This is a genomic window from Butyrivibrio sp. WCE2006 (genome assembly GCF_000701985.1).
Lineage (GTDB): Bacteria > Bacillota > Clostridia > Lachnospirales > Lachnospiraceae > Butyrivibrio.
Map to the genome: position 1 here is coordinate 115,344 of NZ_JNKH01000003.1, position 115,343 is coordinate 230,686.

The window sequence follows — 115,343 nt, forward strand, 5'->3', positions numbered from 1 at the left end:
TCTACCTTGCCACCGATATTGGTAACGGCTTCCTGAGTTGCCTGAATGGTTCTTGATATTTCATCAATCTTAGCTGTCATCTCCTGAGAGGAATCCTGAAGTGAAGCAAGGGATTTGCTGGAAATCTCGGAAGCTTCCTTCATCTTACCTGCAGTAGTTGAAAGACTGTCAGTAGAATCCTGGACATCCGTTACAGCGTCACCGATACGTCCAACATTTTCGGATGCACTCTGGATTTCATCAGCCTGCTGTGTAGCTCCTGATGCAATTTCCTGAACGGCATTTGAAACGTCCTCAGCAGTCTGGGAAATCTGATTAGCCATATCAGATAATTCCTCTGATGATGAACTGACTGACATGGCAGAATCTTTGATATTGGTAACGATGCTTTCAAGTCGATTGATTACGTCATTTGTTGATTCCGTCATCAGACCAATTTCATCTTTTCTCTTCTTGACGCCGGTTATTTTGACAAATTCACCTTCTCTTAAGTGGGCAAGAGAATTAGCTACAACAGAGACTGCTTTGGCAATGCCGGTGGCCTGATAGATGATCACTATTGTAGTAAGTAAGACTGCTACAACACATACGATAATAGAGATGTACATGAGTGCATTAACCTGCTTTAATATCTCAGACTCAGAAATTCTAAGGCCGATTTTCCAGGTCATTTCAGGAACTTTACTCCAGAATAGAAGACGCTTGCCGCCTCCTGCTACAAAAGAACCTTCTCCGGAATCACTTGACTGCACGCTCTGAACATACTCACCTAATTCAGTCGAATCTTTGATATTCATCTGATCTTTACATGCATCAGGAAATTCGGGGTGATATATATAATTACCTACACCGTCAATTAAGAAAAGTGTTCCTGTTTCTCCAACTTTAATGGAGGCTATCTGTTCACTGATCTCTGTCAGCATAATGTCGACGGTGACACAACCGATAAACTGGCCATCAATAGTTTTTATGGGGGCAGAACAGGACGCCATGACGATTCCGCTTGCCGGATCGTAGTAAGGGTCAGTTATTGTTGCATTTGGCAGTGATTTGGCGTTTACATAGTATTCCTGTGAAAAATAGTCATAATCAGCATTTGAATAGTCCCATGTAAGCTCAAGATCTTTCCCATCCCAAACACCTTCTGATGTTGTGTTTTTATACCAATAGGGGCCGTAATATTGCTGCTCTTTATCAAATACATTTGGTTCAAACCAAAGACCTGCTCCAAGTACCAGGTCACTTCCTTCAATAACTTCGGTGAGGGCTTCTCCATAGCCATCTAAAGGGGTTGTCTCATAGGTTCCTGCAACCATTCTTGCTACGGTATCAGCCTGCGCCCGGATATTCTCCAGCTCAGAATAAATATAATTCGTATGCTCTCCAAGAGTTGCCTCCATTTCACTCGTGGAACGCTCAATTATCATATTTCTGCTTATGACGGTTGTAATTACGGTAAGGGCTATAAGAAGGATAGCAACAATAGGAACTATAGTTACAATAAGAGTTGCCTTAAGACTCATTCCCTCAATTTTCAGAGCATTGGAATTCTTGGTTTTTTCAGCAGCCATAATGACCTCCTTTAAAATTAAATCAGTATATAATCATAATAAAATATGTCTTTTATTTAGTTAATTAAAATTATATTAAACATCTATTAAATCGTATTTTATTAGACTATGGATTAATAAATTTGCTTTTAAGAGATTGAGATAAATGCAAACGCATAAAGCAAAATGTCCGGACTTTAGGCACCCGGACAAATAGTCAGGAAATTATTTTTAAAAAACTTCAAAAACATCTTGACACTTATTTAATGCAAGCGTAAAATCACAACCTATAAAGACAAGGGCGTCTTAGAGATAACACTCTAAGGCGCTTTTTCTGTATATTCAGGCAGAGCATTTGACGTGGTGTTTTTCGAGTATAGTGAGAACCATATGAGATCACTTTACGATGCATTTAGTTGGGTGTGAATGCTATAAGAATACGACTCCGGAGAAATGTATACACGTATTCAAACTTCAAATTTAAGACTTTAGCGGTGCAATGGGGCATCAGTTTCAGGACTGGTCTCTGCTGCGCCGCTTTTTTGCATAAACGACACAGTTATGCTTTTGGAGGAGCGGATTATGAGTGAAGAGTTAATGAGTATTATTGATGGAAAAATCTTTGGAGTGTGGTTTCTAATTGGCGCAGCTCTTGTTTTCTGGATGCAGGCAGGATTTGCAATGTGCGAAGCCGGATTTACAAGAGCAAAAAATACAGGAAATATCATCATGAAAAACCTGATGGATTTCTGTATCGGTACTGTTGTGTTTATCCTCATTGGTTTTGGACTTCTTCTTGGTGAAGATGTCATGGGGATAATCGGAAGACCGGGATTTGATATTTTTACAGGCTATGCAAATTTTGACTGGTCAAATTTCGTATTCAACCTTGTGTTCTGTGCTACAACAGCAACAATCGTTTCAGGATCAATGGCTGAAAGAACAAAGTTCATTTCCTACTGTGTATATTCAGCAGTTATTTCAGCAATCATTTATCCCATTGAAGCACATTGGATCTGGGGTGGCGGATTTCTTTCTCAGATAGGTTTCCACGATTTTGCAGGATCAACAGCAATCCATATGGTAGGTGGTATTTCAGCACTTATCGGAGCAACTTTCCTTGGAGCCCGCATTGGTAAGTTCGAGAGAGATAAGAACGGAAAAGTTACAAAAGTAAATGCTTTCCCCGGTCACAATCTCACAGCAGCAGCGCTTGGTGTTTTCATTCTCTGGCTTGGCTGGTACGGATTTAACGGAGCAGCAGCAACATCAATTGATCAGCTTGGTTCAATATTTGTAACAACAACAATAGCACCTGCTCTGGCAACAGTAACATGCATGATCTTTACATGGCTTAAGTATGGCAAGCCTGATGTTTCAATGTGTCTTAACGCTTCCCTGGCAGGTCTTGTAGCAATCACAGCACCCTGTGATGTAACAGATGCTTTTGGTGCAATTGTGATCGGTATCGTGGCAGGACTTCTTGTTTGCTTTGGTGTATGGCTTCTTGATTATAAGCTTCATATTGATGATCCTGTTGGAGCAGTTGCAGTACATTGCTTAAATGGTATCTGGGGAACAATTGCAGTTGGTCTTTTTGCAACAAATACAGCTCCGGGATACAGCATTGCAGATGCTGCCGGAAATGAGATGACAGGTCTTTTCTATGGCGGTGGTCTTAAGCTTCTTGGAATTCAGCTTGTTGGTTTTGTAGCAGTTGCAGGCTGGACAGCAGTAACAATCTCTATCACATTTGCAGTAATTAAGGCAGTTTTAGGACTCAGAGTAACAGAGGAAGAGGAAATCACAGGTCTTGACGCAACAGAGCATGGTCTTGCATCAGCATATTCAGGATTTGCTCTTATGGATATTTCAAACACATTGAACATGGATGTGAATGAAAACACAGACCTTGGTGCAAGTGACTATGATACAGCTACTGAATTCCAGAAAAATGCATCAGTACCTGTTGTTACATCACCTGTTAAAACAGAGACAGCTATTCATAAGGTAGTTATTGTAACCAAGCTTTCAAGATATGACAAGTTAAGAAAGGCAATGAACGAACTTGGCGTAACAGGAATGACAGTTACTCAGGTTATGGGATGTGGAGTTCAGAAGGGCTCCGGTCAGAAGTATCGCGGCGTTGAAATGGATGTAACACTTCTTCCCAAGATCAAGCTTGAAGTTGTTGTCAGCAAGATTCCTGTTGAGGATGTCATTGAAGCAGCTAAGAGAACACTTTATACAGGAAAAATCGGTGATGGTAAGATCTTCGTTTACAGCATCGACAATGTTGTTAAGATCCGCACCGGAGAAGAAGGTGTGCTTGCTTTAGCAGATGCAGAGTGATAAAGAGATTCAAAGTCAAATACGGCTATCATAAATAAAAATTTTCAGGAGGAACAATCAATATGTGCGCAATACTCACATATGCCAGAGATGAAATAAGTAAGGAGTTCTTTGAAGAAATGCTTGAAAGAACTGCATCAAGAGGTCCGGATAAGTCCAGGACATTAAAGGTTAATGGCGGCTATCTTGGTTTTAACAGGCTTGCGATCATGGGCCTTAACTGTAAAGGAATGCAGCCCTTTACCTTAAACGGAAATGCAGTTGTTTGTAACGGGGAGTTATATGGATTTAAAGCATTGAAGAACTATTTAAAATCTCTTGGCTATGCTTTTAATAGCGACAGTGATTGCGAAATAATACTTCCTCTTTATGAAAAACTTGGAACAAAAATGTTTGACCTTCTGGATGCTGAATTTGCAATGGTAATCTACGATTCTGAAAAACGCAGTTTTATTGCAGCCAGAGATCCGATAGGAATAAGACCTCTCTATTACGGTTATGACGATGATGGATATATCGTTTTTGCTTCAGAGCCAAAGAACCTGACAGGGGTATGTAAGAAAATAACTCCGTTTCCTCCCGGACATTATTACGAGGACGGTAAGTTCATATGCTACAGAGATATGACTTACGTAAAAGAAATTAAAACAGACAATCTGGAAACAATTACAAAAAACATTCACGATAAGCTCCTAAATGGAATAAAGAAGAGACTGGATGCAGATGCTCCTGTAGGATTCCTTCTTTCAGGAGGTCTGGATTCATCTCTTGTTTGCGGAGTTGCAGCAAAGCTTTCAGATAAACCAATTGAAACCTTTGCCATAGGAATGGATATAGATGCCATAGATCTTAAATATGCAAGGGAAGTGGCAGATTACATTCACAGCAGACATCATGAGGTGATAATCAGTAAAAAGGATGTAATTGATGCCATTGAACCGGTAATAGAAGCTCTTGGAACCTATGACATAACAACCATAAGAGCATCAATAGGAATGTACCTCCTATGCAAATGGATTCATGAAAACACTGATATAAAGGTGGTTTTGACAGGCGAAATATCTGATGAACTCTTCGGATACAAGTATACGGACTTTGCTCCGAGCGCAGCAGCTTTTCAGCAGGAAGCGGAGAAGAGAGTAAGAGAGCTTCATATGTATGATGTGCTTCGTGCAGACAGATGCATAAGTGTTAATTCACTGGAAGCAAGAGTTCCTTTTGGAGATCTTGATTTTGTGGATTATGTAATGAGTATAGATCCGGAGAAGAAGCTCAATACTTATGGAATGGGTAAATACCTGCTTAGAAAATCCTTTGAAGAAGACAAGTTCATCCCTCATTCAATACTGATGAGAGAAAAGGCAGCATTTTCAGATGCTGTGGGACATTCACTAAGGGATGACCTGATCGAATATGCTGAGTCTGTTTATTCAGATGAGGATTATATTTCCAATATTAAGAAATATGAACATGCAACACCTTTTACTAAGGAATCATTGCTTTACAGAGAGATATTTGAAAAATACTATCCTGATCAATCGGATATGATCATAGATTTCTGGATGCCCAATAAGAGTTGGAAGGGTTGTGATGTAAACGACCCGTCAGCAAGAGTGCTATCCAACTATGGTGCAAGCGGAAAATAACAAAAAGCATTGAAAACTATATATAGTTCAGAACCGGACTAAAGGAGGAAAATATGATAGAAGCATCAAAACTTACAGAAGAATTCGGATGTCTTGTATTTAATGACAAGATTATGAGAGAAAGACTGCCAAAGGATATTTACAAGGCAGTACATAAGACAATTGAAATGGGTTCACATCTTGAACTTGATGTGGCAAACACAGTGGCAGCAGTCATGAAGGAATGGGCTATTGAGAACGGTGCAACACATTTCACACACTGGTTCCAGCCAATGACAGGACTGACTGCAGAGAAGCATGACAGCTTTATTTCACCTACAGATAACGGATCCATTATTATGGAATTTTCCGGAAAAGAGCTGGTTAAGGGTGAGCCTGATGCATCAAGCTTTCCTTCAGGCGGCCTTCGTGCAACATTTGAAGCTCGTGGCTACACAGCATGGGATCCTTCATCTCCTGCATTCATAAAAGACGGTTCTCTTTACATTCCTACAGCATTCTGTTCCTATGGCGGAGAAGCGCTGGATAAAAAAACACCTCTCTTGCGCTCGATGGAAGCTCTGTCCAGGGAATCAGTTAAGCTGCTCCACCTCCTGGGGTATGAGGATGTAAAACGCGTAAACACCACAATCGGCTCTGAGCAGGAGTATTTTTTGATAGATAAAGATTTTTATAAAAAGAGAAAGGACCTTCTTTTTACCGGACGAACCCTCATTGGAGCTCCGGCTACGAAAGGTCAGGAGATGGAGGATCATTATTTTGGAGTTATTAAGCCCAAGGTTTCAGCTTACATGCATGACCTTGATGAAGAACTCTGGAAGCTTGGAATCCCTGCAAAGACAAAGCACAACGAGGTAGCACCTTCACAGCATGAGATGGCACCTGTATTTGAAACAGCCAACATTGCAGTTGATCACAACCAGCTCACAATGGAGGTTATGAAGAAGGTTGCAGATAAACATAATTATGCATGTCTTTTGCATGAAAAGCCCTTCGAAGGAATTAACGGTTCAGGAAAACACAACAACTGGTCAGTATGCACTGATACAGGATTAAACCTTCTTGATCCCGGCAAAAATCCCGGTGAGAACATACCGTTTTTGCTTTTCCTTATGGCTGTAATTTCTGCAGTTGATGAGTATGCACCGATTTTAAGACTTTCTGTTGCATCAGCAGGAAATGATCACAGACTTGGTGGAAACGAAGCACCGCCGGCTATCATATCAATCTTCCTTGGAGATGAGCTTGCAGAAGTACTTAAGGCAATAGAAGATGGAAAATCCTATATCAGCCAGGGTAAGGTTCAGATGGCTATGGGTGCTAAGGTACTTCCTCATTTCACAAAGGATAATACAGACAGAAACAGAACATCACCTTTTGCATTTACAGGAAATAAGTTTGAGTTCCGTATGCCGGGCTCCTCAGTTTCAGTAGCAAACGCTAACATTGTTCTTAATACTGCAGTTGCTGAAGAGGTTGCAAGACTTTACGAGAAACTCTCAGCTTACAGCGGAGATGAGTTAAAGGAAAAGATAACAGAGGTTCTTAAGGAAGAACTTGTAGCTCACAAGAGAGTACTCTTTAACGGCAACGGATACACAGATGAGTGGGTAGAGGAAGCTGCAAAGAGAGGTCTTCCGAATCTTAAGTCACTTCCTGATGCAATGCCTTACTGGATCAGTGATGAGTCTTTAGAGCTTTTCACAAAGCACGGAATATTTACTAAGGAAGAAATTCATTCAAGATACGATATTCTTCTTGAGAATTATTCAAAATCAGTACACATTGAGTCACTTACAATGCAGGAGATGGTAAGAAAAGATCTTACAGAGGGTATCGTATCTTACCAGAAGGATCTTAGCAAAGAGATTATTCAGAAGAAGAGTCTTCTTGGTGATGGTGCTTCAGTCCTTGAGACCGGAGTACTTGCAACAATAGATAAAGCATCTGCAGGAATGTGCAAGGCACTTGAAAAGCTTGCAGCAGATACCAGGGTGGCAGAAGAGAAGGAAGAACTTCTTGAGCAGGCAAGCTATTATCAGCAGACAATTCTTGCAGATATGGATGAACTTCGCAAGTATGCTGATGAGGCAGAAGCACTTATTCCTGATAAGTACCTCAGCTATCCCACATATGGTCAGATGCTGTTTTCACTCAGATAACTGGTTATTAAAGCACAATGGTGCTGGCTCAAACGGAAATCAAACACAGAGCTAAAAATATTCCCTCATTCGGTGTAAAAACCGGATGAGGGCAAAAGGCGGTAAGGAATGGATAATTGGATGAATGAGCGCGATGCCTGTGGTATCGGCGCAGTAATTAATATAGATGGCAAGGCTGACAATAAAGTTCTCGACGATGCGCTTAGCATTGTCGAGAAACTTGAGCATAGAGCCGGAAAAGATGCTACAGGAAAAGTCGGCGATGGCGTTGGAATCCTTGTCCAGATATCTCATAAATTCTTTTCAAAGGAAGCATTAAAGTCCGGGATACAGCTGAAATCTGCTGGGGATTATGGAATAGGTATGTTCTTTTTCCCTCAGGACTCCATGAAAAGAATGTTTGCAAAGAGAATGCTTGAAGTCATAGCGGAGAAGGAGAACCTTAAGGTACTTGGCTGGAGAGATGTGGAAATTCACCCTGAAATACTGGGAGAAGTAGCAAGAAACTGTATGCCCCACATAAGTCAGTGTTTTGTTGAGAGACCTTCCGATGTGAAAAGAGGTATAGATTTTGACAGACGACTTTATCAGCTTAGACGTGAGTATGAGAAGTCCTCTGAGGATACATATATTTGCTCCTTTTCATCAAGGACAATTGTGTATAAGGGAATGTTTCTCGTAGGCCAGCTGCGCAATTTCTATGAGGATCTGCTATCACCTGACTATAATACAGCAATCGCACTTGTTCACAGCCGTTTTTCAACAAATACCACACCCTCCTGGCAAAGAGCTCATCCTTACAGGATGATAGCCCACAACGGAGAGATAAATACTATTCGAGGTAACAGTGACAGAATGCTTGCCCGTGAAGAGACTATGTCATCTGATGTTTTTGGTGATGATCTTGGTAAGGTTTATCCTGTCATCGCTTCTTCAGGCTCTGACTCAGCAATGCTGGATAATACCCTGGAATTCCTCTACATGAACGGAATGGATCTTCCACTTGCAATGATGCTGACCATACCTGAACCCTGGAAGCACAATGACTTCATGGAGCAGTCAAGAAAAGATTTTTATCATTACTATGCAACCATGATGGAACCCTGGGATGGTCCTGCTGCAGTACTTTTTACGGATGGCGAAGTATTTGGTGCAACTCTTGACAGAAACGGACTAAGACCCTCCAGATATTATGTCACAAAGGACGGAAGACTCATCCTGTCATCCGAAGTAGGTGTTCTTGATATACCTGAGGAAAACATAATCAGGAAATCACGCCTTTCACCGGGCCATATGCTTTTGGTTGATACAAAAGAAGGACGAATCATCTCTGATGAGGAATGTAAGGAGAAGTATTCTACATCAAAGCCCTATGGTGAGTGGCTTGACAGATATCTTTTACATCTTGGCACACTTGAAATACCGAATAGGAAAATACCCAGAAGCTCTCAGGAGATGAGAGATAAGCTCTACAAAGTCTTCGGATACTCCTATGAAGATGTGAAAAATCAGATTATGCCAATGGCAATGAATGGAATAGAATCTACAGTTTCCATGGGAACTGATATTCCGCTGGCAATGTTATCACAGCATCATCAGCCGCTATTTTGTTATTTTAAGCAGCTTTTTGCACAGGTTACTAATCCGCCCATTGACTCCCTCAGAGAGAAGGTTGTAACCGACACCACGGTTTACATTGGGTCAGACGGTAATCTTCTTAATGAAAAGAGCGATAACTGCCGCGTGTTGGAGGTCAATAACCCCATTCTTACAGGCGTAGACCTTATGAAAATTGAAGCCTTGGACCAGCCGGGCTTCCATGTAAGAAAAATATCACTTCTATATTATAAGAATGCTCCTGTTGAAAGAGCGCTTGAACAGCTTTGCATCTCAGTGGACAGAGCAGTAGCAGACGGAGTAAATATTGTGATCCTCTCAGACAGAGGCGTAGACGAAAACCACATGCCAATACCGTCACTTCTTGCTGTATCTGCCGTTGAGCAGCATCTTGTCAGAACCAAAAAGCGCACTGCGGTATCACTTATTCTAGAGAGTGGTGAACCCAGAGATGTTCATCAGATAGCAACACTGCTTGGATTTGGTGCAAGAGCCATAAATCCTTACCTTGCTCAGGAATGTATTGCTGAGCTTATAGACATAGGAATTCTTGATAAGGACTATCACACTGCGATTGCTGATTACAATAAGGCACTTCTTGGCGGCGTTGTTAAGATTGCGGCAAAGATGGGAATATCAACGCTTCAGTCTTACCAGTCCGCAAGGATTTTTGAAGCTATTGGACTTTCAGCTGAGTTTGTTGATAAATATTTTACAGGAACCATAAGCCGGGTTGGCGGAATCGGAATTAAGGAAATAGGTGAAGATGTAGAGCTTCGTCATAACAAGGCATTTGATCCGCTCGGATTATCTACGGATACAACCCTGGATTCTATCGGATTCCATTCCCTTAGAAGCGGTGAAGACAAAGAAGACCATATGTACAGTCCCAAAACAATCGTAACCCTGCAGAGAGCAGTACGTGAAGGAGATTACGAGCGCTTTAAGGAATATACGAAAATGGTTGATGATGAGGACAGACCTCATACACTTCGTGCACTTTTATCCTTTGTCCCCTCTGGAAATCCTGTACCACTTGAGGAAGTAGAGAGCGAAGAGGAGATAGTAAAAAGATTCCAGACAGGTGCAATGTCATATGGCTCCCTTTCAAAGGAAGCCCATGAAACTCTTGCCATAGCGATGAACAGGCTTGGCGGAAAATCAAATACCGGTGAAGGCGGCGAAGATGTTGCACGTTTTGGCACAAACAAAAACAGTGCAGTAAAGCAGGTTGCATCAGGAAGATTCGGCGTAACCAGCAGATATCTTCAAAGTGCAAAAGAGATTCAGATAAAGATGGCACAGGGAGCAAAGCCAGGAGAGGGTGGACATCTTCCCGGAAAGAAGGTATACCCCTGGGTTGCATCAACCAGATTTTCTACTCCCGGTGTAGCGCTGATATCACCGCCACCTCATCATGATATTTACTCAATTGAGGATCTTGCTCAGCTTATCTACGATCTTAAAAATGCTAATGATAAAGCAAGAATTTCAGTAAAGCTTGTGTCAGAGGCAGGAGTTGGAACTATTGCATCAGGTGTTGCCAAGGCAGGAGCTCAGGTTATTCTGGTTTCAGGTTATGACGGAGGAACAGGCGCTGCTCCCTCATCCTCAGTCCATCACGCAGGACTTCCCTGGGAGCTTGGAGTAAGTGAAGCTCACCAGTCACTTCTTGATAATGGACTCAGAAGCAGAGTAGTTCTTGAGACTGACGGAAAACTTATGACCGGACGAGATGTGGCAATCGCTGCACTTCTGGGTGCTGAGGAATTCGGTTTTGCTACGGCTCCCCTTGTATGCATGGGCTGCATGATGATGAGAGTCTGCTCCAAGGATACCTGTCCTGTGGGAATTGCAACTCAAAATGAAGAACTTAGGAAAAGATTTGCAGGAAAGCCTGAACATGTTATGAACTTCATGCTTTTTGTGGCAAGACAGCTTCGTGAGATCATGAGTGAGCTTGGATTCAGGAAGCTTACGGACATGGTTGGAAGAACAGATTGTCTCAGGATGAGAACTGTCGCAGGTGCAAGATGCAAGGATGCTGCAGACCTCAGCAGAATCTTGAATAAGTCCTATGCCGGATGCGAAAAGAATCACTTTAATCCTGCTGATGTATATGATTTTGGACTTGAAAAGACGCTGGATAAAAAGATTCTTGTTCCTGAATATGAAAAGGCTAAACAGTCATTAAAGGAGAATCTTGAAGCTGCTTTTGTTGACGGTGCTGCAGGAGTTTCTAAGTCAGTCCTTAGCCTCGATGTAGATATATCAAGTACAGACAGAAGTTTTGGAACACTTCTTGGAAGCAGGGTTACAGCTGATTTTAAAAACTCACTTCCGGATGATTCAATTGTAGTAAATGCCAGTGGCGGAGGCGGCCAGTCCTTTGGTGCATTCCTTCCTAAAGGTGTTACTTTAAAGCTTTATGGTGATGCAAATGATGGCTTTGGAAAAGGACTTTCAGGCGGAAAGGTAATTGTAAGACCTTCCAAAAAAGCTACATATAAAGCTCATGAGAATATCATAATCGGTAATGTGGCTCTCTATGGTGCAACGGCAGGAAAGGCATATGTATGCGGCGTTGCAGGCGAGAGATTCTGTGTAAGAAATTCCGGTGCCATAGCAGTTTCTGAAGGATGCGGAGATCATGGCCTTGAATATATGACAGGCGGAAGAGCAGTTATTCTCGGAATGACAGGTAAAAACTTTGCAGCCGGTATGAGTGGCGGAATAGCCTATGTTCTTGATAAGGAGCATACGCTGTATCTCAGAATGAACAAGGATATGGCATCTCTATATGAGCTCACTGAAAAGTACGATATAGCTGAACTTAAAGAAATACTTGAAGATTATGTTGCTGAGACAGGCTCTGAATATGGTGCAGAAATCCTTGCCAACTTTGAAGACTATATTCCTGATTTTAAGAAAATAGTTCCGAATGATTATCAAAAGATGCTGACTGCAATCGGTAAGTATGAGGAGCAGGGAATAGATCACGAGCATGCAATTTTAGAGGCATTTAAGGAACTTGCTTAAATATTTTTGATGGATATCAAACTGAAAAAAATACAGTCCTGAGGAATACAGAGAGTTATTCCTCAGGACCGGGATGAGGTGAAAGATGGGAAAGGATACAGGCTTTCTGGAATATAAAAGAACAAATAATACAGATATCCCTCCTGCAGAGAGAATACTGAATTTTGAAGAATTTCATAAGCCACTTGATACAGACAGCAGACGCAAGCAGGCGGCAAGATGCATGAACTGCGGTGTTCCGTTTTGCCAGTCAGCAATGAATCTTGGCGGCATGGTCACAGGATGCCCACTGCATAATCTGATACCTGAGTGGAATGATGAATTATATAAGGGACATGATGAGCATTCATTTGCAAGGCTTCATAAAACCAGCAATTTTCCTGAGTTCACAGGTCGTGTCTGCCCCGCTCTTTGTGAGAAAGCATGTATGTGTGGTCAGTATGGAGATGCGGTAACTGTACATGATAATGAATTATTCCTTGTGGAAACAGCTTTTGAAAAGGGATATATAAAGCCGGTGGTACCTAAAATCAGAAGTGGCAAAAAGGTAGCTGTTGTAGGAAGCGGACCTTCCGGACTTGCTGTGGCTGATGAGCTCAATCACAGAGGACATCTGGTGGAAGTATTTGAAAGAGAAGATGAGATAGGCGGTCTTCTCATGTATGGAATTCCCAACATGAAGCTTGATAAAAATGTTATTAAGCGAAGAAGAAAACTGATGGAAGATGAAGGTGTGATATTCCACACAAGCGTAGATGTGGGAAAGGATAAAAAAGCTTCTTCAATTCTTGATGGTTTTGATGCAGTTGTGCTTTGCTGCGGATCCAAGAAAGCAAGACCACTTGCATTAACAGGTTCTCAGAAGGGTAATGACCATGGAAGCATCCTTGATCCGTCTGCTACAAAGGGTGTTTACTATGCTGTGGATTTTCTTACAAGTACCACAAAGGCATTGACACAAAACGATTCTAAATCTTTAATGGATGCTATTGGCTCCGGGGATAAATCAGTTGAGGTACTTAAGAAAAAAGGCGGATACATAGATGCAGCAGGTAAAAATGTTGTGATCGTAGGTGGCGGAGATACCGGTAATGACTGTATCGGAACTGTGATAAGGCATGGTGCAAAGTCAGTTACAGCACTGGAAATGATGCCAAAGCCTCCCGTAGAGAGAACAGCAGGTAATCCCTGGCCGGAGTGGCCAAAGGTCTTAAAGACAGATTATGGTCATGAGGAAGCGATTTATGTTTTTGGAAATGACCCCAGAGTTTTTGAGACTACAGTTAAGAGCGTTGAAACAGATAAAAAGGGAAATTTAAAGCAGATAGAGACTGTAAAGGTCGCCTTTAAAGATGGAAAACTTACAGAAGTTCCGGGAACAGAGAAGAAAATTAAATGTGATCTTTTGCTTATAGCAGCCGGCTTCGTTGGATGCGAGGACTATACAGCTGATGCGTTCTCCTTAAAGAGAACAGGACGCGGAACAGTTAGTACTATAGATAACAGCTACCGTGTTGATGGCACAAAAGTTTTTTCAGCAGGAGATATGAGGAGAGGCCAGTCCCTTGTTGTGTGGGCTATTGCAGAAGGAAGAGCCTGCGCAAAAGAAGTTGATGAATATCTGATGGGATATACAAATTAAGGAAATAGTAATATAAATAAAAACTTCCGGCAGTAAAAAGGTGAAGAACCATTTTTCTTTCGGAAGTTTTTATTATTTTTTGAGCACACTATTTCGTTTCCTATGGTATGATTTGATAGTTGCGTCTATCTTATATTTTATAAGGTGAATTCAGGAAACTATGACTTCTTGAACGCAAAAAGGTAACAGCGTTCAAGAATCCTGCGTTCCGCAGGACACGCCCCTCGCTTTGCGAGGGCCTGGTCCAGTACGATTATTGAATTTCTGAGGAAATTCAATAATCTATTAAAAGGAGAAGTTGGGGAAATGAAAAAAGGAATACTTAAGAAAGTACTGATTATCGCAGTGAGTGCGGTGGCAGTACTGGTAGTTGGCGGATCTGTAGCTATGGGAGGATATGTTACTGATCAGATTCTATACCAAAACAGAAATAACGATACAGTAGCTAATAGTGTTTTGCAGCTTGAGATGTGGAATTATGATCTTGAAGGATTCCAGAGCAGGTATACGGGGCAGGACATAAGCGTTACAGCAGAGGATGGAAACGAGATTCCCGGTACGTATTATGATAATGGCAGCGATAAATGCGTTATTCTTGTTCACGGTGCAGGCGGAGACAGAGTATTTAATGCACCTTGGGCAGAAGCTTATCTGGAGAGAGGATTCGATGTTATAACCTATGATCAGAGAGGGCATGGAAAGAATCCGGATAAAAAGGTCACCTTTGGAATTCATGAGCAGAGGGATGTTAAGGCACTTGTTACGTACGCGAGAACTGAGCTTGGAAAATCTAAAGTAATTGTTCACGGTCAGTCAATGGGCGGCCAGACTACAGCTTTATATGCATCAAATGTGACACCGGGAGAAGTGGACGCTGCAGATGCGGTTATATGTGACAGTCCGGTTCCTGGTATGGAAAGCTTTCTGAGATTAATGTTTGGTGATGGACCAAAGGGTGCATATTCACCTATGTCCAATTATCTCATTGCCACCAGTAAAATATATATGAAGCTTTTTAAAGGAATTGATTATGCTGACGGAGATACAGTTAAAGCGGTCAAAAATGACAAGCTTCCGACAATGATTCTTATTTCTGACAGAGATGAAGTATGCCTGCCGGATATGGTGGAAGAGGTATATGAAAATGTTGGAACCGAGGATAAAGAAATGGCGATTATTGACAGTAGCCATATCAGAGGAATCGTTGATGACAAGGAAGAGTATATGGCCTTTGTTGATTCCTTTCTTAAAGAATACGGACTATTTTAATTAACTAAAACCTGCGCTGTTTATTTGAGGCATGGGGAATCAAGGTAGTTATAATTAATGTTTTTCCTTGTTGGACATCTGTTGGACAGTTCCTTTTATACTAAGATACATGTTCGCTGGTAAGTTAACATTATTACTTATGTATCAGAGGTTTGTGTTTTGAGGACCGTTTTATTTGTAAAAATAATGGCAGTATATGCTCTGGTATTTACTTTTACCGGATGTACTTTCAAGAGTTTCAGCAAAGCTTCAGATCCTGTGACAAAGGATACGGCAGTAGTGACTCAGCTTCGGGAATCTCCCGAATGGGTTGCAGACATGCCGGAGGCTGAAAATGCAGATCAGCTATTTGTGGTAGCCAACTATGAAGGTACAACAGCCTGGGTTTCCATGCATGAAAAAGATGCAGACGGAAAATGGCAGATGATCATGACAACACCTGGCTATATTGGCAAAAACGGCCTTGGCAAAACAAGGGAAGGAGATGGTATGACTCCCCAGGGAGTTTTCACTTTCGACAAAGCCTTTGGAATAGCCGAGGATCCAGGATGCTCAATGAATTACATACAGGTTGATGAGAATGATTATTGGTCCGGTGATGAGGCATCGGGAATGCACTACAACGAGATGGTAGATATAAACGATTATCCAGATCTTGATGTAGCCGATAGCAGACATATAGCAGATTATATCAGAGAGTACCGATACTGCTTGAATATAGATTACAACAAGGAAGGAGAGGCAGGAAAAGGTTCGGCAATTTTCCTTCACTGCCTTGGTGCAAGAAAACCGTATACAGGGGGTAGTATTGCAATACCTGAAAATCAGATGAAGTTTGTTATGCAGCATGTGAAATACGGCTGTGTAGTGGTTATTGATTCTGTCAGTAACCTTGGAGCAAGCTTCTAAATATAAATTGCTTATTTTCCTATCCATATTTTTCCATACAAAATGACATGCCTGAGTATTATGGCATGTCATTTTTGATATATAAAGGATTTCCCGGAAGCATTTACTTTTGATGATAAAAGTTATATATTTGTATATATAAATTGCGCACAATAGAATGTTGCTAAATTATGAAACAGGTAAAAAGTCCTAAGGAATCAATGACAGCAGGACTCATCCCATAAATGGGATCCTCCTCATGCCGAATAACCGTAAGCTGTAGCCCTTAGGACCAGGTACGGAGGTTATGACTATGCAGTACAGAAAAGACAGGTATGGAAAAGATATATCCCAGTTGGGATATGGATGTATGCGTTTTACAAAGAAGGGGACCGCTATTGATTATGATAAGACCAAGGGCGAGATACTTCACGCAATTGAGTCAGGGATCAATTATTTTGACACGGCATATATTTATCCCGGAAGCGAAGAGTGCCTTGGACGCATACTTGAAGAATCAGGTAAAAGAAAAGATGTGAGTATAGCCACAAAGCTTCCGCAATATCTTATGCGTTCAGATAAGCAGATAGAGAAGACTTTCAGAGATGAGCTTGCACGCCTCAGAACAGATTACATAGACTATTATCTTATGCATATGTTCACAGATTACAGCGAGTGGGAGCACCTTAAGAGCCTTGGAATAGAGCAGTGGATCAAGGATAAAAAAGCATCCGGAGAGATTAGAAATATAGGCTTTTCTTATCATGGCGACACAGATATGTTTTTGAAAATATTAAATGCCTATGATTGGGATTTCTGTCAGATCCAGTACAATTATCTGGACGAAAATTCCCAGGCAGGAAGAAAGGGGCTCGATGCAGCTGCAAAGAAGGGAATACCTGTTGTGATAATGGAACCCTTAAGAGGAGGCAAGCTGGTTAATCTTCCCACTAAGGCTAAGGAAGAGCTGGCAGCTCATTCCACAAAGTATTCTCCGGCTGAGCTGGGATTAAAATGGCTTTGGAATCAACCGGAGGTTACCTGTGTACTTTCAGGAATGAACTCCATGGAGATGCTTGATGAAAATATCAGAATAGCATCAGAGACTACTCCCGGAATCTTTGTAGATGAGGATTATAAATTAGTAGACAGAATTAAAAAGATAATAAAGGAGAGGGAAAAGGTAGGATGTACCGGCTGCAGATATTGCATGCCATGCCCTAAGGGAGTAGATATTCCCGGTAACTTCCATTATTACAACCTGATGTACATGGAGAAGAAATCTGCAGCAAGATTTGAATTTGCACAGAATATGGGACTTAGAAAAGAACCCGGTTTTGCTTCCCAGTGCATTGAATGTGGTAAGTGTGAGCAGCACTGCCCTCAGCATTTAAATATCAGAGAAAAGCTTAAGGAAGCTGACAGAGACTTAAGACCATTACCATATAAGATCGGAATAGATATTGCGAGAAAGGTTCTGGTACATTAAAACATAATCAGCTGCATAAAAAACTCCGCCCTTTTTAGAGGCGGAGTTTTTTCGCTTTATATGTTTTTGTTTAGCCAATAGGAGCTTGTTCTTACATAATTTTAATTGTTTTTTCATAGTTTATTACTCTATTTTTCATGAAGGGATTTGTATAATTGAAATATATTTACTGAGTTTTTGTTAGTGTAACTTGTTTTATATTAGCCTTACATAATTGCAAACTTTTTGACCAGCATCGGGAGGTGGAGGCGTGAAGAAAACGCTTATCATTGTTATCGACCTGGCAATAATGGTGTTGATACTTTTTTTCATAATTCAATATGCCAATGCCAAGATGCGTGAGAGCAATGAGAGCGTTATTGTGGCTTTTGAGAAAATGACTGTCACTGCCGAACAGATTATCACGAACTATCTTGAGGATGAGCAGCATCTTTGTGATATATGGGCAAATTATATTAATCGTTCAGCTGAAGCGGGAACGCCTATGACTGCTGAGGAAGCGATTTCATTTATCAGAAAGGCTAAGATTTCACCGGTTATCTATGGCCATCTGATACTATTGGATGAAACTTCAAAAAGCGGAATATCTACGCATCCGTCCTCCAAGGACCCAAATGATTTTTCGGTTTCATACCACAAGATCAATCTCTTTGACAAGCTGGATGAAATCAGCAGAGAAGATGGAGTTATCAGTCTGACAAGGGCATATACGAATCCCCAGAATGGGGTACAGTCAATTGCATTCATGAATTATGTCACCATACTGGATGAGGATAACGGGAAGACTAAAGAAGCGCTTTTGATGCGCGTTGAACCGGTAAGCATGTTGGAGGATAAGTTTGTCTTTCTAAAAGGTGAGTATGAAAATGTTGAGATTTCTCTAATTAATAAAGACGGAGATTATCTGGTACATGGTAAATCTCTGAAAAATTCCAATTTTTTTGAATATTATAAATCCTATAACGATGTGAATATCACAGATTATAAAAAAATGACGGACATGGTTACGACCAGGACCGGGACCATGACAATGATGAATTCAAAAGGAGAGGAATGTGTAATTTCATATACTCCTATTAAATCGTTGAATACCTGGTTTCTTCTTTCATATATACCGTCTGTTGAACTGAAGGCAACGAATAGTGTTGTAGACTGGCTGCTGCTGGGTATGGTTACCCTTGGCCTTATGGGGCTTCTTGTTTTCAATTATCTGGTGCTTATGTTCTACAACAAAAAGCTGGTAGAAGCTGCGGAGGAGGCAAATCAGGCGAATGAGGCTAAATCTCACTTTTTATCTACCATGTCACATGATATCAGAACGCCCATGAATGCTATCCTTGGACTTAATGAGATGGTTCTGCGTAATAGCCGCGAGGAAGAAATTGTTGCGTATTCCGAGAGTATCAGGACAGCCGGGAAAACTCTGCTTGGGATTATCAATGATATTCTTGATTTTTCTAAAATAGAAGCGGGCAAAATGGACATTATATGTGTGGATTACAATTTTGTTTCCATGCTGAATGACCTGGTGAACATGGTTCAGGGAAAAGCTGAGGACAAGGGGCTTTTATTTAATCTGGATGTGGACAGGAATATCCCTATGATAATGAATGGAGATGAAATCCGCATAAAGCAGGTTATCACAAATATACTTTCAAATGCCGTGAAATATACAAAAGAAGGCTCTGTTACCTTTAAGGTCGGCTTTGAAAAAATGGAAGATAATCCAGATTCGGTAAGGCTTCTCATAAGTGTCAGCGATACCGGAATTGGTATAAAGCCGGAGGATATGAAGAGTCTGTTTAAGGCTTTTGAGCGTATAGAAGAAAATAGAAACAGGAATATTGAAGGAACAGGACTTGGAATGAGTATTGCCCAGAGCTTTCTCGATATGATGGGAAGCCACATAGAAGTTGAGAGTGAATACGGAAAAGGGTCGACTTTTTCTTTTAAGCTGGTGCAGGGCGTAAAAGACTGGAAGCCCATAGGAAATTATGAGGAGACCTTTAAGCGTGCTGTTTCAGAAAGAAAGAAGTACCGGGAGAGCTTTTCTGCTCCCAATGCAAAGGTGCTTGTGGTTGATGATACTATCGTAAATCTGTCTGTTTTCAAAAATCTGTTAAAGTGCACTAAAGTACAGATAGATACAGGAAGCAGCGGAGATGAAGGCATATCTCTTTATAGAAAAAATCATTATGATGTCATTTTCCTTGATCATATGATGCCTGAAAAGGACGGTATCGAGACACTTAAGGAAATGAGAACAATTAATGATTCTTCAAATGCCAAGACTCCGATAATATGTCTAACCGCCAATGCTATTTCAGGTATGCGTGAAATGTATATAAATGCAGGATTTGATGATTATATAACTAAACCTATTGATCCGGACAGGCTTGAAGCGATGCTGATTCAGTATCTTCCGGAGGATAAGATCAATTCTGCAGATGAAAATGCCGTGGAAGATGACAACTTTATACCGGATTTCATCTGGGAACTGGAATCGATTGATGTGAATACAGGTCTTACTTACTGCGGAAGCAATGCTACATATATGTTCACTCTGAAGGCTTATCTTGATGCCGCCGGGAAGAATGCGGATGAAATTGAAAAGTACTGGAAGGCAAAAGATTATAAGAATACTACGGTCAAGGTCCATGCTCTAAAGAGTACCTCAAGAATGATCGGGGCCCAAAGGCTTGGAGATTTGGCAGCCCGCCTTGAGAAGGCAGGTGAGTCAGGGGATGTGGAAACTCTTGAAAATGAATTAGGAAATCTCCTTTATATGTACAAGGAACTTGTTAAAGATCTTGAGCCTATAAGGGATAGAAAGAGCGAAGAGGTAAAGGCTGAAACAAATGATGAGAGACCGCTTATTTCAGAGCAGGATATAAAAAAGGCATATGAAGAACTATCAGGATTTTGTGCATCATTTGATTACGATAGTGTGGTGAATACCGTGCAATCTCTTGAAGCCTATAGATTTCCCGAGGAGGAAAGAGAGCGGTTTGAATCACTCAAAAAAGCTGTTGATGATTTTGACTATGACCTGATACCGGGGATACTGGAGGACAATTAATGTTTGTTAAGAAAGTAAATGCAAAAAGAATTATGGCATCAATACTTGCCATGGTAATGGTAATAGGTACTTCTGCCTGCGGACAAAAACAAGATAAAAATGCAGAATTCAAACCTGCGTTGCCAACAGAAACAACCTGCAAAATCAAGGTTGCCGGAAGCTATTCAAATTTTGAATCACTCGAGAGCGAATTTGAGCGCTTCTATGAATACTATCCAAATGCAAGTCTCAATTATGTTTATCTGGATGATTACGATAATACCATTGCCAGTGCACTTATGAGTGATGAAGCTCCTGATATTTACGTCACGGCATCATGGATGCTTGACGAAGAGAGAATGAAGCCGGTTTTGGACAATGCTGAGATTTTGTCTGATCCTGAACTTAATATTGATTTGGAGTGCATACGAAAAGGAGCAAGGTGGAGCCTTGAAAACGGAGATGTCATAATGCTTCCTATTTTCACAAGGTCATATGGAATGCTTGTGAATATGGATATTTTTGAAAAGAACTCCCTTAAGGTTCCCGGGAATTACAAGGAGCTTGTTGATGTATGTGACAAGCTGAAGGCAGCAGGCTACGAAACGCCTGTTATGGGAGCAAACGGAACCACTGTGGCAGGAATGTATTATGCTTTTTCATTTCCTCTTTTTTGCGACAGTGTCCTGAAAAATCCGGAATCGGTGGCTTCTCTTAATTCTATGGAGAAGTCCGCGGGAGAGATGATGCGCCCTGCTCTTGAGAAGATAAAGACTTTTGTGGATGAGGGATATTTGAATCCCGGTGTCTGCACAGATGAAATCGCTGATGATTATGATGCAGTAATCATGCGCTTTTTCGAGGGAGATGTTCCTATTATGCTTGGAAGCGGAGATATGGTTTCCGGTACACAAAAGCGTGAGAGTAAGTCAGAGGCTTTTCTTGCAAATCCGTTTAAGTACAAATTTTTCGTGGTACCGATTGGAGATGATGGCGGGTATTTCCTGGATTCGGTTAACCTGTTTTTCAGCGTAAATAAAAACAGCGCCAACCTGGATATGACAAATGAATTCATCAGATTCCTTATGAGAGAAAAAGAACTGGGCAACATGGCTGCAATCAAGAGACTTATTACTCCAACCAATGATTTTTCACTGGATGAAGTCTATTCGTCTCTTGAAGGATTTCCGGAGGACCGGGCTTTCAGTTATCAGGAAACGGGACTTAATGATGCTGTTAACAAGGAGTTTCGTGCAGCTGCTTATAAGGTTGCAAACGGCACCATGACTGTGGATGAGGCTGTTGGTGCCTATGGAAGCTTGTGGGATCAATGATTGTAGACATGTGTAATCTGGTGTGAATAGAAAATCATGGGATAACATAGGTGTGTTTGGTTTTATGTTGAACCAATATTGCCCATGGCGGATTTTGTGATTGCCAGGTGTCATCAGAAAGGATATTTAATGGAAGAGCGTGTAGTAGTTGTAGATGATGATGCAATTATATTAAGGAGTGCCAATACTGTTCTTTCAGAAGCCGGCTTCAAGGTTACATGCCTGAAAAGCGGCAGGCTTTTGCTGGATTATGTAACGAAAAATCCGATAGATATGCTTCTTTTGGATATTAAAATGCCTGAGCTTGATGGTTTTGAGACCATGAGACTTCTTCGTGAATGGGAAAAAGAAAACGGAAAAAAGGAGATACCGGTTATTTTTTTCACTGCGAATGATGATTGTGCTGCAGAGACAGTCGGGCTGTCTTTGGGAGCTATGGATTTTATAAGAAAGCCCTTTGCAGCTGAAGTATTAACGCTTCGTGTCAGACACCTGATCGATCTTATAAGACTCCAGCGTGATCTACATGCTGAAGTTGAGAGAAAGACGAAAGAAATAGAAGGTATGTCTCTTCATGTAGTGCAGACCCTGGCAGATGCCATAGATGCTAAGGATGCTTATACAAAGGGACATTCAGGAAGAGTTGCCGAATACTCCAGGGAAATCGCAAAAAGAGCAGGTTACTCTTTTGAAAGGCAGGAAGAAATATATATGATGGGACTTCTTCATGATGTGGGAAAAATCGGAGTGCCGGATGCGGTAATCAATAAGCCCGGAAAACTCACAGATGAAGAGTTTGAGAAGATAAAAACACATCCCGGCAGGGGTGCGAAGATTCTGCAGAATATTGAAGAGATGCCCACACTTTTCATTGGAGCCAGGTGGCATCACGAACGCTATGATGGCAGAGGCTATCCCGATGGATTATCCGGGGAGGAAATTCCCGAGGAGGCAAGGATCATCGCCGTTGCAGATGCCTATGATGCCATGACAAGTAACAGAAGCTATAGAGGCGTTATCTCGCAGGATGTTGTCAAAGAAGAGCTTGAGAAGGGCGCCGGAACTCAGTTTGATCCGAGATTTGCGGCGATAATGCTTGAGATGATAAATGAAGATGTTGATTATAAACTTCATGAGCACTAGGTAAATTAGCATATCGACTTGGATACCGTTAATATGTGATAGTTTTGGAATGTATTTTTTGTAACCTATTGACTAATTGTAGAGAAAGCTTAATGCTGGCTTTTTGCACATAATTAAGAAAGTATAGAGAGTGTAATTATGACTAGGAGAGCAATTTCTGTTTTGATTTTAGTGTTGTTTACAGCTGTAATTACATTATGGGTGTTTCCTAAAAAGGGTGGATATACAGAACGTTCGGTCAAAGTATTCTCCTTCGAGGATGAAATTGGAGAATTCAGCCTTCGATTCTATAATGTGACGCCTGACATTCCTTATATGGGAATGAATGAATATGCACAGTTTATTGGTAGACAGCCCTTCAATGTTCAGCAGAGTGAGGATGGGACATATGTGCTGGAAAATTGGAATGGTGCAAAGCTAATCTGCGATTCGGAGAAAGGACAGATCTTTGTACAAGACTGGAATGCCTTCATGGCTTTGCCAATGCCGCTTGAGAAAAGGGCAATGGGATTAAAGGACGTGAGCCTTGATTTTGTAAGGATTGTAGATGTTACCTATGAGGGGGAGGCAACTCCTGTTACATTCGATTTTGCAAAATACGGTATCAGGTTCTATTCCGATGAGCACGACATCTATTTTCCGGTATCAACTTTGTCAAACATGATGACGGACATTGCGACTAATTATATGGTATATGATGGAGAGAACCTCCATATACAGCCTATAGTTGAAAATGGCGTAATTTTTGATTCAGCATATATTTCAGATATGATATTGGCTCAGATTTGTGGGGAGGATAGGCCGGAAGACATCATAAGGCAGTGCTATGCGGATCTTTGTTTTAACTTCGATTATTTCTACGGACATCCCGGGACGGCAGTTTTAGATAAAGCGCTTGATGATAAAGGGCTGGATATGGCCCTGGAAAGTCTTGGGGAAGAAGGAAAGTCAATCAAAGAAGGCTTGCTTTCTTCATCCCTTGAAATATACTTGGATAATCTGACAAAACTGTTTTTTACATATTTAGGTGACGGACATACTATATTTTCAGGTGAGAGTGGAATAGCTACGATTCTGGATCGCGGTATTAATGATGCATTTGTTAAAAGAGCAGAATCATCGTATATGGAAGGATTATTAAATAATCCTATTTATTCTCAGCAGATGAAGAATGAAATGATCAATGTACAGAGAGCACTTTGCTGGGGAGAAGATAACTATCGTGAATATGGTCGTACAGCAATCATTCGTCTTGATTCCTTTATGCCGGATGAAGCCGCCTGGGACAGCTATTACAATAATGATGGAGAGTTTCCTGATGACAGTCTTGGAACAGTCATAACCGGTCTGGAGAAGGCATCTCAGAATCCCAAAATTGATAATGTGATATTCGACTTATCCTGTAATAATGGAGGAAGCCCGGATCCAATGATGATGATTTTGGGGATGACTACCGGGCAGGATAAGCTTTATGGTTGGAATAACATTACCCGTCAACCAATGGCTGTCACATTTGAAATCGATGCAAACTTTGATGGAGTGTATGACAAAAAGGACAAGGAAGTGAAATATGATTTCAATTATGGTGTGCTGGTGACGCGACATGCCTTTTCCTGTGGGAATTTGTTTCCGATAATTATACAGGAAGAAGGGGCGGTTCTTATAGGAGAACCTTCCAGTGGAGGAGGATGCAGCGTCCAGATTGGAAGCGACATAGAGGGCTTATATTATTGGATGTCAAGCGGTCAGTGGAAGTTTAGGGATTACGAAGGTGATTCAGTGGAAGGTGGCTGCAGCATAGATGTTCCGATCAAAACAGGTACAATGCAGATTACTGAATTTGCCGGTGACCCCTATGCCGATATGATTTCCGCAATATTTGGCAAGGAGTTGATAATTCCAGCGTATCAGGAATATTTTGAAGACAAGGATTTGGATGAAATTATGAACGAGTGGTTCAGTGAAGAACTGGATAAAGCTTCATAATAGAAATTACTTATTTGCTGATATAATGAGTCTGTTGTTATAATAAGCGTCAGATAAATCTGCCGCTTATTTAACTTTTAAGAAATTTATGATAATTTGAATTACGAGAGGAGATTTGGGGATGAAAAAGTTTTCAAGGCTAATTGCTATTGGATTAGTTATAAGCAATATACTTGTTCTGGGTGCTTGTGGGAAGCAGGCTACCTTCAATGGAAGCAAGACAGGGGATGCAAATCATTTTGATATTGACTTTGAGACACTTAATACATCATATTCCTATGATTTAGAAATGAAGGCAGGAGAGAGTATCGATGTATCTGTTGAGAAACAGGCAGGAGACATTTCCATAACTATACAAAAAGGTGATGAAAAGCCTATCTATCGTGGAAATAACATGGAAAGTACTGACTTCAAGGTTGGCATAAACGAAGAAGGAACTTATACATTGACAGTATCCGGTGATAACGCAAAAGGTCATGTAGTTATGACAAAGGAACAAGCGGAGCAGGATGAAGTTGATACCGAAGATACTGCAGGCGAAGTTGTTACAAGTGAAGAAGACACCACTGGCAAGACGCAGGAAGAAGACACTGCGGGTAAGGCAAAGGGAGAAGACGCTGCTGACAAGGCTAATGAAGATGACACTAGTGCCAAGGCGAAGGGAGAAGGCACTACTGGCAAAGCGAATGAAGGAGATGCTTCTGCCAAGATAAAGGAAGAAGATAAAACCATGAAGCTATATGACCAGCTGATTAAAAAAATATTATCAGGTAAAGAATCGCTATCTGATGAAGCTGAGTCATATTCATACAGTGATGCTACAGCTCCGGGCTACGCTCTTTACGATATAGATAAAGATGGTATATGCGAATTCTTCGTAACAACAGATATCAAAAACTTATGGCATACTTATGCTGTCTATTATATAAAGGATGGCAAAGTTACATATGGTGCTCTTTTGAATGGATATATGCCCAAGGATGGTTTGTGGACATTTGGCTTTGACTTCTATGATCAAGCTTACAAATACACCGGTAGCGATGGATTTGTACAGGTATGGGAGTTAACATATCCTTTTGAAGACGAAACTTACGGTAGTATTACGTATGAAGGGAAAGAGTCAAAGGATATTTCTTTGACTGAAATAAATGAACTTTTAGCTGACGAGAGCATTCAGCCCGATGATATAACTTGGGAACCACTTACAGAAAGTACAACTCTGACAGGTAAAATAGAAGAGAGCATTTTGGGCGATAAAATTGTGGAGAAAGTGACCTGGAATAACGGGCAGGATGAATATGACTACAATGGTGGAGCAGATACAGAATTTTCTTTTCATATGAGCGATGGAACTGTGCAGGTATTAAGTGCAAAGTATAACCCCATGATAACCGGGATGGAAATGGTTGATATAGATAACGATGGAATAGAGGAATATATTCTAAATGCATCCTTTGCTAATACTACAGGTGAATATGCCTTTCTTTATGCTTTTAAATTTGTAGATGGTAATGTTATTCAACTCTATCCTACAACAGATATTCCGATATTTGCAGAGGAGACCTGGCCGAGGCAGACAAGGGGAGACCTTTCAAATACAAGTATTGTAACCGTGGAAAAGGACGGAAAGACACTTAACGCTCTGGAAGTTTCCCTGATTGAAAAGGTGTATAGCGAAGAAGGTAATACAGTAGATGAAATTTACCATGAGACGCTTATCTATAACGGTGATCATTGGGAAGAGCTTAAATAATGGATACAATCTTTTTTAATTATCTGTAATGTACTAATGCATTAGTATTTGATAAGTAAAAGTGGACAGGATTATTACATATGAAAAGATTCAAGATTACGTTCAATTCTCCGGTTGTATTGGGGTTCATATTCATAAGCTTTTTTGCTTTAGTATTTGGATATTTGACAGCTGGTATGAGCAATAGGCTTCTGTTCATCACATACCATTCAGCACTGAGTGATCCTTTTACTTATGTGAGATTCTTTACGCATGTGTTGGGACACAGCGGGTGGGATCACTATATTGGTAACGCAGCGTATATTTTGCTTCTGGGACCTATGCTTGAGGAAAAGTATGGCTCTAAGAGGATTCTGCAGGTGATTCTGATTACAGCTGTAGTGACAGGACTTATAAATTATCTTCTGTTCTGGAATGTAGCTCTTTGTGGTGCAAGTGGGGTGGTGTTTGCATTTATTCTTCTGACATCTTTTACAAGTTTTAGAAACGGAGAGATTCCGTTGACATTTATTCTTGTAACTATTGTCTTTATCGGACAACAGGTGTATGAAGGCCTATTTTTGATGGATGATATTTCTAATTTAAGCCATATAGTTGGTGGAATTATAGGAGCAATAGCAGGATATAAATTGAATAGGAAAAAATAGGAGAAACAGCCTGCTATTTACAACTTGAAATGGCAGGTGGATTATTGATTATTATATTACGTAAAACGGAGAACAGAACCAGAAATATGACTGCTCTCCGTTTTTATATGGGAAAATTTTGAAAAAAGAATCAGATTAGAAGTTTTTACAAATCCCTCCTGACATGTTAATATTTATTCGCTGTGTCAGGACTATTTTACATTAATATGGTGTAAAAATGGTACCCGACGTGGTACTCGGTACAAATACCAGAGATAACAAATGGTTTAAACAAGGCTTTTTTAGAAGGAAAATATACAAAAATGAAACTAGGCATTGCGCGGCTCCACCATTTTCACGTTTCGTCACGCTAGGTTCCAAATGCTTATATTTCAGGATAATCGACCAAGAAGAAAAGGATTAAAAATAGTCATATGATGAAAAAAGATCTTTTATTCAAAGCGGCACAGCTTTACGGATTCGATACTGCCTCTGCCAAGGAAGTCCCCGGGCATGACGGTGGAAGAAATCAAGTATTTATGATTGGAACTGATTCGGTCCTCAGAGTGTCTTCTCTTTCAGATAGAAGCATTGAGGATTATGAGGCGGAAATCGAGTATGTACATTATCTTTCTGAAGGTGGAGCCAGCGTGGCAGAATCCATTCCCTCAGGGAAAGGTAACCGTATTGAAATTATCGATGAGAAGGTAGTAACCATGTTCGAGACTGCAAAAGGTGATCAGATAGCCGATCATGGTTACCAGTATATTGATGGAGTTTCGATAAACGAGTACTTCTTTCTTACGGGCAAGGTTTTAGGGAAAATACATGCTCTTTCAAAGAACTACAGACCGATTCATAAACGTTTTGATTTCTTCGAGAAGTACAATGAAGACTATTTTGAGAGCCTTATCCCGGATGATTTCTTTTGTTTACATATGAAGAGGGGGCGTCGAGTTAAAGACAGGCTGCATGAAATTCTGGAGGAACTGCGCAAACTTCCACAGAACTCCGAAAACTACGGAATGGTTCACTTTGACTATAGCGATGGAAACTATAACATTGAGTATGATACAGGGAAAATCAATGTATTTGATTTTGATAATTGCCGTACTTGCTGGTATTTATATGATATTGCCAATTTATGGTCCCATGGTCTTGGGTGGATCGCCTGGAATGAAGACGCAGATAAAAGAAGGGCATATATGGAAAATTATATGCAGACAGTCATTAATGGATATCGGACTGAGTGTACCATAACCGATGAAGAACTTGAGCACCTGGAAATGATGGTCAATGTAGTATTAATGGAAAATATCATTGATGCTTTTGAGGTAAAGAAGGCTTCTGGCGAGGAATTCGTTTTCGATGAGGAAGAGAGCTACAATGTGAAGTGCCTTGTGGAGGGGCTCAGCTGGTTTGGCTTCTACAGTGATATTTTTGAAAACGAATCACCTTTTGAGGTAGAGATATAATATCTCATAGTAACCGACATTAAAGCTAAATAAAAGATATACAAATTGAGCAGGTGCAATATTTGCACCTGCTCTTGACATTAAAGTGCAAATATTGCATTATTAAAATGTTTCTAGTGCAAAGTGTGCATTTGAATGCTTGATGAGGTGCAAAATGAGTAAGGTTAAAGAACTAAGATTAGAAAAAAAGCTTACACAACAGCAAGTGGCTGATTTAGTGGGTATTTCACTTAGGTCATATAAATCATATGAGAACGATAAGGAAAAAGAAGGCACCATCAAATATACTTACATTTTGGATAAACTTAAAGCTTTGAATCCAATAGATGAGGAACATGGTATTTTGGATATGGATTTCATCATAGATAAGTGCAAAGAAGTATTTGATGAATATCCTGTGCATTACTGTATTTTGTTTGGCTCTTATGCCAAAGGAAAAGCTACAGAATCCAGTGATTTAGACTTTCTTATTTCTTCTGATGTGAAGGGACTTAAGTTTTATGGGTTAGTTGAAAAACTTAGATTGACCTTACATAAGAAAGTTGATGTTCTTAATCTGGACCAGCTTAAGGATAACCTTGAACTTACTAATGAAATACTTAGGGATGGTATTAGAATTTATGGATAATATTAAAAATGATCATTATTATCTGGAGAAGATAAAGAAAGATATTGCATTTATTGTGACTCATATGAAAGATGTGGATTTGCAGGAACTTAATGAAAATGAAGTTCTTCTAGATTCTATGCTCTTTAGAATGATTCAGATTTCTGAAAATGCTAAGAAACTATCAGCAGAATATAAGAGCGAAAAGTCTGGTCTTCCATGGGATGAAATGTCTGGACTCAGAAATCGTATAGTTCATGATTATGGGAATGTAGATCTTGAAATTGTATATGAAACACTGAAATATGACATTCCAGAGCTTATGGAACAATTGAAAGAAAACTAGAATATCGATTGTCAGTTATATACGAAGTTAAACGCACAATTCAAATTTGTTGGGCAAAGGAGAATAAATATGTGGTTTTATATTATGATATTTATCTGTAACTTATTAATTCCGATTGTCATGCTGATATGTGGATTCTTTATGTCCAAATATCCGCCAAAAGAGATTAATGGAATTATTGGATATAGAACAACTATGTCCAGAAAAAATATGGATACATGGAAGTTTGCACATGATTACTGCGGCAAGTTGTGGCTTAAACTCGGATTGCTGTTATTAATTCCGACAATTATTATTCAGATACCTTTTTCACATTCGAGTGAAAATGCAATTGGATATATGACACTTATTGTTGAAGGAATACAGCTTGTGGCCATATTGGGTTCAATTGTGTTTGTGGAAAGAGCTCTTAAGAAAACTTTTGATGAAAATGGTATCAGGAGATAAATACAAGTTTGTCGCCCTAATTGAATATTGAACGTTACATAGCAGTTATCTCAATCGAGGTAGCTGCTTTTTTACGCTCATTTTGAGCAGTAACTATTCACTATTCAAAGGAGGTAGACAATGGACTACGAGAAATTCAAACAGGACTTGGAGCAGGATGTCTTTACTGATGCTAAAAAGAGAATTGAAGAGTATCCCGGTAACGAAAGACTGAAGTGGCAAGTAGCGACTGTACTTAATGCGGCGAGGCTTTTTAATGAAGTAGCGGATAGCGACCGATATGACGATGTGATATGTTCCTGGTTTTCCGGGTTATTGGAATCAGAGGATTTATCAATAAGAAAATCCGCAGCGGAGGCTCTTTTTCATTTTTATTACAGAAAAGAGGATTATGAAGACCCTGATTAGTAATTGTGATTCTATATCAGATTTTACCAAGTCAAAACTGTTTTCACACCTTTCTTTCAAGCAATACAGTAAAGATTTTTACGAGGAATTACGGTTAGATCTAGTCAAAAGATTCTGTGATGAAGAGACTTTTGGATATATGAGTGGTAATATTTATTGGGAGACTTTAAAAGACAAAAGTCATAAAGAATAAAGATGGGGAATTATTTAATGAAAAAGGTATTGTCTGCAATAACAATATTGGGTCTTAGCATAGGATTACTTGGTTGTGGAAAGAATTTCTCTCTATCAGCAAATACATTTGAGGATGAGCAGATTCAGTTTCCGGAAGTGCATAAATGTTCATTTGTATCATTGACAGAAGATTATGATGAGGAAGAGCAAGAGTGGTATTTAGATTCCAATACATTCAGGCACACCATGAAATATGATTTAAATGATTTTTATCGTCATAATGACAACTATGAAGCAATATATCGAACATATAAGAATGTTCAGGGTAACAGCGCAAATTATACAACTAGCAGGGTAAGCCAGAGCCTGGATGGGCTTAAAGAGCAAGCGGCCGCATTAGAACACTATCACTTCATTGTACTTGATCTTGCGGGTGACGATTTGTTGCCTAACAGCGAAGAGAAGTATCAGACACTGGTTTTTGATGCGGAAACAGGAGATTACTGGGCTGGGAATAGTAGCGATGAATTAACTGTATATGGGAAATGCATCGATGATGAGTATAGCGCTGATTCGGATCTGATTGAGTATGTTGAGGGAAAATGGCCTGTTCCGGAATACATGACTTTTTATGAATACTTATGTTCTATGGATTGGATGCCAGGTGGAAAGACAGATGATCTGTGATTCATAGGCTGGTATTACAGTAATATGGAAGAACTTCAGGATTTGTTTTCTGAAGGCCTTTTTTCGTACAACAATAAGGGTACAAAGAACTTTATATTTTTTTAATATTTTAAGGGTATATTCCGGCAGTAGTTAAGACGATAAAAAATATATAAGAAATGGATAAGTGTCTTACTATGCGCTTTTAGATATATATGAATGAAATGGATGTCGGCTTTTTTACAAGGAGGTAGATCAGTATGACAGGAATTAATGGCATTTCTGCATATCAGCAGATAAATCAGAGTGTCTATAACGAGAAATCGGGAGTGTCTAAGACTCCTAATACAGGTAGGGCAGATCAGGCTGGTTCAGCAAAAAATTCTCAGCAGGCTAAAGTAGAAACAAAAGCGTGGAGTCCGATAGATACCACGAGTTCACTTGTGCCCAGAAAAACTGAATATGGGATGACTATTGGAGATGTGCAGCTTTCCGATAAGGCAAAGGACTACTATAATTCGCTGAAATCAAAATATCATAATATGGAGTTCATTGCTGTCAGCAAGGATATGAAAGCACAGGTCCAGCAGAATGCTGCTTCCTATGGCAATGCCAACAAAATGGTAGTCCTTATAGATGAAGAGAAGCTTGAGCGGATGGCGACGGATGAATCATATCGTAAGAAGTATGAAGGAATCATTGCCATGGCACAGACAAAGATGTCAGAGGCTAAGATGGGACTTGCCAGCAGCGGCGCAAGTGTTAAGAATTTTGGGATGAGTGTTGATTCTAATGGTAAGGAGAGTTTCTTTGCCACTGTAAATAAATCTTCAGATCTTCAGAAAAAGCGTACAGAAAAGAAAGCAGCAGAGAAGAAGGCTCAGAAACTTCAGGAGAAGAAGAAAGCGGAAAAGAAGGCGCAGGAGGAACGTATTCAAAAAGCCAGGGATAAAAAAGCTGAAAAGGAAGATACTGATAAAGATGATTCCAGGATTAAAGATGACGAGGAATATGTAACATTCAAAGCAGATTCCATGGATGAACTTCTCTCCAAGGTGCAGACATACTCATACAATAATGCATCCGGAAAAGTTATGACTCAGACCGAGCAGATGGTAGGAACAAAGATAGATTTCAGAGGCTGATGTTTTATGCACACAGCCGCACAGTGGAAATTGCTGCTATGCAGCGTGCGGCTGGCGCGAGAGAAATCGTATAAATACGATTCCTACATGTTATGAGGTACGGCATGAATATATCATTTATTGCGAATAATCTATATAGTTCACAGTACATGAAGAATGCCCAGGGGAATCTCTATGCTCAGAAGACTGACGGAGCCATGAAAAATACAGTCATGGGGAAAATGACGGTAAATCCTTTTGTATCAAGCTTTGACAGAAGAACAGACAATGAGGTTAATGATCGAAAAGGATTATCACAGCAGATGCGGCAGATGATACGCTCACTGAAGCAGGATTCTCAGCAAGATCAGAATAATAAAAAAATAAATGATTTTCTGACATCATCCGGTTCCCCGGATGCAGCAGAGGAAGAGACAGCGCCTAAGCCGACCTATAATTATAAAGAGGTTGCATCCAAAATACAGAGTGCCAAGACATCAAACAGTGCCGGGCAGGCAGTACTGGCAGCAAAAAGAGCTGTGACGCAGATAAAGAGAAAGATTTCTGCGGGGGATGGTGATCCTGAGGAACTACAGTTTGCTTTAACCCATGCAAAGCGCATGGAAATGGTGGCAAGGAAAAAGAAACATCATCTGGAGCTGGAAGAAATGGTGGCTCGTGCTCAGAAGCAGGATGAGCGCCTTGACGAACAGGAAGATGCTGTTCGGGGTATTCAGAGTGCCATAACACAGGCAGAGGAAGAAAAGATAACTGAGAAAGAAGACCAAATCTTCGATGAGCGCGAGGAGATGCTGGAGGAAGTCACCATCCGCGAAGCGGATTTAAGATGTGACGACCGAAATGCCGCCGAACAAAGTGAGGGGGCGGTTCAGTTGCAGGGAGTCACCATCCGCGAAGCGGATTTAAGATGTGACGACCGAAATGCCGCCGAACAAAGTGAGGGGGCGGTTCAGTTGCAGGATGTCCTCTCGCAGATAGAAGAAAGCGGGGCTAATGTTTCGGATGAAATGATGGCAGACCTGAACAAGATGATCTCTGAATTTGGCGAGAAAGAACTGGAAGAGTTGGAAGAGACCATGGAGATGCTTGAAGATATGGAAGTCGTAGATCCGCATATGAGCAAAGAGGATTTTGAGGATCTAAAGCGGAAGCACAGGGCTTCGGAAAACAAGGCTATTGTAAAAGCAAATATGGAATATCTTAAAGATATGATCAAGCATGAGCTTGGAAAAGCAGGGAGTATTCCCGGTATGGGAGGTGGACAGTCAGCTTCTGCAGTGCAGGGGGTAACCGTATCAATGCCGGCAATGGCAGCTCCGGTTTCAGATGGGGGTTCGATTGATGTTCAGATTTAAACAGTATGGTTAAAAGTTATATTGTTAATGTAAAGTCGGATGGAAAAATATTTCTATCCGGCTCTTTTTTGCCCTTTCAGATATTGTTTTTGCAGAAGTGTATGGTGCCAAGATAATCGTACATACAAGAACTGATGAAATTGAATATTATGGACATCTATCAGAACTAGAAAAGCTTGTAGGTGATGATTTTTTAAGGACTCATAGAGGATATCTTGTAAATCTACGATTTGTAAAGAGGTATGATTCGGGAACGTGCTATATGGCAAGGGGTGAAGCACTTATCTCAAAACAAAACTATCCGGTTTTTGTAAAAGCCCTGATGGATTACAACAAAAAGAGAGCGGAGTAAGGTATTACTTCAAAAATTATAGAGGTGAAGAGAATTAATGATTACTGAAGCCATGTGGGACCAGGTAAATAATATATCGATGATTGCAAATGTGCTGTTAAATGCAGTGCTTGTTTCGGTTTTTTACATACCTTTTTTGAGAAGAAGAGTGCGCACAGTTATACTTGTTATTAAAGGGAACTATACTGAAATTTTAGTAACTCTATTGGTGACTACTGCAAGCAGATATAATCAAAAGTATATGTAATATTGACTATTATAAGGGGCGGATGTACGATATAAGTGTAAAAACCTATTACATGCAAACGATAGGAGGAACACTTTTCATGATTGATATGAATATGATGATCGCAGGCAATATACTTGCACTGCTTAAGAAACAGAATAAAAAACAGACAGATCTTGCAGAAGCACTTGGGACAAATAAGCAGACGGTGAATAAGATGCTTAATGGTGCACGCATGATTAATGCCATTGAACTTAAGTCTATAGCTGAATACCTTGGTGTAAGGATGGAGGAACTCACAAGGATTTCTCCTGAATATGGGGATACTGATATTGTCCATGCTTTTATGGGCAAAGTTCAGTCTGAAGAGGCAAGACAGGCACTGAAAATAGCTGATGAACTTTCAGATATGATTCTTTTCCACAAGAGAGTACGTGAAAATGGAAATGCCATGATGCAGCCTTGGGGGAATGACTAATGGGGAATATATTAGAAGAAAGCCTGTTTGGCAAGCAGCCTAAACAGTTTGAGAGCATAAATGCTTTGGCAAAGGCTTTTTCTGTAAATTATTGTGGAAGCACGATTATCCGTGATTCCATATTTAGCATTGCTGAAAACTATGCCAGAAAAAGGGAATTAACGCTGGAAGTGCTCAGATATCCTTTTAAGGATGATGAATTATGGGCATTTACCTTTGTAAAAAAGGGAACAATATTTCTTTGCATCAATTCCGGCTTGGCTCTTTGTAAACAGATATTTGCTGTTGCTCATGAGCTGTACCACATTCACTGCTATGCTGAAGATATAGACCCTAGTACCATAGCAAGCGGCTCATTATTGGATTCAAAAACTGCGGATGATACTGCGAAATCTCAGGAGGATCTTGAGGCAAACGCTTTTGCTGGATTACTTCTAATGCCTGACGGAATATTGGTTGAGCAGATCAAACTATATGGTATTGCTGCGGATAAGATATCTGTTGATGATGTCCTTATCTTGATGGAATTGTTTGCACTTCCGTACAAGGCGGTGGTACTGAGGCTTGTTGAGAACCATGATATTTCAAATAGTAAAGCCAAAGAACTACTGGAATGTGACTCTGATTATGTTTTAGAAAGAATTAAACTTACGGGTAAAGCTTTAAAATGGCAACAAAATAGTAAGGATCTTTCATATCTTGGAAGTCTCCTTGATGATATGGAGTACAACAAAGAACAGGAACTTCTGACAGAAAGCCGTGAGAAATCGGATATGGAGTATTTGGAAAAAATCAGAAAGGGCTTTCTCGCGGAAGGCTAAGAGGTGGGCATTTGATGAAAGAGAAATATGCTCTTCTTGATACTGATTTTATTTCCAAGACGCATTTGATCCGTAAGGATGAAGAGAATAAGCTGATTGATCGTATAACGGAGATGCCGGGGTATCGCTTCTATTGTCATGAACAGATAAAAACAGAATTCCAAAGGCATAATATTGCAGGCTCTCCTGAGTGGCTTGAGAAAAAGATATCATCTGGAGTGGTTCATTGTATTACAGACGAAGAGATTGTTGATGAACTAAAGGTTATATACTCAGATTCAGCAGTGGCCATGTATTCCAATATGTTGAAAAATGGGTGTGAGGCATATAGAAGCGGATATTTTGAAGAACAGTTTAAGAGACTCCAGGGTGTTGATTATATGAAGACTACAAAAGAACAGTTTTTGAAGGAGCTTTCGGAAGACTGTGACGATATAGGACCTGGTAATAATCTCGGAGAGCTTAAAAGTTATGTCCTTCTTCAGACGCTTAGTATAAAATTTGGCGAGCAGATATATGTCTTTTGTTCGGATGATAGAAATGCTCGAAATGGAATAGTAAGTCTTGGAGGTGCAAGGTGCATCAGTGTGTTATCATCGTTTATGCGGCTTAATGTGGATGCTAACATGACAAGAGAAGAGGCGCAGCCGTATTTGGACTCGTATCTTGAAGAAAGCCGGAAGAATAAACAGACCACTTTTAGAGTTCATGACACATCAAAAGAAATGCGATATTGCAGAGTGCCTTGCGAACAGGTAATAGATGAAATGTATGCCGGTAAATTTGATGTGTTGCTGAATGGTAATCTAAGATATAAGGAATAGGATTATATAAAAAATGAAGGGCAGTGTTCTGCACGATAACAAGTATTTGATGTTGTGATATCATAGAAGCATGTGTTTTGGTAATGAAAATGCATGCTTTTTTGCGCATTAAAAGATTATCGTGTGAAAATGATGTTAAAACACGCCTTTGGAATATGACACAAAAGATGTTATTAGGTGAGGAGCTATGGAACAGATTCTTATTGTTGAGGACGATATAACTTTAAATCAGGGGCTATGTAAGGCTTTAAAAGAAAATGACAGGCAGATTGTTTCTTGTGAGTGCATAAGTGAAGCAAAAGAACAGTTGTCTCTTGGTACAGTTTCTTTTGTGCTTTTGGATATCAATCTTCCGGATGGAAGTGGATTGGACCTGTTAAAGGAAATAAAAGGAAAAACACCCAATGTACCGGTAATTCTTTTAACTGCTAATGATACTGATAAGGATATAGTCACAGGTCTTGAGCAGGGAGCGGATGATTATATTACAAAGCCGTTCTCCCTTGCTGTTCTGCGTGCGAGAGTAAATACCCAGCTGCGAAAGACTAATCATGGAAATGAGTCAGGTGTATTTGCTGATGGTATTTATGTGTTTGACTATAATAACATGGCTTTTTCTGTAAATTGTAAAACTGTGGAATTATCAAAAACAGAGCAGCGTCTGTTAAGAGTACTGACAGACAATGCAGGGCTGACCGTAAAAAGAGAAACGCTGATAGACAGACTCTGGACTGATGGGGCTGAATATGTTGATGAGAATGCATTATCTGTTACTGTAAAAAGGCTTAGGGATAAGCTTTCTGCGCAGGAAAAGATTAAAACAGTATATGGGATAGGCTATAGCTGGGTGAAAGAGAATGGATAAACTTATTATTGTTATCGGTATTTGCCTTATGATTGTCGCCTGCATAGCAATCGTAATTAACAGAGTAAAAACCAGGAAATTATTTGACTCCCTGGAAAGCATGATTCATACGGCAATGAATGGGGAGTTTGCACCGGAGCATTTTGATGAGGGGCGGTTATCTAAACTGGAGTCGGAACTGTCGGATTTTTTAAGCGCATCTTCCATCTCTGCACAGAACGTTAAGGATGAACGTGATAAGATAAAATCCCTTATTTCAGATATTTCCCATCAGACCAAAACACCAATCTCAAATCTTATTCTATATAGTGAACTGCTTGAAAGTGCTGATCTTACCGGCGATGAAAAATCAAATGTCGAAGCTATACATGCACAGGCAGAAAAACTAAGGTTCCTGATAGACAGTCTTGTAAAACTGTCAAGGCTGGAAAACGGGATTCTGTCACTTGAGACTGATAATGAAGAGCTTAATCCATTATTAAAGGATGTTGCCATACAGCTTCGGGAAAAGGCTGAGGCTAAGGACATAAAACTGGAGATTAAAGATACTGATGCAAGGGCACTTATTGATAAGAAATGGACGCAGGAAGCAATTGTAAATATCGTAGATAATGCTATCAAGTATACTGATCAGGGAAGTATTACGATCAGTACAAAGGATTACGAAATGTTTGCCTGCGTAGATATCAGTGACACCGGCATAGGTATTCCTGAGGAAGAATCAGCAAAAGTATTCCAGCGTTTTTATCGCGGAAGCAATGTGAAATCGAAGGAAGGTGTTGGGATTGGCCTACATCTTGCCCGAGAGATAATATCAGGTGAAGGAGGCTACATTAAGTTAAGCTCTAAGCTGGGAGAAGGAACTACGTTTTCGGTTTTCCTTCCGAAAAAGTGAAATATGACAAAACTGTAAGATTTAAAGTAATGTCTTGAAAGATTCTGGAAAGATTTGTATGTGATAATCATCTGTAGAGGAGATCGGTAGATTCCTGAATGCATTTTCCTTTTTGCATTCAAGAAGTCATTCTCCTTTACAGGTGATTTTTATATGCGCAGCTCGCGGAGAGGAGTATATTGCTAAAGCAATCCGCTCACGCGCAAGTATTTTGCAAGCAAAATTCATTATAGTGGAGGCTCAGAATGGAAATATTACGTGTATCAGATCTGAGAAAAACATATGGAAAAGGTGATACAGCAGTAGAGGCACTGAAAGGGATTAACCTTTCGGTACAAAAGGGAGAGTTTATTGCAATAGTTGGTACATCAGGGAGCGGTAAGTCAACTTTGCTGCATATGCTTGGAGGGCTTGACCGCCCGACTTCAGGATCTGTTTCAATCGATGGAAAAGATATTTTTACTTTAAAAGATGAAGAACTGACCATATTCCGCAGAAGGAAGATTGGCTTTGTATTCCAGTCTTTTAACCTTGTCCCGGTTCTTTCTGTATATGAGAACATTGTGCTACCGATAGAACTTGATGGTAATGTCCCTGACAAGGAGTTCGTGGATCAGATTATTGATACCTTGGGGCTCACAGAAAAGAGGAATGCTTATCCTAATCAGCTTTCCGGAGGACAGCAACAGCGTGTTGCAATTGCAAGAGCATTATCTTCAGCACCGCAGGTCATTCTGGCAGACGAGCCCACAGGAAACCTTGATTCAAAGACAAGCCAGGATGTATTGGGGCTTCTTAAGGTCATTGGGGAGAAGTATTCACAGACCATCATCATGATCACGCATAATGATGAGATTGCTCAGATGGCTGACCGGATTATAAGGATTGAAGACGGCCTTATAGTGTCAAAAGAGGTGTGAGGTATGAGGAACGACAGAAGGATGAAGGGACCAAGGGTCAATAATAGGAAAGTTATAAGAAAAATAGCATTAAAAACAGTAAAAGCGAATCATAGAAAAAGTATGGTGGTCATAGCTGCGATTGCGCTTTGTACATTTATGTTTACAGCTCTTTTCACAATTGGAGGAAGCATAGTATCAAAATTTCAGGAATCAACTGCAAGACAATCGGGAGGTACATCTGATGCAAGTATTAAGAACCTCACTGAGGATGAATATAACAGGATTGCAGCTGATTCAAAGCTGAAAGAAGTATCAGAGAGAATATATGTCGGAAATGTTGTGAATCAGGAACATTTAAAACTGTATACTGAGGCAAACTATTGCGATGAAACAAGCGCTAAAAAGGGGTTCTGTTATCCTGAAGTAGGCTATCTTCCGGTAAAAGAGGACGAAATTGCAGTCAGCAGCCTGATCTTGCAGGCTTTTTGTATGGATGCGAGAAATACTTCTGAATATGAATTATTGATTGGGAGTATTCTTCCTCTGCAGATTGAAACCGGAAAAGGTATTATAAAAAAAGAATTCAGGATTTCAGGAATCTACACCGGCGACAGGATATCCATGGCTCAAATGGTATTGGTATCTAAGACTTTTCAGGACAAATATTCTCCGACACCGACGGTTTCGTTTTATGAAGATGGTTTCATGGGAACTGTGGATGATCTTTATGGAAGAATTTGCGCAGATATAGACTTTTATTCTCCGTTTGATGTCAGTGGCCAGACATATAAAACTGTTGTAAGGAATGGTCTTCCGGATAATACAGAGATTGGTGTTAACTGGGCATCATCAGTGGGAACAATGGACCTTACTACTGTTTTACTGATGATAACAATGCTTGCAACATTTTTTGTTTCGGGATATCTCATCATCAGCAACGTATACAGGATAAATATCTATACTGACATACGCTCATATGGGCTTCTTAAAACAGTTGGAACCAGTAGCAGACAACTTAGAAATATAGTGAAATGGCAGTCTGTTTATCATGCTGTGCCCGGGATTATCATGGGCGTGATAGGAGGATTGATTGTTGGCAGCCTGCTTCTTCCTCTTGTCATGAGACAGCTTGTATTCTCGGAAACAACTGACAATAAGGCTGTGATCAATGTCTGGGTATTGGCTTTTTCAATTCTCTTTTCCTATATCACAGTAAGGTTATCGGTAAGGAAAGCAGTTAGGCTTGCATCAAAGGTAACACCTATAGAAGCCCTCAGATATACTGAGAATGTCAGCGCCTGCAAAACAAAGAAGCATAATGGGAAGTTTACTCCTGTGAGTTTTGCTTTAAGGAATGTTTTTAGGGAAAAGAAACGCTGCTTTTATGTTGTGCTCTCCCTTGCACTGTCGCTGGTTGTGTTAAACAGCGTATATACGATGATCATCGGATTTGACGAGAGTAAATATATATCTAATTATGTCAAAACGGACTTTTCAGTTGCAGATGCTATAACAGATAATCTTGGAGCAACCGGGCAGACTTATGACGGGGTTACCGATTCCTTTATCAGTGAACTTAAGAAGCAGGATGGGATTCTGGACATAGGAAATATATATGCTGAACAGTATTGCTATCAGGAACTGGGTGACAGGGATTTTGCTCGTTTTAAGGAAAGGCTTCTTGATAATGAAAATGTAGATACATGGATGAGGGATGGGGCTTCATATGCTGCCGGTGATGGAGAAATCGAATATCTGAATGAGAGCACTGGAACGGTTGCCAAAGTTTATGGTATGGATGATTATGCTGTCCGTAATCTGGATTTTGTTCAGGGAAAATATGATGCAGATAAATTTAAGACCGGTAAATATATCATCGTAAACGAGTATAATAACGGAGGCGATAAAGAGAGTAGCCTTGTTCCATATTTTCTGCCGGGTGAGACCATTGCTGTAAATAACAATGCAGGAGAGACAAGAGAATATGAAGTTTTGGCAACAGTAAGCATCCCTTTTTCTATGAGAATACAGTACTATACGGATATGGACGTTAATTATGTTCTACCGTCAGAAGAATTTCTGGATTTCTTTGGAGACAGAACACCTATGAGAACTCTCGTGGATACTACTGATGAAGCGGAACCTGTTATAGAAAAATGGATGGCGGATTATACAAGTAATGCCGAGCCATCACTAAAATATTCATCAAGAGCTGTATACAGAAAAGAATTTGATGGACTGATAGGTATGTTCAAGGTTGTAGGCGGACTTTTGACATCAGTGCTTGCACTTATAGGTATTCTGAACCTGATAAATACCCTTGTGACATCAGTGCTTTCAAGAAGACTTGAACTTGCCATGCTTGAGGCTGTTGGTATGACAAAACGCATCCAGAGGACAAGTATCTGTTTTGAGGGCATCGTATATGGTGGATTGGCATTGATTTTTGGAATGATTCTTAGCAGCGTATTTTCGGTTCTTTTAGTAAAGAGTATTGGAATGGAGATGTGGTTTTATACATATAGATTCTCTCTGATGCCAATTATGATTGTGACACCGGTTATTCTAATGGTAGCGATGATCATTCCGGTGGTGATCTATAGCAGAACTATGAAGGAGACTGTAGTTGAGCGATTGAGGTTAGCGGATGCCTGAAAATGTGTTAACTCAGGTCAGTTCCTTGTTTCTTCGATAAATTTCAGAAATGCATTGACTGCATCTGACTGTGCTTCTCGTTTCTTCCAGATCAGCAGAGGCGTAGCCCATTTGCAGGGAGTAATCGCAACGAACGTGAGTCCTTCCCTCAGGAGGTCCGGATCTTCGAAGCACAGCATGGGGCCAAGCCCCTGCTTTACAAGCTGGATGGCATTATGTGCCAGGGTATAGACAGCGGCTATGTCCGGACTTTTGGAAAACCAGCCGGTCAATTCCCTGTAATATACCTGGTTTTCCGGAATGATCAGGGATTCCTTTTCAAGGTCTTCGGCTCTGATCTGTTCCCGCAATGCAAGAGGATGGTCATTCTTTACTAGAACACCCCAGCATGCTTTACCCGGGTACTCCAGGCTTTCGAAGAGCTCTGTACTGACGGATCGGGTCAGCAGCCCCAGATCAAGAACTCCCTTTTCCACATCCTCACGGATTTCCTCGGCATTTCCAGACTGAATATGAAAACAGATTCCGGGCTGCAGGCGGCGGAAGTCCCGGATCTGTTCCGAAAGCTTTGAAAAAGCCGGGATCTCTCCTGATCCGATGTATATATCACCTTTTAGAAATTTCTGATCCTTTTCCCGGTTAACTGCTTTTCTGTAGATTCTCAGTATATCCGATGCTGTTTCCATGAACTGTCTGCCTTCATCAGTCAGAGTTACAGATCTGTTCGTCCTCAAGAACAGCTGCCGGCCAAGCTCATTTTCCAGTTCCTGGATCCTTCTGGAGACTGTTGGCTGAGACAGATGCAGCAGTTCCGCTGCCTTTGTGATATTTCTTTCTTCTGCTGCCATCATAAAGATCTCAAGACTTATCATATCCATGCATATGTCCCCATGCTTTCTCTATAGTGATACAAGTATAGCATAGTGGGCGGTTTATCACCATTCTGATATTTGATTTTTGTATGACAGATTATTTGAAATTGTTATTTTGCATGGTTCATTGGAGGAGTTATAATGAATTCATCAAGTAAAGAAAAGGAAAAGGAAATCTGAGATGATCTTATTTTTTTCAGCAACCGGAAACAGTCTCTATGCAGCGAAGCAGCTGGATCAGGAACTTGTCAGCATTCCCCAGGAAATGAAAAAGACAAACCGGCATTATACTGCCGATAAGATCGGGATTGTCTGCCCGCTTTTTGAGTTTGAGATCCCGTCTATGGTGAAGGATTTCATCCGTGATTCAGAATTTGAAACAGAATATTTTTATCTGGTTGTGACCTACGGCTGCCATCACGGTGGGGTTGCCGGCCGTACCCAGGAATTTCTTTCATCTATCGGGAAAGAAGCGAATTATATCAATACCATTATCATGCATGACAACGCAATTATAGTATTTGATATGAATCAGCAGAGACAAATCGAAGGTGAAAAGAAAGTTGACGAGCATCTTGCACTGATCAAAGCTGACATCGATACAGAAAAGCACTATATTCAGGCTGCGTCAAAGGAAGAAACGGATTTTTATAATAACTACATGCACTTCAAAGAACAAGCCGGCCCGATGTATTCCTTCCCGCTTTACCGCGTAAATGAACGCTGCGTCGGCTGCGGTACCTGCAGCCGTATCTGTCCACGAGGATGTATCCGGTTGGAAAACAAACGCCCGGACTATAATTACACGAATTGCATAAACTGTATGGCATGCATCCAGGCCTGCCCTACAAAAGCCCTGCAGTTTGCCACAATAAATGAGCCCAACCCGGAAGCCCGATACAGAAATGTTCATATCACACTGCAAGAGCTTATAGAGGCTAATCAGCAGTAATGGTGTTCGTAAAATTCAGGACATCATGGAGCAGGAGGGTCGAAAGACTGCAACAGGGCTTACCAGATGGCAGTCTGGTTACATCAATAGAATGCTTAGCAATCCTTTTTATTGCGGTAGAATTGTTTATCGTAAGCAATATGTTCCTGATTATCTGGTTCAAAAGAAAATCAATAATTATGGAGATGTTGAAAAGGTTTATGTAGAAGGCACCCATGAAAAGCTTGTTTCGCCAGAAGATTTTGATCGGGCTCAGGAGTTAAGAGCAAAACATCGAATCGGAAAGCGTGATAAGAGAGGTAACCATCTTCTGCAGGCATGCCATTAATCAAAAGCATCAGATCTCCACGTCTGTTATTCAAGATTGGTGACTTTGTATTAAGATGCGGCTGCTGAACAATCTGATACCGACTTTCACCGTAAGCAATTTCTTGACGGTCATAGATTTTCAAGCTGACCTCTTTACCAAAATGCAACTCATCGTCAGGATTATCTCTAGTTATGGAAACACTTCTTCCATTAATAAAACACAGGGGAGGATGAGTAATGGCCAGACTATCGAGATTAGTTGAATATGCGAAACGCATGGGAGGGCAGGCTGACAAGCCTGCTCTTTTTATGATATAGGAAATTTCTCCGAAATTCCTATATCATAAAAAGCGCTCCGCTATGGATGCGCACTCGCGCGATAGGAATATGTTGCCTTCAGCAACCGCGCTCGGCGCGAGAATGTCGCAAGCGACATTCTTTCTTGTTAAGGACAAGCTTTCTGAGATGAAAGAAAAGTCTAAAGAAGTGAATAAAAAGGTGAAGGAGGATTCGTGATATGGCATATGATACAAGCACTTTTGACCCGAAGGCAGCTGCCGAGGCAAGGAAAGCTGAGATGGAAGCAATGACTGCCAAGCTGGAGAACGGTGTTAAGGATGTTTTCTCAAGTGACGGGTATAAAGAGTATTTGAATTTTTGCGCAAAACTACCCAGGTATTCTGTGAATAATCAGATCCTTATCATGCTTCAGAAACCGGAAGCAACCATGTGTCAGTCCTTTGGTGGCTGGAAAGATATGAATCGTCATGTGAAGAAGGGCGAAAATGCTGCATGCAATTAAATGCTGGAAAGACAGGTAATACAATGTGAAATAAATAATTCATTTCAACGCAGAGTTTTTTAATAATAATTTAAGAGATATTTACTTATGAGGATTTGCGGAATTTAGTAAAATAGTTGTGACAATATGGTTAACATAAACCATTTATCTCAGGAGGTAATTATCAATGAATAAAAAATCTGCTTTTGAAGTATACCTGTCTGCGGTTTTTAAATGGGGTATTACTGCACTGGTATCGGCCTGTATGTTTGCTACAGCAATGTTCATAGTAGAAAAGACAATTGGCTTTTATCAGGTTATCCCTTGGATCGCAGTAATAATTTTCGGTATCATGGATGTGTGTTTCTTTATTACAGGAATGCTGATTCTTAAGTCTTCATTTGATGAAGATGGATATTTAAAAGATGGAAAACTTCAAATAGGAAAGATTTTCTGCTCAGTTGTTCTTATCCTTCAGTGGAACTACATTATTTACATGGTTCCGACCAGAACATTCTGGGGATTTTTATGTTTCTTCCTGATACTTATCGGATTCTTTATGGATATTAAGCTACTGTCCGTTACCGGCAGTATTTGTATTGTTTCTATGTTTATTGCATGGTTTGTCAGAGGCACAGCTCTTTTGCCAGTAAAAGACGAACTCTTTATTACAGATGTAATCATGTGTGTTGTAGGCCTTGTGCTTTCGTTAGCCGGCCTTGTAATGTTCTTATTCTTTGTTTCACACTTTTTGATTACTGCCAAAAAGGATGAGCTTGAAGAGAACAACAGGCGTGTTACAGGTGTTATGGATGCTGTTCGTTCAATATCTTCCAAGATGGTAACTGCAGGAACAACTCTTTTGGATATCTCATCAAGTGAGAGCGCTTCAGCAGAAGAGCTATCAGCAACAAGTGATGAGCTTGTTAAAAACAGTAATATTCTTGGTAATAAAGCAGATGAGAGTATGGCAAACTTGTCAGAGCTTAATGATTGCGCAAGCATTGTAGAAGAAAATGTTGAGACTGTTGAGAAGACATCTGACAACCTTCTTAAGAAGTCAAAAGAAAATGAGAAATCATTAAATGATCTTCAGGGAATAAATTCTGAAGTTTCTGATTCTATGGCAGTTACAACAGATATTGCAGACAGACTTCTAAAGGCAGTAGAAGAAATTGGAACAACGCTTGAACTTATTCAGGGAATTTCGTCATCAACAAGCCTTCTTGCTCTTAATGCTTCAATTGAGGCCGCAAGAGCGGGTGATGCTGGAAAGGGATTTGCTGTTGTAGCAACTGAAGTTGGTAAGCTTGCAGAAAACACGCAGAGCTCACTTAAGGACGTTGGTGCAATAATTGAAAGAGTTCAGAAGAACGTAGAAGAGATTACAGGACAGGTTGAGATAAATGCCAATAAGCTTGCTGAACAGAATGAACAGTTTAAGACAGTATTTGGCGACATAAGTGAAATGACTACAATGCTGAATGATTCGGTTAATGCAATTGAAGAGATGAATGAGGCACATAAACGCCAGTCAGAAATCATCAAAAAAACTGTTGAGATTAACCAGAATATCGCAGAGAGTATCAGAAGTGAGAACGAGCAGTTTGTGGCTATCAGTACCATGGCTGGAAATAATGCTACAAATACTGAGCATGTTGCACAGCAGGCTAGTGCAATCAATGACATGGTTGATGAGATTAATCGTCTTCTAAATTATTAAAAAGATGTGAGTGTCAAAAGACTGTGCCTTCTAAAAAAGAGGGCACAGTTTTTTTATTTAATACGAGGAAATTGCGCCTTGTCGGCGCAACCTTGAATAAAAGGTCGGACAAGACCGGGCCATGCAAAGCGGAGGTATGCAGAGTATTATTATCAGTCTACCTCATCAAAGAATTCATCATCTTCGTGCATAAAGTAAGAAATTTTTCACTGACATTTTTAAAATTCATCCCGTATAATTCAGGATGAGTTATTTAACTTATACTTAGTAAATTCGCCGGAGGAACGAGATTCATGAAATTTGCTATGTTACTGTGGAGTTTTGGATTTTTTGAATAACTGACATATCTTTTAAATAACAGAATCAATGTAGCAAAGGAGATTATAGATATGGAATTTAATAAAGTTATTCAGAAGAGAGAGTCTGTTCGTAAGTACAGCGATACAAAGCCAACAGAAGATCAAGTGAAATATATTCTAGAAGCGGGGCGCTTAGCACCAACAGCTTTTAATAAACAACCACAACGAGTGTATATACTAAAAAGTGGAGAAGCTCTTCAGAGGATGGACAGTGTTCATCCATGCCGTTATGGAGCACCGATGGTAATTCTAGTATGTTCCGATAAAAATGCTGCAAGTAATTTTCAGGGTGGAAATAGCTATTTGACAGATGGTGTTATTGCAGCAACACATATGATGCTGGCAGCAACAGATATAGGATTGGATACATGTTGGGCTGGAGTGAATGATGTTCTTAAAACACAGAAGGTTTTTGACCTGCCAGAAAACATCTATCCTATTTGTTTCCTGGATTTGGGATTTCGCGCTAGCGATTTCAAAGGTGTATCTAGCGATAAAAAAAGGAATCCAATTGATTCAATGGTAACTATTTTATAAAAAATTGCGGCGTAGCCTTAGGGCGATTGTAAAGCAGGAGTCATAACCTGCCGCCGTATTTACTCCTGAAGAGGAGTATAGCGGAAAATTCCGCGTTAATTAATGCAGCGCTGTGCCGGAAAAGTCACTGCATGTTTTTACAAATCCGTCCTGACATGGTAATATATATTCGCTGTGTCAGGACTATTTTTGTGTCACAATGTGTCATAACGCATAATTAATACAAAAATGGTGCCCGGCGTGGTACTCGGTATAACAGGCTGAGATAACAAATGGCTTAAATAAAGCATTTTTAGAAGGAGATATATAAAAGATGAAACTAGGAATCGTGGGACTTCCGAACGTCGGAAAAAGTACCCTTTTTAATTCACTTACAAATGCAGGAGCACTTGCTGCAAATTATCCTTTCGCAACAATTGATCCTAATGTGGGAATCGTTGCAGTTCCGGACAAGAGACTTCAGCTTCTTGGGGATTTGTATCATTCCAAGAAGGTAACGCCTGCTACAATTGAGTTCGTAGATATTGCCGGACTCGTTAAGGGTGCTTCAAAAGGTGAAGGTCTTGGAAACCAGTTCCTTGCCAATATTCGTGAGACAGATGCAATTGTGCATGTAGTCAGATGTTTCGATGATCCCAATGTTGTTCACGTGGATGGATCAGTTGATCCGGCCAGAGATATAGAGACAATTAATCTTGAACTTGTTTTTGCTGATCTTGAAGTCCTTGAGAGAAGAATTGCCAAGACTACCAAGGCTGCAAGAATGGACAAGACAGCAGCTAAGGAACTTGAGCTTCTTAATAAGATTAAGGCAGTCCTTGAAAATGGCAAGATGGCAAGAGAACTTGAGATTGAGGACGATGATGAGAAGGCACTTATGAATACTTATGACCTTCTTACCTGGAAGCCTGTTATTTATGCAGCTAACGTTTTAGAGGATGATCTCGCCGACGATGGAGCTTCTAATAAATATGTTGCAGCTGTTCGCGAGCTTGCTTCAAAATCCGGAAGTGAAGTATTTGTGATCAGTGCTCAGATTGAAGCTGAGATTTCTGAGCTTGAGGCAGATGAGAAGGCAGAGTTCCTTGAGAGCCTTGGCCTTGCAGAGTCAGGTCTTGATAAGCTCATAGCAGCCAGCTACAGAACTCTTGGACTTATGAGTTTTCTTACATCAGGTGAGGATGAGACCAGAGCCTGGACTATAAAAATTGGCACAAAGGCACCCCAGGCAGCAGGAAAGATTCATACAGACTTTGAGAGAGGATTCATCAAAGCTGAGGTTATTAATTACGAAGATCTTCTCCGCGAGGGTTCACTTGCCGCAGCAAGAGAAAAAGGACTTGTCCGCATGGAAGGCAAAGAATATGTTGTCCAGGACGGAGATGTTATTTTATTCAGATTCAACGTGTGATACTGCAAAGCATCGCAGCAAAATAAAAAAGGACACCAATGCAATGGTGTGCTACCCGTCAAGAGGACAGTGAATAATTAAAAAGTTTCGTACCGCCAGTCGAGCAATCGCTGGCGGTATTCTTATGCAGCCGCATAGTAGCTTTCATGGTATTCAACAGGAGTCATCAGCTGAAGCTTTCGTTGGATCCTTTCCGTGTTGTAATACGTGATATAGGTTTCTATGGTATTTACAAGGTCTGATCTTGAAGTGAACCGTCTCCCATAATACGTTTCCCGCTTCAGGATCCCCCAGAAGCCTTCCATCGGACCGTTATCAATACAATGGGCCACTCTGGACATGCTCTGCTTCATATGATGCTTTTTGAGCCTTGCAGAGAACTGCTTGCTGGTGTACTGGAAACCTCGGTCACTGTGAAACAGCGGATGGGCATCCGGCTCAACTGCTACAGCTGCATCAAACGTGTTCATAACAAGCGGATTGTCGTTGTGGTCACCTATCATGTAAGCCACAATCCTGCGGTCATAAAGGTCCAGAATGGCGCTTAAGTATACCTTGTGGACTTCAATGCCGATGTAATACTTGAACTCAGTTACATCGGTCAGCCACTTCTCGTTCGGCCTGTCTGCATGGAAATTGCGGTTCAGATAGTTCCTGGCGATGTGTGCAGGATCATCGCTGCTTCTGGTACAGCTCTTAGGCTTCCACTTGATCGTAGACTGGATGCGTTCTTTGCGGCAAATCCTCAAGACACGCTTATCATTCACAGCGATACCATGCTTCCTGTCCAGCTCATCCCTTATCCGCCGGTATCCCATGTCAGGATGCTTTTCATGGATATCCTTGATCTTCTCAGAAATCTCTTCATTATACTTTTCGCTGAAACTGACAGGGTCTTTCAGCCAGCGATAGTAAGCGCTACGTGATAGCTGAAGATGCTCACATAGCCTTTGTATGGGATAGCATTTTTCTTCAGACAGTTCTTTGATCGCTTGATATTTATACAGATGTCGAGTCAGAGATAGCGATCTTTCATCTCTAACTCTCTGACTTTTTTTAACAGATCATTCTCCATCAGGAGATCACGATTCCTTCGCTCCAGTTCTGCGATCTTATCCCGCAGTTCTTCCTCAGGCGTCCTGGCAGGCTGTGTACCTGCGCGTCTTCCGCGACGATCCTCCAGACCTGCTGATCCCATCTTTTCATAACGCAATACCCAGTTGCGTACCTGTTGATAGGAGCAGTTGTATTTCAATGCAGCCGCACCATAATTCTTATCATTGGCAAGGCAATCCCTTACTATCTCAAGACGCTCTTCCGGTGTTGTGTTTCTGGCTTTCCTCATGTAGCTACCTCCACCGCTTCCGCGGCATCTGATTTCTCCATGAGCATTATAACTCTTTATCCAACATTGAAGTTGGGTTTTTGAGCGAATACCATAGCGTGCTGCAACTGCTTGCAAGGATTCAGTGCCTTCAAGATAATCATTTACAGCAGATATCTTCAACTCCTGGGAATAGCACTTAAAGGATTTTTGTTCCAATAAACCCGCAGGCCCTTCGTTACGATAAATATCAACCCACTTCTGAAACGATCCTGTTCCGCACCCAGATAATCCAGCCTGTCTTGCCGCTTCCCGGATTCCTATCTCATCCCTAAGATACTTCTCTACCAGTTCCACTTTTAGAACTGGATCAATCTTACTTTTTCTTGACATAGAAACACCCCCAAGTAGGATTTTTATATTTCCGTGTCCTACTTGGGGGTAGCATATCACAAGCTTGCTTGCTAATTGGTGTCCTTTTTTATTTTGGTATGAGGCGCGCAGCGCCTCAGCGAGGAATCGCTTGCGATTACGAGCCTGCGATGCTTTGCAGTATCACAGAAAAATATATTAAAACAACAGCGCAGCGCCTCAGCGAGGAATCGCCTGCGATTACGAGCTTGCGATGCTTTGCAGTATCATTTTTTATTTTGCCAAATTAGCAGTTTACTTTTGAAATACATATGATATCATTATGATATCAAATAGATAATGTTAATTAAGCGATGGCTCTTACAGGCGCAATGTTAATACTACCTTACCGGGCTTTCACAAAATTAACACCCAAAGAAAGAGGTATGTTATGAACGAGACTAAGTACACAGACACAAATTTAAGTAAATACCTTAGATGGGTATTTATTATAGCCTGGGTTATGCAGGTTGCGATTTGGATGTTTTACCAGAACGGAGGAGTAGCTCCGGGGCAGCTCCTTATGATAATCATGATGTGGGTTCCTTTTCTTGCAGTTTTGCTTTCAGGAGAAAAGCTTCGTGGCATGGGCTGGAAACCAAAGTTTAAAGGCAACATTTTAGCGCTTCTGTTTTCCTGGTTTGGGCCTGCAATACTGACACTTATAGGAGCAGCTGTTTATTTTGCAATTTTCCGTGATCAGCTTGATTTCAGCGGCGAATCTTTAATGGCTGCTGCGGGAGAAAACGGAGCGGCAGCACTTGAATCCTTGAAGGCTCAGGGCCTTAGCTATTCGCAGTACATTTTGATTTCTACTGCAAGTGCTATTATTTATGCTCCGCTTCTTAATATGTTTGCTGCGATTGGCGAGGAAGTCGGATGGCGAGGTTATTTATATCCGGTGCTCAAGGAAAAATATGGAAGGGGCAAAGGCCTTTTAATAGGTGGAATAATCTGGGGCATATGGCACTGGCCTCTGATCGGATTTATTGGATATGAGTATGGTTCAGACTACATAGGATTTCCGATTACAGGTATGCTTGTGTTCTGCATATTTACTATAGCATTAGGAATCTTTTGTGATGTTGTTTATGAAAAGAGTGGATGCATTTGGTTCCCGGCGATTTTACATGGTTCCATAAATGCAGCAGCTACAATTCCAATTGCGATATGTAAACCGGATGTAGGATCATTCAGACTTCTTGGTCCTGTTCCAAACGGACTGATTGCAGGACTTCCGTTTATTATAGTGGCTATATTGTTTTTAATAAAGAAGAGTAATGTTGAAAAGTGAAGGAGACATGTATTATGAGCGAAAATGTACAGGAAAAAATTATTAGAGGTAACAAAAATGGAATGGCAATGATGTGTATCATCTTGCTGGCTTATGCAGCTGCAATAGCACTGCTTGTGATCACTGCAATAGGTCTTGATGGAGAAGCAGTTTTTATCGCAGGAGCAACATCGGCAGGATTTAATCTGTTTCTGTTTGTATTAAGTTGTGTATATGTTGCAATTGGCTGGTTCCCCTTCCTTGGACTTAAGGTGCTTAAGCCCGGAGAAGCTTTGGTGCTTACGTTGTTTGGAAAATATATCGGAACATTAAAGAAAGACGGTTTTTATTATGTCAATCCTTTCTGCACAGCATTTAATCCTGCTGCTGATACCAAGCTTGGTCAGAGTGGAGATATTGCAGATAATAAGAAAATTGCGGGGATAACACTTTCTGGCACAGATATGCAGTTTACCGGAAGCAACACATCCAAGAAAATTTCCCTTAAGGTTATGACTCTTAGTAATTCCAAGCAGAAGGTAAATGATTTCCTTGGAAATCCTGTTGAAATTGCTGTAGCAGTTATGTGGAAGGTTACAGATACAGCAAAAGCAGTTTTTGCAGTTGATAACTACAAGGAGTATCTGTCACTTCAGAGTGATACTGCTGTAAGAAATGTAGTAAAGCTTTATCCTTATGATATTACTGAGAATGTGGATACTACAGGTGATGGAAAAGCTGATGACGGAAGTCTTCGTGGGTCCACAGAACTTGTTGCCAAGCGTATTAAGGATGAGATTCAGGAGAAGGTCGCAGATGCAGGCATAGAGATAGTAGATGCCAGAATTACATATCTTGCATATGCCCCTGAAATTGCAGCAGCTATGCTTCAGAGACAGCAGGCTGCAGCTGTTGTAGATGCCCGTAAGCTTATTGTTGACGGCGCAGTTGGTATGGTTGAACTTGCTTTGGAGAGACTTAACGAAAAGGAACTTGTTGATCTTGATGAAGAGAGGAAGGCAGCCATGGTATCCAATCTTCTTGTTGTGCTTTGCGGCAATCACGATCCGCAGCCTGTGGTTAACTCAGGTAGTCTTTACTAATGGCTGAGAAAAAACAGGTTCCGCTTCGACTGAGTGCAAAGCTATATGATGCCATAGCTGCCTGGGCTGAAGATGACTTTCGCTCAGTGAACGGGCAGATTGAATATCTGCTGACTGAATGTGTAAAGCAGAGAAAAAAGGACGGGAAATACGTATCCGAGCATTTGGATGAATCACCGGAATTTGATATTAAATAATGAAAATTACCCACACTGAGTGTGAATTCTCGGTGTGGGTTTTGCTATTAATCTTAAAAGAACGAAATCTTAGCTAAATTTAACACTTTTATTATTTATATTTCATTTTTACATAATATAAAAATATGCTTTTTTTCGGTAAAATATAATTGTAATTGGGAGAATATGATTAGCTGTATGTTCATTTTTAACGCTTTATAACTGCCTGAACTGCTTATTATATTTGGGGATTTTTATGGTAGTGGCAAATCAATTATGAAAAATTGGACTGACCTAAGGAATCCGCCGCAAGCGATACCCCTTAGGTCGAAGGATGAGGATAAAAATGGAAATCAAGAAAAAGCCATTAAGCAGAAGTATTACAATAGGGTGTTCTTTATTCATAGTACTTTTGTGTGTAGTTCTTGGTATCATGAATTATTTAGGCTACAAAGAAGCTTTATATAACAGATATGAAGCTTATATAACAAATATCCTTAAGTATACTGAAAGCTTTATTGATAACGATGACCTTAAAAATTGCGTTGATACCGGTGTAGAGAGTGAAAAGTTTTATGAACTTAGAGATGCAATGGACAGAGAGATGGAGGAATTTGACATTCACTATCTTTATGCCGTTAAACCGCTAAATACTGATCCTACCAAAAATGTCATGAGTGTTATTTCTGCTGAAAATTATAAAGACAGAAATAGTGGGGATGATGATTTATTATGGCTTGGATGGATATCGGATGATGAATTTGATGTAAGGACTGTAGAGAAGTTCTTTGAAATAATGAATAGTGAAGGCATAACGTTTTTTGAAGAAAAAACGGAGTGGGGGATTGATTATACGGGAGCCACGGCGCTTCGCACATCATCAGGAGAACCTTATGCTGTGCTTGCTGTTGATGTGGATATAAATGAAATAAATAAGGTAATCATTTCTCATGTTATTAAGAATTCTGTTGTAATCCTTGTTATCGGCGTTCTTTTTATGGTGGGGTTCCTGGTTTGGGCCCAGACAAATGTTACGGAGCCTATTACCAAGCTTGAAAACAGCGTTGTCAAATTTGCAAGTAACAGCCACGGACAAAGAGATATAAACGCCCTTAATTTCGTGGATCCGGATATCCATACCCACAATGAAGTCGAAACGTTGTCCAATGCTGTCCGCAGCATGACTGAGGATATGAAGGATTATGTAAAGGGCATTGCAACGGCTGAGGAAATAGCTGCGGATATGCAGATTCAGGCAAATTATATGAATGAGCTGGCAAATAAGGATATCCTTACGGGAATCAGAAATAAGAATGCATACGAACAGGAAATAGCAGGACTCAATGAGCTTGTAGAAAGCGGCAAGGCCAGATTCGGAATAGCGATGATAGATCTGAATTTCCTTAAAACAATTAACGATAATTATGGACATGAAAAAGGAGATAATGCGATAAAGAGGCTTTCCGCAATTGTATGTGATGTATTTTCACATTCACCTGTATTCAGAATAGGCGGAGACGAATTTGCGATTATTCTGATGGGAAATGATTATGAAAATATAGAGATGCTTATGGACCTCTTCAAAGAGAAGATGATAATGATTGAAAATGATGATGACCTTAATGAATGGGACAAAATATCAGCCGCAATAGGATATGCTATATATGACAAAAATATTGATGAGAATGTAAATTCTGTTTTCAGGCGCGCAGATGAAAATATGTATAAAAATAAGAAGATGATGAAAGCAGTAAGGGAGTAATGGTTACTGTTCAGACAGCTCTGCGCACATGCTGCGCTGAGCGTGAGAATGTTCTACGTCTTGAATATAGGATTTGCCCCTTTGCCGAAGGCAACTGGAATGGGCAAATCCAGTTGCTGTGAGCACCGTAAGGTGTGAACAGTAACGAGTAATGACCTATGATTTCTTGTGAGCAAAAGCGGAAATAGCCAGCAAGAATCCTGCGTAAGAATTACTAAAAAGTAATGAAAATAATTTAAATAAATTTAATTAAAATTTTATCATTCAAATAATCAAATACTTCGACAATATATTGTAATGCGTCGGATGAGTGCACTATATATTGTGCTATCAAAGCCTCCCACCGGAATGTGGGAGGCTTTTTATAGTGAAATCAATGGTTTTGAGCCTTTTTGTACGGTTGTGAAAAATAAAAAAATGGTTTATTATACATATAGGTGGTAGAAAGTGTCACAAAATGGTAAAAAAGTGGTGACAAGTGGTAGAAATCTATGGGAAAGGCGTACAAGGGCGAATACAGCCATTCAATTGATGCAAAAGGACGACTTATTATCCCGGCCAAGTTTCGTGATCTGCTGGGAGACCAGTTCGTTGTAACGAAGGGCTTTGACGGGTGTCTTTTTGTGTTCGATCAAGAGGGTTGGGATGCCTTTGAAGAGAAGCTTAGAGCTTTACCTATGGATATACCGGAAGCCAGACAGCTTGGACGATTCTTTATGGCAGGAGCCGATGATGTAGAGCTGGATAAACAGGGAAGAATACTACTGAAATCAAACTGGCTTAGCCATGCTGCTATTGATAAAGAAGCAGTTGTTGCAGGTGTTGGAAACCGCGTTGAAATCTGGAGCAAGGAGAAGTGGGAGAAAGCAACAAGCTTTGATGATATAGACAGCATTGCAGAGAAAATGAGCAACTACGGACTTAGCATTTAAAATTTAAAATACATATATTTACTACCTACAACCACTTAAGAAACATAAATCTGATAATTTAAAAAAGAGGGAACAATGGAATTTAAACATTACTCAGTGCTCCTTAACGAGGTAATTGAAAATCTGAATATCGACCCCGATGGGATTTATGTTGATGGAACATTGGGTGGCGCCGGACATTCAAGTCATATAGCAGAAAAACTTTCTGATAAGGGCAGATTGTACGGAATAGATCAGGATGAGGATGCTATAAAAGCTGCATCTGAGCGCCTTAAACCTTTTGGGGACAGAGCGGTGATCATCCGTGATAATTATGAAAATGCAGTAAACAGGCTAAAAGAGCTTGGAGTGGAGAGCGCAAACGGTATTTTGCTTGACCTTGGAGTGTCATCCTTTCAGTTGGACAATGAGGAGAGAGGATTTACATACAGGTTTGATACACCACTTGATATGAGAATGGACAGAAGGCAGGAACTTACTGCCGGGATAATAGTTAATGAATTTTCTGAGATGGATATCTTCCATATAATAAAAAATTACGGAGAAGATAAATTCGCCAAGAATATTGCAAAGCATATTGTGGCCAGAAGGAAAGAAAAGCCTATAGAGACAACCTTTGAACTTAATGAAATAATCAAGGCTGCAATACCTGCGAGAATGAGGGAAAAGGGAGGACATCCTTCTAAAAGAACCTATCAGGCGCTTAGAATTGCCTGCAACAGAGAATTGGATGTTCTTGAGAATTCTCTGGACGGAATGATAGATTTTCTGGCACCGGGAGGAAGGATATGTGTAATAACGTTCCACTCCCTTGAGGATAGGATCGTCAAGAATAATTTCCGGAAAAATGAGAATCCCTGCACCTGTCCTCCTGAAATTCCAATCTGTGTATGTGGGAAGAAGTCAAAGGGAAAGGTTATTACAAGAAAGCCTATTTTACCGTCTGAAAAAGAACTTGAAGAAAACTCAAGAAGCGCAAGCGCAAAGCTTAGAGTATTTGAAAAAATATCTGAATGAAATGAAAAAAGTTTAACGTAAATCAGAAACGTTAACAGGTTTTAAATGATTACTCATATTTTGTGTGATGCAAAGTGTGAAAATAGTGAATTGTCCTAAGGTGTTACCTTAAGACCTTTTACGGGGGAATATTATGGAAAAGAATTATGTTTACGGAAATACAGCGAGAAAATTAAATAATCCTGCAAGGCAGAGACGTGAAAATATGCCACTCCATCTGCAGCAGAGAGCACAGGCCAAAAGAAGGGCTCATAGAATGAGTTTTGGATATTTGGCATTTTTATCACTTGCAGTTTTGACTACAGGTATTATACTGACATGGTATATAACTTTACAGGCAGATATCACTGCCAGCGTTAAATCTGTTTCTACACTTGAGGCTCAGCTCAATACATTGAAGCAGGATAACGATGAAGCTTATAACAAGGCAATCAGTAACCTTGATCTGGAGGAGATAAAACGTATTGCAATAGGTGAGTATGGAATGACCTATGCAACGGAGGGGCAGATTATCACATATTCCGACGGTGGCGGAAATGATTATGTTAGACAGCTGGCTCCAATACCGGACGGAAATTAAAGCTATGAGTAGAAAAAGAAGTAAAGCACAAAAATTTACAATAGGAATGAAAAAGAAGCTGGCAGTGCTATTTATAGTGGTACTGACAGCTTTTGTTGGTTTGAGTATCAGGCTTATTCTGATAACAAGGGACAATGGAGAGGCTTATGAAAAGCAGGTTCTCTCCCAGCAAAAATACGATTCTACAACAATTCCCTACAGAAGAGGGGAGATACTTGATGCAAACGGCACGGTTCTTGCTTACAGTGAGAAGGTATATAATGTAATACTTGATGCCAAGCTCGTATTATCAGATGAGAAATTCCTTGAACCTACGGTTTCAGCTCTTGTCAGATGCTTTGGATTTGATGAAGGAGAAATCAGAAACTATATCTCAGAGCATCCCGATTCCCAGTACTACACACTTGCCAAGCAGCTTACTTATGACCAGATCAGTGAGTTTCAGGGGCTTATAACTATTGGCGGCGAGAATCAGGATGAAAATGTCCAGGGTGTATGGTTTGAAGAAAACTATGTAAGAAAATATCCAAATGGCTCAATGGCCTGTGATGTTGTGGGATTTACCACAAGTGATAACAATGGTCTTTTTGGACTTGAAGAGTATTACAATGATGTTCTTAGCGGAAGCAACGGACGAATCTATGGTTATCTTGATGAAGATTCAAATCTTGAGAGAACTACAATTCCAGCAACAGACGGCAACAGTATAGTTACTACAATTGACGGCAATCTTCAGTCAATCGTCGAGAAGTATCTTCAGGAATTTAATGATACATACAAAGATGCCTATCGTGAGGGCAACGGTGCTAACAACATTGGATGCGTTATCATGGATGTTAATAACGGCGATGTTCTTGCTATGGGCAGTTATCCTAAGTTTGACTTAAATGATACGAAGAATCCTGAGAACCTGATAGGCATGCCAAGGGTAGATGAGAGAGGTCTTAAAATTGCCGGCGAGAGCGTATATGATTCAGGTGTTTACATAAATCAGGCGATGCTTGATGGAATGTCTGATGAAGAAAAAATGTGGAATTTTAACGCATTATGGAGAAATTTTTGTATTTCAGATACGTATGAGCCCGGTTCTGTTGCAAAACCTTTTACGGTAGCAACAGGAATTGAGTCCGGAATGATTACCGGAAATGAAGTCTATGACTGTGGCGGATATCTTGAGTTTGGCGGACATAGAATATATTGCCATAACAGATATGGAGATGGTGCTGTATCAGTGGCAAGAGGTATAGAAATATCCTGTAACGTTGCCATGATGAAAATCGGTCAGGTAATAGGCCCTGATATTTTCGCCCAGTTCCAGAAAAACTTTGGATTTGGACTTAAGACAAATATAGATCTTGCAGGTGAGGCAAGAACGGCAGGCCTTACTTACAGTGCGGAGGATATGGGATCATCTGAGCTTGCCACAGGTACTTTTGGTCAGGGTTTTAACGTTGATATGATAGAGATGATCACTGCTTTCAGCTCCCTTGTAAATGGCGGAAAGTACTATGAGCCCCATGTTGTAAGAAAAATCCTTAATTCATCAGGTGCTACGGTTAAAAGTATAGAACCCAGAGTGCTTAGACAGACAATTTCTGAGTCAACATCTGATAAGATTATTGAGTATTGTAATCTGGTTGTGGCAGGTGACGAAGGAACAGGTAAAACTGCAAGACCTGCAGGATATATGATAGGTGGAAAAACCGGTACTGCAGAAACTGTACCGCGTAGAAATCGTCAATATGTGGTATCATTTATGGGATATGCTCCCGCAGATGATCCTCAGATTGCAATATATGTTGTTGTAGACAGACCGAACGCTATGGATCAGGCAGATGCCAAGTTTGCCACCAGAGTTGTCAGAAAGGTATTAACAGAGGCACTTCCTTATCTCAATATACCCATGACAGAACCTGTTACTGAAGAAGAGCAGGCAGAGCTTGATGAACTCAGAGAAAAGGAAATCATGATGGCTGCTTCCAAACAGACAGGAGTAGAATATGTGCTTGATGAAAACGGCGATCCGGTTCTTGATGAGAATGGAAACCCTATTCCTGTTGATGCAGAAAGCTCAGGAGAAGCAGCAGAAAGCGAAGAGCAGGAAGGTGAAGGAGAAGCTGCAAATCAGGGTGATGATACTGGAGCCGCTTCTGAAGGTCAGGCTGCTGAAGGTGATGCAGAGGGCGATGGTATTTGGGAAAAGATACCTGAGGATGAAAATGCAGAGCCGGTATGGAAGTCCTTTGAAATTGATGAAGCTACAGGATACTACATTGATCCCGAAAACGGTGACCTGATAAATCCTGAAGATGGACATTCTATAGGCGGAGAAGGCCTTCCTGATTATGAACCTGATGAAGAAGGCGCCACTGAGGGCAATTAAGCTGTAATATATGCAAATGATGTAAAAATGGATTGGAAAAACCATGTAATGCCGGGAAGAGGTCATAGAGAGCATTACCACTTAAGAAATCAGATAGAAGGAAAGATATGAAAGCAGAGAATTTAATAGGAAAAAAAGTACTTGTTATAGGAACCGGAATATCCGGAATAGGTAGCGCCAGGCTGCTTGGAAAAGTCGGTGCAGAGCCGGTGATTTTTGATGAAAATACAAAGGTGACAGAAGAAGCCGTAAAAGCAAAGCTTGAAGGCTATGAAGGAAAAGAACCTATGATAATCATAGGGGAACTTTCATCTGAAATGATAAAGGAGCTTGTACTTGTGGTGCCAAGTCCTGCAGTGCCTCTTGATTCTCCTTTGATCCTGCGACTTAAGGAAGCAGGACTTCCAATATGGAGTGAGATAGAGCTTGCCTTTAATTTTGCAAAGGGACAGATGGTTGCCATAACAGGAACCAACGGTAAGACTACCACAACAACCCTTGTTGGAGAAATAATGAAGGCGCATTTTTCATCGACCTATGTTGTTGGAAATATAGGCTATTCCTATGCGGAGAGAGCATTGGAAATGACTGATGATACAGTGTCAATTGGAGAAATCAGCAGCTTCCAGCTTGAGGCTGTTGAGAATTTTCATGCTAAGGTGTCCGCAATCCTGAATATAACACCGGATCATCTGAACAGGCACCACACAATGGAATGCTATGCTTCAATGAAGGAGAATATTACAAATAATCAGACTAAGGATGATATATGTGTCCTTAACTATGATAATGAATATACCAGGGATTTTGCAGCAAGATGCCCTGCAACAGTAGTGTTTTTCTCATCAAAGGAAAAACTTGAAGACGGCTTTTTCCTTGACGGAGAGGATATATGCCTTGCTAAATCCGGTACATCCGAAAAGGTAATGAATGTACACGAGATGAATCTTGTGGGAACCTGTAATTATGAAAATGTAATGGCTGCCATAGCTATGGGGCTTGCCATGGGTGTCCCTATGGATACTATCCTTAACGTGGTTCGTTCATTTAAGGCAGTGGAGCACCGTATTGAATTTGTAGCTACAAAGAACGGTGTTGACTATTATAATGATTCAAAGGGCACAAACCCTGATGCTGCCATTCAGGGCATCAAGGCAATGAGCAAGCCTACTTATCTGATCGGAGGCGGTTATGATAAGGGAAGCGAATATGACGAATGGATAGAAGCTTTTGATGGTAAGGTTAAAAAGCTTGTCCTTATTGGTGTTACAAAGCAGAAGATTGCTGACTGTGCTAAAAAGCATGGCTTTAATGATTATGTATTTATGGAAACCTATGAAGAAGCACTGAAATATTGCAGTGATAATGCAGTTTCGGGTGAGGCGGTTCTTCTTTCGCCTGCCTGCGCAAGCTGGGATATGTTTCCAAGTTATGAAGTAAGAGGGCAGCAGTTCAAAGATTATGTAAACAGTCTTAAATAATGAGAAACTGGTTATGAGAACTTCGAACTGTTATTAAGGGGGGATTTTATGGCAACTGCAAGAATGGCGAGAACAGCAGGCAGATCCGGAACAAGGCGGCAGGGAAGCGTTGCTACTGCTGCACGTGGACGGAATGAAATGGCTGGAGCGTACAACTTGCGAAGTACTGACAATAGGAAAATAAATCGCAAGGTTAAAAAAGAGGTGTATGTAGATTACAGTATGATCTTTGTTGTACTGTTTCTGCTTGTATTTGGCCTTGTAATGCTGTATTCGACCAGCTCATATGATGGAAGACTTAAGTATGAGGATTCGGCATATTATTTAAAGCATCAGCTTATGCCGACATGCCTTGGTGTGGGAGTTATGATGCTTGTATCAAGGATTCCCTATCATTTATACAGTAAGCTTTCATCGCTTGCCTATGTGATGGCTATAACTTTGATTTTGCTGGTAAAAACACCTCTTGGTATGGAGATTAACAAGGCGAGACGCTGGATCAAAATATTCGGTGTCTCAGTTCAGCCGGCAGAAGCTGCAAAGCTTGCAATGATAATTGTGCTGGCGACTTTTATAAGTAAACTGGGGAAAGGGATTACGCAGCCAAAAGCATTCTGGGTGGTACTTGGAGTTCCGGTTCCCGTATCTCTTCTGGTTTGGAAAGTAACAAGTAACCTTAGTTCTGCAATCATAATTTTTGGAATTGCTTTTCTGATGCTCTTTGTATCCACTCCGGGATACAGAAAGTTTATTGCCATAACCGCAGCCGGAGTAGCTGCAGCGGCAGGAGTGGTAGCTCTGGTTGTGAGAGCGGGATACCACAGTGAGATGAACTATCGATTTGGTCGTATTCTTGCATGGCTCGATCCTGAAGCTTATGTAAATGATAAGGGATATCAGACTCTTCAGTCTCTTTATGCAATAGGCTCAGGCGGAATATTTGGAAAAGGTCTCGGAGAGAGTATGCAGAAGCTTGGCTTTATTCCTGAGGCACAAAATGATATGATTTTTTCAATCATTTGCGAAGAACTTGGAATAGTCGGTGCTATTGCTGTTATGATCATGTTTGTCATACTCATTTACAGAATGATGATAATTGCGCAGAATGCACCTGATATGTACGGGGCACTTCTGGTTATAGGAGTTATGGCACATATATCAATTCAGGTTATTCTTAATATTGCGGTTGTAACCAATACTATTCCAAATACAGGAATAACACTTCCTTTTATCAGCTATGGTGGCACGGCCGTTCTTTTCCTTCTGACAGAGATGGGAATAGTATTTAATGTGGCCAGACATATTGAAGTGTAAAGGGCTGGTATGATGGCAAATAAAAGTCGAAGAGTAAAAAGAAAGACAGAACATGCTCCCCGAAAGGGCTTTGGGGAGCTGTTTTTTCTACATAAGAGCCTGTTTTTCATCGGCGCATTTGTTTTGATATTGTTGATTGGCGTGATGTCTGCGCTATTATACGTATCGAATAATTACACTATTACAAATGTTTATGTAGATGGAAACATTCACTATACGGATGAAGAAGTAATGAACATGGTTATGACGGATAAGCTTGATAAAAACTCGCTATATCTGTCACTGAAGTATAGGAATAAGGAGATAACGGGGATTCCTTTTATCGAAAAGATGGATGTGGAGATCCTGGCTCCTGATACTGTAAGAATTAATGTTTATGAAAAAGCCATAGCAGGGTATGTGAAATATCTTGACAGGTACATATATTTTGACAGAGACGGAATAGTGGTTGAGACATCCGGCGAGCCGTCAAGTGATGTTCCACTGGTGCTTGGACTTAATTTTGATTATATTGTGCTTCATGAAAAGCTGCCTGTTGAAAATGATAATGTATTTTCAGAAATTCTGGACATAACACAATTATTGAATAAATATGACCTGAATGCTGATAAAATCTTTTTTGACAGTGATTTCCATTTATATGTTTATTTTGAAAATGTAGAAGTTAGTCTTGGAACTAATGACAACATAGATGAAAAAGTGATACAATTACAATATATTTTACCTGAGCTTCAAGGCAAAAGCGGCATCCTGGAAATGTCAGAATACGACTCAAATACTCAAAACATTACGTTTGAAGAGAAAAAATGAAATTCTAGGTTGTAAATTATATAAAAAAATTATAAAATGGCTTGTAGGAGTTTTAGGTTATGAAGGAGGAGCACTATCTTGCTTGAACTTAAGTCGAATGAAGCTGAATCCGGTGCCAAGATAATAGTCGTTGGGGTAGGTGGCGCAGGAAATAATGCTGTAAATAGAATGGTAGAAGAAAGTATTTCCGGTGTTGAATTCATCGGAATTAATACGGATAAGCAGGCTCTGCAGCTCTGCAAAGCACCAAAGCTTTTGCAGATCGGTGAGAAGCTGACCAAGGGACTTGGCGCAGGAGCTAAGCCTGAGATCGGTCAGAAGGCAGCCGAGGAGAGCCAGGAAGAGATCACTAATGCACTTAAGGGTGCTGATATGGTCTTTGTCACCTGTGGTATGGGTGGCGGTACCGGTACTGGTGCTGCTCCTGTTGTTGCTAAGATAGCAAAGGATATGGGGATACTTACTGTTGGTGTTGTTACCAAGCCTTTTGCTTTCGAAGCTCGTGTTCGTATGCAGAATGCACTTCAGGGCATTAATACTATAAAGAATAATGTTGATACACTTATCGTTATTCCTAATGATAAGCTTCTTCAGATTGTTGACAGACGTACAACAATGCCTGATGCACTTAAAAAGGCAGATGAGGTACTTCAGCAGGCTGTTCAGGGAATTACAGATCTTATTAATGTTCCCGCAGTTATCAACCTCGACTTTGCTGATGTACAGACAGTCATGAAGGAAAAAGGAATCGCACATATCGGTATTGGATTTGGTAAGGGCGATGACAAGGCTGCCGATGCAGTTAAGATGGCTGTTGAGTCTCCTCTTCTTGAGACTAAGATTGATGGTGCATCAAATGTCATTATCAATGTATCCGGTGACATTACACTTATGGATGCTTCAGTTGCATCAGATTATATTAGAAATCTTGCCGGCGATGATGTTAATATTATCTTTGGTGCTATGTATGATGAGAGTATGGCTGATACCTGCAATATTACTGTTATTGCTACAGGTATCGATGATAAGAATAACGTTTTACCGGCAGCGAAGCCTGTCGCAAAACCTGTTCAGCAGCCCACTGCACCTCAGGTTACACCTACAGTAACTCCTCAGGTACAGGTTCAGTCTAATCAGATAATGCCGGAGCCTACAATTGATACACTCACAGCGCGCAGTGCACAGCCGGTTCAACCCGCAAGACCGATAACTCCCCAGCCGACACCCAGACCGCAAGCAGGTCTTAATCGTGCTCCGGAGGTTAGAAGTTCCGTAGAAGCTAAGAGTCTTAAGATTCCGGATTTCTTGCAGAAAAAATAATTATATATGACTATTGTAAAGAGCAATCATTTTGTGGTTGCTCTTTATTTATGTTTTTAGGTTTGTAATGCTGCTTTTTTCCTTTGAGATGTCACTTTTTTTGTTCGTATTATCGCTTTTTTATGCGCATTATTGCTTTTTTGTGTGGAAAATTACGTTTAGTAATGTTACAATAATTTGTGTGGGTTAATAATTCATACACCAAATATTGATTTTCTATGTGCAAGGTGCACAGAAAGGTTAATGCTATGAAGTGTCCTTTTTGCGGTAAAGACAACACTCGTGTAATTGATTCAAGACCTGCTGATGATAATACGTCAATAAGACGCAGACGTGTATGCGACTCCTGTGGCAAGAGGTTTACAACCTATGAGAAGGTAGAGACTATCCCGCTGATTGTTATCAAGAAGGATAATAATCGTGAGCCTTATAACCGCGCTAAGATTGAAGCCGGTGTACTTAGAGCCTGCCATAAGAGACCTGTTAGTGCTCAGCAGATTACAAGCATTGTTGATGCTGTTGAGACTGAGGTATTTAATCTTGAGCAAAAGGAGATACCAAGCCGTATTATCGGTGAGCTCTGCATGGAGAAAATGAAGAATCTTGATCCGGTTGCATATGTGAGATTCGCTTCTGTTTATCGTGAATTCAAGGACGTTAATACATTTATGGATGAATTAAAGATTGTTCTTGAGAAGGAAGAGGAGGGCGTTATAACCGATTCAACAGATAAGAGCACTCCGCTTTTGAAAAAAGAATAACTTTTTTAATCCGATTCTTGGGTTTTGAAGAGATTCAATATTCTTTAACTTTATATTGACATCCCGTTCTTCTTTACGTATAGTTGATTAGGTTAAAAAACTTAATACGGAAGGAAGGATTGTAACATGATGAAGAAAAGTATTGGAAGGAGAAGCCTTTCCACTCTTTTGGTTGTGTTAACGACACTGACTCTTACATTGAGCGGATGCTCAAGTAAAAAGGCAGAGGAATCTACGGCAGATGCAACAGAAGCTACCGAGACCACCAGTTCAACGAACAGTGAAACGGAGGAAGCTGAGAGCACTGCGACAGAAGATGATCTTTCAAAGATTACCATTGGTATTCCCCAGGATATCGACAGTTTGGACCCGCACATGGCTACTTCGGCGGGATCTAGAGAGATACTGTTCAATATCTATGAAGGACTTGTTAAGCCAGATCAGGACGGTAATCTTAAGCCTGCTATAGCCAGTGACTACACAATTTCTGATGATGGAAAGGTTTACACATTCACACTGAGAGATGGAGTTAAGTTCCACGACGGTCAGACGGTTACGGCAGAGGATGTTAAATATTCTATAGAGCGTAACGCCGGTACCGATGGAACAGATCCGTTGATATCGGCTTTTTCTAATATTGAAAGTGTCGAGGTTCAGGATGACTCAACTATAGTGATGACACTGAAGGAAGCAAATACAGAGTTTTTGGCATATATGACAGTTGCCATTATACCTGCTGCTAATGAAGATCCTGAAGCTAATCCTATAGGAACAGGCCCCTACAAATTTGTTTCACGCTCTCCACAGGAGAATGTAGTTCTTACAAAGTTTGATGAATATTGGGGCGAGCCCGCATATATTCAGGATGTAGTGCTTAAGATTGAGGCAAACAGCGATGCTATTGTTATGGATCTTGAAGGCGGTTCGATAGATTTATTTGCCCGCGTAACATCAGCTCAGGTTTCACAGCTCTCAGATAAGTTTGATATATATGAGGGAACAATGAACCTTGTGCAGGCATTATATCTTAACAATGCAAAAGCTCCATTTGATAACGAGAAGGTTCGTCAGGCACTTTGCTATGCTATCGATCCTCAGACAATAATGGATTTTGTATCAGATGGTAAGGGAACAGAGCTTGGAAGTAGTATGTATCCTTCATTTGCAAAGTACTTTGATGCAAGTCTTAATGACACATACAACCAGGACATCGATAAGGCAAAGGAACTTCTTGCTGAGGCAGGATATGCTGATGGCTTTGATTTCACAATCACAGTTCCTTCAAACTACACACAGCATGTAGATACAGCACAGGTAATTGTTGAGGAGCTTAAGGAAATCGGTGTAAACGCAACAATACAGGAAGTTGAATGGAATTCATGGCTTGAGGATGTTTACACAAATCGTAATTTTGAATCAACAGTCGTAGGTGTTGATGCTTCAACTCTTACAGCTTATGCAATGCTTAGCAGATTTGAATCTGATGCCCACAATAATTTCATTAACTACAGTAATGCAGATTATGATAAGGCGTTGGAAGCAGCAATTGCAGCAGTTGATGATAATGAAAAAACTAAGTACTACAAGGAATGTGAGAAGATTCTTTCTGAGACAGCAGCAAATGTATATATACAGGATCTTCCGGAATTTGTAGCAGTTAATAAGAAGTTTACAGGATATACATTCTATCCGTTATATGCGCAGGATTTTTCTAAGATCAAACCTGCACAGTAATTTTTTAAAAATTATAATTTGAAATACGAGGAACACGCATATGAGATATATATTGAAAAAAGCTTTGAGCATGGCGCTTACTTTGATCGTTGTATCTTTCTGCGTGTTCCTTGCTTTTAGTTTAATACCCGGAGACCCCGTTACAAGAATGTTCGGAACGGAAGCCACTCCGGAACTTTTAGCACAATACAGAGAAAAAATGGGGCTGAATGCTCCGCTTATTGTCAGATATTTTCGTTGGGCCAGCGCCTTTGTACAAGGAGATCTTGGTACATCATACAATTATAAGATCCCGGTTGCGGGAATGATTGCAGAAAAAATACCGATAACACTTACTTTGGCTATCATGTCTTTTGTTATTATGGTAGTCGTTTCGATTCCTCTTGGAATTTATACAGCAAAATATGAAAACGGATTGATCGATCATATTGTTTCATCTCTTAATCAGATTATTATGGCTATACCGCCATTTTTCTCAGGAATATTATTGACCTTCTTTTTTGGAGTAGTAATAAAAATCTTTACTCCGGGAGGTTTTGTATCATATACGAAGGATGTAAGTGAATTTTTAAAATATCTAATTTTACCAGCTTTTGCTATAGCGCTTCCAAAGGCAGCTATGGCTACAAAACTTCTTCGAGGCTCGGTTATCGAGGAAGCAGGAAAGGATTATACTAGAACCGCTTATAGCAGAGGAAATACCACTAATGCTGTTTTATATCTGCATGTTCTTAAAAATGCAATGATCCCGGTAGTTACTTTTATGGGAATGGCTCTTGCAGACATGGTTGCAGGAAGCATTGTAATAGAGCAGGTTTTTGGAATACCCGGTATAAGCAGAATACTACTGACATCAATAAATAATCGTGACTATCCTGTTGTGGAAGCAATAATTATGGGGATAGCGATTATGGTTCTGGTAGTTAATTTCTTAGTGGATATTATATATAGAATCATTGATCCAAGAATTGAGGCAGGAAAGTAATGAAGAGATTTTTAGCTCTTTTTAAAAAGAATACAGCCACCGGTAGAAGAAATACCTATCTTATTCTTGGTATGGCAATTACCGGTGTTGTGCTTTTGATGGTAATAATTGGCATTTTTTATACACCATACAGTCCAACTAAGATGGACTCATCTGCAAAGCTTCAGGGGATGTCGTTAAAACATCTCATGGGTACGGATAATATGGGGAGGGATGTGTTTAGCAGGGTGCTTTATGGAAGCAGGATAACTCTTGCTATCGCCACATTTACAATACTTCTCGGAGCGGGCGTTGGAACAGTGATTGGAGCGCTTACAGGTTATTTTGGAGGTATCGCTGATGAAATAACGATGCGTATCGTGGATGCGATGCTTGCGTTTCCCAGCATTTTGCTTTCACTTGTATTTGTAAGCCTTTTTGGAACAGGTACATATCAGGTAGCTGTTGCACTTGGAATTTCCTTCGTTCCCAGTTTTGCAAGAATAGTACGAAGTGAGTTTCTAAGGTGCAAAAATATGGATTATGTGGAAGTTGCAAAGCTTCAGGGAGTATCTTCGCTAAGGATTATTTTTGTGCACATTCTTCCAAATACCGTTGAGGTATTACTTTCTTCAGTGATGATAGGTTTTAATAATGCTGTTCTAGCTGAGGCAGGACTTAGCTTTTTGGGAATTGGCGCTCAGCCGCCATATGCCAGCCTTGGAAATATGTTGTCTGACGCTCAGGGCTATCTTTTTAATAAACCCAGCTATGTAATCAGCATAGGTGTGGTGATAGTGCTTATGGTACTTGGATTCTCATTCCTCGGTGAAGGAATAAAGAGAATTTCATCATGAAAGAATAGTGTTATTGTTGGAATTATATGAGCTATTTTATGTTTCTGATGTAATTTTTTATGAAACACAATTTTGGAGACTCCGGAACTGTAACAAGCGACATTTATATTACATATCAAATGGGAAATACAATGAATAATAACGTGATTCTTGATGTAACAGATCTTCATATAGAATTTCATGATCATGATAAGCCTGAAACAGTAGTAGAGGATTTTGATCTTATGCTTGAAGCCGGAGAAATCGTCGGTATTGTCGGAGAGTCAGGCTCTGGGAAAAGCATGAGCGCTCTGGCGATTGCAGGACTCCTGAAAAGACATGCACTTACCAAAAAAGGTAAGATAATGTTTGATGGAACAGATCTTCTTACCTGTGACAGAAAAACATTGAGGTCATATCAGGGTGATGAGATTTCTATGATTTTCCAGGAGCCTATGACTTCGCTTAATCCGGTTAAGAAGATTGGCTGGCAGGTTGAGGAGTCGCTCAGAATCCATCACAAAGAAATGGATAAAGCTGAGAGAAAACGCCGGGCGTTAAAGATGCTTGAAGCGGTGGGATTAAATGACCTTGAAAGACCTTATGATAAATATCCGCATCAGCTTTCCGGTGGACAGAGACAGCGTGTGATGATAGCAGCAGCAATGATTGCTGAGCCAAGGATACTTATTGCAGATGAACCTACAACGGCATTGGATGTTACTATTCAGGCACAGATAGTTGAGTTGCTTCGTAAGATGAACAGAGAAAAGGGAACAGCAATAATCTTTATCTCTCATGATTTATCACTGATAAGACAGATCTGCAGCAGAGTTATTGTTATGCAGAACGGAAACATAGTTGAGACTGGAAATGTTGAGGAAATTTTCAAGCGACCTTCAATGAATTATACAAGGAAATTGATCGCTGCAATTCCACAAATAGACCTGGATTAATTGGGAATTAATATGGAACAGGAAAAGGTTATTCAGATTAAAGATCTGAAGGTTTACTATAAAAAGAATAACTCATATCTTAGAGGAAAAAACAGACACATGGTAATAAAGGGGATTTCTCTTGATGTGTATGAAGGTGAGATTCTTGGCATTGCCGGTGAATCAGGATGTGGGAAATCTACACTTGCAAAGGCAATTGTAGGTATGAATAAAGAAATAGATGGAGAAATCATTCAGAAGTACTCTGATGCACAGATGGTTTTTCAAGATCCCTATTCTTCACTTAATCCGAAGAAAAAGATTGGGTGGTTATTGAAGGAACCATTAAAGGTAGATCGTTATAAAAAGTGGACTTCAGAAGAGATGGAACAAAGAGCTAAGGAAATAATGCAGGCGATAGGGCTTCCCCTGGAACTGCTTGACAGATATCCTTCACAGCTCTCAGGAGGACAAAGGCAGCGTGTAAGTATAGGTGTTGCGCTGATGAGATCACCTAAGGTACTCATTGCAGATGAGCCGGTATCTGCTTTGGACGTTACAATTCAGGCTCAGATCCTGGAGCTTTTACGAACGCTTCATAAGGAAATGGGAATAACCATTCTTTTCATATCCCATGACCTGAGGGTTATATACCAGCTGTGCGATCATGTTGCCGTAATGAACGGGGGTATTATCAAGGAATATGGTGTTCCGAAGGAAATATACAGACGTCCAAAGAGTGAATACACTATGGAACTTCTAAAGGCTGCAGGAATCAGATAAAAAATTCAATATGGACTAAAGTTATTGAAAAAATATGCCGAATAATTATGCAGAGTGAGTTGATAAGACATAATTATACTAATGTGACTGTATGTTTGCTATGTTTTGAGCTGTTTTATACTATACCGAATTTCTTCAGATATGCGGTATACGAAATTGATAAGGCTCCTTTGAGGATAATAAACTAAAAAACGTGCAAATAGTCATGAATTAGCAAGCACAATACAAAAAATGAAACTTTGTTGATTTAACCCATTTTTTCATGTATTATTAAATATGTGTGAAGAAAGGAGGGGGCATATGAGAATCGATGGCTATGATGATACATATTTGAAGAAAATCTATCCTGATAATGTCTCTGTGCCTGACAAAACTGGTGGAGAAAAAAAGCATGAAGTTGCTTCTTTGGAAGGACAGGTTTCTGACAGCTCTGAAGTGGCATCTTCAAAGGATACGCTTGTAAAGACTCCAAGAAAGAATGCTACAGTTGGGGATGTGAAGATCTCATTGGGAAATCGGGATAATTCACTTGTAGGACTTTCCAATCTTGGGCTTGCGCAGTCTAGTCTTATGCGTAAGGCTGTATCCGACATGCAGAAGGATTCAATACTTCATGAATATCAGTATTTTGTTGGTAACGGAGTAGATAAAACTGATACTTTAGGTGATTCATCTAAAGTGATACTTAATGATGAAGACGGAATTGTAATTCAAAAATAAGATTGCTTCTTTTTGGCAGAACTCTTAAGGGTTCTGTCTTTTTTTGAGAGGAATTTTCGGTCAGGAACTCATATATTTAATAGGTATGATTCGATTTCCGGGTTTCCTGAGGGAATTAAAAAAACATCGTGTTAAACTGTATTGATATGTGTTATAGTTTTCTCTATGAGACATTTACTTTATCCGAGCGAGACCTCGGAATCAACTTATTTAATTCCATTTGATAAATTTTATGATGAAGGCTACAGAGGTGTTATCTTTGACATAGATAATACTCTTGTTCCGCATGGTGATCCGGCTGATGATAGGGCAGTAGAGCTTTTTGAAAGGCTTCATGAGCTTGGCTACAAGACGATGCTTCTTTCTAATAATAAAGAGCCAAGAGTCAGTCCGTTTGCTAAGGCTGTTGAATCAGAGTATATATATAAAGCTGATAAGCCTCTTTTGAAAGGATATCTAAAGGCAATGGAACGTATGGGGACAAGGCCTGAAAATACTCTTTTTGTAGGAGATCAGATTTTTACTGATGTCTGGGGAGCAAACAGAGCAGGAATCCATACAATTCTTGTTGATCAGATTGACAGCAGGGAAGAGATACAGATTATCCTTAAAAGAAGACTTGAAGCTATTGTCCTTTTCTTCTATAGAAGACATCTTAAAAAGAATAATGATCGGTAATGGGCAAATCCCGTTGTTGTGAGCAATGTAATGTGTGAGCAGTAACAATATGTGATTTACGTGATTGCTTTACTGGTATCAGGTTACTAAAGCATATCGGAGGATTTCTATGAAAAAAGATATAAAGGGAACGACCAGGGTTTGTGGACTTATTGGGAATCCTGTTCATCATACACTTTCACCGGCAATCCACAATACTTTAAATGAGATAAAGAATATAGATATGGTCTATGTTCCGTTTGAAGTACAGGATGCTGATGTGGAAGCTGCCATAAAAGGAGCGCTTGCGCTGGATATTCTCGGACTTAACGTGACGGTTCCTCATAAAAGTGCTGTGATACCATATCTAAATGAGATTGATGAGGTTGCCGGCAGAATTTGCGCCGTAAATACTCTTGTAAGAACTGAGGACAAAAGAGGCTTCAAGGGATATAACACAGATTATTTAGGAATACTTCGGTCTCTTAAGGAAAAGAATGTAAATCTTAATGATGAGAGAGTGATAATTCTGGGAGCCGGAGGAGCGGCAAGGCCTGCAGCCTTTCTTGCAGTAAAAGAGGGTGCGTCTGATATATATATTCTTAACAGAACCTATGAGAAAGCATTAAAGCTCTGTGAGGAAGTCAATTCTTTTGCAGGTAAGGAGATTGCCAAAGCATTAGCAATCAGTGATTATAAAAAAGTACCGGGAGACAGAAAATGCATCTGTTTTCAGATGACCAGGGTTGGGCTTTATCCGGAGGTATCCTGTGCGCCAATAGAGGATGAGGATTTTTATAAGCTGATCAAAATCGGATTTGATGCGGTATACAAACCTTTTAAGACGAAATTTATAAGGCTGTGCGAAAATGCCGGAGCACTTTGTATTTCAGGCCTTAAGATGCTTTTATATCAGGGTATAGAAGCGTATGAACTCTGGAATAACGTAAGTGTAAGTGACGCGGAATGCAAGGTGATATATGGCAGGCTTTTACGCGAGCTTTTGCAAAATAAAAATATTGTGCTTACCGGATTTATGGGAAGTGGAAAAAGTTCAGTTGCAAAGTGCATCTGTAAGCTTCTTGACTACGAGTTTATTGATACCGATGAACTCATAGTGAAAAAGCAAAAGAAATCCATTAACGATATTTTTGCAGAACAGGGAGAAGCTGCTTTCCGCGATATGGAGACAGATTATTTAAATAATCTGTGCAAGAGTAAAAAGCATGGAATTGTGCTTTCCGTTGGAGGCGGTCTTCCGATAAGGGAAGAGAACAGAGAAAATATGAAAAAAATCGGGACTGTCTTTTTCCTTAGCGCCAGTCCTGAAACTGTTTATAAGAGAGTAAAATATGATAATTCAAGGCCGCTCCTTAAATCAGATAATGTCCTTCAGAAGATAAAAGAGCTTCAGGATGAGCGAAGGGATATTTATAATATGGCCTGTGACCTTGAAATTGCGACTGATGAGTTTTCTGTTGAGCAGGTGGCAAATACAATAGTGGAAGCAATGTTGTGAGGATATATATTATGAAGATACTTGTTATAAATGGTCCAAATCTTAATTTCCTCGGAATTAGAGAGAAAAATATTTATGGTAATGAAGACTATGATTACCTTTTGAAAATCATTGATGAAAAGGCAAAGGAATCCGGCTCTGATATCACAGTATTTCAGTCAAATCATGAAGGGGCTATCATTGACAGGCTTCAGGAAGCCTACAGTGACGGGACTGAAGGCATCGTCATAAATCCCGGAGCATACACCCATTACAGTTATGCAATCCATGATGCATTAAAAAGTCTGGAGAATATCATAAAGGTGGAGGTTCACATATCCAATATTAAGGAACGTGAGAGCTTCAGGGCTAATTCCGTTACAGCACCGGCATGTCATGAGCAGATTTACGGACATGGACTTCAGGGTTATATTGAAGCTATTGACTATTGTATTGCTAAAAGAAAATAAACGATTTAAAATGGGTATTGAAAAAAAGTAAACATTAGTATAATATAATCTAGTTGTTTGATTTGTATATATTAGGAGGATTTTTATGATTTCTGCAAGTGATTTCAGAAACGGTATGACCATCGAAATTGATGGTAATGTATGTCAGATAATAGAATTCCAGCATGTTAAACCCGGTAAGGGCGCAGCATTTGTAAGAACAAAGCTCAAGGATATCATCAATGGTGGTGTTAAGGAAACAACTTTCCGTCCTACTGAGAAATTCCCTGCAGCACGTATTGATCGTAAAGATATGCAGTATCTCTATGCTGATGGTGATCTTTACAACTTCATGGATAACGAATCTTATGAGCAGATCTCTCTTACAAAGGAGCAGGTTGGCGATTCTATGAAGTATGTTAAGGAGAATGAGACAGTTCAGGTTAACTCATACAATGGCAATGTATTTGCTATTGAGCCTCCGCTTTTTGTAGAGCTCGCTATTTCTGAGACAGAGCCTGGCTTCAAGGGTGATACAGCTACTGGTGCTACAAAGCCTGCTACTGTTGAGACAGGTGCTGTTGTACAGGTTCCGCTTTTCGTTAACGAAGGCGATGTTATCAAGATTGACACAAGATCAGGAGAATACCTCTCCAGAGTTTAATTAATTACCGTTTTTTCTGAAAATTGTATTTATAGACTTGTAAGACAATGAAAGTTATTTGAGCTTTCATTGTCTTTTTTTATTCAATAGGAAATTCCTTCGGATTTCCTATTGAATAAAAAGCGCTCCGCTATGGATGCGACTGGTGCGCAGATGAATTTTGCAAGCTAAAGCTTGCGCGCACCAGCGCGCAAAGAGTCGCGAGCGACTCTTTGTTCTCATAAAGGAAAATCCGTTGGATTTCCTTTACGACAAAAAACGCTCCGCGGGGATGCGCACTCGCGCGAGAGAAATATAGTTGCTAAAGCAACCGCGCTTAGCGCGAAAGGAATATAGTTGCAAAGCAACCGTGCTTGTCGCGAGAATTTCGCAAGCGAAATTCTTATCGCTTAAAATCGGTAAAATGAAGCAAATAAAGCCTATACAGGTCTATGCGAATAACAGAAAAAAGGAGAAAATTATTGGAAAAGGAATTATTTTATAATGAAATAAAGAACAGAGTGGAAGATTTTTATGGAGACAGAGCGAAGGTAACAACGCATGTTGTTACTAAGAATAATGGTCTTTTAAAGAGAGCATTGTGTGTTAAAATTAATGAAAGCAATTGCAGTCCCACGATTTATATGGATGATTTTTATCATGATTATAAGGATGGGAAAAAGAGCGTTAATGACGTATCAGAAGAAGTAATTGGGACTTTTGAAAAGTATATTATTACCGATAATGTTGATATGTCATTTTTTGAAAATTATGACTCCATATCACATGAAATATGTTTTAAAATAATTAATAGGGATAAAAATAGAGACAGACTGGAAAAAATGCCCCACAGAGTCATTGAAGATCTGGCAGTGACATATTTTGTATCGCTTAATACCAGGGGACTTGATGGCTCAATTCAGATAAAGGATGATTACCTGAAGGTCTGGGGTGTCTGTGAGGAAGATTTATTTGAGGCTGCAATAGAGAATACGCCAAGACTTTTTCCTTCCGATATAATATCCATGAAAGAGTTTCTGCTAAGGAAATCCGAAGATACATTTCTGGCAAATCTGTTGCCGGAGAATGGTATGTTTGTAGTAAGTAATGTCAGGTATACCAATGGAGCATCCGTTATGCTTTACCCGGGAATCCTTAAGAAGATGGGAGAGGTATTTGGCTCAAATTATTATATAATACCATCTTCTGTGCACGAGCTGATTTTTGTTAAGGAGCTTAGTGTGGATAAAGATGCCGGAGAGCTTCTGAAAATGGTAAAATGTGTAAATTCTACTTGCGTAAAGTCTGAAGATATATTGGCGGATAGTTTGTATTATTATGACAGAACTATTGAAAATAGTGTGAAAAAGGTTGAATAGGTCAAAGATACTATGTTATGATAGTCGGGTACGTAATAAATCTGTAACAATTTGCACCCGTAGTCTAATGGATAGAACGGAGGCCTCCGACGCCTTTAATGCAGGTTCGATTCCTGTCGGGTGCATCTTTTGTCACAGAAAGGAAACAAAACGATGAATTTTAAGGGAATGAATTTTAATAAGAAGGACAAGACACCGGAGAATCCGTTCGCTGTACAGGATAGAAGGAATTTCTGGGAGTTTATTACTGATAATAAAAAACTTGTTATGCCTATTATCCTGGTAGTCGCAGTAGGAATTACCATAGTAATCGCACTTAATGCTAATAATAGAACTACACCGACAATAACAGAAGATGCTCAGGTTACTATTGATGAAAACGGAAGCTATATAGTTCCTGAGGTCGATCTTGAAAAAAATGCTTACGAAGATGTCAATGCTCTTATGAGCACATATTATACAGCTTATTCAGCAGGAGACATGGATACTATCAAGTCAATTTATACAGGACTTGAATCTACAGAGGAACTCAGACTTAAAGAAGTATCAAAGTATATAGTTGATGTACCTACAGTTGATGTTTATACCAAGCCTGGTCCGATTGATGGAAGTTATGTTGCTTACGTATATACAGAAGTCCTTTTTGAAGGATATGATACACCTCTTCCGGGAATGCAGACTATGTATGTTTGTACAGATGAAAATGGCAAATTATACATAAATGGTGATGTTGTTGATGAAAAAGTGACTGAATATATCAGTAATATTTCACTTCAGGCAGATGTTGTTGATCTGAATAACCAGGTTGCTGCGAATTATAATGACATCATTGCTGCCAATGAGGAGCTTGCCAAGTTCCTTTCTGACATGAGCGCAAGTATACAGGTTTCCGTCGGAGAAGCGCTTGCTGCAATTGAATCAGGAGAACCGGCCGTGCCGGAAGCTACAGCTGAAAACGGAGAAGCTGTTGATAACGGCGAGAATGCTGAAGGCGCACCTGAGGGTGAAGCTAGCACAGAGACAGGTGAAGCTACAGAGAACCCTGAGGGTGAAAATGCAGAAGCTCAGGAACAGCCTGCTGAGGAGCCTCAGCCTGTAGTTGCAACCAAGATTAAGGCTACAGATGTCATAAACATCAGAAGTTCTGATTCTGAGAATGCTGATATTCTTGGTAAAACTGAAAAAGATCAGGTATTTGAGAGAATTGAATCCCGTGAAAATGGATGGAGTAAGATCAAGTACAATGATGGAGAGGCCTTTGTAAAGACTGAGTACTTCACAGAAATCAATGAAGATCAGGCTGATGCAGGGGATGCCGCTGCAGAAGAGACTACGACGGAAGAGACTACGACGGAAGAGACTACAACAGAAGAGACTGTTACTGAAGAGAATACTACAACAGAAACTACCGAAGAGAAGCCGGAAGAAACTACAGATGATAATTCCTCTAAGGTCAGTGTTTATGCTAAGGGCAAAATGAAGGTTTCTGAGGCAGTACGACTTCGTAAGGGACAGAGTACTGATTCTGAAATAGTTGGCAACATTTACAAAGGTGATATTGTTGAAGTTATAGAACAGTATGCTAGTGGATGGGCAAAAGTTAAATTTAACGGAGATACAGGATATATCAAATCTGAGTTTCTTACTAATGAGGATTGATGATTTATGCGCGCAGCAGGGGAACCGCTGCGCGTAAATTGTTTGTGCAGAAAACTTGGCGAGGATGCCGGAAATTGTAAAGAGGTTGGAATGGTTTAGGCCGATAGGTCAGGATTACTAAGTAATCGTGCCAATACCAATTAGAAAGGACTTGTTATGTTTGAAAAGAAAAAAGTAGGTATTATGGGAACCGGTGACATTGCTCGTATGATGGCTAAAACTCTTTCAGGAATGAAGGGGGTAGTATGTCATGCGGTTGCATCAAGAACCATTGAGAAGGCAGAGAGCTTTGCAGGGGAATTTAAAATAAAAAATTACTATGGTTCATATGAGGAACTTTGCAAGGATCCAAAGATTGATCTTATTTATGTCGCAACCCCTCATTCTGCCCATTATGATAACGTTAAACTTGCGCTTGAAAATGGGAAGAATGTACTTTGCGAGAAAGCATTTACCCTGAACGAACAGCAGGCAAAAGAATTGTTTGAGATTGCTGCTAAAAATAATGTGCTTCTCACAGAAGCAATGTGGACAAGATTTTTACCTCTTGCTTCAAAGCTTAAGGAAGTAGTAGCAGGAAACATAATAGGTGATATATCTATGGTTACTGCTGATCTTAGCTTTAATATTGCATGGAAACAAAGGATTCAGGATCCTGCTCTTGGTGGTGGCGCACTCCTTGATATAGGTGTCTATGGATTGACCTTTGCGTCTCTTGTTCTTGGAGATGATATTACTGATATTCAGTCGCAGGCTGTTCTTAATGACCAGGGGATGGACACTCAGGACATAATAAGCTTAAAATACAGGAATGGACAGATGGCAGTTGTGACCTGTTCAGCTACATCCTTTGGCCCTTGCAAGGGAATTATTTATGGTGCAAATGGACATATTGAGGTGCAGGATATCAATAACTTTGCGGATATAACAGTGTATAACAATGCAGGAGAGAAGATATCTTATTATAAGAGGGAAAGACAGATAACCGGATATGAATATGAGGTATCAGCAGCCTTCAAGGCACTTGATGAGGGATGGAAGGAGTGCCCTGAGATGACTCACGCACAGACTCTTAAGATCATGAATATCATGGACTTTGTGAGAGGGCAGACCGGAGTTAAATTCCCACAGGAAGTTGCAGCTGAGGAAGATAAAAAGGAAGAATAAAAATAAAAGATTTTTTCAGTTTAACGTAATAAAGTGCTTGACGTTTTAGAACCATTGTGAAATAATACTTTTCGGACAGTGGTGTCTGCGCAATGGAGCGTAAAGACCTATGAAGCTTTACGCTCTTTTTTTGTACACTTTTTCAGAGCAGGGCCAGAGGTTTGATACGCTAGATTTTTTAATCATAGGAGGATATTAAAAATGTCATACGTTGATGAAGTCTACAATTATGTTGTTGAGAAGAATCCAGCACAGCCGGAATTCCATCAGGCTGTAAAGGAAGTACTTGATTCCTTAAGAGTTGTTATTGATGCAAATGAGGAAGAGTACAGAAAGGATGCACTCCTTGAGAGACTTTGCACTCCTGAAAGACAGATTCTTTTCAGAGTTCCGTGGGTAGATGATAAAGGACAGGTTCAGGTAAACAATGGTTTCCGCATTCAGTTCAATTCAGCAATCGGACCTTATAAGGGAGGACTTCGTTTCCATCCTTCAGTAAATCTTGGTATCATCAAGTTCCTTGGTTTTGAGCAGATTTTCAAGAACTCTCTTACAGGACTTCCTATCGGTGGTGGTAAGGGTGGTTCTGACTTTGATCCTAAGGGTAAGTCAGACAGAGAAATTATGGCATTCTGCCAGAGCTTTATGACAGAGCTTTTCAGACATATCGGTGCTGATACTGATGTTCCTGCAGGTGATATCGGTGTAGGCGGACGTGAGATTGGTTACATGTACGGTCAGTACAAGAGAATCCGTGATACATATGAAGGTGTTCTTACAGGTAAGGGACTTACATATGGTGGATCACTTGCACGTACACAGGCTACAGGTTATGGTCTTCTTTATCTTACTGAAGAATTACTTAAGTGCAATGGTTCTGACATCTCTGGTAAGACAGTAGTTGTTTCAGGTGCAGGTAACGTTGCTATCTATGCTATTGAGAAGGCTCAGCAGCTTGGTGCCAAGGTTGTTACATGTTCTGATTCTACAGGCTGGATTTATGATTCTGAAGGAATTGATGTTGAGCTTCTTAAGGAAGTTAAGGAAGTTAAGAGAGCACGCCTTACAGAGTACGCTGCTGCAAGAAAGTCAGCTGAGTATCATGAGGGCAGAGGCGTATGGAGCATCAAGTGTGATGTGGCTCTTCCTTGCGCTACACAGAATGAACTTCAGCTTGAGGATGCTAAGCAGCTCGTTGCTAATGGTGTTCAGGCAGTATGTGAAGGTGCTAACATGCCTACAACAATCGAAGCTACAGAATACTTACAGCAGAACAAGGTTATGTTCGTAGGCGGTAAGGCTGCAAACGCAGGTGGTGTTGCTACATCAGCTCTTGAGATGAGCCAGAACTCTGAGAGACTTCACTGGACATTTGAGGAAGTTGATGCAAAGCTTAAGCAGATCATGGTTGATATTTATCATAATATCGACGATGCTGCTAAGAAGTACGGCATGGAAGGCAACTACGTTGCAGGAGCTAACATTGCAGGTTTCCTTAAGGTTGCAGAGGCTATGAAGGCTCAGGGTATTGTTTAATACCTTATATCAGATATTTTTAAACGATGATTAGATGATTCTCTTCATATAAAATTTTATCTTCAGGATATAATAAGTTAAAAAAAGCCTTCTTCCAAATGGGAGAAGGCTTTATAATATAAGTAATAAGGAGGAGAGCGTATGTTTGTAGATAGTTTTTGGGCACTGGTTCCGACAATCATTGCAATTGTTTTAGCGTTGATTACCAAAGAGGTTTATTCTTCTCTTTTCATAGGGATTATCGTGGGTGGTCTTCTCTACACAAATTTTAATTTAGCAGCCACTATGCATCACATTTTTGTCGACGGTATGCTGGGGCAATTATCAGACAGCTGGAATGTGGGAATATTAGTTTTCCTTGTCTTTCTTGGGACTATGGTAATGATTATGAACAGGGCAGGTGGTTCCGCAGCGTTTGGAAAATGGACAATTAAGCATGTAAAGACTAAGATTGGTGCGCAGCTTGCCACGATAGCTCTTGGATGTCTTATTTTTATAGACGATTATTTCAACTGCCTTACAGTAGGTTCAGTTATGAAGCCTGTTACAGATAAGCATAAAATTTCAAGAGAAAAACTTGCATATCTTATCGATGCAACTGCTGCACCGGTCTGCATTATAGCTCCTATTTCATCCTGGGCTGCTGCTGTAACCGGATTTGTTGATGGAGCAAATGGTCTTTCACTTTTTATCAGGGCTATCCCTTACAATTTTTATGCCATTTTGACACTGATTATGTTATTGACTCTGTCTATTACAGGATTTGATTATGGCCCGATGAAGAGAGCAGAAGAAAATCATTTAGCTAATGATTCTGCTGGTAATGAGCATACAGTTCCAAGTATTACCGGAGCTGAAGATCAGCCTGAACCGCCTGTTTCAACAAAGGGTAGAGTTATTCATCTGGTTGTGCCGATAGTAGCACTTATTTTCTTTAGTGTTATCGGCATGATTGCCACAGGTGGATTCTTTGAAGGTGCAAACATTGTTGATGCTTTTGCCAATTCAGATGCTTCTGTAGGACTTGTTTATGGCTCTGCCACAGCTTTTATTTTCACTGTAATATTTATGAGAGTTACAAAGGTATTGTCATTTACTGAATGTATGAATGCGATTCCTGAAGGCTTTAAGAGCATGGTTCCTGCAGTGCTTATTCTTACACTGGCATGGACACTTAAGTCAATGACGGATTCACTTGGAGCAGCAAATTATATCTCCGGAATAGTTGAAACAATAGCAGACAAGGATGCGTTAATGAGTATTCTTCCGGCTATAGTATTTATAATCGGTGCACTTATGGCATTTGCAACCGGAACATCATGGGGAACTTTTGGTATTCTGATTCCTATTGTTGCACACGTATTTGGTTCTGATATAAGTAATGAGCTGCTTATCATCTCTATTTCAGCATGTATGGCAGGTGCTGTTTGCGGTGATCACTGCTCACCTATTTCCGATACGACTATAATGGCAAGTGCAGGTGCAAACTGTAAGCACATAAGGCACGTAAATACCCAGCTTCCATATGCGATTACAGCAGCGATAGTATCTTGTCTGACATTCCTTATTTCAGGATTTATTCGCAAGTGGTTCATATGCATGCCTATAGGTATCGTACTGATGATTGTTACAATTCTTGGAATTAAATCATATAATGAAAATAGAGCAAAATAATTTTCGTGATTTTTCACAAAGGTTGTAATTAAATTTTAAGAATTTCTTAAGCTTTTGTTTCTTGTAACAATACACGCTATGCTTTATCATAAACCTTGCATCTGAAAATATTGATGTCTTGATCTGGGGGGAGAAGGACGTGAGTAGGATTCAGAATCTGATGGTGGGGGCCTTCAGATTAGCAAGGAGAGCAGAGTATGGAATGGAAAAAAGCGTTTGATCGTATCATGGATCAGTTGTACAATCACCCAGAAGAAATGAGATGCAGATTGCTTGGGAAGTATGACAACACAACAGGAACAGTTGCTACGGAGGATCGTAGAACCGCAATTGAAATGTTGCAGAGCATGCAGAATGCATGATTAGAATATTTTAAACACCGCACAATCGTGCGGTGTTTTTTATTTTTGTGGCAATATTTGATTTTATCGGTATAATTATATATGGGGGTTCTTATTTTTTTCCATGGTTAACAATAATTTGACAGATACTTAAGTCGTAAAAGAAATTGATATTCCTGCATTTCTTATCCAGGGATAATTGTAATATGAATGTTGCAGCTTATTGAGAGGGAGTCAATCAGTGAAAACTATTAGAGGGGTAAAGACTTTTGTTGTTGCAATGGCATGTTCAGGGTTGTGTGCCTGTGGGTTTAGCGGAAATACTGATATTTCCGGTGATAATACTGGCATAAAGATTTCAGCTAACTCAGAACCAATATATTTTGAAACTCCTATACTTGGAAAGCCAGGATTGGAGATGAATGAAGCTTTAGAGGGCGATGAAGTTATAGAGGGCGATGAAGCTTCAGTTGAAATGATAACTTCGGAAAGTGATAAATCTGAACCGGAAATGGCTAAAGGCAGCGGAGCTGATGAAATAAAGTCGTCAGGAACCAATGAGGATATAACTGAAACAGAGGTTGAATCAGAAGGTCGAGAGACTGAACCAGAAGTTGAAAATGCTGAATCACAAGCTCAGGAAACTGAGCCAGAAGTCGAAAATGCTGAATCACAAGCTCAGGAAACTGAGCCAGAAGTCGAAAATGCTGAATCAGAAGCAGGGGAAGCCGGGACATATTCTAAATATGCTGATTCACCGGATTCAGAAGAATCAGAGAATTCAAAGGAATCAGAGATTTCTGAGGAAGCAGATTCCATCGTGGAGACTGAAATTGCAGAAAGTTCTGAAGCTCAGGAGACAAATGAAGTTATCAATGAGCAGAATCTTGCAAGTGATCTTCCGGCTGCCTCTGGGGCTTCATCCGGGAATATAGATTTGTCCTGCGATCTGCAGACACTTGAAAACATGCATTATTCGGATGAGCAGATGCAGCAAATTATTGCTTTTTATGAGAATACGGTATTTGCCGGGGATTCAGTGTTATTGGGATTTAGGAATTACTCAGGAAAAAGCACGGATCCCATGTTAAAACAGCTTCAGTTTTTAGCTGCAGGTTCACTGTCTTTGCATAATTCATTCTGGCCAGTCAGTGAAAAAAGTGTGCATCCTTTATATCAGGGAGCACAACATCCTATATGGGAATCAATTCAGATGATGGGGGCGAAAAGAGCATTTCTTTTCTTTGGAATTAATGATGTCAGTTCAAATATGGATGAATCGGTTTCACTTTATCCGCAACTGATTGAAAAAATCAAAGAGCTTTCGCCTGATGTAGAAATAAACATCATAAGCGCGACCTATACTCTTAAAGATAAGGGTAAGGGTAAGCTTAATAATGAAAATCTTGCTACATTTAACAGCAGAGTCCGTGAGCTTGCCTCAGAATATGGATGGGGATACATAGACATGGCAAATGTGCTCTCAGACGGTGCAGGGAATCTTGCTGAGCAATATTGTAGTGATGGTTTTTTGCATGAGTCCTATAAGGCGTATGATGTGTGGAAAATGATGCTTATAAGATTTGCTGCCAACCGCCTGGGACTTGAGGAAACGCAGGGATAACCTACAGTAACCACTACACTTAATAGTAGGGGAGCTGGCTACCGTTAGCGTACATATTTTGGGCGCGTATGGTAAGCGTATCCGACAGGACTTGGTAAGAAATAAAAAACATTTATGGAGGAGGGGCTGATTTCGGATATCGAAGTTAGATACAAGTATGAAAAAGAGAGTTGTAATTACATTAGGACTGGTTTTTGCTACAATGATGATAGGAGCTTCAGGATGTGGAGTCTCGTCAGGTCAGGGCGGGAATGCGCAAACCGCGGAAAATGCGTCTGCAGAGTCTTCTGCTGATAATGCCGGGGTACAAAAGACTGCGCTTAAGCCCGGTGAAATCTATGAAAAGATAAAGGCGACATATACACTTCCGGAGATGTATGAAGCTGATGCAGACTGGCTGATGAATTATTATGGCATAGATGCCGGGATGCTTTCAGATTACGTATTTGCTGAGGCAGATGAAGTGCATGCAGACAGAGTGATCATATTAAATGTGGCAGATTCCGGAAACGTAGCAGAAGTAGAAGAAAAACTTGAAGCTGTTTTGGGACAACTCTCATCTCAGGAAATGCTTGATTATTTGCCGGATCAGGCTGACATCATTACTTCTGCCCGAATTAAGCAAGAGGGGAATACCTTGTATCTTGTTATTTCGCCTGATGCAGAGGGAATAGAAGAAATAATTAAGAGTGGTCTTTTGGGGGAATAAAGAGTAGTGGTATTTAGTAGTCTTGCGTTTTTGTTCTTTTTTTTACCGGCATTTTTGATTCTATATTATGTATTTCCCGGCAGGGCGAAAAATTTCGTCCTGCTTGCATTTAGTCTTTTATTTTATGCCTGGGGTGAGCCTATATACATTCTGCTTATGCTGTTATCATCATTTGTGGATTATGTAGACGGACTGCTTCAGGAAAAATTCCAATCGTCTGTTACAAAGAAGAGACTGTCTCTCTCTTTGGCTCTGATCATCAATTTTTCACTTCTTGGATATTTTAAATATGCAGACTTTTCTGTAAGTATCTGGAACAGTCTGACCAGCCTTGATGTTAAGCTGCCGGGAGTGTCACTTCCGGTGGGAATCAGTTTTTATACCTTTCAGACAGTCAGCTATTCGATTGATGTGTACAAAGGAAGGATAAAAGCGGAGCATAATTATCTGGATTATCTGACTTATGTGTCGATGTTTCCACAATTGATAGCTGGACCAATCGTGAGATTTGTGTCAGTACAGAAGGAACTTCATAAAAGAGAGATTAATGAGAGAAACTTCGTATCCGGCATTAAAAGATTTATTCTGGGACTTCTTCGTAAAGTCCTTATTGCCAATCAGATTGGTGCACTTTGGGATACGATTCGTGTAGATAATGATATTTCAGTTGTTACGGCATGGCTTGGACTACTGTGCTTTACTCTGCAGCTTTATTATGACTTCAGTGCCTACAGCGATATGGCAATCGGACTTGGAAAAATGCTTGGATTCCATTTTCCGGAAAACTTTATTTATCCCCTTAGCGCTGTATCAATAACAGATTTTTGGCGTCGCTGGCATATATCACTCTCAACATGGTTCAGAGACTATGTGTATATCCCTCTGGGCGGAAACAGAGTGGGAAAACTGAAGCATTTGAGGAATATATTCGTTGTATGGTTTCTGACCGGTTTATGGCATGGGGCATCCTGGAATTTTGTTTTATGGGGACTATATCACGGAGTGCTGCTTACCCTGGAAAAATATATTTGGGGAAAAGGTCTTAAAAAGCTACCTGAGCTATTACAGCACGTGTATGCAGTAATAATTGTAGTATTTGGCTTTGGGATATTTACTTTTGATGATCTTGGCGAGATGGGGCACTATTTTATAAAACTTGTAGGAATACCTCATAATCCCCTTTATAGTAGTGAATTTTTATGGTATTCGGGCAATTATATGATTGTGCTGGTGATAGCAATTATACTGGCATTCCCTGTATACCCCCGGCTCTTGGAAAAGCTATCAGGCAAAAAGACCCTTACAGTAAGCATTGCGAAGGCTACTTTTGCAGTAGTAATAATCGCGTTGTTTATACTGGCAGTTTCAAGCCTGGTAAGAGATACTTATAATCCTTTTTTGTACTTTAGGTTTTGATGTAACTATAAGGAGCAAATTTATAACTGATCATGACTAAAAGAGACTTTGAAGAGAAAAATTCTGATGCATATAAAAACGAAAAAGTAACCTGGCAGGATAGAGTATTGTCATATATCATCTGTGCCATAATGCTTTGTTTTATAATCTGCTTTTTCTGTTTTGAAAAAAGAGATTTTTCAGTAAATGAAAACCGACCCCTTTCCAAGTTTCCTGTTTTGAAATTCGAGAATGTAAAGAGTGGACAGTTTACAGAAGGACTGGAAAAATATGCCGCAGATCATTTTCCTTTTCGTGATACACTCATGGCTTTAATGGCTGAAACACAGAGAATTAGCGGAAGGAAGGAGATTAACGGAGTATATCTGGCAAATGATGGATCATTAATTGAGAAATATGATGAACCACGCAATACCGGAAAACAGATTGAGCAGTTTTCAAAGCTTGCAGAGAATGTGGAGAATGCTGATGTTATGCTCATGCTTGTGCCAACTGCCATAGAAGTGTGTTCCGATAAGCTTCCGGCAAACGTTCCTCAAAATCAGAAAGATGCGCAGCAGCAGGTTATTGGCAGGATTTATGATGCAGTTCCGGAAAAACTGCAGACAATTGATGCATTGGCAACATTAAAAAATGCCTATGAAAAAACTGTTAAGGGAACCGGGGACATATTATCGGCTATACCCCAAAAAGCAAATGAGGAGTCATTTAGTGGCACTGATGGTGATCAGGGACTATTTTACCGGACTGACCACCACTGGACCGTCTATGGGGCGTATGCGGGATATAAAGCCTATTGCTCTGCGAAAGGAATAGCAGAAGTACCTATTGATGAATATGATCTTAAAATCGTGTCAGACAGCTTTAAAGGAACCATATTCTCAAAGCTAAACGACAACTATTTTGGAAGCGATATTATTACTTCTGTTAATCATCCTGCATGGAAATTGAAGGTGGAATATTCTGATACAGGCGAAGTGACTGACACAATCTACAATGAGGAATACCTTAAGGAGAAGGATCAGTATTCGTACTTTTTGAACAATATTCATCCCATGGTGACAATAACTAATGATGCGGTAGAAAGCGGTGCACTGGCCCTTGTTAAGGACAGCTATGCTAACAGTATGGTGCCATATCTTTTGGCTCACTATCACAAAATATACATTTTTGATACGCGATACTACAAAGGCGGGCCATCAAAATTTATCAATGAGCATGATGATATTACAGACGTTTTGATTCTCTATAATATGAATACAATAGACAATGACACCGGAATTGGTGGAATTTATTAAAAATAAATCCCTCACGCCGCAACATTACGTGCAGCGTGAGGGATTATTAGATTAAGATCTTTGTTTGCAAAGGGCAGAAATCGTAAGACGAATTTATTCTTTTGCAGCTGCTTTAAGAGCGGCTACAATCTCAGATTCTGTGGCCATTCCCATTACCTTCTCAGCGAGGGCATCAGCTTCTGCTTTTGACCACTTGGAAATAATGCAGCGTGCTGTAAGAACAAGAACAGGATTTACGCTGTACTCATCAAGTCCAAAGGACATAAGAAGCGGAATCATTAGCGGATCTGCAGCAGCTTCTCCGCACATTCCAACAGGGATACCTGCCTTTTTACCACACTCAATAATATTCTTGATGGAGCGCAGTACTGATGGCTGGAATGAGGAATACAGATAAGCAACCTTGGGATTACCTCTGTCAACGCTCATGGTGTATTGTGTAAGATCGTTTGTTCCGATTGAGAAGAAGTCAGCTTCTTTAGCAAGAAGATCAGCAATGAGAGAGGCGGAGGCAGTTTCTATCATGCATCCTACTTCAATATTCTTATCAAAATCTATACCTTCTGAAGATAGGTCATTTTTGATTTCTTCTACAAGCGTTTTAACGCTTCTGACTTCATCAACGGTTGTTACAAGCGGAACCATGATCTTTACTTTTCCGAAAGCACTGGCTCTGACTATGGCACGAAGCTGTGTCTTGTACATATCAGTGTTTGCAAGGCAGTAGCGCACGGCTCTGTATCCGAGGAAAGGATTTTCCTCTTTTTCAAGTCCAAGGTACGGAATATCCTTGTCGCCACCGATATCAAGTGTACGAATAATAACGCAGCGACCATCCATAGTCTGGACAGCTTCCTTATATGCTTCAAATTGTTCTTCTTCTGTAGGAAGATGAGTGTTGTCCATGAAAAGGAATTCGGAACGGAAAAGGCCAACGCCTTCGCCATCACATTCCATGGCTTTTTTTGCATCCTTGGGAGTTCCGATGTTGCAGAAGAGTTCAAGCTTTGTGCCGTCGGCATTGACGGTTTCTTTTCCTATGAAAGTCTTAAGCTCTGCCTGTTTACGTATGAATTCTTCACGCTTAAGCATGTATTTTGAAAGAACATCGCCGTCTGCATTGATATAGACGTCACCCTCGGTTCCGTCAATAATAGCAGTATCTTTGTCTTTTACCGCATCAACAATTCCGGGAACGGAGAGGACAGCAGGAATTTCAAGGGCTCTTGCAAGGATAGCAGAGTGGGAGGTTTTTCCTCCAATCTCTGTGATAATACCTGTGACATTCTCTTTTACAATCTGAGATGTCATGGAAGGTGTGAGATCCTTGCAGACAAGTACTGTGCCAGGTGCTACCTTGCTGATATCAACATCCTTGATTCCAAGAAGCTTTTTAAGGACACTTACCTTTACATCTGCAATATCAGAAGCTCTCTGACGCATCATGTCATCATCCATTTTGGAAAACATTCCGATGAACATGTCGCATACAGCTGTGAGAGCAGCCTCGGCACACTGTCCTGAATCTATCATTTTGTCCATTTCACCTGACATGGCAGGGTCAGAGATCATAACTGCATGTCCCTGAAGAATTTCAGCTTCCTTGGGACCTATACGTTTACGTACATCCTCTGCCATAGCATTTGTCTCGTCCACGAAATCAGAGATGGCTTTGTGAAAACGCTCTTTTTCAGCAGCGGGATCAGTGATCTTTTTTGCTTCAAAAGAAAGATCCTGTTCAACTATGCGACAAATACTTCCAATTCCGATTCCTCTTGATGCAGCTATTCCTTTGTACATTAAAATTAGCCTCCTTTGTCGTGGTATCCTGACTGCAAATAAATGTGAGCATATGAAAAAGCTACCAATTGCAGACGGAATAATAGAAAACAGCTCCCCGACACAGTAGTGCCGGAGAGCATTTATTCAAGCAATAATAATTAGTCACCCATACCGGACTCGATGAACTCAGAAAGCTCAGCAAGAGCTTTTTCTTCATCAGGACCTTCACACTGAAGCACAATATCAGAACCGCATTTAATGCAAGCGCTCATAAGGAACATAACGCTTTTGCAGTCATAGCTGTTTCCGTTGAACAGAATTTTTACATCACTGTCAAAAGGAGTAGCCTTCTGTGACAGGAGACTGGCCGGACGCATGTGCATGCCCTGTTCGTTCTTTACTGTAATATTTTTTGATACCATTTAATTACCTCAACTTTCTAGTACATATCATCCGGTGCCTTCCCTTTGATAGGGAAGGGGGATGAGTGGTTATTATTTTCTATATTATTACTCGTTTACATTCTTTTTAAGAATTCCGAGCATTATAGCACCGATAACGGATCCAATAAGAAGTGATACAAGATACATAGCTACGTTTCCAACTACAGGGAATACGAAGATTCCGCCGTGAGGAGCCATGAGTGTGCACTTAAATGCCATTGAAAGAGCACCAGCTACGCCTGAACCTACCATAAGGGAAGGAATAACGTGAAGCGGATCAGCTGCTGCAAACGGGATAGCACCCTCTGTGATGAAGCAAAGACCCATGATGAAGTTAACAGGACCTGACTTTCTCTCGCCTTCTGTGAACTTATTCTTGAAGAAGATAGTTGCAAGTGCGATAGCAATAGGAGGAACCATACCACCAACCATAACTGCTGCCATGATCATGTAACCTGTTTCGTTTTGGTTTGCAAGTGCTGCTGTACCGAATACGTAAGCTGCCTTGTTGAGCGGGCCACCCATATCTGTAGCCATCATAGCGCCGAGAAGTATTCCGAGTACTACGATTGAACCACTGCTCATGCCTGTAAGGACATTTGAAATCCATGTATTAAGGGCACCAACAATAGGATTGATAGCGCACATAACAAGACCGATGACAAGGATACCGCACAGAGGATAGATTAGTACGGGCTTAATTCCTTCAAGTGCTGCCGGAAGACCATCTGTAAGCTTTCTAATGCAAAGTACAATGTAACCTGAAGCAAAACCTGCAACAAGAGCACCAAGGAAAGCAGAGGGGATGTCACCACCGGGATTAGCAAATGTAGCGCCGGATGCTGCAAGGGCACCGCCTACGAAACCAACTGCAAGACCGGGTCTGTCAGCAATACTCTGAGCAATGAATCCTGCAAGTATAGGAAGCATGAATCCAAATGCTGTACCACCGATTGACTTAAACCATGCAGCAACAGGAGTATTGGAACCGAAGTTGCTGGGATCGATTGAGTAGTCATCAAGCAGGAATGCAATTGCTATAAGAATACCACCGCCGATAACGAATGGAAGCATGTGGGAAACACCGTTCATAAGGTGCTTGTATGCTTTTCTTCCTGCGCTTTCATTATCCATGGAAGAGCTGCTCTTTGAGATTGTGCCTGAATGCTGGTATACAGGAACATCTCCTGAAACTGCTCTGTCAATAAGGTCTTTTGAGTGATGAATTGCATCAGCTGTAGAAGCTTTGATAACCTTCTTGCCGTTAAAGCGGGACATCTCTACATTTTTATCTGCTGCGATGATGATGACATCAGCTGCAGCTATTTCGGAGTCTGTAAGAACGTTCTTGGCTCCGCCTGAACCATCAGTCTCTACCTTGATTGAGTGACCCTGGTCCTTTGCACACTGCTCAAGAGCTTCAGCTGCCATATATGTATGTGCAATACCTGTAGGGCATGCTGTTACACCGAGAAGCTTAAGACCTGTCTTTGAGGGAGCAGGAGCTACGGATGCATCAGCATTGTTTTTCTTATCGCGTGCATCTTCCTGTTTGTCGATGAGGTCGATGAACTCTTCGGGAGTCTTAGCCTCAATAAGTGACTTTGTAAATGCCTGATCCATCAGCATTGTCATAAGTTTTGACAATACTTCAAGATGTGTATCAGCAGCACCGTCTGGAGCTGCGATCATGAATAAAAGTTTGCTGGGCTGCTTATCAAGTGATTTGTAATCAACACCTGAAGGAACAGTGATGGCAACGAGACCTGCCTTCTTAACAGCTGCTGTTTTTGCGTGCGGAACAGCAATCCCCATACCTACAGCTGTTGAGCCTTTTGCTTCTCTTGCCTCAATTGCAGCTTTAAAATCTGCCTTGTTATTAAGGTTTCCCACCTTGTCATGGAGCGCTACCATTAAATCAATTGCTGCACCCTGATCTGCTGCGGTCTGATTTAAGCTAACCCCATCTTTGCTTAAAAGATCTTTGATTTTCATTTTTCTCCCTTTCTATGCTTAAAGCATGATACTGGGGTAAACCCCAATACATTTGTCCTTATATTGACGAAACATTTTTTATGATATTTATAATGTTTCGTAAATACTGTTTATAAGCTCGCCTGTTGCGAGATCATCTGAAAAAGCAGTAGCACTTCCTGCAGCAGTACCCATATTTAATGCTACCTGATAATCTTTTGTTTTCATGTAGCCTGCAACGAAGCCTGCAACCATTGAATCACCGGCGCCTACGGAATTCTTGACCGTACCCTTGGGAACGCCCACACGGAAGCGCTTGCCATCCTCCGTTATAAGCATTGCACCGTCTCCTGCCATGGAGATAAGAACGTTTCTTGCACCCATTTCCTGAAGCTTTTTCGCATGAGCCTCGATTTCATCATCTGTCTTAAGAACAGTGTTGAACATCTCGCCCAGTTCATGATTATTGGGCTTTATAAGGAAAGGATGATATTTAAGAACATTCATCAAAAGGTCTTTGGTGGCATCAACCACAAAGATAACACCTTTATCCTTTAATCTGTCCAAAATGATTTCATATACATTACTTGGAAGAGTGCTGGGAATACTTCCTGCAAGTATCAGCATATCTCCGTCCTTTAAGGTGTCGAGCTTCTGAAGAAGCTGCTCATATGCTGCATCGCTGATCTTCGGTCCTTGAGCATTAATTTCTGTTTCCTGTTCAGACTTGATTTTTACATTGATTCTTGAAATACCTTCATCAAGCATTATGAAGTCAGTCAGGATACCCTTTCTTTTTACATCACTGACAATCGCTTCGCCTGTAAAACCTGCTGCGAAGCCTAAAGCGGTATTTTCAATACCGAGGTTTTTCAGGATGGTTGAGACGTTGATCCCTTTTCCTCCGAAAAAACAGTCCTCTGAAACTGAGCGGTTGGTCATGCCTGTATCAAGAGGCTTATCCATGCGGACTATGTAGTCGATTGCAGGATTAAAAGTAACAGTGTATATCATAATATTCTCCCTTCAATAATGAAGTTATAAGGTTCATCTTGTAGAAAAGAACGTCCGGCAAAGCCTTATAGAACGAAGATTATCTACAATATGTAAATGCACATTATGTAAAAAATCATTGTGCATCGGGATTTCCTAAAACAGCCTTTATTATTGTCTGGTCATTATATTTTTTTGCAGGTTCTTCATCGGTGATTATGCAGCAGCTCCTGAGTTCTGAAAAAGTAACTGAGCTGACAACACCAAATTTCGTATGATCTGCAAGGATATAGGAAAGGTAGGTGTGTTTTATGGCTTCCGCCTTGACCAGTGCCTCATCTACATCAGGGGTGGTAAAACCTGCCTGAACAGATACGCCGTTGGTTCCCATGAAGGCCTTGGTAAAATGAAACTTACTTAATGCCTCGACACAATCAGGACCGATCACTGCTTCCGTTACGGGCTTGATACGGCCTCCGATGATCATTGTAGATAATCCACGCTCCAAAAGTCTTTTTGCATGTACGATACCGTTGGTTATGTACTTTGCATTCTGATTGGTTATGTGATCAATAAGATGGAGGGTGGTAGTTCCTGAATCAATGTAAACAAAATCATTGTCCTGGATAAGTGAAGCGGCATATTCGGAAATTATGTCTTTTTCTTCAGTATTGCGCTGCGCTTTCTCAGCAACTGAGGGTTCAATGGTATTGACATCTCTGGAACTTAAAGAAGTTGCACCTCCGAACACCTTGAGTATTCTGTGCTCGGCATGTAAGGCATTTAAATCTCTTCGTATAGTTGCTGCAGAGGAATCCAATGCATCAACAAGTTCCTGAACCGTAACAACTTTATGTTCTTCAATATAAGAAACGATAGCTGATCGTCTTTCTTCAGTTAACATACGAATTCTCCCCAAAAGTCTTGATGGCGCATAAACAGACATCTTTCGTCGCCTTCTGAAAAAAGGATAACATCGCAAATAATCAAAGTCAATCACAGATAATCATTTTAAGAAAAGATTAATAAACAAAAATAATCACAAATAATTGTAAAAAATCACAATTTGTATATTAATTTAATCAAGGAAGTTTAATATCATTATGTAAGTAGTTTAAAAGCAGTGAATTGTAATAAGTAATTTGTTATTTGGAGAGCGGAAACATATGGAAGTAAAAGCAGTTTTATTTGATCTTGATGGAACTCTGATAGACACCGAGAAATACTATCAGATAGTCTGGCCAAAGGCCGTTGAGCACTTTGGGTTTTCCATGACAAGAGAGCAGGCCCTGCAGCTAAGAAGCTTGGGGAGACCATTTGCTCCATTGCGTTTTAAGGAGTGGTATGGAGAAAGCTTTGATTATAATGAGGTAAGAAATTACAGGAAAAAGCTTTTTGAAGAAATTGTGGCAAAGGAAGGGATTGGCATAAAGAAGGGCGCCAAAGAAATCCTCCAGTGGCTTAAAGACAGAGGAATACTGATATCAACCGCTACAGCTACCGATGAAGAGAGAACGACAAGATATCTGGAAAAAGTGGGACTTCTTCAATATTTTGACAAGATATGCTGTGCAACTATGGTCAGGGAAGGAAAACCGCAGCCGGATATTTATTTGTATGCCGCTGAGCAGGTTGGCGTTCCAAAGGAGAACTGCATTGCGGTTGAGGATGCACCAAATGGAGTAAAATCTGCTTCTATGGCAGGAATTAAGACGATTTTCATTCCTGATCAGAATGATGATGAAGAAGAGGTAAAGGGACTATACTATAAAAAAATAAATTCATTATTAGAACTCAGAAATATTATAGAAAATTAAGAAATCCCAAATACAATCTTTCTTTACACCTCAGAGCTAATGGCATAAAATAGTAGTATATACGTGATGTCTAGCGATATATATTACTGATTATACAAGGAGCGAGGGGTTCTTATGGATCAGGTACTTACAAACGAACAGATTGACATTTTAGGAGAAATTGCCAACATCAGCATGGGTAATTCCGCAACAACACTCAGTATGATGGTTAACAGGAAGGTTGATATAACCACTCCCAATGTGAATGTCATCAAGAGGAGCGAATCACTAGATGACTATGAGAATACCTGTATATTTGTTCAGATACATTATGTAAAAGGACTTACAGGTAACAACGTGCTAATTCTCAAGGAGAATGATGTAAAGGTCATGACAGATCTTATGATGGGCGGGGATGGAACCAATACCAATTGTGAGATTTCAGATCTTCATTTATCTGCTGCTTCAGAGGCTATGAACCAGATGATGGGAGCAGCTGCTACATCTCTTTCCATGATGCTTGGGGTTCCTACAGATATTAGTACACCTGTTGTCAACAGGATTGATGTCGATAGTATCAAGATTTTTGAGAAGAGTTTTGAAACGGATTATGATAATTTCGTTAAGATTGCTTTCAAGATGACTATTTCAGGTCTTATAGATTCAGTAATGGTCCAGCTCTATCCTGTTCAGTTTGCTCGCGAGATGTGCGATAAATTTATGGCAAAGGAATAAAGATAAGCTAAATGAATAAAGCAGAAGTATTAGAAATAAGGAAACAGTTTACACCCGACAGATGTACGATAGATCACATCTGCGGGTGTTATGTTGATGGGGAAAAGAACAAGAAACTTGTTTTTAAAAAGGCCTTTGGCAGTATTCCTGAGGAAGAAATGTTCAAATATCTGGACATCTTCAAACACACTCTTTCAGGAGTTTTCGGTAAAAGTCTTATTAATTTGGAATTTCCACTTGATCAGGAAGGTGAGGGAGGAACGCAGGAGTTTTTGCTGCGCCTTCGTGATTCCCATTTAGAGGATGATGCTCTGATAGATGAATTCTATGACAAAATAATAGCTAATTATTTTGCTGAAGAGAATTATTTCATTATCCTTGTTCATGCGATCTATGATATTCCGGGAATGACACGCGATGGAATAGAGATGGAGGACGCTTCAGAGAATATCTATGATTATATGCTCTGCAGTATCTGCCCCGTTAAGCTTTCCAAGGCAGGTCTTGGATATAATGAGAAGACAAATGATATAGAGGACAGATACCGTGACTGGGTTGTGGACGGACCGGCAAAGGGATTTTTATTCCCTGCATTCATAGAACGAAATGCGGATATCCATAATATGCTGTATTTCACAAAAAAGCCTGATGACCTGCAGCCTGAGTTTGTAGAGGCGCTTTTTGGTGGAAGAGCACCCATGTCAGCACCGGATCAGAAGACTCTGTTCCAGGCCCTTGTGGAGAACACCATAGGAGAGGAAGCTGACTATGATGTTATGAGGAATATTCATGAGAATCTGAATACAATGCTGGAGGATCATGAAGAGGATGAAGTTACCTTTGAGTTATCAAAGGAGGATGTAAAACATCTATTATCTGACAGCGGTGTTCCTGAGGAGAGAATGAATTATTTTGATCATAATTATCAGGAAATTGTAGGTGAGGTTGAGCAGCCTCTCCTTGCGATGAATATTGCAAATACAAGGAAGTTTGATATTGAAGCACCCAATGTGGTGATTAAGGTTAAGCCTGACAGGGCAGATCTTGTTGAGTCAAGAATCATTGATGGTCGTCAGTGTCTTGTGATTGAAGTGGATGATCATATCGAAGTAAATGGAGTTAATGTTCGTACTTTTATTAAAGAATAATTAATTCATGCTTAACAAATTGAACACAATTTTTATATATAATATAGGTACAGATAACAGAACCGAATATCGGTTCTGTTTTTCGGTAAAAAAATAAGGAAGGTGAGTAAATGGTTAAGAAAATTCTTGGGGAGTTACATGAATTCAAGCTTCCAAGTATTCTTACTCCCGTGTGTATGATCGGAGAGGTTATCGCTGAGATGATCATCCCGATACTGATGGGACGTATAGTTGATCTTGGTATAAGCGGCGCAGACATGAATTACATAATCCGGACAGGTCTTATGATGATTGTTGTTGCGCTTTTTGGTCTGGCAGCGGGAGTAGGAGGTGCTGTTTTTGGTTCGAAAGCATCTACCGGTCTTGCAAGAAATCTTCGTAAGCGTATGTTTGATAATATTCAGACATTTTCATTTTCTAATATCGATAAGTTCTCTTCAGCAGGACTTGTAACGAGACTTACAACAGACGTTACAAATATCCAGAACTCATATCAGATGATTCTTCGAATGGCTATGAGAGCACCGGCTTCCATGATAATAGCCATGGTTATGTCATTTATTATAAGTCCCAGGCTGGCATCCATCTATCTTATCGCGGTTTTGTGCCTTGCTGTTATCATTGTCATAATGTTGAACAAGGCTACCAGATATTTCAAGGAAGTATTTGAAAAATACGATAAGCTCAATGAGAGCGTACAGGAAAATGTCTCAGCCATCAGAGTTGTTAAAGCATATGTCCGTGAGGAATATGAAAAGAGCAAATTCAGAACAGCAGCACTGAATATCTATGAAATGTTTGTAAGAGCAGAAAAAATAGTTACTCTTAACGGACCTGTTATGACAGGTACTGTTTATATCTGTATTATTCTCATAAGCTGGATTGGAGCACATATGATCGTATCAGGAGAGCTTACAACAGGAGCGATGATGAGTCTTCTGACCTATTGTATGAATATTCTGATGAGTCTTATGATGCTTTCAATGATATTTGTTATGATCACCATGTCTCAGGCAAGTGCCAAACGTATCATAGAAGTAATCGATGAAAAGACAAGCATAGATAATCCTGAAAAGCCAATAACAGAGGTAAAGGATGGAAGTATTGCCTTCGAGCATGTCAATTTTTCCTATAATGTGGAAAGCGAGGAGCCTGTTCTTAAGGATGTAAATCTTGAGATTAAGTCCGGAGAGACCATCGGTATAATAGGTGGAACCGGTTCTTCCAAATCAACACTGGTCAATCTTATCAGCAGACTTTATGACGTGAACGAAGGAAGAGTCCTCGTCGGAGGTGTTGATGTTAAAAAGTATGACATGGAAACTCTGAGAAATCAGGTATCTGTTGTACTTCAGAAGAATGTTCTTTTCAGTGGAACAATTTATGAAAACATTCGTTGGGGTGATAAAAATGCAACGGACGAGGAGGTAAGAAAAGCCTGCAGTCTTGCCTGTGCCGATGAATTTATTGAAAAAATGCCAAATGGTTACGATACCTTTATCGAACAGGGCGGAGCTAATGTATCAGGCGGCCAGAGACAGAGATTATGTATAGCCAGAGCACTTCTAAAAAAGCCCAAGGTTTTAATTCTTGATGATTCAACAAGTGCTGTAGATACTGCAACCGATGCCAAAATAAGAAAAGCTTTTGCAGAAGAGATACCTAATACTACAAAGCTTATCATTGCACAGAGAATATCAAGTATTCAGGGATGTGACCGTATTATTGTTATGGATGACGGGCGCATTGATGGTTTTGATACTCACGAGAATCTGCTTGAAAACAATACCATTTACCGTGAGGTTTATGATTCTCAGGTTGGCAGCAGTGGCGATGCGGATTTTGATGAGAAGGTATAACGGAGGGAAGACAGATGGCAGAAGAAAAAATTAAAGAAGTACGCGGTCCGGGACAACGTCCCGGCAGAGGCGCGCCAAGACCTGATATAGAAAATCCCGGTGCCTTGTTTAAGCGGATTATGGGATATGTTTTGAAGGATTATACGCTTCATCTGGTGATTGTAATAGCCTGTATTATACTTACCGTAGTAGCAAGCGTTCAGGGTACTCTTTTTACAAAGACACTTATAGACAGCTATATTACACCGCTTATAGGTCAGGCTAATCCTGACTATGGTCCTTTGGCCAATGCTATAGGACGAGTTGTAATGTTTTATGCGCTGGGTGTTGTTGCGTCCTTCATTCAGGCAAGGCTTATGATTTTTGTAGGCCAGGGAACTCTGAGAAATCTTCGAATAGAGCTGTTTGAGCATATGGAATCATTACCTATTAAGTATTTTGATACTCATGCTCATGGTGATATCATGTCAATTTACACGAATGATATCGATACCTTAAGACAGATGATTTCAATGAGTTTACCCCAGCTTTTAAACAGTGCGATCACTATTGTAAGCGTTTTTGTATCAATGCTGGTACTGAGCATTCCTCTTACAATTGTGACGATTGCAATGGTCGGTGTAACTCTTTTTGTTACAGCTAAAACCACAAAGGTTTCCGGTAAGAACTTCGTTGATCAGCAGAGAAATATAGGAACACTTAACGGTTATATAGAAGAAATAATGACCGGACAAAAAGTTGTTAAGGTGTTCTGTCATGAAGATGAAGTTATAAATAAGTTTGATGAGCTGAACGAAGAACTCTACCAGAGTGCATATAAGGCTAACGCTTTTGCCAACATTCTTATGCCGATTGTTGCTCAGATTGGTAACCTAAGCTATGTTATCTGCGCTATTATCGGTGGTGCTATAGCACTGAACCAGTATTTAGGATTTACCGTTGGCGGACTTGCAAGTTTCCTGACATTTAATAAGAGCTTCTCTATGCCAATCAACCAGGTATCAATGCAGTTTAACAGTATTATCATGGCTCTTGCCGGAGCGGAGAGAATATTTAAGCTCATTGATGAGAAGCCTGAAACTGATGATGGCTATGTAATGCTTGTAAATGCAAAGGAAGAAAATGGACAGATAGTTGAGTCAGAAGAATTCACAGGACATTGGGCATGGAAGCATTATCATAAAGCTGAGGGAACAACTACCTATCAGCCCATGGAAGGTGATGTTACTTTCAATGATGTTGACTTTGGATATACTGATGAAAAGATGGTTCTTCACAATATTCTTCTTCATGCAAAACCGGGACAGAAGGTTGCTCTTGTTGGTTCAACCGGTGCAGGTAAGACCACGATTACCAATCTGATCAATCGTTTCTACGATATTCAGGATGGTAAGATCAGATACGATAATATCAATATCAATAAGATTAAGAAGGCTGATCTTAGAAAATCACTGGGAATGGTTCTGCAGGATACACATCTGTTTACCGGAACAGTAGCTGATAATATCCGTTATGGCAAACTGGATGCAACGGATGAAGAGGTCAAGGCAGCAGCCAAGCTTGCCAATGCCCATGGCTTCATCAAGCGTCTTCCTGAGGGATATAACACGATGCTTACAGGTGATGGAGCTAATCTTTCCCAGGGTCAGAGACAGCTTCTTGCAATTGCTAGAGCAGCTATTGCAAATCCGCCGGTTCTTATTCTGGATGAGGCTACAAGCTCCATTGACACCAGAACAGAGAAGATTGTTCAGGATGGTATGGATAAGCTGATGCATGGACGTACAACCTTTGTAATTGCCCACAGACTTTCAACAGTTAAGAACTCTGACTGTATTGTGGTTCTTGAACAGGGCAGAATCGTTGAAATGGGAACACACGAAGAATTACTTGAACTGAAGCAAAGATACTATCAGCTCTATACAGGTAATAAACCTGATATGGTATCTGCGTAAATACAAACTTGATCTAAAAACCTTGCTGTTTTATTTGCAGCGAGGTTTTATTTTTTGTATAATAATTTACGCAAAATTAAAATTTTATGGAGGGAAAAATGAAAAAAAGTTTTGTTAAAGCAAAAGCCCTGTTTGCTTTTGCGGTCATGTTTACCATGATGGTTGTTTTGGGGAGTTTCAAGTTGTCAGTATCTGCAGGCAGTAATGAGAAGTTTTTTAATCTGGCGACAAATAATCAGTTTGTGGAAGGTAAATTTACATCTACAAATTCAGCGCAATATCATTATTATACTATTACACTTCCTTCAGATGGATACCTATCTGTTATATGTAAGAACGACGACATAAATGGACACTGGGGAAGATTCATTGAGGTTGAACTTTTTAATAAGGATGCGACCGGTGACTATTTCTTTAGAATGGATCCCGAGACGGGGAATTCCGCAGAAGAAAGATCAGTAGCGCTTGTCAAGGGACAGTATACATTAAAAATCACTGATGAAGAAGGAAAGCAAGGCTCATACAAGGTAAAGGCAAAATTCAATGCTGCAGGCAATAATGAGAAAGAGCCTAATAACATCTTTGATCAAGCAATGCAGTTACCGGAAAATACTGAGATTACAGGTTTTTTATGTGCGAATGATGATAAGGATTATTACAAAATAAATCTTACTACAGAAAGAACTATCAGATTATATTTTTCCGGCACCGACAATCAGCATTATTATATCAATGATAACAATTATCTGGAGAAATGGTCTTACACCTGGGCAAGTGGAGAACATTATATAGATCAGACTCTTCCTGCAGGAACTAATTATATTGTTGTAAAAAGAGCATCTGATACTACATATAAGCTTAAATGGGGGGCAGCACCCATATTCGCAACAGATGTATCTATAGCAGGATCTGAGGAAGTTGCTGTTGGAGGCACAACCGGTCTTAGTGCTGTTATCACTCCTTCTAATGCAACAGACAAGAGAGTGGAGTGGACATCCTATGATACAAGAGTTGCAACTGTAGATGCCAATGGTATTGTAAGAGGTGTGAGCGTTGGTACTACAAGAATCTCAGCAAAAACACTTGATGAAAGTAATAAATATGCAGAATTCGATATCGTAGTTAAGCCCGGTGCAATAGAAAAAGTTAAGGCTAAGGCTAAAAAGAATAAAAACGTTAAGTTATCCTGGAAGAGCCAGAATAATGTTAGTGTTTATCAGTATCAGTATTGTAAGAATAAGAACTTTAACAAAAAGGTTAAGAGTAAGAAAATAAATGGCTACAATCTGAGAACATCAACTGTCAGATTTGCCAAGAAGGGTACATTCTATGTACGTATGAGAGGCCTCTATGATGCTAATGGTAAGACATATTACGGCGATTGGAGCCAGCCTGTAAAAGTAAAAGTGAAATAAAGTATGAAAAAAGCGCAGACAACACAAAATGTGGTGTTTGCGCTTATTTTTTTGAGCACTTACTTTCTCATCAGTTCTTTTGCGAAATCCATGTAATCCAGGCAGGTATTGCATTTAGGAGCATAATCTATAAGCAGTTTTTTTGCCTCCTGGGCTTCTTTTGTCTTAACACATTCTCTTATGATTGTCTTAAAGAGCTTTGTGCCCATCTGCTTTGCAATCTTCTCGATATTGTCTCTGGTTTCGCGCTCTAAGTTAGAGCGACCTGAATATCTGACAAGCAGAAGTCCTGCAATGGAGAGTTCACGATTTTGTCTCTTTTTGACTGACATGATGGTATCATAGAGCTGCTGAATACCCTGCATTGCGTATGAATCTGCGGTTACGGGGATTATTACCCTGTCAGCTGCGATAAGGCAATTGTAAAGAATGACATTCAGAGAAGGAGCAGTATCAATAACTATGTAGTCATATCCCTCAAGCTCATCCAGAGCATCCTTAAGTCTGTAGAATCCCTCAAGATCTCCGTCAAGCATCTTTTCGGCTTTTACAAGAAGAGGGTCGGATGCAACTATATCGCCGTTTTCTGTGTGCTGAATTGCTTCAGAAATTGGAAGCTTATCAGAATCGATGATAACATCATAAAGAGTTGCAACATCCTCTATCTTAGCGTCGTAGGTGCTGCTGCTGTTTCCCTGCGGATCAGCGTCAATAAGAAGAGTCTTTTTCTTTTTCCCCAGAATTCCGGCAAGATTGGTTGCCGTAGTACTTTTTCCAATACCGCCCTTTTGATTGGCGACTACAAATATTGTTGCCATAATATGCCTCCCCCTTAGAAGTCAATGCTTCCGTTTATATCATCATTTACCACGTAGAAAACCTTATGATCTTCAGGCTTGATGTAAACATCAACCTTGACTATATCAGATTCATTCACACCTTTGCCTAGAACATCCTCTCTGATTCCGGAAAGGATATCATCTGTTCTGTGATCTGCATTCTCATACTGAACTACAATGTTCTTATGAGCGGTAGAGAAACCACCGGTTGCTTTAACTGCGCGTTCTACGCTACTTTTTCTTGCCATTTTTCATAACCTCCCTCGAAATAATACGATTATTGTTTTTTGATGGAAAACAACAATCCATTGCTATTGTACCAAATTGTGGGAATAAAAACTATTGGAATTGACTACTCAATTGTATCATTTGTAGCATCATGATATGATAATTCATATAATTTACGAAAAATAATATTTCTATAGTCTTTATTTTATGAATGGAGACACTTGTATTGGCAGGATTTTATGACGACGTAGATTTATTCAGATTCAAACAATTTGGTAATTATGAATTTAACAGTACACTAATTACATAATGCTTATGGGGGATAAATAAGAACATTATGAAGCTTTCAATAATAGTGCCTGCTTACAATTGCAGTGATTATCTGGAGGAGTGTCTTGATTCAATCCTTGGTCAGCTTATGGAAGACGGAGAACTGATAATTGTTGATGACGGATCAGATGATGATACTGTACAGATGATTATGAGATATAAAAATGATTCCAGAGTGAAGATTCTGCTTCGGAGTCATGAGGGAGTTTCCGGTGCCAGAAATGCAGGCATAGATGTAGCTGAGGGCGATTATATAGGCTTTGTCGATTGTGACGATTATTTGGAGAAAGATTTCCTTAAAAAAGCTAAAGAACTTATGAATGAAGAGCCGGATTTAATAATATTCGGATTTGAGCGTTGTTTTTTGAATGGAGATTCGCGTTTATCGACAGTTGAGGATCATTTTTATCCTGATATTTCATCCTTTGCGGATGAGTATATAAGGAAAAGAATTATGCTTATATATTCTGCCTGCAATAAATTTTACAATAAAAAAATAATCGATAAGTATCATATACGATTTGAGACCGGTTTGAAATTCGGTGAGGATCGTATCTTTAACTATGCTTATCTGATGCGGGCACAGACAATTGTCACCTCAAAGCTTATCATGTTCAAATATATGCAAAGAGCATCAGAGTCCATGTCTACATGGTACGTTCCTGATTATTTCAAGCTGGCATACCATTTGCATGAGGAGAAAATGAAATGCTTCCTGACTCTGTCAAAGGGGACCAATCGGACCGAACGCGAGGACTTTGTAAACTACAATTTGCGCAATGTAATAATATATGTGATCAATAGATTTGAAGATAACCCTGAAGAAATGAAGGAAAACCTTCCGCTGATACTGGAAATGGTTTATGGAAAGTCCATCTTGCAGGAAGTACCACCGGAATCATCCTGGGTACATAAGCCCTGTGATAATGAGATAGTATCAAAACTGCTATAGTAAGCGTAAGAATAATTTGCCACTGATTTACGGAATTTTAATATAAATATCACCTCTTTGAAATATGAATTAATATTATAATTTTTTTAAGAGACTATGCATAATGGTGCTTGCTCTAAGAAGGAGTTTTATAATGCTTCGATTTTTCATTCCTGAAAATGCTACTGCTATAAATGAAATGATTGATGCTATAAACGGTCAGATAGAAGACTTTTTGAAAATGGAGCCCTTGCAGGATTTACTTGGAATTCTGGAGGTGGACATAGATACTATAGGACAGGTTTACAACGGAAGACTTAAAGCAAATGGAAAAGTGGTAGAGACGCAGGAACTGGCTTTACCCAAAAAACTGGAAGGTAAGAGAGAGGTTTTATATCCGGTTATTCGGGAACTGGGTTTTTTCGATATCAATAAACCGTTAAGAAAGAAAAACAATCGCATTATTATCCTTGGGGGAAGCCTCACGGCATGCAAAGAGAGGACGGAATATGCGAAAAAATGGATAGATGATTCTACATGTTTTATTGATGGGCTTGCCTGTTATAGACCCATAAATCCTGTAGAGCGAAGTCCTTTGGCAGATTTTAAATGTGACACGGAATTTGGAGCTATGTCTGAGAGCTTTATCCATGTATTCAATCTTGATAAAGCCGAAGTAACAGAAGAATTCAAAGGTGACAGGAATCTCAATAGTATCTCGTGCATAAAAAAATACAGTAAAGATGGAGATTCTTTGGCCTGCAGGATTTTTGCCGCGCCATCTACTGAGCCACAGATTAGAAGAGCTGACACTGGAGATACAATTAAGTTCTACATCAGGAACAGTGATAAGAGAAATGCTGAAGATTCATTTTTGTTTGTGACTAATAACAGATATTGTAATCGCCAGTTTATGCAGATTGCTTATTCGATGAAAGAAGAAAAGTATCCAATACATTTTGATGTAATAGGGTGCACTCCTGATGAACGTATAATCCCTGTGGAAAGATATGATCCTTTTCAATTCATACAGGATCTTATAGGCGTAATCGATTGGGCTTATCGTTTCAGAGAAAAAAACTTGAGGGGCGAAAATAATGAAGAATATTCTGGCGAAGTTACAAAGATTTGGAGGCGATGAAGCTAATTCTGAGGTAGAGAAGAAATATCCATTGGACGAAATGTTTACTTTTGCAAAACTCCTGGAATATTTACCTCCACTTATTGTTACAAATATATCTACGCTGCTGCTTGTGACTGTAGACGGAATTGTTGCGGGTAATTTCGTAGGAGACGATGCGCTTTCTGCTATAAGTATTTTTGCCCCGATTGAAACACTTATCGGAGCAATAACTGTAGTCCTTTCAACCGGGGCTTCGGCTGTTCTTAGCAATAGAATCGGTGAAGTTGATGCGGATAGAATTATGCAGGCAAAAAAGACAGTTAAATATCTGTCAGTTCTTTTTGCACTGTTTCTTTCAATAATTCAAATTCCGATAGTGTTTTTCCTGATTGCATCATATCATCTGACAGATGATATGTATGAACTGACAAGAGCCTATGCAACAGGAATCATGATTTCAACTCCGTTTGGCCTTATCTCAACGATTGCTGTCTATCAAATGCAGATCATGGGCAAGATGAAAGCACTTATGAAGCTGGCTTTGATGGAGGGAATTCTTAATCTTATTTTGGATATATTTTTTACAGGCGTGCTTCACCTGGGTGTTGCCGGAACAGGTTATGGAACAGCATTGGCATGTGCAATCAGGTGCATTGTGACAATGGCTTATCTCTACATAGGAACTGATATTTTTAAAACAGGAAATGCCAGGATAAGTCTTGAAGACGCATGGGAGATTATTACAAAGGGATTACCTGATGCTTCATCCATGCTGGTTACCGTTTTGCAAAATTATATTATGGTCAGGATACTGCTAAGCAGCTTTGGTCCGGATGGAGGTGTGATCAAAGGAGTATGCAGCTTCTGCTATACTTTGACCAATGTACTGATGAGTTCTGTTCAGGGTGCGGTAAGACCCATAATAGGTCTTTTTAACGGTGCTGAAAACAGAAAGGGTGTACGTGGACTTATGAGGTGGGGCATAATTCTGGTGGTGATTTTATCAGGCACTATGATCGTCTTTTTTGAGATATTCCCCGCAGTTATATTTAATCTTCATGGTGTGGATGAAATTCCGGATGGAGGCTTAACATCTTTACGCATGTATGCATTATGCATTGGAGTATTGGGAGTAAATGCACTTTTCAGATTATACTTCTCGACAAGGGGATTGCAGCATTTTTCAACAGTGCTGACTCTTGCAGGAAACTCCACGATGCCTGTATTTGCTTATATATATAGTATTCTTTTCCCGGCACCCTATATATGGCTGTCATATTTTTCTGCGGCAGTTATTATTCTTATTGTAAATGTTGTTAGATCCATTATCCTTATGAAAATTGATAAAGAAAATGAAAAGGCAGATCAGAAAAGAATTTATCTGTCTGTGGATTCTTCTGATGCTATAAATGCATCCAAGATGGTACAAAATTTTGCCATTACCAACGGATATTCTCTTAAGATGGCAAACAGAGCAAGGCTTTGCATGGAAGAGATGGTGGCTTATTCTGTAAACTCATCTAAAAGAAATAATGTCAGAAACCAGATAATGTTTTCTTTTTCGGATGAGGAAGTTCTTTTTACCATGCTGGATGATGGCGCCTGCATCGTGTTTGATGAGGATAAGGAAAAGCAGACGATGATCACGAATAATTATGCATTATTGAAAGTAATAGCAAAATCGATGCAATATCAATATGTGCTTGGACTAAATCATACAGTGCTGAAATTCCGGGAAGAAAGTGCATAAAAAGGTAATTAGCAAAAAGGAAAACGATTGGAAGAATCAGTATGAGAAAATCAATCACTTTATTGTCTGTTTGTTTTATGACTGCCATGTCCCTCGCGGGATGTGGCAGTACAAATGCTCCTACGGATGCAGCAACACAGAAAAATGGCGAGGAGAAATCCGACAAAACAAGCGAAGAGAAAACTGTAGAGAAGCCTGCTTCAGAGGCAGCGGAAGAAGTATCTGAAGCAGGTAGTTCCGAAAGCGAAACAGATACTGCCAAGGATGCTGAGGTTGAAGAGAATCCTTATGACGGAGGCCCTGACTGGGTTACGCTGGCAGATCAGTTCATTTTGCCAACAAGCCAGATGTGCATCGAGGATGCGGTATCAAAGTATGCCATTACGCTTTTTGACGGTGGCCAGTATCACGATTATGAAGGGGATATCGGTGAGATAATCCCGCAGTACAAGGACAAGGATCTTGATGGTGATCATAAGCCGGATGTGATAAAGCGTGAGGGACAGCATTATGTCTTTGAACTTACACGAAAAGGGACTTTTAAGACGGATGATTATTCATCAAGCCCCAATGAGGGTGAAGTTATCCAGTTTGCTGATCTTGCATGCAGAAACTTTGATGAGATAGAGATAGTTCATTACACATTCGGAACAGGCGGCTCCAGTGTTTGGGATACGGCCATTTACTCCTGGCAGGATGGAGAGTGGAGAAAGTTTACCATTATCGATAAGGATGGAGTTATAGATTCACACCAACTTCAGAGGCTTATTGCAAAAGAAACAGGAAAATCTTATGAACCCGGATGCGTAAGAGTTGCAGATATACACATGCAATACATGCTTCTTGATTTGGGAAGCAAAGACGGCGCCGAGCAGACGTATGATTATAGAACGACATACCTGTATATGAATTTCTTTCCGGAATATCTTAGGACTAGCGATTATGAATGTTCCGGGTTAAACGTTGATATGGGACTTATCAACTCATGGCCGTATGAGCTTTCTGGTGATCCGGTAGATCTTACAGGGGATCTTGGTCGCAAGCTAAATATCTATTTGTCCAATTTTTCGGAACAAGGCTATGAAGATAAAGAATGGCCATACACTTATGCTCATTTTGTACTTGAGTGGTGTAGGATAAATGATCCTTCAAGTGTTAAGTTTTCTAATGACAGATATGGTGTTGACAGGGAAAAAATGTTTGAGATTCTCGACAGGTTCTTTGGGACCAATTTTGAAGAGGGAGATTATTACGACCTTACTGTCAATAATCCTTATAACGGAACAGTTGAATATGACGGTAATACTGACTGGTATTATGAGCCGGCTGCGGACGGAGAGATGTTTAGGAATAACGCATTTTCTGTAGTGTCGGATGCTCAGGAGATCAAGGGACAGTATAACCAAAAATTCCTGCGTCTGCCCTTTAAAGTATACAGAATTCCGGCGGAAGAGTATGAACTGCAAGGTATCGATAAGAAGTATTATTCGCTAAGTGCGGACGAAGCAGAAAAACTTGACAGGGAAGGTACACTGTACTATGCAGCAAATGGACTTGCCTTTCTTGAGGAAGTAGAGGATGGATATTGGCTTATCAGCTATAGTGTTTTTGAATAAAAAATTGTATTGATGGGGGTATATGATGAGAAGAAAACTAATATCTCTAATACTAATGTCTACGATTACCTGCTGTCTTTTTTCTGGCTGTGGCAAAACCGATAATGGTGGAGCGCAAACTGAGCAAAAGGAGAGCAGTGTATCTGAAGCTGCGCCTGAAACTTCTACCCCCAAAGACAATTCTGATGAAAAAGAACTGACTGAAAACGAGTCTGCTAAGACTAGCGAGGGGGCACCGGCTCTTTTGCTAAATAGGGCTAGCAGAATTGAATGGAATGATGAGAACAAGCCAATAATTTATCATTATTACAGTTATCTTACCCTTGAAAAAGAATATGCTGCTTCTCACAGTCTGCTTGCAGATAATCTTGATAAGGCAAGAGCTGATATTGAAGCCCGTGAGTACGACAACTATATGGTTTCCCTTGAAGAGGCAAAGGAATTTGAGGGCTCTGCATTTGAGTGCAGCTGGTATACGTACCTTCGAAGGTGCGATGGCAAGTACATAAGTTTTGTAAATCAGTGCCGCAACAGTGGGACTTTTGATTTTGATGCCATTTCTTATTTGGCTCGCACATATAGTGTTGACAGCGGAAAAGAGATAGAGCTTTCCGACATCGTATCAGATGAAGATGCCTTCTTTGACCTCCTTGCAGCAAAGTTAAAAGAAAAGGTTGACGAGGACATGAATGATTACATGGGAGAGCCCTCAAACTTTGATCTTGATGGATTTAAAGACAGAATCAAAAAGAGCCTGGATTTCGAAGATGGCTCATGGACGCTTGATCCCCAGGGAATATCTTTCTGGTTTGACTCAAATGTCTTTTCACTGTTTTCAGCCTCGGCTACTGTATTCTTCTCGGAAGATAAGGATGGGAAAATTTTTAAAGAAGAGCTTGTAAAAGACATTCCGGATGAATGGATAATGCAGATGCCGGATGCAGATATAACCTATTTCGACGAGGACGACGATGGTGGCGTGAATGAAGTAATGGCATTTGAGACAAATGATTTTGATGCGGATGGCGAACACTTTTATATTAGCGGATTTGGGATCAACTATGAAGACGAATCGCCCAGGTATAAGCAGGAAGAAGTAGGCACCTATGACTTTTTCCTTATGCACAAAGATCACAAGAATCTCATTTTAGAAAGTCATTATGAGTATGAAGACGGACTCATAAGCACATATCTGCTTGAAAATGGAAAAGTAAAAGACGGCGAGAAGATATGGGCAGCACTTGAATACAACTGGGATGAGGCAGGAGCAGCGCAGGAGTATGCTCCATGCTATCTCCCTACAAATATGGATAATATCAGAGTGCTCATCGATGAAGGAACTGAGGCCCATGATATGACATCTGATATCCTCAGTGTTTCCATTGATGGAAAAATGAAACTTGCCAGTGGCAGAACTGATGCCCTTGGGACGGGCGGAGATTCAAGCACTTCGGCAAATACCCCTGATCCATTAAAGGGCCTGGTATCAGATGACATCCTTAATGCTTTTCGTGCTTCGAACAATGTAAAATCCATATCAATCTATGAAGAAGGCAAAAACCTTGGAAGTTGGATTCAAAAGACCATTGGTAAAGACATCGGTGAAGATATTCAAAATGAAGGTGATAATATTGGACGCAGTTATGAGTTCTGGTTTGGAACAGATGTAGGCAACAATTTTGAAAGCAACTTCCCAATAATCTATGGAACTTACTATTCTCTGAAGGATTACTACGAGTCTAACGGAATGAGAAGCGTAGAATTCTATGAGGGGGTTCAAGAAGAAAACGAGTTTCTTGGCAGTGGTAACCCGGATAATATCACTAATATGTTTTACGATCTGAGGAACTTCGTTACAGACTGTAATAACGTCGTTCGTGATAAAGAAGGAATTGAAGATGTAGGAGCAGATGTAGACTATGAAGTAAACTATGCACCTGTCCTTAACGAGGTGCATAAGGTTGTTACTTCCGGCTATGATTATGATAAGAAATACAAATACATATCAGACGGTCTGATGGAAAAATGTATGTATCCCGGCGACGGGGACCTGTCCGAGGCAGTGGGATATGTACTTGATGATATAAGCGGCGACGGTATCCCAGAGCTTATTATTGGATGCGATGAAGAATATGGCGATTTTCCAAAGCAAAGCTATATTTTTAGCGTTTTCTCACTACAGAATGATAAGCCCATCAAGGTATTTGATGGCTGGGCAAGAAGCAGCTATCGCTGGATAGGAGATGACCATTTCTATTATTGCGGCTCAGGCGGAGCAGCGATCACTCTCTTTGGCAAAAACCATCTGAGCAAAGACGGCTTGGAAATCGTCTGGGATGACTTTTATTTCTCGGATGAAAAGGTCGGCGGAGATATTGGACTATATCACAATACTACCGGTATCTTTGATGCAAATGAGTCAGAAGAACTTAATATTTCAGACGACAAGTTCTGGGCCATGATGGATGATTATGAAAAACAATGCAAACTCCTTTCATGGACTCCCATCGGGAAATATGTTAGTAAGTCAGGAGTGAAAAAATGAAAAGAAAGACGATTTCATCGGTTATGTGTTTGACTGTGGCAGCAGCAATGGCACTTAATATGTCGGCATGTGGACAGAGCGCTGTGTCAGCAGGTGGCAGTGAAACTGTGACAGAAGAGGCACCATCTGAAAAGCAGAGCGACAAGGATGAAAAAAATAAGGAAGAGGCCAAAGAAGCAAAAGAACCAGTAGATGAAAAAGCAGATGATGCTCAAAGCGCAGAAGATTTTGATCTATACAGTGCACTGGCAGGAGAGGATTTTGAACTCTCTTCTGTAAATACTTATGATAGCAATTACCGCACATGGATAAAATTTAAGGAGGATGGCTCTTTTAGCGGATCCTTTATCAAAGATTATTATGTGGAATCAGCAGATGGGCAGGCAGACGGGCAGGCCGATGGAAGCTTTACCGGAAAACTTGGAAAGTGCACACAGGTTGATCAGTATACCTGGAAAGCTGATATAGAAGAGCTTACCTATGACGTATCTGCGGATGTCCCGAAGGAGTATTCAAGTGCAAGCGGCCTTGAAGGCTATGATAACGGCTCTACCGAAATGACTTTTCATCTTCCGGGAAAAGATGTAGAGGCGCTTCCGGGGGATGTAAGCTCATGGCTTTTTGGCAATGACTTTGGAGCATATGTGGGCTATGACATGGACTGGGTATTAGATACGCCTTTAGATCTCCCGTTTTATGTTGTATCCACAAAGGATGGCTGCTTCTCGGGAAGAAATGTGTCCGGGAAGAACGAACTGTGCATCATAAACAAGGCTAAACTCCCTGGATTTATAAATCAGGAGCTTACAATTAATCCGGATGGTACCTATACCTGCATTGATGCAGATGAGAATGGAAACATCAAATTCACAAATACCTGCTTCGAATATAACGGATTTGATGTTGACGTAGAGGAGTGCATTAAAAAGATATATGGCAACATAGATTATGAATATATCTCCATATATGGCAATGGCGGCGAAAACGACGAAGATGAGTGGATATACAAGCCTGACTGGAAGTGGCTCAATGGCATGAAGTCCAAGTATGCATTCTGGAGTGTTGGGGAAAATGATAACTATGTCTTCTATCAGGGCAGATTTGTAAGTCCCTATATAGATGATGGCAGGTATGTATTTGCTTACATATTGGAATATCATGGCGCCGGAAAGGCTGTAGATGCGGAGACTGCATCTATGGCATTGGGGTCTCTGTCTTTTTCCGGAAGGAAGGATGAGCTTTCATGTGCCGGATTAACAGCGGGACAGCCTTACACTGAACTTCTGATAGAATGCATAAAGGGACAGGGACGGAGCATCCTTGGCGACGAAGTAGAGTTTGTACACGAGGGTGAGACTGAAAAGATAGAAAAGTATGGTCTTGACCCTAACGCGTTTTATGATGATTACCAGATTGGCGGCTATGATGGAAAGTTCGAAGAATTCGAACTTGCAAATCAGTGTCCTATCTATACTCAGCATGCACCTGACGGTCTGCACAGGCTTCTTACCCTTGAGGAATTCAATTCTTATGTGCCTGCAAATGATCAGGATGGTAGCAGGCTTATGAATATAGTTCTTGATAAGGATGGAAAAGTAATACTGATCAGTGAACCGTATACGCCATAAAGAGGCAGATAAGCATCCGGAGTTTGAGAAAGTGTATCCAGGCTATGCTGTTGTAAGAGTTGAAGGATCGGCATATAAGCTTGAGCATATTGACATAAAAGGGGAAATAAAATGAATATTTATAAGGAAAGAGAAGGAAGTATATTAAAGGTAAAAATAAAAGGGAGCGTGGATGCAGTTACAGCGCCGGAGCTTGATAAAGCTATTGAAATTGAAATTCCTGATATAACAGATGTTTTAATGGATTGTAAAGATATGGATTATATATCTTCTGCAGGATTAAGAGTGATTTTGAAAACATATCAGTCTCTTTTGGGCAAAGGGGGTAAAGTAGTAATTGAGCATGTAAAGAGCGAGCTTATGTATATTTTTGAGGATACCGGTTTCATTAAGTTTATTGAGATAAGATGAAGGTATAAACAGGATGAAAAGAATAGTTACAGAAGGTGGACTTAGTAAAAAATACTGAAGCTAAGTGTTTTTTTAGTATCAACTGTTCTTGTTGCTTGTGCAGTGGGAGCAGTGATTCTCATGCTGTTTCTTAACATGAGTTTCACCAGACTATTCAATTTACAGAATAAAGTTATTGATGATACCTCAGATGAAATCTTAACCGGTATGACAAGAGATGCGCTTTATACGAAGACCATTCTCGGAGCTTTGTATCTGGAATCTATTTATTCTTCAATCAAGGATGATTTCTATGATATATCAGAGATGGTTAAGGATATATATATAAAACCTGATCGGTACGCTGATAATGAACTTATGATGCCTATTAAAGAAAATGCGGGCAAAAATGTGCTTCAGATAGTTTACGCCGATGAGGAAGCAAGGAATGATGCCAGGACTAATGCTTTTGTGAGAAAACTTGTAAATCTGAGTATTGTAATGAAGCGGAAGGTAGAATCCAGACACCTTCTTCAAGACTGCTATATAGTGCTTCCAAATGGTACATCCATGGAAATGGATCGTTTTTCAGATTTAAAGCTGGATGAAAATGGGAATATTCTTCCATATGATCCCAGAGTACGAAGTTGGTATAAGGGAGCATTGGAAAAGAAGGACTTTTATTGTGAGATGGCAGGGCGAAATTATTATCTTGGCGTGTCTGAAATGGCATTTGGGATGCCGGTATATGTAGATAATGAACTTGTGGCTGTTATACATGGATCTGCAGATTTTGATAATTTTCGCAGAGTGTTGAATATTATCACTAATATCAGTTCAGGCGATGATAGCTTTGCGATATTCGTAGATGATGATGGAATGATTACATTATCATCAAAAAAGGAAGGGGAATTGGCGCTTGAGGAAGGCCTGGCGAAAAATATAAATGATTTTGGCAAACCAGAGCTGGAAACATTAGTCCATGATGTAATAAAAACAAAAACAGGTACCGGGTCAGTTAGGATTGATGGAAAAAAGTATATTACTGCTTATCATCACATTGATACACCGGGGTGGGGAGTTATAACTTTTTTTGCTGAGGATGAGGCTAATGAACCTGACGAAAAGCTTTTAAGCAAGGTTAATGAAAACTTTCATAATACATCTAAAGTCATTCAAACATATTTAACAGTAGCTTTGATAGTTGCGATATTTCTGATATTTATATCAATGTACATTACATTTATAACCTCCAAACTTCTTTCCGCCAAATTATCTGAACCTATAAGAATTATGGCTGATCACGTAAGTAAAATGAGCAGAGAGAAATTTAAATTTGAGATGGAGGACGATTACAAAACCGGAGATGAGATAGAAATTCTGGCAGAAACCTTTTGTACTTTATCCAAGAAGATGGATGGTTATATTGAAGATATTGTTGAGTTTACAAAAGAACGGGAGAGAGAAAGAGCTGAGCTTGAAGTGGCAGGCAGAATCCAGATCAGTATGCTTCCGGGAAAGTTCCCTCTTTTTCCTGACAAAAAAGAGTTTGACCTGTATGCTTTAATTGAACCGGCAAAGCAGGTAGGTGGAGATTTTTATGATGCATATTTAGTTGACGATGATCATCTTTGTATGGTGATGGGGGATGTATCAGGAAAGGGTATCCCAGCTGCTCTTTTTATGACTAAGACTATAACAGAGATAAGAAACTATTCAAAAAAAGGCAGAAAACCCTCGGAAATATTGAATTATGTGAACAATGTTCTGTGTGAAAATAATAATGAGATGATGTTTGTGACTGTGTGGCTGGCAATTCTTACGATTTCAACAGGCGAAATAGTAGAGTCTAATGCAGGTCATGAAAAACCTGCGTTTAAAAGAAGTGGAGAAAGCTATCAGTTGTCAAACGAGGAACATGGGATAGTTTTGGGAGCGATAAAGAACCAGGAATATATGGATGATAGTTTTATTATGAATGCCAAAGATGTACTGTTTGTTTATACCGATGGACTTAATGAAGCCAAAAACACCAATGACGAGATGCTGGGACAG

Annotated in this window: 95 protein-coding genes and 1 tRNA gene (2 of these 96 cut by a window edge); 85 read left to right on the plus strand and 11 right to left on the minus strand. The window is 40.2% G+C overall.

Annotated features, from left to right (window positions below; translation table 11 throughout):
• On the minus strand, positions 1 to 1,571 hold the 5' portion of the coding sequence (locus T501_RS21725; protein ID WP_050008110.1) for a methyl-accepting chemotaxis protein. It extends 541 nt beyond the left edge of the window; the window shows 1,571 of its 2,112 coding nt (coding positions 1–1,571); the start codon lies at positions 1,569 to 1,571; the stop codon falls past the left edge of the window.
• Positions 1,572 to 2,132: 561 nt separating this feature from the next.
• Here T501_RS21725 and T501_RS03575 point away from each other — a divergent pair.
• The 30 genes from T501_RS03575 to T501_RS03730 all read left to right on the plus strand — a co-directional run bounded on the left by T501_RS03575 (position 2,133) and on the right by T501_RS03730 (position 42,195).
• Entirely contained in the window at positions 2,133 to 3,902 is a 1,770-nt protein-coding gene (locus T501_RS03575) for an ammonium transporter (RefSeq protein ID WP_026510211.1), read from the plus strand.
• A 62-nt stretch (positions 3,903 to 3,964) separates the two neighbouring features.
• Positions 3,965 to 5,548 carry an asparagine synthase B gene (gene asnB / locus T501_RS03580; RefSeq protein ID WP_026510210.1) on the plus strand — a complete coding sequence of 528 codons (1,584 nt, stop codon included), beginning with the start codon at positions 3,965 to 3,967 and terminating at the stop codon, positions 5,546 to 5,548.
• A 53-nt stretch (positions 5,549 to 5,601) separates the two neighbouring features.
• Positions 5,602 to 7,710 carry a glutamine synthetase III family protein gene (locus T501_RS03585; protein ID WP_044913345.1) on the plus strand — a complete coding sequence of 703 codons (2,109 nt, stop codon included), beginning with the start codon at positions 5,602 to 5,604 and terminating at the stop codon, positions 7,708 to 7,710.
• A 108-nt stretch (positions 7,711 to 7,818) separates the two neighbouring features.
• Complete coding sequence (gene gltB, locus T501_RS03590) at positions 7,819 to 12,366, plus strand: glutamate synthase large subunit (RefSeq protein WP_044913346.1); 4,548 nt, start codon at positions 7,819 to 7,821, stop codon at positions 12,364 to 12,366.
• A gap of 85 nt (positions 12,367 to 12,451) precedes the next feature.
• The gene (locus T501_RS03595) at positions 12,452 to 14,008 is read left to right on the plus strand and encodes a glutamate synthase subunit beta (protein ID WP_044913348.1); all 1,557 of its coding nucleotides are present in this window, start codon (positions 12,452 to 12,454) and stop codon (positions 14,006 to 14,008) included.
• Positions 14,009 to 14,314: 306 nt separating this feature from the next.
• Positions 14,315 to 15,277, plus strand: a complete 963-nt coding sequence (locus T501_RS03600) for an alpha/beta hydrolase (RefSeq protein ID WP_026510206.1) — start codon at positions 14,315 to 14,317, stop codon at positions 15,275 to 15,277.
• 159 nt (positions 15,278 to 15,436) lie between these two features.
• Entirely contained in the window at positions 15,437 to 16,186 is a 750-nt protein-coding gene (locus T501_RS03605) for a L,D-transpeptidase family protein (protein WP_049945741.1), read from the plus strand.
• 292 nt (positions 16,187 to 16,478) lie between these two features.
• The gene (locus T501_RS03610; protein ID WP_044913350.1) at positions 16,479 to 17,654 is read left to right on the plus strand and encodes an aldo/keto reductase; all 1,176 of its coding nucleotides are present in this window, start codon (positions 16,479 to 16,481) and stop codon (positions 17,652 to 17,654) included.
• Positions 17,655 to 17,904: 250 nt separating this feature from the next.
• On the plus strand, positions 17,905 to 20,733 hold the full coding sequence (locus T501_RS03615) for an ATP-binding protein (protein ID WP_050008112.1): 2,829 nt from the start codon (positions 17,905 to 17,907) through the stop codon (positions 20,731 to 20,733).
• Positions 20,733 to 22,046 (plus strand): ABC transporter substrate-binding protein, encoded by a 1,314-nt coding sequence (locus T501_RS03620; RefSeq protein ID WP_044913351.1) that lies wholly within the window; start codon positions 20,733 to 20,735, stop codon positions 22,044 to 22,046. The genes T501_RS03615 and T501_RS03620 overlap by 1 nt, the downstream gene beginning before the upstream one ends.
• Positions 22,047 to 22,130: 84 nt before the next feature.
• Positions 22,131 to 23,189 carry an HD domain-containing phosphohydrolase gene (locus tag T501_RS03625; RefSeq protein WP_442856336.1) on the plus strand — a complete coding sequence of 353 codons (1,059 nt, stop codon included), beginning with the start codon at positions 22,131 to 22,133 and terminating at the stop codon, positions 23,187 to 23,189.
• A gap of 138 nt (positions 23,190 to 23,327) precedes the next feature.
• Positions 23,328 to 25,175: a S41 family peptidase gene (locus tag T501_RS03630; RefSeq protein WP_044913354.1), complete on the plus strand. Its 1,848-nt coding sequence runs from the start codon at positions 23,328 to 23,330 to the stop codon at positions 25,173 to 25,175.
• 121 nt (positions 25,176 to 25,296) lie between these two features.
• Positions 25,297 to 26,928, plus strand: coding sequence for a hypothetical protein (locus T501_RS19940; RefSeq protein ID WP_050008113.1), 1,632 nt, complete (start codon positions 25,297 to 25,299; stop codon positions 26,926 to 26,928).
• Between the two features lie 80 nt (positions 26,929 to 27,008).
• Positions 27,009 to 27,575 carry a rhomboid family intramembrane serine protease gene (locus tag T501_RS03640; RefSeq protein WP_026510201.1) on the plus strand — a complete coding sequence of 189 codons (567 nt, stop codon included), beginning with the start codon at positions 27,009 to 27,011 and terminating at the stop codon, positions 27,573 to 27,575.
• 413 nt (positions 27,576 to 27,988) lie between these two features.
• Positions 27,989 to 29,029: a phosphotransferase enzyme family protein gene (locus tag T501_RS03645; protein ID WP_050008114.1), complete on the plus strand. Its 1,041-nt coding sequence runs from the start codon at positions 27,989 to 27,991 to the stop codon at positions 29,027 to 29,029.
• Positions 29,030 to 29,183: 154 nt separating this feature from the next.
• Positions 29,184 to 29,657, plus strand: coding sequence for a nucleotidyltransferase domain-containing protein (locus T501_RS03650; protein ID WP_044913356.1), 474 nt, complete (start codon positions 29,184 to 29,186; stop codon positions 29,655 to 29,657).
• The gene (locus tag T501_RS03655; protein WP_442856337.1) at positions 29,635 to 29,982 is read left to right on the plus strand and encodes a HepT-like ribonuclease domain-containing protein; all 348 of its coding nucleotides are present in this window, start codon (positions 29,635 to 29,637) and stop codon (positions 29,980 to 29,982) included. Before T501_RS03650 ends, T501_RS03655 begins: the two co-directional genes overlap by 23 nt.
• Before the next feature lie 69 nt (positions 29,983 to 30,051).
• A complete protein-coding gene (locus T501_RS03660; protein WP_026511865.1) occupies positions 30,052 to 30,429 on the plus strand; it encodes an SdpI family protein in 378 nt (125 codons plus the stop codon).
• A 120-nt stretch (positions 30,430 to 30,549) separates the two neighbouring features.
• On the plus strand, positions 30,550 to 30,837 hold the full coding sequence (locus tag T501_RS03665; RefSeq protein WP_044913358.1) for a hypothetical protein: 288 nt from the start codon (positions 30,550 to 30,552) through the stop codon (positions 30,835 to 30,837).
• Between the two features lie 210 nt (positions 30,838 to 31,047).
• Positions 31,048 to 31,698: a hypothetical protein gene (locus T501_RS03675; protein WP_044913361.1), complete on the plus strand. Its 651-nt coding sequence runs from the start codon at positions 31,048 to 31,050 to the stop codon at positions 31,696 to 31,698.
• Positions 31,699 to 31,937: 239 nt separating this feature from the next.
• Positions 31,938 to 32,822 carry a DUF6033 family protein gene (locus tag T501_RS03680; RefSeq protein ID WP_044913362.1) on the plus strand — a complete coding sequence of 295 codons (885 nt, stop codon included), beginning with the start codon at positions 31,938 to 31,940 and terminating at the stop codon, positions 32,820 to 32,822.
• A gap of 104 nt (positions 32,823 to 32,926) precedes the next feature.
• Positions 32,927 to 34,177, plus strand: a complete 1,251-nt coding sequence (locus tag T501_RS03685) for a hypothetical protein (protein WP_044913364.1) — start codon at positions 32,927 to 32,929, stop codon at positions 34,175 to 34,177.
• 55 nt (positions 34,178 to 34,232) lie between these two features.
• Positions 34,233 to 34,529 carry a LytTR family DNA-binding domain-containing protein gene (locus T501_RS22360; protein ID WP_255347409.1) on the plus strand — a complete coding sequence of 99 codons (297 nt, stop codon included), beginning with the start codon at positions 34,233 to 34,235 and terminating at the stop codon, positions 34,527 to 34,529.
• 299 nt (positions 34,530 to 34,828) lie between these two features.
• Positions 34,829 to 35,233, plus strand: coding sequence for a helix-turn-helix domain-containing protein (locus T501_RS03700; RefSeq protein WP_442856338.1), 405 nt, complete (start codon positions 34,829 to 34,831; stop codon positions 35,231 to 35,233).
• Entirely contained in the window at positions 35,233 to 36,054 is an 822-nt protein-coding gene (locus tag T501_RS03705; RefSeq protein WP_026511858.1) for an ImmA/IrrE family metallo-endopeptidase, read from the plus strand. The genes T501_RS03700 and T501_RS03705 overlap by 1 nt, the downstream gene beginning before the upstream one ends.
• 14 nt (positions 36,055 to 36,068) lie before the next feature.
• Positions 36,069 to 36,878 carry a hypothetical protein gene (locus T501_RS03710; protein ID WP_044913366.1) on the plus strand — a complete coding sequence of 270 codons (810 nt, stop codon included), beginning with the start codon at positions 36,069 to 36,071 and terminating at the stop codon, positions 36,876 to 36,878.
• 187 nt (positions 36,879 to 37,065) lie between these two features.
• The gene (locus tag T501_RS03715) at positions 37,066 to 37,743 is read left to right on the plus strand and encodes a response regulator transcription factor (RefSeq protein ID WP_044913368.1); all 678 of its coding nucleotides are present in this window, start codon (positions 37,066 to 37,068) and stop codon (positions 37,741 to 37,743) included.
• The gene (locus tag T501_RS03720; protein WP_044913370.1) at positions 37,736 to 38,638 is read left to right on the plus strand and encodes a sensor histidine kinase; all 903 of its coding nucleotides are present in this window, start codon (positions 37,736 to 37,738) and stop codon (positions 38,636 to 38,638) included. Before T501_RS03715 ends, T501_RS03720 begins: the two co-directional genes overlap by 8 nt.
• Positions 38,639 to 38,883: 245 nt before the next feature.
• Positions 38,884 to 39,558, plus strand: a complete 675-nt coding sequence (locus tag T501_RS03725; protein WP_044913372.1) for an ABC transporter ATP-binding protein — start codon at positions 38,884 to 38,886, stop codon at positions 39,556 to 39,558.
• Positions 39,559 to 39,561: 3 nt separating this feature from the next.
• Positions 39,562 to 42,195, plus strand: coding sequence for an ABC transporter permease (locus T501_RS03730; protein ID WP_044913374.1), 2,634 nt, complete (start codon positions 39,562 to 39,564; stop codon positions 42,193 to 42,195).
• A 17-nt stretch (positions 42,196 to 42,212) separates the two neighbouring features.
• Here T501_RS03730 and T501_RS03735 read toward each other — a convergent pair whose 3' ends face one another.
• Positions 42,213 to 43,073 carry a LysR family transcriptional regulator gene (locus tag T501_RS03735; protein ID WP_044913376.1) on the minus strand — a complete coding sequence of 287 codons (861 nt, stop codon included), beginning with the start codon at positions 43,071 to 43,073 and terminating at the stop codon, positions 42,213 to 42,215.
• A 175-nt stretch (positions 43,074 to 43,248) separates the two neighbouring features.
• Here T501_RS03735 and T501_RS03740 point away from each other — a divergent pair, with 175 nt between their 5' ends.
• The 6 genes from T501_RS03740 to ychF all read left to right on the plus strand — a co-directional run bounded on the left by T501_RS03740 (position 43,249) and on the right by ychF (position 49,139).
• Complete coding sequence (locus T501_RS03740) at positions 43,249 to 44,019, plus strand: EFR1 family ferrodoxin (RefSeq protein ID WP_044913378.1); 771 nt, start codon at positions 43,249 to 43,251, stop codon at positions 44,017 to 44,019.
• 25 nt (positions 44,020 to 44,044) lie between these two features.
• Positions 44,045 to 44,347, plus strand: a complete 303-nt coding sequence (locus T501_RS03745; RefSeq protein WP_044913380.1) for a recombinase family protein — start codon at positions 44,045 to 44,047, stop codon at positions 44,345 to 44,347.
• A 498-nt stretch (positions 44,348 to 44,845) separates the two neighbouring features.
• Positions 44,846 to 45,130 carry an ArdC-like ssDNA-binding domain-containing protein gene (locus T501_RS03750; protein ID WP_026511844.1) on the plus strand — a complete coding sequence of 95 codons (285 nt, stop codon included), beginning with the start codon at positions 44,846 to 44,848 and terminating at the stop codon, positions 45,128 to 45,130.
• Positions 45,131 to 45,296: 166 nt separating this feature from the next.
• Positions 45,297 to 46,832, plus strand: a complete 1,536-nt coding sequence (locus T501_RS03755; RefSeq protein WP_044913382.1) for a methyl-accepting chemotaxis protein — start codon at positions 45,297 to 45,299, stop codon at positions 46,830 to 46,832.
• Between the two features lie 389 nt (positions 46,833 to 47,221).
• On the plus strand, positions 47,222 to 47,728 hold the full coding sequence (locus T501_RS03760) for a nitroreductase family protein (protein WP_026490262.1): 507 nt from the start codon (positions 47,222 to 47,224) through the stop codon (positions 47,726 to 47,728).
• Positions 47,729 to 48,041: 313 nt separating this feature from the next.
• Positions 48,042 to 49,139 carry a redox-regulated ATPase YchF gene (gene ychF, locus T501_RS03765; RefSeq protein WP_044913383.1) on the plus strand — a complete coding sequence of 366 codons (1,098 nt, stop codon included), beginning with the start codon at positions 48,042 to 48,044 and terminating at the stop codon, positions 49,137 to 49,139.
• A 122-nt stretch (positions 49,140 to 49,261) separates the two neighbouring features.
• On the opposite strand, the gene T501_RS21730 is transcribed toward ychF, so the two are convergent.
• Positions 49,262 to 50,158: an IS3 family transposase gene (locus tag T501_RS21730; protein WP_330376987.1), complete on the minus strand. Its 897-nt coding sequence runs from the start codon at positions 50,156 to 50,158 to the stop codon at positions 49,262 to 49,264.
• The gene (locus T501_RS21735) at positions 50,155 to 50,856 is read right to left on the minus strand and encodes a helix-turn-helix domain-containing protein (protein ID WP_044913385.1); all 702 of its coding nucleotides are present in this window, start codon (positions 50,854 to 50,856) and stop codon (positions 50,155 to 50,157) included. Before T501_RS21735 ends, T501_RS21730 begins: the two co-directional genes overlap by 4 nt.
• A 409-nt stretch (positions 50,857 to 51,265) precedes the next feature.
• Between T501_RS21735 and T501_RS03780 the strand changes: the two genes are divergently transcribed.
• The 34 genes from T501_RS03780 (at position 51,266) to T501_RS03945 (ending at position 87,808) form a co-directional block, all read left to right on the plus strand.
• Complete coding sequence (locus tag T501_RS03780) at positions 51,266 to 52,168, plus strand: CPBP family intramembrane glutamic endopeptidase (protein ID WP_044913386.1); 903 nt, start codon at positions 51,266 to 51,268, stop codon at positions 52,166 to 52,168.
• Positions 52,169 to 52,182: 14 nt separating this feature from the next.
• Positions 52,183 to 53,250, plus strand: a complete 1,068-nt coding sequence (locus T501_RS03785; protein WP_044913387.1) for an SPFH domain-containing protein — start codon at positions 52,183 to 52,185, stop codon at positions 53,248 to 53,250.
• Positions 53,250 to 53,447, plus strand: a complete 198-nt coding sequence (locus tag T501_RS03790) for a type II toxin-antitoxin system antitoxin (protein WP_026511482.1) — start codon at positions 53,250 to 53,252, stop codon at positions 53,445 to 53,447. The genes T501_RS03785 and T501_RS03790 overlap by 1 nt, the downstream gene beginning before the upstream one ends.
• 325 nt (positions 53,448 to 53,772) lie before the next feature.
• Positions 53,773 to 55,188 (plus strand): GGDEF domain-containing protein, encoded by a 1,416-nt coding sequence (locus T501_RS19945; RefSeq protein WP_050008115.1) that lies wholly within the window; start codon positions 53,773 to 53,775, stop codon positions 55,186 to 55,188.
• A gap of 491 nt (positions 55,189 to 55,679) precedes the next feature.
• A complete protein-coding gene (gene mraZ / locus T501_RS03800) occupies positions 55,680 to 56,120 on the plus strand; it encodes a division/cell wall cluster transcriptional repressor MraZ (protein ID WP_026511484.1) in 441 nt (146 codons plus the stop codon).
• Between the two features lie 75 nt (positions 56,121 to 56,195).
• Positions 56,196 to 57,137 carry a 16S rRNA (cytosine(1402)-N(4))-methyltransferase RsmH gene (gene rsmH / locus T501_RS03805; RefSeq protein ID WP_026511485.1) on the plus strand — a complete coding sequence of 314 codons (942 nt, stop codon included), beginning with the start codon at positions 56,196 to 56,198 and terminating at the stop codon, positions 57,135 to 57,137.
• A 133-nt stretch (positions 57,138 to 57,270) separates the two neighbouring features.
• Positions 57,271 to 57,717, plus strand: coding sequence for a hypothetical protein (locus tag T501_RS03810; RefSeq protein WP_044913388.1), 447 nt, complete (start codon positions 57,271 to 57,273; stop codon positions 57,715 to 57,717).
• 4 nt (positions 57,718 to 57,721) lie between these two features.
• The gene (locus T501_RS03815; protein WP_044913487.1) at positions 57,722 to 60,100 is read left to right on the plus strand and encodes a peptidoglycan D,D-transpeptidase FtsI family protein; all 2,379 of its coding nucleotides are present in this window, start codon (positions 57,722 to 57,724) and stop codon (positions 60,098 to 60,100) included.
• A 107-nt stretch (positions 60,101 to 60,207) separates the two neighbouring features.
• Positions 60,208 to 61,581 (plus strand): UDP-N-acetylmuramoyl-L-alanine--D-glutamate ligase, encoded by a 1,374-nt coding sequence (gene murD / locus T501_RS03820; protein ID WP_026511488.1) that lies wholly within the window; start codon positions 60,208 to 60,210, stop codon positions 61,579 to 61,581.
• 48 nt (positions 61,582 to 61,629) lie between these two features.
• Entirely contained in the window at positions 61,630 to 62,895 is a 1,266-nt protein-coding gene (locus tag T501_RS03825) for an FtsW/RodA/SpoVE family cell cycle protein (protein ID WP_242845477.1), read from the plus strand.
• Positions 62,896 to 62,904: 9 nt separating this feature from the next.
• Complete coding sequence (locus T501_RS03830; RefSeq protein ID WP_242845478.1) at positions 62,905 to 63,705, plus strand: cell division protein FtsQ/DivIB; 801 nt, start codon at positions 62,905 to 62,907, stop codon at positions 63,703 to 63,705.
• Positions 63,706 to 63,783: 78 nt separating this feature from the next.
• Positions 63,784 to 65,025 carry a cell division protein FtsZ gene (gene ftsZ, locus T501_RS03835; RefSeq protein ID WP_026511491.1) on the plus strand — a complete coding sequence of 414 codons (1,242 nt, stop codon included), beginning with the start codon at positions 63,784 to 63,786 and terminating at the stop codon, positions 65,023 to 65,025.
• 248 nt (positions 65,026 to 65,273) lie between these two features.
• A complete protein-coding gene (nrdR, locus tag T501_RS03840) occupies positions 65,274 to 65,786 on the plus strand; it encodes a transcriptional regulator NrdR (protein ID WP_044913389.1) in 513 nt (170 codons plus the stop codon).
• A gap of 126 nt (positions 65,787 to 65,912) precedes the next feature.
• On the plus strand, positions 65,913 to 67,520 hold the full coding sequence (locus T501_RS03845; RefSeq protein ID WP_196814228.1) for an ABC transporter substrate-binding protein: 1,608 nt from the start codon (positions 65,913 to 65,915) through the stop codon (positions 67,518 to 67,520).
• Between the two features lie 40 nt (positions 67,521 to 67,560).
• The gene (locus T501_RS03850; protein ID WP_026511493.1) at positions 67,561 to 68,505 is read left to right on the plus strand and encodes an ABC transporter permease; all 945 of its coding nucleotides are present in this window, start codon (positions 67,561 to 67,563) and stop codon (positions 68,503 to 68,505) included.
• Positions 68,505 to 69,341 (plus strand): ABC transporter permease, encoded by an 837-nt coding sequence (locus tag T501_RS03855; protein ID WP_026511494.1) that lies wholly within the window; start codon positions 68,505 to 68,507, stop codon positions 69,339 to 69,341. The genes T501_RS03850 and T501_RS03855 overlap by 1 nt, the downstream gene beginning before the upstream one ends.
• A gap of 59 nt (positions 69,342 to 69,400) precedes the next feature.
• Positions 69,401 to 70,276 carry an ABC transporter ATP-binding protein gene (locus T501_RS03860; protein WP_050008117.1) on the plus strand — a complete coding sequence of 292 codons (876 nt, stop codon included), beginning with the start codon at positions 69,401 to 69,403 and terminating at the stop codon, positions 70,274 to 70,276.
• A 12-nt stretch (positions 70,277 to 70,288) separates the two neighbouring features.
• Positions 70,289 to 71,038 carry an ABC transporter ATP-binding protein gene (locus tag T501_RS03865; protein WP_026511495.1) on the plus strand — a complete coding sequence of 250 codons (750 nt, stop codon included), beginning with the start codon at positions 70,289 to 70,291 and terminating at the stop codon, positions 71,036 to 71,038.
• Between the two features lie 300 nt (positions 71,039 to 71,338).
• Entirely contained in the window at positions 71,339 to 71,758 is a 420-nt protein-coding gene (locus tag T501_RS03870) for a hypothetical protein (RefSeq protein WP_044913390.1), read from the plus strand.
• 165 nt (positions 71,759 to 71,923) lie between these two features.
• Positions 71,924 to 72,436, plus strand: a complete 513-nt coding sequence (locus T501_RS03875; protein WP_026511497.1) for a YqeG family HAD IIIA-type phosphatase — start codon at positions 71,924 to 71,926, stop codon at positions 72,434 to 72,436.
• Between the two features lie 109 nt (positions 72,437 to 72,545).
• Positions 72,546 to 73,934, plus strand: a complete 1,389-nt coding sequence (aroE, locus tag T501_RS21740) for a shikimate dehydrogenase (protein WP_197027913.1) — start codon at positions 72,546 to 72,548, stop codon at positions 73,932 to 73,934.
• 11 nt (positions 73,935 to 73,945) lie between these two features.
• Entirely contained in the window at positions 73,946 to 74,383 is a 438-nt protein-coding gene (locus T501_RS03885) for a type II 3-dehydroquinate dehydratase (protein ID WP_026511499.1), read from the plus strand.
• Between the two features lie 85 nt (positions 74,384 to 74,468).
• Entirely contained in the window at positions 74,469 to 75,026 is a 558-nt protein-coding gene (gene efp / locus T501_RS03890; RefSeq protein ID WP_026511500.1) for an elongation factor P, read from the plus strand.
• Positions 75,027 to 75,487: 461 nt separating this feature from the next.
• The gene (locus T501_RS03900; RefSeq protein WP_044913392.1) at positions 75,488 to 76,384 is read left to right on the plus strand and encodes a DUF5688 family protein; all 897 of its coding nucleotides are present in this window, start codon (positions 75,488 to 75,490) and stop codon (positions 76,382 to 76,384) included.
• Between the two features lie 53 nt (positions 76,385 to 76,437).
• Positions 76,438 to 76,509 (plus strand) — tRNA-Arg (locus T501_RS03905).
• A gap of 28 nt (positions 76,510 to 76,537) precedes the next feature.
• Positions 76,538 to 78,043 (plus strand): SH3 domain-containing protein, encoded by a 1,506-nt coding sequence (locus T501_RS03910; protein WP_044913393.1) that lies wholly within the window; start codon positions 76,538 to 76,540, stop codon positions 78,041 to 78,043.
• A 156-nt stretch (positions 78,044 to 78,199) separates the two neighbouring features.
• Positions 78,200 to 79,210 carry a Gfo/Idh/MocA family protein gene (locus tag T501_RS03915; protein WP_044913395.1) on the plus strand — a complete coding sequence of 337 codons (1,011 nt, stop codon included), beginning with the start codon at positions 78,200 to 78,202 and terminating at the stop codon, positions 79,208 to 79,210.
• A gap of 201 nt (positions 79,211 to 79,411) precedes the next feature.
• Entirely contained in the window at positions 79,412 to 80,746 is a 1,335-nt protein-coding gene (gene gdhA, locus T501_RS03920; protein WP_044913396.1) for an NADP-specific glutamate dehydrogenase, read from the plus strand.
• 141 nt (positions 80,747 to 80,887) lie between these two features.
• Positions 80,888 to 82,420, plus strand: coding sequence for a Na+/H+ antiporter NhaC family protein (locus T501_RS03925; protein ID WP_044913397.1), 1,533 nt, complete (start codon positions 80,888 to 80,890; stop codon positions 82,418 to 82,420).
• A 197-nt stretch (positions 82,421 to 82,617) separates the two neighbouring features.
• On the plus strand, positions 82,618 to 82,782 hold the full coding sequence (locus T501_RS21210) for a hypothetical protein (protein WP_155831523.1): 165 nt from the start codon (positions 82,618 to 82,620) through the stop codon (positions 82,780 to 82,782).
• A gap of 220 nt (positions 82,783 to 83,002) precedes the next feature.
• The gene (locus tag T501_RS19955; protein WP_050008118.1) at positions 83,003 to 84,385 is read left to right on the plus strand and encodes a GDSL-type esterase/lipase family protein; all 1,383 of its coding nucleotides are present in this window, start codon (positions 83,003 to 83,005) and stop codon (positions 84,383 to 84,385) included.
• Between the two features lie 157 nt (positions 84,386 to 84,542).
• On the plus strand, positions 84,543 to 85,094 hold the full coding sequence (locus T501_RS03935) for a DUF4358 domain-containing protein (RefSeq protein ID WP_044913398.1): 552 nt from the start codon (positions 84,543 to 84,545) through the stop codon (positions 85,092 to 85,094).
• A gap of 6 nt (positions 85,095 to 85,100) precedes the next feature.
• Entirely contained in the window at positions 85,101 to 86,510 is a 1,410-nt protein-coding gene (locus T501_RS03940) for an MBOAT family O-acyltransferase (protein WP_044913400.1), read from the plus strand.
• 32 nt (positions 86,511 to 86,542) lie between these two features.
• On the plus strand, positions 86,543 to 87,808 hold the full coding sequence (locus T501_RS03945) for a DHHW family protein (protein ID WP_050008119.1): 1,266 nt from the start codon (positions 86,543 to 86,545) through the stop codon (positions 87,806 to 87,808).
• Between the two features lie 93 nt (positions 87,809 to 87,901).
• Here T501_RS03945 and ptsP read toward each other — a convergent pair whose 3' ends face one another.
• The 5 genes from ptsP to T501_RS03970 form a co-directional block, all read right to left on the minus strand.
• On the minus strand, positions 87,902 to 89,608 hold the full coding sequence (gene ptsP, locus T501_RS03950) for a phosphoenolpyruvate--protein phosphotransferase (RefSeq protein ID WP_044913402.1): 1,707 nt from the start codon (positions 89,606 to 89,608) through the stop codon (positions 87,902 to 87,904).
• A 140-nt stretch (positions 89,609 to 89,748) separates the two neighbouring features.
• Positions 89,749 to 90,012, minus strand: a complete 264-nt coding sequence (locus T501_RS03955) for an HPr family phosphocarrier protein (RefSeq protein ID WP_026511508.1) — start codon at positions 90,010 to 90,012, stop codon at positions 89,749 to 89,751.
• Between the two features lie 87 nt (positions 90,013 to 90,099).
• Positions 90,100 to 92,028: a PTS fructose transporter subunit IIABC gene (locus T501_RS03960; RefSeq protein WP_044913403.1), complete on the minus strand. Its 1,929-nt coding sequence runs from the start codon at positions 92,026 to 92,028 to the stop codon at positions 90,100 to 90,102.
• An 87-nt stretch (positions 92,029 to 92,115) separates the two neighbouring features.
• The gene (pfkB, locus tag T501_RS03965; protein WP_044913404.1) at positions 92,116 to 93,021 is read right to left on the minus strand and encodes a 1-phosphofructokinase; all 906 of its coding nucleotides are present in this window, start codon (positions 93,019 to 93,021) and stop codon (positions 92,116 to 92,118) included.
• A gap of 115 nt (positions 93,022 to 93,136) precedes the next feature.
• Positions 93,137 to 93,904: a DeoR/GlpR family DNA-binding transcription regulator gene (locus tag T501_RS03970; protein ID WP_026511511.1), complete on the minus strand. Its 768-nt coding sequence runs from the start codon at positions 93,902 to 93,904 to the stop codon at positions 93,137 to 93,139.
• 262 nt (positions 93,905 to 94,166) lie between these two features.
• Between T501_RS03970 and T501_RS03975 the strand changes: the two genes are divergently transcribed.
• From T501_RS03975 to T501_RS19960, 6 genes are all read left to right on the plus strand, one after another.
• Entirely contained in the window at positions 94,167 to 94,817 is a 651-nt protein-coding gene (locus T501_RS03975; protein ID WP_044913406.1) for an HAD family hydrolase, read from the plus strand.
• A 114-nt stretch (positions 94,818 to 94,931) separates the two neighbouring features.
• The gene (fliY, locus tag T501_RS03980) at positions 94,932 to 95,531 is read left to right on the plus strand and encodes a flagellar motor switch phosphatase FliY (protein ID WP_026511513.1); all 600 of its coding nucleotides are present in this window, start codon (positions 94,932 to 94,934) and stop codon (positions 95,529 to 95,531) included.
• Between the two features lie 11 nt (positions 95,532 to 95,542).
• Positions 95,543 to 96,679 (plus strand): DUF4317 domain-containing protein, encoded by a 1,137-nt coding sequence (locus T501_RS03985; RefSeq protein WP_026511514.1) that lies wholly within the window; start codon positions 95,543 to 95,545, stop codon positions 96,677 to 96,679.
• Between the two features lie 110 nt (positions 96,680 to 96,789).
• Positions 96,790 to 98,538, plus strand: coding sequence for an ABC transporter ATP-binding protein (locus tag T501_RS03990; RefSeq protein WP_044913408.1), 1,749 nt, complete (start codon positions 96,790 to 96,792; stop codon positions 98,536 to 98,538).
• 14 nt (positions 98,539 to 98,552) lie between these two features.
• On the plus strand, positions 98,553 to 100,493 hold the full coding sequence (locus tag T501_RS03995; RefSeq protein WP_026511516.1) for an ABC transporter ATP-binding protein: 1,941 nt from the start codon (positions 98,553 to 98,555) through the stop codon (positions 100,491 to 100,493).
• Positions 100,494 to 100,591: 98 nt separating this feature from the next.
• The gene (locus T501_RS19960; protein WP_050008120.1) at positions 100,592 to 101,908 is read left to right on the plus strand and encodes an Ig-like domain-containing protein; all 1,317 of its coding nucleotides are present in this window, start codon (positions 100,592 to 100,594) and stop codon (positions 101,906 to 101,908) included.
• A gap of 59 nt (positions 101,909 to 101,967) precedes the next feature.
• Here the strand turns inward: T501_RS19960 and T501_RS04005 are convergent, their stop codons facing one another.
• Positions 101,968 to 102,726: a ParA family protein gene (locus T501_RS04005; protein ID WP_026511518.1), complete on the minus strand. Its 759-nt coding sequence runs from the start codon at positions 102,724 to 102,726 to the stop codon at positions 101,968 to 101,970.
• 14 nt (positions 102,727 to 102,740) lie between these two features.
• Positions 102,741 to 102,995: a DUF6465 family protein gene (locus T501_RS04010; RefSeq protein ID WP_026511519.1), complete on the minus strand. Its 255-nt coding sequence runs from the start codon at positions 102,993 to 102,995 to the stop codon at positions 102,741 to 102,743.
• A gap of 317 nt (positions 102,996 to 103,312) precedes the next feature.
• On the opposite strand from T501_RS04010, the gene T501_RS04015 reads away from it, so the two are divergent.
• From T501_RS04015 to T501_RS19965, 9 genes are all read left to right on the plus strand, one after another.
• Positions 103,313 to 104,257 (plus strand): glycosyltransferase family 2 protein, encoded by a 945-nt coding sequence (locus tag T501_RS04015; protein WP_044913409.1) that lies wholly within the window; start codon positions 103,313 to 103,315, stop codon positions 104,255 to 104,257.
• Positions 104,258 to 104,390: 133 nt separating this feature from the next.
• Positions 104,391 to 105,377 carry a hypothetical protein gene (locus tag T501_RS04020; protein ID WP_044913411.1) on the plus strand — a complete coding sequence of 329 codons (987 nt, stop codon included), beginning with the start codon at positions 104,391 to 104,393 and terminating at the stop codon, positions 105,375 to 105,377.
• Positions 105,334 to 107,109 carry an MATE family efflux transporter gene (locus T501_RS04025; protein WP_044913414.1) on the plus strand — a complete coding sequence of 592 codons (1,776 nt, stop codon included), beginning with the start codon at positions 105,334 to 105,336 and terminating at the stop codon, positions 107,107 to 107,109. The genes T501_RS04020 and T501_RS04025 overlap by 44 nt, the downstream gene beginning before the upstream one ends.
• 41 nt (positions 107,110 to 107,150) lie before the next feature.
• Positions 107,151 to 108,725, plus strand: a complete 1,575-nt coding sequence (locus T501_RS04030) for a hypothetical protein (protein WP_044913416.1) — start codon at positions 107,151 to 107,153, stop codon at positions 108,723 to 108,725.
• A 22-nt stretch (positions 108,726 to 108,747) separates the two neighbouring features.
• Positions 108,748 to 111,270, plus strand: coding sequence for a hypothetical protein (locus T501_RS04035; RefSeq protein ID WP_155994780.1), 2,523 nt, complete (start codon positions 108,748 to 108,750; stop codon positions 111,268 to 111,270).
• Positions 111,267 to 112,898: a hypothetical protein gene (locus T501_RS04040; protein ID WP_044913420.1), complete on the plus strand. Its 1,632-nt coding sequence runs from the start codon at positions 111,267 to 111,269 to the stop codon at positions 112,896 to 112,898. The genes T501_RS04035 and T501_RS04040 overlap by 4 nt, the downstream gene beginning before the upstream one ends.
• Positions 112,879 to 113,013: a hypothetical protein gene (locus T501_RS22825; protein WP_442856339.1), complete on the plus strand. Its 135-nt coding sequence runs from the start codon at positions 112,879 to 112,881 to the stop codon at positions 113,011 to 113,013. Before T501_RS04040 ends, T501_RS22825 begins: the two co-directional genes overlap by 20 nt.
• The gene (locus T501_RS04045) at positions 113,010 to 113,309 is read left to right on the plus strand and encodes an STAS domain-containing protein (RefSeq protein WP_044913422.1); all 300 of its coding nucleotides are present in this window, start codon (positions 113,010 to 113,012) and stop codon (positions 113,307 to 113,309) included. The genes T501_RS22825 and T501_RS04045 overlap by 4 nt, the downstream gene beginning before the upstream one ends.
• A gap of 135 nt (positions 113,310 to 113,444) precedes the next feature.
• Positions 113,445 to 115,343 carry the 5' portion of a SpoIIE family protein phosphatase gene (locus tag T501_RS19965; RefSeq protein ID WP_197027914.1) on the plus strand. The gene runs 147 nt beyond the window's last position, so the window shows 1,899 of its 2,046 coding nt (coding positions 1–1,899); it begins with the start codon at positions 113,445 to 113,447; its stop codon lies off the right edge, out of view.

Coding starts and splice junctions, on each gene's coding strand:
- T501_RS03575 (WP_026510211.1), top strand. CDS start 2,133: ATGAGTGAAGAGTTAATGAGTATTATTGATGGAAAAATCTTTGGAGTG.
- asnB (WP_026510210.1), top strand. CDS start 3,965: ATGTGCGCAATACTCACATATGCCAGAGATGAAATAAGTAAGGAGTTC.
- T501_RS03585 (WP_044913345.1), top strand. CDS start 5,602: ATGATAGAAGCATCAAAACTTACAGAAGAATTCGGATGTCTTGTATTT.
- gltB (WP_044913346.1), top strand. CDS start 7,819: ATGGATAATTGGATGAATGAGCGCGATGCCTGTGGTATCGGCGCAGTA.
- T501_RS03595 (WP_044913348.1), top strand. CDS start 12,452: ATGGGAAAGGATACAGGCTTTCTGGAATATAAAAGAACAAATAATACA.
- T501_RS03600 (WP_026510206.1), top strand. CDS start 14,315: ATGAAAAAAGGAATACTTAAGAAAGTACTGATTATCGCAGTGAGTGCG.
- T501_RS03610 (WP_044913350.1), top strand. CDS start 16,479: ATGCAGTACAGAAAAGACAGGTATGGAAAAGATATATCCCAGTTGGGA.
- T501_RS03620 (WP_044913351.1), top strand. CDS start 20,733: ATGTTTGTTAAGAAAGTAAATGCAAAAAGAATTATGGCATCAATACTT.
- T501_RS03625 (WP_442856336.1), top strand. CDS start 22,131: ATGGCGGATTTTGTGATTGCCAGGTGTCATCAGAAAGGATATTTAATG.
- T501_RS03630 (WP_044913354.1), top strand. CDS start 23,328: ATGACTAGGAGAGCAATTTCTGTTTTGATTTTAGTGTTGTTTACAGCT.
- T501_RS19940 (WP_050008113.1), top strand. CDS start 25,297: ATGAAAAAGTTTTCAAGGCTAATTGCTATTGGATTAGTTATAAGCAAT.
- T501_RS03640 (WP_026510201.1), top strand. CDS start 27,009: ATGAAAAGATTCAAGATTACGTTCAATTCTCCGGTTGTATTGGGGTTC.
- T501_RS03645 (WP_050008114.1), top strand. CDS start 27,989: ATGATGAAAAAAGATCTTTTATTCAAAGCGGCACAGCTTTACGGATTC.
- T501_RS03650 (WP_044913356.1), top strand. CDS start 29,184: ATGAGTAAGGTTAAAGAACTAAGATTAGAAAAAAAGCTTACACAACAG.
- T501_RS03655 (WP_442856337.1), top strand. CDS start 29,635: ATGGTATTAGAATTTATGGATAATATTAAAAATGATCATTATTATCTG.
- T501_RS03660 (WP_026511865.1), top strand. CDS start 30,052: ATGTGGTTTTATATTATGATATTTATCTGTAACTTATTAATTCCGATT.
- T501_RS03665 (WP_044913358.1), top strand. CDS start 30,550: ATGGACTACGAGAAATTCAAACAGGACTTGGAGCAGGATGTCTTTACT.
- T501_RS03675 (WP_044913361.1), top strand. CDS start 31,048: ATGAAAAAGGTATTGTCTGCAATAACAATATTGGGTCTTAGCATAGGA.
- T501_RS03680 (WP_044913362.1), top strand. CDS start 31,938: ATGACAGGAATTAATGGCATTTCTGCATATCAGCAGATAAATCAGAGT.
- T501_RS03685 (WP_044913364.1), top strand. CDS start 32,927: ATGAATATATCATTTATTGCGAATAATCTATATAGTTCACAGTACATG.
- T501_RS03700 (WP_442856338.1), top strand. CDS start 34,829: ATGCAAACGATAGGAGGAACACTTTTCATGATTGATATGAATATGATG.
- T501_RS03705 (WP_026511858.1), top strand. CDS start 35,233: ATGGGGAATATATTAGAAGAAAGCCTGTTTGGCAAGCAGCCTAAACAG.
- T501_RS03710 (WP_044913366.1), top strand. CDS start 36,069: ATGAAAGAGAAATATGCTCTTCTTGATACTGATTTTATTTCCAAGACG.
- T501_RS03715 (WP_044913368.1), top strand. CDS start 37,066: ATGGAACAGATTCTTATTGTTGAGGACGATATAACTTTAAATCAGGGG.
- T501_RS03720 (WP_044913370.1), top strand. CDS start 37,736: ATGGATAAACTTATTATTGTTATCGGTATTTGCCTTATGATTGTCGCC.
- T501_RS03725 (WP_044913372.1), top strand. CDS start 38,884: ATGGAAATATTACGTGTATCAGATCTGAGAAAAACATATGGAAAAGGT.
- T501_RS03730 (WP_044913374.1), top strand. CDS start 39,562: ATGAGGAACGACAGAAGGATGAAGGGACCAAGGGTCAATAATAGGAAA.
- T501_RS03735 (WP_044913376.1), bottom strand. CDS start 43,073: ATGGATATGATAAGTCTTGAGATCTTTATGATGGCAGCAGAAGAAAGA.
- T501_RS03740 (WP_044913378.1), top strand. CDS start 43,249: ATGATCTTATTTTTTTCAGCAACCGGAAACAGTCTCTATGCAGCGAAG.
- T501_RS03745 (WP_044913380.1), top strand. CDS start 44,045: ATGGAGCAGGAGGGTCGAAAGACTGCAACAGGGCTTACCAGATGGCAG.
- T501_RS03750 (WP_026511844.1), top strand. CDS start 44,846: ATGGCATATGATACAAGCACTTTTGACCCGAAGGCAGCTGCCGAGGCA.
- T501_RS03755 (WP_044913382.1), top strand. CDS start 45,297: ATGAATAAAAAATCTGCTTTTGAAGTATACCTGTCTGCGGTTTTTAAA.
- T501_RS03760 (WP_026490262.1), top strand. CDS start 47,222: ATGGAATTTAATAAAGTTATTCAGAAGAGAGAGTCTGTTCGTAAGTAC.
- ychF (WP_044913383.1), top strand. CDS start 48,042: ATGAAACTAGGAATCGTGGGACTTCCGAACGTCGGAAAAAGTACCCTT.
- T501_RS21735 (WP_044913385.1), bottom strand. CDS start 50,856: ATGTCAAGAAAAAGTAAGATTGATCCAGTTCTAAAAGTGGAACTGGTA.
- T501_RS03780 (WP_044913386.1), top strand. CDS start 51,266: ATGAACGAGACTAAGTACACAGACACAAATTTAAGTAAATACCTTAGA.
- T501_RS03785 (WP_044913387.1), top strand. CDS start 52,183: ATGAGCGAAAATGTACAGGAAAAAATTATTAGAGGTAACAAAAATGGA.
- T501_RS03790 (WP_026511482.1), top strand. CDS start 53,250: ATGGCTGAGAAAAAACAGGTTCCGCTTCGACTGAGTGCAAAGCTATAT.
- T501_RS19945 (WP_050008115.1), top strand. CDS start 53,773: ATGGAAATCAAGAAAAAGCCATTAAGCAGAAGTATTACAATAGGGTGT.
- mraZ (WP_026511484.1), top strand. CDS start 55,680: ATGGGAAAGGCGTACAAGGGCGAATACAGCCATTCAATTGATGCAAAA.
- rsmH (WP_026511485.1), top strand. CDS start 56,196: ATGGAATTTAAACATTACTCAGTGCTCCTTAACGAGGTAATTGAAAAT.
- T501_RS03810 (WP_044913388.1), top strand. CDS start 57,271: ATGGAAAAGAATTATGTTTACGGAAATACAGCGAGAAAATTAAATAAT.
- T501_RS03815 (WP_044913487.1), top strand. CDS start 57,722: ATGAGTAGAAAAAGAAGTAAAGCACAAAAATTTACAATAGGAATGAAA.
- murD (WP_026511488.1), top strand. CDS start 60,208: ATGAAAGCAGAGAATTTAATAGGAAAAAAAGTACTTGTTATAGGAACC.
- T501_RS03825 (WP_242845477.1), top strand. CDS start 61,630: ATGGCAACTGCAAGAATGGCGAGAACAGCAGGCAGATCCGGAACAAGG.
- T501_RS03830 (WP_242845478.1), top strand. CDS start 62,905: ATGATGGCAAATAAAAGTCGAAGAGTAAAAAGAAAGACAGAACATGCT.
- nrdR (WP_044913389.1), top strand. CDS start 65,274: ATGAAGTGTCCTTTTTGCGGTAAAGACAACACTCGTGTAATTGATTCA.
- T501_RS03845 (WP_196814228.1), top strand. CDS start 65,913: ATGATGAAGAAAAGTATTGGAAGGAGAAGCCTTTCCACTCTTTTGGTT.
- T501_RS03850 (WP_026511493.1), top strand. CDS start 67,561: ATGAGATATATATTGAAAAAAGCTTTGAGCATGGCGCTTACTTTGATC.
- T501_RS03855 (WP_026511494.1), top strand. CDS start 68,505: ATGAAGAGATTTTTAGCTCTTTTTAAAAAGAATACAGCCACCGGTAGA.
- T501_RS03860 (WP_050008117.1), top strand. CDS start 69,401: ATGAAACACAATTTTGGAGACTCCGGAACTGTAACAAGCGACATTTAT.
- T501_RS03865 (WP_026511495.1), top strand. CDS start 70,289: ATGGAACAGGAAAAGGTTATTCAGATTAAAGATCTGAAGGTTTACTAT.
- T501_RS03870 (WP_044913390.1), top strand. CDS start 71,339: ATGAGAATCGATGGCTATGATGATACATATTTGAAGAAAATCTATCCT.
- T501_RS03875 (WP_026511497.1), top strand. CDS start 71,924: ATGAGACATTTACTTTATCCGAGCGAGACCTCGGAATCAACTTATTTA.
- aroE (WP_197027913.1), top strand. CDS start 72,546: ATGAAAAAAGATATAAAGGGAACGACCAGGGTTTGTGGACTTATTGGG.
- T501_RS03885 (WP_026511499.1), top strand. CDS start 73,946: ATGAAGATACTTGTTATAAATGGTCCAAATCTTAATTTCCTCGGAATT.
- efp (WP_026511500.1), top strand. CDS start 74,469: ATGATTTCTGCAAGTGATTTCAGAAACGGTATGACCATCGAAATTGAT.
- T501_RS03910 (WP_044913393.1), top strand. CDS start 76,538: ATGAATTTTAAGGGAATGAATTTTAATAAGAAGGACAAGACACCGGAG.
- T501_RS03915 (WP_044913395.1), top strand. CDS start 78,200: ATGTTTGAAAAGAAAAAAGTAGGTATTATGGGAACCGGTGACATTGCT.
- gdhA (WP_044913396.1), top strand. CDS start 79,412: ATGTCATACGTTGATGAAGTCTACAATTATGTTGTTGAGAAGAATCCA.
- T501_RS03925 (WP_044913397.1), top strand. CDS start 80,888: ATGTTTGTAGATAGTTTTTGGGCACTGGTTCCGACAATCATTGCAATT.
- T501_RS21210 (WP_155831523.1), top strand. CDS start 82,618: ATGGAATGGAAAAAAGCGTTTGATCGTATCATGGATCAGTTGTACAAT.
- T501_RS03935 (WP_044913398.1), top strand. CDS start 84,543: ATGAAAAAGAGAGTTGTAATTACATTAGGACTGGTTTTTGCTACAATG.
- T501_RS03945 (WP_050008119.1), top strand. CDS start 86,543: ATGACTAAAAGAGACTTTGAAGAGAAAAATTCTGATGCATATAAAAAC.
- ptsP (WP_044913402.1), bottom strand. CDS start 89,608: ATGTACAAAGGAATAGCTGCATCAAGAGGAATCGGAATTGGAAGTATT.
- T501_RS03955 (WP_026511508.1), bottom strand. CDS start 90,012: ATGGTATCAAAAAATATTACAGTAAAGAACGAACAGGGCATGCACATG.
- T501_RS03960 (WP_044913403.1), bottom strand. CDS start 92,028: ATGAAAATCAAAGATCTTTTAAGCAAAGATGGGGTTAGCTTAAATCAG.
- pfkB (WP_044913404.1), bottom strand. CDS start 93,021: ATGATATACACTGTTACTTTTAATCCTGCAATCGACTACATAGTCCGC.
- T501_RS03970 (WP_026511511.1), bottom strand. CDS start 93,904: ATGTTAACTGAAGAAAGACGATCAGCTATCGTTTCTTATATTGAAGAA.
- T501_RS03975 (WP_044913406.1), top strand. CDS start 94,167: ATGGAAGTAAAAGCAGTTTTATTTGATCTTGATGGAACTCTGATAGAC.
- fliY (WP_026511513.1), top strand. CDS start 94,932: ATGGATCAGGTACTTACAAACGAACAGATTGACATTTTAGGAGAAATT.
- T501_RS03985 (WP_026511514.1), top strand. CDS start 95,543: ATGAATAAAGCAGAAGTATTAGAAATAAGGAAACAGTTTACACCCGAC.
- T501_RS03990 (WP_044913408.1), top strand. CDS start 96,790: ATGGTTAAGAAAATTCTTGGGGAGTTACATGAATTCAAGCTTCCAAGT.
- T501_RS03995 (WP_026511516.1), top strand. CDS start 98,553: ATGGCAGAAGAAAAAATTAAAGAAGTACGCGGTCCGGGACAACGTCCC.
- T501_RS19960 (WP_050008120.1), top strand. CDS start 100,592: ATGAAAAAAAGTTTTGTTAAAGCAAAAGCCCTGTTTGCTTTTGCGGTC.
- T501_RS04005 (WP_026511518.1), bottom strand. CDS start 102,726: ATGGCAACAATATTTGTAGTCGCCAATCAAAAGGGCGGTATTGGAAAA.
- T501_RS04010 (WP_026511519.1), bottom strand. CDS start 102,995: ATGGCAAGAAAAAGTAGCGTAGAACGCGCAGTTAAAGCAACCGGTGGT.
- T501_RS04015 (WP_044913409.1), top strand. CDS start 103,313: ATGAAGCTTTCAATAATAGTGCCTGCTTACAATTGCAGTGATTATCTG.
- T501_RS04020 (WP_044913411.1), top strand. CDS start 104,391: ATGCTTCGATTTTTCATTCCTGAAAATGCTACTGCTATAAATGAAATG.
- T501_RS04025 (WP_044913414.1), top strand. CDS start 105,334: ATGAAGAATATTCTGGCGAAGTTACAAAGATTTGGAGGCGATGAAGCT.
- T501_RS04030 (WP_044913416.1), top strand. CDS start 107,151: ATGAGAAAATCAATCACTTTATTGTCTGTTTGTTTTATGACTGCCATG.
- T501_RS04035 (WP_155994780.1), top strand. CDS start 108,748: ATGATGAGAAGAAAACTAATATCTCTAATACTAATGTCTACGATTACC.
- T501_RS04040 (WP_044913420.1), top strand. CDS start 111,267: ATGAAAAGAAAGACGATTTCATCGGTTATGTGTTTGACTGTGGCAGCA.
- T501_RS04045 (WP_044913422.1), top strand. CDS start 113,010: ATGAATATTTATAAGGAAAGAGAAGGAAGTATATTAAAGGTAAAAATA.